Below are 87,301 nucleotides of genomic sequence, written 5' to 3'. Positions count from 1 at the left end.
CCCCCCCCCCCCCCCCCCCCCCCCCCCCCCCCCCCCCCCCCCCCCCCCCCCCCAACACCCCCCCCCCCCCACCCGCCCCCCCGCCCCCCCCCCCCCCCCCCCCCCCCCCCCCCCCCCCCCCCACCACTCGACTCGCACCGCCGCATCAAACAGGCGTGCAATCGCGCAAATACGCATCCACGCTCGCCGCGGGCATCGGCTTCGAGAAGTAATAGCCCTGAATGGCCGCGCCGCCCAGTTCGCGCACGATCTGCAACTGGTCCGTCGTTTCGACGCCTTCGATGATGCATGTCACGCCCAGGTCGTGGCACAACGTGATGAGCGATCGCACGATGTTCCTGCTCCGCGGATTCGCGCCGATATCGCTGATGAAGCTCTTGTCGATCTTCAGCTTGTTGATCGGCAACGCGTGCACGTAGCTGAGGCTCGAATAGCCGGTGCCGAAATCGTCGAGCGAGATGCGCACGCCGACCTTCTGAAGCAGCGCCATGTTCGCGTTGGTCTGCGCGAAGCTGTGCATCAGCGCGGTTTCCGTCAGCTCGATCGCGATGCGCTGCGGCGACACGCGGCTTGCCTGAATGATCTCGATGAGCCGGCGCGTGCGCGCTTCGCTCGCGATATCGTACGGCGAGACGTTGAAGGAGAGATCCACGTCCTCAGGCCAGCGCTCCGCTGCGGCAAGCGACTTCTGCAACAGAATGGGCGTGAGGTCCGCGATGATGCCCGCCTGCTCCGCCACCGGAATGAACGTGCCCGGCGGCACCGCGCCCAGCACCGGACTCTGCCAGCGCGCGAGACTTTCGAGCGCGAGCGTGCGGTTTGTCGATGCATCGACGATAGGCTGAAACACCGGATAGAACTCGTCGGCGAGATTTGCGCCGCGCAACGCCTGCTCGACCGCGCCTTGCTCTTTCAACAGTTGCTCGTGTTCCAGCGAGAACATGACCGAGCGCGAACGGCCCGAACGCTTCGCATGATAGAGCGCGTAGTCCGCGCGTTCGTAGAGGACATCGGCCGTTGCCGCGGCGCGCGGATACATCGCGAAGCCGATCGAGCATCCCACCGATGTCACGAGGCTGCCAACGGCGATGGGCCTGCTCACCGCCTGAATGATCGCATCGGCGGATGCCTGCAGCGAGGCTTCGTCCGCATCGACGACGATGAACGCGAACTCGTCGCCGCCCACGCGCGCCAGCAACGCGGCGTGGCTCGTCATGCGTTCGATGCGCCGCGCGATTTCCGCGAGCACGTGGTCGCCCACGCGGTGCCCGTGCGTGTCGTTGACGGGCTTGAAGCCGTCGAGATCCACGACGCCCACCGCCACCGTGCGCTTCGTCGCGGCCGCCTTCGCAATGGACGACTGCAACTCCTCGAAAAACTGCCGGCGATTCGGCAGGCCGGTCAGCATGTCGAGGTTCGCGAGCCACACGTTCTCCTTGCTCAACGCCGCTGTTTCGGCCTCCGAACGAATCAGGCTCGAAAAATCGCGCTGATAACCGAACATGACATAGCTCATCAGTGCGACGGTGATCGCGATGTCCACCGCCGATGCCGTCGCGCCGATATCGCCCATGCTCAGCATGAAGCCGAGGAACGGCAGCATCATCGCGAAGGCGACGAGCGCCGCCGCCGCGCGCAGATGCATCAGGCAGAAGAAGCCCGCCATCGTCGATGCCACGATCTGCATCAGGATGAAGTACTTCGCGTGAACGTCGGCATACTTGAACAGCATCACGTCGACGCCCATTGCGAAGAGCGCGCTCACGATCAGCACGGTCGTCGCGCGCGCGAGATGGCGGCGCGCTTCAGCGTCGGTCACGTCGTCATGGCGATGGACGATCCACCAGCAGCCGCGCCAGACAAGCAGCATGATGAAGATCGACGGCATGCCGAGCGCGAGCCATGCAGGCGCGCGCTGACCGAACACGATCATGATCGACAACATCGTGACGACGAGCGATGCGTAGAACGGCGGAATCTTCGCTGCAAATGACCGGAACTGCGCAGTGGCGACGCCGGGCAACGTCTTCATCTCGTGGTGCACGGCATCCTCTCAGTGGCTGTCTTCGCGCGCAGCGCGTTGCTCATGCCGCAGCGTGTTCGATGCGGAATTGCGACACCGTCTGCGAAAGATGACGCCCCTGATGATCCAGCGCCTGCGATGCCGCAGCCGCCTGTTCGACGAGCGCGGCGTTCTGCTGCGTGACGCGGTCCATCTGCGAGATCGCCTGATTGACCTGCTCGATGCCGCGGCTTTGTTCGCCCGTCGCCGCCGCGATCTCGTCCATGATGTCCGACACGCGGCGCACCGCGGTCATCACGTCGCTCATCGTCGTGCCTGCGTCCTGCGCCAGCGCGAAGCCCGCTTCCACTTTCGCCACCGACGCGCCGATCAGTTCCTTAATCTCCTTCGCCGCATGCGACGAGCGTTGCGCGAGCGAGCGCACTTCCGACGCCACGACTGCAAAGCCGCGTCCCTGTTCGCCCGCGCGCGCGGCTTCGACTGCCGCGTTCAGCGCAAGAATGTTGGTCTGAAACGCAATGCCTTCGATGATGCCGATGATGTCCGCGATCTTCGTCGAGCTCTCGCTGATAGCCGTCATCGTTTCGACGACGCGCGTCACCACGGCATTGCCTTGTTGCGCCACATGCGACGCATTGCTCGACAGCGTGCTTGCCTGCTGCGCGTTGTCGGCGTTCTGGCGGACCGTCGAGGTCAGCTCTTCCATGCTGGCCGCCGTCTCCTGCAGCGACGACGCCTGCTGTTCCGTGCGCGCCGACAAGTCGGCGTTGCCCGAGGCGATCTCCATGGAGCCGGTCGCGATGCTGTCGGCCGCCGTGCGCACTTCGGCGATCAGGGTGACGAGGCTCTTCTGCATCGCGTCCATCGACGAGAGCACGCTGCCCGCCGGCACCGCGCGAGTGATCGCGACGGGGCTGAGATCACCGGACGCCACGCGCTGCGTGATTTCCTTGAGCGTCGCGGGCTCGGTGCCGAGCGCGCGCGTCAGTCCGCGCGTAATGATGACGCCCGCGGCCACCGCAGCCGCTACCGCCGCGAGGCAAATGGCGATGAGAATGGCCCGCTGCGTCGCGAAGTGTTCGTGGGCTTCGGCCACGAGCGTCTCGGCGCGCTCGTGCGTGTAAGCGGAATAGGCGTCCGTGGCGCTCACGAGCGCGGCCAGCAACGGGCGGCAGTCGTCGTTGATCTTGCGCACGGCTTCCTCTTGACGGTGCTCGGTCGCGAGATTGACGATCGCCTGGGCGACCGGCGCATACAGCGTTTCGATTCGGTTGATCTCGGCGACGAGCGAGCGTGCCTTCTCGGTGGTGTCGGTCGCCGACGCGATCATCGAGTCGAGCTTGGCGAGGCGCGCGGAGACATCGGCTTGCGCCTGCGCTTCGGCTGCCTTCTCGATTTCGAAATCGGCGGGCGTCGTCACGAGCGCCATGTTGCGCGCCGCGATCGCGCGCCGGTCCACCGCCTGGCGGACTTGCTCGCCCAACACGGCGCGGGTGTTGATGCCTTCGACAAAGCTGAAGAAGCGTTGATTGGCGTCGCCGAGCGCGTTGATGGACACCGCCGATACGATCAGGACGACAGCCGTTAGCAGCGAGAATGACAAGGCCAGTTTTGCCTTGACCGACATGATTTTGAGGTTCATAGCGTGTTTTGTGTGTTCGCCGTGGTCTTCGGCGCCGCAGGCGTTGTGCGCCCGCGTCGTTTTTAGAAACTTCCGTTTTTACCAATTGTCGAGGTCTTGTCAAAGCGCCCGCTGAGAGACATAATTACCACATGAGGAAGAAACGCGTGGTAATTGCGACCGAAGGCCGAAATAGACAGCGAAATGGCGTAATCAGAGTAGATTTAACCGACGAATCGCGCAAGCGAAAACTTCCATTTCTATCAATTTCGGCGATTGTGCTTTCATCTGAAGGTAGCTATCGTTTGCGCCTCGTTCGCGCTTTATCGTAAGGACCGCATGACTAAGGAAGACGATCCCATTCTCACCACGCGCGACGTCGCGGCGCGCCTCGGCGTTTCGGTGAAGACCGCACAAACGTGGATCGAGCAGGGACAAATAGAATCGTGGAAGACGCCGGGCGGACATCGGCGCGTGCGCGCGAGCGCGATCGACGGACTGCGGGAGCAACTCGGCAACCGGCGTCCCGCATCGGAGCGTAGCGAGAGCGCCGTGGCGCTCGTTATCGCGTCGGAGGCCGCGTTGCCGTCGTACGTCGAAGCGGCTGCGGCTGCGGGCCTGCGCGCCATCGGCCAGAGCGATTCGCTCAACGCAATGCTCGACGCGGGCATCGCCATGCCCGCCGTGATCGCGGTCGAACTGATGCGCGGAGACTGGGAGCGCCTGTCGATGTGCCGGCGGCTGTTGCATTCGCGCGATCTCGCGCACATGCGCATGCTGCTCGTCACCGACATGTCCGCCGCGCAAATCGAAGCGGACCTCGGCGGCATGTCCCGCGTTGCGTTGCTGCCAGCACCCGCTGACAAGCCCGCTTTCGCTGCTGCGCTCGTTGCGTGCCTGTCGCTTGCGCTCCCGGACGATCAGGACGCGTCGCCTTATCCGGTCGCGGCGAACGAGGCCGCGCGACTGCGGGCGGTCGAGCGCACGGGACTCGTCGATTCGGCGAGCGATCCCGAGTTCGACGAGGTCGTGCAGATCACAGCCGAGACGCTGCGTGTGCCGATCTGTCTCATCACGCTGCTCACGCCGGACCGGCAATGGTTCAAGGCGCGCTGGGGGCTCAACGCTCAGGAGACGCCGCGTTCGTGGGCGTTCTGCAACTACACGGTCATGCAGAACGATGCCTTCGTGGTGGAAGACGCGGCGGCGGATGCGCGCTTCGAGGCCAATCCGCTCGTCACTGGCGAGCCGCGCATCCGCTTCTATGCCGGGGCCGCTTTGCGCGACGCAGAGGGCAACGCGCTCGGCGCGCTGTGCGCAATCGACCGGCAGCCACGCGTGATGGACGCGACGCAGAAGCGGCGGCTCGTCAATCTCGCGGCGCTTGCATCGAACCGCATTGCGCTCGTCACGCGCAAGCGGGTGGATCGCTGGAACAGGTAGCTCAGACGCGCGACATGAGCAAGCGGATGCCCGCTGCGCCGAATACCAGCGCGAGGCACGCATCGAGGTAGCGCTGCATGCGCGCGTACAGGCGACGCGGCGCTGCCACCGAGAACAAGACCGCATAGCCGCCGAATACGCTCATGCCGATGCACACGCACCCAGCGACGACTGTCAGCGTGTGCATCGGCTGCGTTGCGGTCGATGAGCCGAGCGCGGCCACGGACATCCACACGAGAATGGCTTTCGGGTTGGTGAGATGCAAGAGCGCGCCGCGCGCATAGAGCCGTCGCGCGTCCGTCACCGGAGCGTGTCTTGAAGCGGCGCGCACGGGCCAACGCCACGCCGCGCGAGCCGACTTCGACGCGAGCCACAGCAGATACGCCCCGCCGCACATCTTCAGTGCGATCAGGAAGCCCGAATAGGCGGCGAGCGCGGCCGACAGGCCGAGCGCGGCGAGCACCGCCCACGTCAACGAGCCGGACACGACGCCCGCCGCGAACGCCAGCGCTGCGCGCCTGCCGGACGTGCTCGCGATCGACATGATCGCCAGATTGCTCGGCCCGGGGCTGGCCGTTCCCACGAAGTAGGCCGACCAGGCGAGCAACAGGTTGGCGTCGAAGAAGGTGTGTGCGTTCATGGCGATGTTCTCTCATCAGTCCGGTCGAGTTTTCCGCAGGCCGTACCGGTCTGAACAGAGACAATCCGCTGCGGCCGGTACAGGCCAGTTCGGCCAGTTCGGGCCGCGACGCCTGCGCGCTCTGCGCGCCGGCCCACATACATCGCTTGATCCGAGACGGCACAGCGCCTACAGTGGACGCTGTGCTTTCGTCCGCCCTTAGCAGCCATTACGTATTCCTAATCGAATGAAGGATGCGATATGAACAAGGCGCCGTCGCCCGTTTCTACCGATCAGCCTGCTCCCGAGAGGCTTCTACAGATTGGCATGGGCTTCTGGGCCTCCAAGACGCTGCTCTCTGCGGTCGAACTCGGCGTTTTCACACAGTTGGCCTCCGGTCCGCGAGAAGGGGCGGAACTTGCCGATGCCCTTGGACTGCATCCACGCGCAGCGAGCGACTTTCTGGATGCGCTCGTCGCTCTCGGCCTGCTCGGCCGTGAAGGCACCGTCTACAGCAATAAGGCCGACACGGATCTGTTTCTCGACAGGGCCAAGCCATGTTATGTCGGTGGATTGCTGGAAATGGCCAACGCGCGACTCTATCCCTTCTGGGGCGCGCTCACCGAAGCGCTCGTGACCGGTCTGCCGCAGAACGAAGCGAAGCGCGGCGGCAATCCGTTCGACGCGATCTATCGCGATCAGGCGTCGTTGCGCGGCTTCCTTCAGGGCATGACAGGCGTGAGCCTCGGGACGGCTCGCGCCATTGCGCAGAAGTTTTCGTGGGGCGAGTACAGCACCTTCGTCGATATCGGCGCGGCGCAGGGCGCGCTGCCGGTGCAAGTGGCGATGGCGCATCCGCATCTGACGGGTGGCGGCTTCGACTTGCTGGCGGTCGGCCCGGTATTCGATGAGTACGTCGCCGAGCACGGCCTCAGCGAACGATTGCGCTTCTATCCGGGCGACTTCTTCAAGGACGAATGTCCGTCGGCGGATGTTCTCGTGATGGGGCACATTCTGCACGACTGGTCGCTGCCGCAAAAACTCGAACTCCTTGGCAAATGCCATGCGGCCTTGCCTGCGGGCGGCGCGCTCGTGGTCTACGACGCGGTCATCGACGACGAACGCCGCGAAAATGCGTTCGGCTTGCTGATGAGCCTGAACATGCTGATCGAGACGCCGGGCGGTTTCGATTACACCGGCGCGCAATGCCGCGAATGGATGCAGCAGACCGGCTTCAGCAACATACGCGTCGAACCGCTCGTCGGGCCCGATTCCATGGTTATCGGCTACAAATGACGCGATACAGCGGCCGGCACTTGCATGGCGTCTTTCCGTCCGACGCCTTCACGCGATTCGATGCACAGCACGCGCCACATATCCGCCGTTTCGCTCTTGCTCAGAAATAACGTCCCACAGCTGAAATCGCTATATATTGGGATCATCGAGGTGTTCGCGCTCGACGGTTCCCGTGGCAGTGCGTGACCCGAACTCGCGCGCGTCTGTGCAAGGACGGATTGCACAATGGACGAACAAGACGAAGTCTCTCTGGAGTTGCCGCCGCCGCATCGGAATTTTGCGGCGACGCGTGCGATCATCGTCCTTCTCGCCGTCATTTCGGTACTCGGCCCCCTTCTTTCCGTGTGCGGGTACGCCTGGTTCGACTACCATCGCAGGCTGTCCGAAGCATTCGACGAAGTGGATCGCCTGACGCTGGTCGCCGAAGAGCAGGCCGCGACCGTGCAGGGCCTGAACGCAGAAGTGCTCGACCGTATCGCCGAACTCATGGGCGAGCAGAGACCGGACTGGATCGTCCGTCGGCAACAGAACGTTCATGAATCGCTCAACGCGATCGTCGGCCGCTTTCCGCAGATCGCGAGCGCCGCCGTCTACAGCGCAACGGGACAACTGCTCGCGAGTAGCCGCTTCTACCCGGTTCCGGACGTGTCGATCAGTGGAAGCGAGACGCTACAGGCGGCATCGCGCGTGCGGGGAGAACCTCATATTTCGCTGGCGCAACCCGGCTTCATTACGGGTAGCGACGTGTTCACGGTAAGCACTTCATGGGTCGATGACGAGGGCAGGTCGCTCGGCGTACTCGCAATCGCGCTACGGCAACAGTACTTTCTGGACTTCTATCGCGAACTGACTGGCGGCGAGCCTTTCGTTCTCATCGGCCTGTATCGTGCCGATGGCGGAATACTGGCGCGCTTCCCGAATTCGCGGCCTCAAGCGACGTCGGCGGCGGACTCGGGAATCAAGCACGCGATTGAAAACAACGCGCGGTTCGGGCATCTGCTTTCGGTTTCACCGGTCGACGGGCGCGAGCGGGTGCTCGCCTACCGGCGCGTGGGCGGCTATTCGCTGTATGTCATGGCTGGCATCGAGACCGCTTCCATCGCCGCGAAATGGCGCGCGAATCTGATCGCCATCACGACCATATTGCTCGTTCCTTGCGTCGTCGTATGGGTGCTGCTCTGGATGTCATTGCGTAGGCTCGGCGAAGAGGAAATGGCGTGGCAGAACTGGCATAGCGAAGTCAGCCGACGCGTGTCCGCCGAAGAATCGAACCGGCAACTGCGCCGCATGGGCGCACTCGGTAATCTCGTGGCCAATGTCGCCCACGACTTCAACAATCTCTTGATGGTCGTGAACGCGAACGTGGAGCTGGCGCGACGCAAGCGCTACATGAGCCTCGAAAAGGAAGTGTCGGCCATTCAGCACGCGGCAAAAGGCGCGCAAGGGCTCGCGCGTCGCCTGATGACCGTCGCACGCAAGCAGCCGGTCAAGCTCGAGTGCCTGAACGTTTGCGAATGGCTCGAGACCATGCGCGATCTCATCGAGACTTCGCTTGGCGAACACGTCGCGCTGGATCTTCAGCTCAAGGGTGGAACGGCCAGCGTCATGGTCGATCCTGTCGAACTCGAAGCGGCCGTCATCAACGTTTGCGTCAACGCCAAAGACGCGATGCCGCTCGGTGGCAAATTCACTGTTCGCTGCGAGTCCATCACGCTCTCGGAGCCGACGTTCGACTTGCCGCCCGGCGATTATGTGCTGCTGCGCTTCACCGATACCGGCAAAGGCATGACCGATGCGGTACTGCGGCGCGCATTCGAGCCGCTCTTCACCACGAAGGCGGAAGGAGCCGGCACTGGACTGGGACTTGCCCAAGTCATGGCGACATGCGAGCAGGCGGGCGGCACCGCACGCATAGAAAGCGCGCCGGACCGCGGGACGACGATCAGCGTCTACCTGCCGCGTGTCGAGTGCGAGGAGGGTCGCGCCGAGGCTGCTGCCGAAGCGATTTCCGATGAGGCGGCAGACGGGTTGGCTTCCGGCGTCAGCGTGCTTCTCGTCGAAGATAATCAAAGCGTCGCCGATGGCATTGCCGCGGTGCTCGACGTCCTCGGTTGCACTGTGCGCCATGAGTTGACGGCCGACAGTGCGATTGCACTGCTGGAAAGCGGATACCACGCCGACCTCGTGCTTTCAGACGTTCAGATGCCCGGCAAGCTCGACGGACTCGACCTCGCGGAATACGTCCGCAAACGTTGGCCGAGTCAGATGATCGCGCTCATGACCGGCTATGCGCAGGAATTGAGACGCGCATCCGAAGCCGATGTTGTTATCCTTGCGAAGCCATTCGACATTAGCGAGCTGCAATCCGTGGTGAAGAGCTGCGCGCGCGATTGATCCCGAGCACGCGGAATGGATTGACGGGTGTTAAGCGAGTCATAAGCTACAGCATCGGAATATGCGTTGCCGCTGATGTCAAAAAAACTAGAACGTACGGAGACAAAACCGGGTGAACGCTCTCGACTCGTCCATTCAACTCTGGCTGCTTCACATTCTCCCTTCATCAGGCCTCTTTGCTCACGCGGTCGGCGTGGTGGCGGAGTTCTATCTGTTCAAGGGGCTTATTCCGCTCGCCATCCTGTGCGCGATCTGGTTCAAGCAGGGCAGTACGTCGAGCTACCGTCGCGAGATGGTGATCGCCATCCTGCTATCAGCACTGCTTGCCTTCGCCGTGGGACGCCTTCTTGCGCTCGTCTTGCCATTTCGGCTGCGGCCGATGTATGACCCGGCTTTTAATTCGAGCTTTCCCGGCGCGAGCCACGCAAGCGATCACCTGCGACTGTGGAGTTCGTTTCCCAGCGACCATGCGGCACTGTGGATGTCGGTCGCAGTGGGCATCTTCCTGGTCTGGCGATGGATCGGTGTGCTGGCCGTGTTGCATTGCCTGCTGCTCATCTGCTTGCCGCGCGTGTACCTGGGGCTTCACTATTTCACCGATGTCGTTGCAGGCGCGCTGATCGGCACGGCTGTCGTCACGCTGATGACGCGCGCCCCGATCAGGACGCGATTCGCGCCGCGCATCGTGAGCTGGGTGAATCGACGACCGGGCACGGCATCCATGCTCGCATTCGTTTTCTTCTTCGAACTCGCCACGATGTTCGATGAGCCGCGACTGCTTGCGATTGCGCTCTACAAGATGCTCTGACGCATCGCGAAGGCATGCTCCCTCGTGTCTGCACTGCGGGCCGCGATGATTTTCGTCGGTTAGCTCTGCTGCGTCAGCGCCTATTCCTCATATGAATAAGCGACAACCCTAAGAAGCGCGAACTACTCAGCCGCAATCCCCACATGCATACGCTACTCACGCGACAACTGCGTGTCGCACTGGCAGAAATAACCCATTCGGAAGTTTCTTCCTGCTGAATATTTCCAGGCGAATTTTTTTCTGAAATCGCTGTTTACAGTCATCTCATTAGACGATAACCTTGCTTCCGTGCTGACCGATTCGGAAAAGGATGCCTTAAACGAAGCGGCCAGCAAGAAGAGTCGGTAAGTAATACCCTTGAACCAGTTTGCATCGGTGACCATCAGTTGTGCGGTCATCGGCCTTCCTCGGCAGGCAATCGTTTGCTGGCTTCAACGCCAGCGCGACAGGAACCAGCATAGCTCTACGGCCGGTTCAACGCAGTGCGACCGAACCGGTTCCCCAGTAAAGCGAAATACGTTCTTGGTCGTCGGCATGTCATGCCGGCAACCTACTCAAACTCTGCGAGCGAATGCTCGCTCCTTAGTACTGCCAAGTGATCATGAACAACAATCAAGCTACGCAATCCCCGAAATTCCTGTCCAAGGCGAAGGCCGCAACGTTTGCAACTGCAGTCGTCCTTAGCGCGTTGCTCACGGCTTGCGGCGGCGGTGGTGAAGCCGCTATCGATGCCGCAACCAACAAGTCCGCCGATCTGCCGCAGGCAACCGATAAGGCAGCGACCACCGGCTCGATCTTTTATGGCGCGAACGGCCACATCACGAACGGCGGCGCGTATGACAGCACCGCGTACGCAACGCAGCTTGCCCACCTTCAGAACCTCGGCGTGAAGATCTACCGCAACGACGTCTACAGCCAGGCGTCCGCGAAGGTTGTCGCTACGGTTGCGAAGACGTTCGCCGCAGGCGGAGTGCAGGTTTATCCGGTGATGCTGCTTGGCCTGAACTACAACAGCGAGCAAGCGGCCTACAACGCCGGCTACACGCTCGGTCAGCAGACGGCGCAAACGTACAACTACACGTACTACGAAGTGGGCAACGAGATGGAAGCCCGCACGCTCGCCGGCAACTATGACGGCAACATCTGGTACCACTACAGCAATCAGCCGTTCACCATCGCGCGTGGCGCGATCCGCGGCATGATCGCCGGCGTGAAGTCGGTCAACAGCTCGGCGAAGATCATCGTCGACGGTACGTGGAAGCACACCGCGTTCTTCCAGATGCTGGCAGACGGCTCGCAGCCGGACGGCACGCATGGTCACCCGACCGTCAGCTGGGACATCACGGCGTGGCACTGGTATTCCGACCAGGGCGACATGACCCACGCCTGCGGCAACACGGGTTGCCACGACGTCCTCGGCGTGCTTCAGTCGATGGGTAAGCCCATCTGGATCAACGAATTCGGCGTTCGTCCGACCTACGGCACCTACTCGTCGATTGCGTCGTACATGACCGGCAGCCTGATGATGCAGCAGTTCTACAACAATGCGGCCAAGTACAACATCCAGTCGATTCAGGCTTTCGAGATGTATGACGACAGCGAAGGCGCATATGGCCTGATGCAGGGCGACGGCAAGACGCAAAAGCCTGCTTACACGGCGGTCAAGAACTTCATTGCAACTCACCCGAAGTAATCAGTCGAAAGGGCCTCCGGGCCCTTTTTTTTATGCTCGAATGTTTATGGCGGGTTCGTTCGCATTCCGAAGTAAAGACCCAAAGCGCCGCGCTCACAGCGCTGTTGCGAAAGAATCCCGCGAACACCTCGTGCAAGTCCCGGTATCGCAACGTGCTGTCGCTGGTTATGATGCTGGCTTCGAATCCCGCACAGGCTCGCATTGCCACATGAAGGACGAACGCCTCGTCGAAATGAGGATATTCAAGGCCGTCGCGGAGACCGGCGGCTTCACGGCTGCGGCGCTCATGCTGGATTTGCAGCAGCCGTATGTCAGTCGCGCCGTCTCGACGCTGGAAAAGCGGCTCGGCGTCGCGTTGCTCAGGCGCTCGACGCGCCGTCTGCAAGTCACGCAGGAAGGGCAGCAGTATCTTGCGCTCTGCAGGCGCATTCTCGATGAGATCGATGTCGCCGAAGCGCAGCTGTCGCGCGCCGGACAGCACATGACGGGTGGCATCCGCGTCACGGTGGCGACTTCGTTCGGCATGGACCAGATCGTGCCGCTCATTCCCGGCTTTCTCGAACGCTATCCCGGGCTGCGCGTTCGGCTATCGCTGTCGGATACGCTCGCGGATGTGATCGGCGAAGGGTTCGATGTCGCGATCCGCATGGGTAGCCTGCAAGACTCGAATCTGGTGAGCCGCAAGCTGTGTCATCTGCAACGCGTGGTGACGGCATCGCCTTCCTATATCGCGCGTCACGGCGTGCCGTTGACGCCCTCGGATCTCGCTCACCACAACTGCCTGATGTGGGAGCCGCCGATGGACCATCTGAATCATTGGCCGTTCGTGATCGACGGCGAGCGCACCTCGATGCTCATCAACGGAAACTTCCAGACGAGCAGCGGCGTGAGTTCGGTGTATATGTGCCTCGCGGGCGTCGGCATTACGCGCATGGCGGAGCATATGGTGCTTCCGTCCATTCGCAGCAACATGCTCGTGCCGCTTCTCACGGACTTTCAGCCGAGCGATGAAACCGCGATCTATGCACTGTATCCGCGCGATTCGTCGCTTCATCCGCGAGTCCGGGCGTTCATCGACTACATTGGCGAAAAGCTCGAGCGGCCGCCGTGGGCCGCCTGAGCAATCGCGCTATTTGTCGTCGAGCGTCTTTGGCAGTCGCATCGTCATGGCCGCGCCGAGCACGAGGAATGCGGAAATCACGTACATACCGACGTCCGACCTGCCCACGGTCACGTTCAGCATACCGACGAGATACGGCGACACGAATCCGGCGATATTGCCGACCGAGTTGATGAACGCGAGCGCCGCAGCCACCGATGCGCCGACGAAGAGACTCGTCGGCAACGCCCAGAAAAGCGCGACGCACGAATACACGCCGGCCGCAGCGATGGAAAGACAGACAGTGGTCACGACAGGCCCGGCCGACAGCCACATGCTGGTGGCGAGCCCTACCGCGCCGACCAACATGAATAGCGCAAAGTGCGCTCGGCGGCCGCCGGTGCGATCGGCGCTGCGATTGGAGAAGTAGAGCGCGATAGCCGCGACGATATTCGGAATCGCAGAGTAGAGGCCGATGGCGAAGGGATCGATCACGCCGCTGCGCTTGATGAGCGATGGCATCCAGAAGCCGAGTGCATAGAGGCCCATGATGAGGCAGAAGAAGATAGCGCAGAACTGCCACAACTTCCGGTTCGCGAGGAACGCACTGGCGCTCGAATGATCGATCTTGCCTGCGTTCTCCGCGCGGATCTCGGCGAGCACCTCTTTGCGCTCGTCTTCGGTAATCCAGCGCGAGCGGGCGGGGTCGTCGTCGAGAAACGCCAGGACGACGAAGGCGAGCACGACCGCCGGAATCGCTTCGATCAGAAAGAGCCATTGCCATGCGGCGAGATGTGCGTTGCCGGAGAATGCATGCAGGATATAGCCGGAAATAGGGCCCCCGACGACGAAGGCCAGCGGCGCGCCCATCACGTAGATGGACATGGCGCGGCCGCGATAGCGTGCCGGAAACCACAGCGCGAGCAAATACATGATGGCCGGCGCGAAACCGGCTTCGGCGGCACCGAGCAGGAAGCGCGCGATGTAGAACATGGTCGGCGTCTTCACGAAGATCATTGCCGCCGAAATCACGCCCCACGTCAGCATGATCCGCGCGATCCACTTGCGCGCGCCGACTTTTCGCATGACAAGATTGCTGGGCACTTCGAAGAAGAAATAGCCTGCGAAGAAGATGCCCGAGCCGAGGCCGTAGATGGCGTCGTCGAAATGCAATGCATCGAGCATCTGCAATTTGGCGAAGCCCACATTCACGCGGTCGAGATACGCGACCAGATAGCAGATCAACAGGAGCGGCAAGAGCCGCCAGTAAGCCCGGTAATAGGTGCGGCTCGTGTCAGCCGGCGTGACGGCTTCTTCGCCATATAGCGCTTCCATGCTTGTCTCCGGTATAGTTTTTTGCGCTGCTTGCGGCATGCGCATTCGAGCTTTCGCGCATGCCGGCCCTGCGGGGACACCTCGTTGAATCAGTCGAGGTAATCGGGCTCCTGTTCCGCGATCTCGTAGAGCATGGTCTGAAAGTGCAGCCAGCTGATGAAAGAGTTACCGAGATGCTCGTGCGAGTATTCGGCGAACTTCGGATCGATTGGAATGGGGCGCGATTCGGTTGCGTCCATCAGCAACTGCATCTTGCAGCAATGGTCCAGAGCGATGAAGGTCCACGCGGCGTCGTCGATGCTGTGCCGGCTCGCCGTGAGCAGCCCGTGGTTCTGGTGAATGATCGCCTTGTGCTCGTTGAAGGCGCGCGCGATCGGATTGCCCGACTCGTTCGCCACCGGCACCTTGCCGGCGCCATCGCGCACGACCGTATGGCTGCCGTAGAACGTGCACGCGTCCTGCGTCACGTAATCGAGCGGCTTGCCCATGGCGGCCCACGCATCGCCGTGCACGGTATGCGCATGGCATGAGCCGATAATGTCCCGGTTTTCGGCATGAATCGCCGAATGCAGCACGTAGCCCGCGCGATTGACCGCGTATTTACCTTCGATCACCGTGCCCGAATGATCGACCAGCACCAGTTGCGAGGTCTTGGTGCGCGACCACGGCACGCACATCGGATTGGTCCAGAAGAGTTCCGGATGCTCGGGATCGCGCACGGTCAGATGTCCGCCGAAACCGAAGCTGAAACCGTGGCGGGCGAATATGCGGCACGCTGCCGCGAGATGTTCCTTGCGATACCTCCGCTCCTCGGCGGAACTCGAAAACGTGGGCTCTTGCGGGAAGATGAGGCCATCCTGCGTCGGGCTATAAATCGATTCCTTGGCGTCCATTAACATGCAAGCGTCTCCTCGTTGATGTTCGAGGGGCCAGTATAGAAGCGGATTCCTGGACGATTCAGGGGCCGTCAGGAATAGGTTCTATGCATGTGCAAGGGCAAATGGATGACGCCGGCTACTTCGGTGGCTTGCTTGAGCGCGGCGCTTGTTTCGGGGCGGCGTCGGGCTTGCAGCCGGGGTCCTGCAAGCGGGCCCGCGCCGCGTCGATATCGTTGGGGTAGGTGATCTCGTCGGCGACCGGGTTATACCCGGCGCATCGATAACGGTCGAGGTCCGAGCGGACTTGCTCGCGGGTGGAGTCGGTCGAATGCGTGGAATCGGCGTGTGCCTCAAAAGGCAATATCAGTCCGAGCGACAAAGCGCAGACGACAGCGAGGCCAGCCGTCGTGCATTTGCCGTTGCGGCGCGAGTCGGGTAGCAAAAGCGCCCTGCATGGAGGCGTTTCGTTGCGAGCCATTCGAGTTCTCCGTGCTATCACGGCTACTGGGCCGATGACATCGGCAACTTCTGCGGCAAGTTTTGCAGAAGCTGAGAGGCATGTTGGAGATGATTCTCTCCGATCGGCACGCCTCGCGCCGCGAACGCTTTCACCTGAGCGTCTTCGCCGTGCTGCGCTTCGCTTGCATACAGCGCATTGCCCATCTGATGAATATGCACCTGGGCAATCGCATATTCGCGGTCGAACGCGGCCCCCGTCATGGTTCCGAGCTCGTCGTATAGCGTGCGGTTCGCCGGATCCATCGCCTGTAACAAGCGAACGTGTTTGTCATCCGCAATCTGGGACAACTCGCCGTTGATGCGCGTATGTTCGGCGACCATTTTCTGCCCGAACTCGCGGACCGCCGGTGAGCCGCCGCGCTCGGACGCGAGCTTGCCAAGATCGATCTCGGCCTTGCCGACGCTCGCTGCGGTGAGCATGAACTGCTGGTCCGTGGGGCTGACCTGGGCGCCGGACTGCATCAGACGGCAACCCGTGGCTGAAAGGGCGGCCGCGCAGACGAGGGACGCGAGAACCGCTCGACTGTATGGCCGCTCTCTGAGCGCGCCCGCCGCCTTTGTATCCGTATCACCTTGATAAGCCGGGTGGGCCGGCGCTTTCGAATCCTGGCACATTGCGCTCTCCATTCAGGTTAGCGTTGGTGACAGCAAGCGCAGCAAAGCGCGGTCCACGAGCGCGGCCCATTGCGGTGGCCTTGTTGCTAAGACTTGAGCGCCGTATCGAGTATGCGTGAACCGGTAACCGGAAGCACTTCCCGCGCGAGTTCGACGCGATTGCGGCCATTGTCCTTCGCGCGATACAGCGCCTCGTCCGCCTGCTTCAGCAACAACTCGATGCTTGCATCGGCGGCGCCAAGGTAAGCCACTCCGATGCTGCACGTATAGGAAGGCAGGGCCGAATCGCTCCTGCTCGCAATGCTCGTCTGCAATGCGCGTGCGAGCCGCACTGGCTCGTGGACACTGTCGCACGGAAACAGCACGGCGAATTCTTCCCCGCCCCAGCGTGCGAACTGCGCTTCGGGAGGAAGCGAAAGACTCGCACGTCGCGCGAAGTCCACGAGAATGTCGTCACCCATCGAATGACCGTACGTGTCGTTGATCTTCTTGAAGTGGTCCAGATCAATCAGCAACAGCGAGAGATAACGCCTCACCTTGCGAGGCGTTTCTCGCGACATGGTGTGAGCGCCCAGAAGAGCGCGTCGATTGAGCAGACCCGTGAGAGGATCGATGCGCGACAGTTGTTCGAGATGAACTCTCAGCCGGTTAACGGCTGTGAGCATGAAGCCGACCGTGATGCTCAGCGACATGAATGCGCCACTGCTCAAGTAGACCATTTGCATCCGGTCGTGCGCGTACAAGCCTTCGTGCGATGCGTCCGGTTGCAGGGACGTCAGGACTCTCGCCGATGCGATGACCGTTTCGAACGCGAACAAAGTGCCGACGACCTTCGCCCCGCTGTCGTCCCGGCCGAAACGCAGCAACTCATACGCGAGGCGCGCGAAAAGCAGTGTGAGAATCGCGTTCGTACACAACGCACGCCCGAAAGGTGTGAATTGCACCCACGTCATCCAGCTGAGACTGACTGCATCGACGATAGTCAACGCTGCAATGAGCCGTATGAACGTTGGACGGCCGAGGTAGCGTTGGCTACCGATGAGCCAGAGTCCGATGCTGCCGACGATACACGCATTGCCGACGACGACCGATAACCAGTCGGGCAGCGCACCGCGCAGCGCCATCACGAATGCGGCGGCAGAAAAGAGCAGCGAGCCCTGGGCCCATTGCGCGACACCTAGAATCGTTCTAGGGAATGTCCTGCCGATGGAGGACATGACCAGGGCCATCAGCCCAGGCATCACGGATGCCATCAGCAGGACGGTACGCAAGTCGAACGTTGGCATGATGGGCTTGTCGGTGCGCGACGAATTGGGTTTCTCAAGCGTGGTATCGCCGCCATGAAGCCTTGAGGCTTGCAAGCGCAGACAAGCGTGGGCGAGGTAGCCGTCTCCGACGCAACTGGCGGTGGACTATTTGCGCGTGTTGCTGGTGAGGCTCTGTCCACTTAGGTCGGTCAAGGACAGTTATCGGCGTTCGGAGGCCAAACTTTAGATAAGCGCGTGTCGTCATGGCAGAGTCGGCAATTGCGGACTATCCGCGCATGATTATTGTCGCGACGACATTTGTCTCCTGCCGCCAGTGCTTCTTGACATAGTGCATACGCACAGATACTCTCCCGTGCTATCGAAGCACTGCAAGCCGCTTCTCATCGGACGAAAAAGTGCATACGCACTGAAGCGAAATGACGACCCCCTCCACGCAACTCCCATCGACGACCGCGCCTCCAATGAGCCGGCCCGCGCGCCGCATTCCCTGGATGCTGCTCGCGCTCGGACTGGTCGCGGCCGTACTCATCGCGGCGCTCACTTACTGGGCCCTCGTTCTGCGTTTCGTCCAGACGACCGACGACGCCTACGTCGGCGGCGATGTCACCGTGCTCGCGCCGAAGGTGAACGGCTTCGTGACCGACGTTCTCGTGCAGGACAACCAGCGCGTGACCGCAGGGCAAGTGCTCATTCGTCTCGACGCCCGCGATTACGACGCACGTCTCGCCCAGGCGAATGCCGAAGTGTCGAGTGCTCGTGCAGCCGTCGAGGAACTGCGCGCGAAGGACGCATTGCAGGCCGCGCTGATCAACCAGGCACAGGCCGAAGTGCGCGCGTCAACGGCCGAACTCACGCGCAGCGGACAGGACCGCGTGCGTTATCGTGAACTCGTGAAGGACGACGCGGTGTCGAACCAGCTCGTCGAACGCGCGGACGCCGACTACAGCAAGGCGCAGGCGTCGGTGGACAAGAGCGGGGCATCGCTGGTCGCGGCGAAGCGTCAGTTGTCCGTGATCGACGCGCAGATCGCCGATGCACAAGCACGCGTGGCGACCGCCGAAGCCGCGCGGCGCGTGGCGCAACTGAACGTCGAATATACGACCATCCGCTCGCCTGTGGACGGCTATGTCGGCAATCGCACCGCGCGCGTCGGCGTGCTGGCTAACGTCGGCACATCGTTGCTCACCATCGTGCCCGCGACCGGCCTTTGGGTCGATGCGAACTTCAAGGAAGATCAGCTCAAGAAGATGCGTGCCGGTGACGAGGCCGATGTGGAACTTGACGCATCGAACATTCCGTTCACGGGCCACGTCGAAAGTCTCGCACCCGCGACGGGAGCTACCTTCAGCGTGCTGCCCGCGGAGAACGCGACGGGCAACTTCACGAAGATCGTCCAGCGCGTGCCTGTGCGCATTCGGCTCGACGTGCCGAAGGGCGCCGAGTCGGTGCTGCGTCCCGGCCTGTCCGCGACGGTGAAGGTGCACCTTCGCAAGCACAACGGTTGAGGCACTCATGAACCGAAACGTGCTCGATAATCCGGCTGAAGCGCCCGTGAGGGAGCGCGTCTTTGCCTTTGCGCTCATGTGCCTCGGCTTTTTCATGGCGACGCTCGATATCCAGATCGTCGCGTCATCGCTGAAGGATATCGGCGGCGGACTATCCGCTAGCCAGGACGAGCTGTCGTGGGTGCAGACGTCGTATCTCATCGCGGAAATCCTCGTCATCCCGATGTCCGGCTGGCTCTCGAAAGTGTTCTCGACGCGGTGGCTCTTCGCAGCCTCCGCCATCGGCTTCACCGTGACGAGCATGCTGTGCGGTCTCGCCTGGGACATCGACTCGATGATCCTCTTTCGCGGCCTGCAAGGCGCACTCGGGGCAGCGATGATCCCTACGGTGTTCACCACCGCGTTCGTCCTCTTTCCCGGCAAGCAGCGGGTCATTGCCTCGACGACTATCGGCGCGCTTGCATCTTTGGCACCCGCCATCGGCCCGGTCATCGGCGGATGGATTACCGACCAGTGGTCGTGGCACTGGCTCTTTTATCTGAATCTCGTGCCGGGTCTGGTCGTTGCCGTGCTGGTGCCGAAATACGTGCACATCGACAAGCCTGACCTCACGCTGCTGAAGAAAGGCGATTATTTAGGCATCCTGCTCATGTCCGGATTCCTCGGATGTCTGGAATACGTGCTGGAGGAGGGCCCGCGCAAGAACTGGTTCGGCGACGGCGCCATCATCGCGTGCGCGTGGATCTCGGGCATCTGCGGATTTCTGTTCATCGTTCATGCGTTGACGGCGAAGGATGCCATCGTCGACTTGCGGGCGTTATCCGTGCGCAACTTCGGTATCGGCAGTCTGCTTTCCTTCGTGACCGGCATCGGCATCTTTACGTCGGTCTTTCTCACGCCGGTGTTTCTGGGCCGTGTGCGCGGCTTCGATTCATTGCAGATCGGCATTGCCTTGCTGTCGGTCGGATGCTTCCAGTTGGCATCGATCGGCGTGTACGGCTACGCTTCGCGCATCATCGACATGCGTGTACTGCTTGTTTTCGGCCTCATTTGTTTCGGCCTGGGCTGCTACTTCTACACGCCGCTGACCAACGAATGGGGCTGGCAGCAACTCCTCTTGCCTCAGGCGTTGCGGGGCATCGGCCAGCAATTCGCGGTGCCGCCCATCGTGACGATGGCGCTCGGTTCGCTGCCGCCATCGCGTCTCAAGTCGGCTAGCGGGTTGTTCAATCTGATGCGCAATCTCGGCGGCGCGATAGGTATCGCGGTGAGCGCGACCATGCTCAATGACCGCTTGAATCTGCATTACCTGCGGCTGGCCGAAAACGTGACCATCGGACGGCCCGCCATCGAAGACGTGCTCGCGCGCAGTTCCGCGCATCTCGCCGCCGTTGCAGGCGATGCGCTCGATGCGACGCAGGCCGGTCTCGCATCGCTCAACGCGATGGTGCTGCGCGAGGCGCTCGTGCTGACCTTCGCCGACTGCTTCTATGTGCTGGCGCTGTGCTTCTCCGTCGGGATAGTCAGCGTGCTTTTCGCGCGGCCTATCGGCAGCGCGCCGCCGTCCTCGGAAGCGCATTGAGGCCACCATGAAGAACGTCTACTTAGCAACCCTGATGAGCGCTGCGCTTGCTGCCTGCGCGGTGCAGCCTGCCACCCACGCCGACTTGCCCGCCACGGTGCAAACCACCGCGCCGGCCGACTGGAGCGTGAACGTGCCGAAGGCCGACGCAGATGCCGCGACATGGTGGAATCAGTTCAACGACCCCGTCATGCACGCACTCGTCGCATCCGTGCTCGACAGCAATCTGGATCTGCAAGCCGCAGTCGAGCGCGTAAAGCAGGCGCAGGCTTTGACGACGCAGCGTCGCGCGGCGCTCTTGCCGCAACTCGATGCCAACGCAGGCGCTTCCAATACGCGGCAAAATACGCCGCCGCCGTTGGGCTACGTTCGTCAGGCGGGATTCGGTGTCGCACTGAGTTGGACGCCCGATGTGTTCGGCGGCGAGCGGCTCGAACTGCTCGCGTCGCAGGCGCAACTCGTCGGGCGCGAGCATGCGGCCGATGAGATTAGGCTCGCGCTCGCGGCGGATACGGCATCCGCTTATGTGGACCTGCGGTGGGCGCAGGCCGAACTGAAGATCCTTCACGACAATCTGGTCATCCGCGAACGCGCGCTTAAACTCACGCAGCGGCGCTTGCAATACGGTCTTTCCACGCAACTCGATGTCGCTCGCGCGCAGAATCAGTTGAGCGATGTGGAAGCGCGCATTCCGCGCACGAACGCCACCATTCAACATCAGCTGAGCCTGATCGCCGTGTATGCGGGCCGCACGCCGGAATCCGTCGATAGCTTGATGCTTGCCGATGCAGGGGCCACGCCGGTCATACCGATGCCGGCGCAAGGCGCGCCGCAGATGTTGCCGTCGGACGCGCTGTTGCATCGTCCGGATGTGCTTATCGCATATGCGCAGGTCCAGCAGCGCGCCGCCGAAGTGGGCGTCGCGCGCGCGGAGCGTTATCCGAAGTTCTCGCTGCGGCTGACGGACGGCTTGCTCGCGTCGTCGTATCTCGGCTTGCCGACGCTCACCGACAACCTGTTCTCAGCGGCGCTCAACGCGACCAGCCCCATTTTCAACGCGGGCCGCATTACCGCGGAAATCGAGCAAAACGAAAGCCGGATGCGCGAGTCGGAATTGAACCTGCGTCAGACGCTGCTTCAGGCGTTGAAGGACGTCGAAGACACGCGCAGCGATCTCGTCAGCAGCGCCGATCAGACAGCGCGTCTGAACGATGCGCTCGCCGCTTCCGGGAAGTCGCTCACGCTTTCGACGCAGCTTTACAAAGGCGGCGCGGCGAGTTTTCTCGACGTCCTCGACGCCCAGCAAGCGTATTTGCGCGATGCAGACGCGCTCAATCAATCGCGCCGCGAACACGCGCTCGCGGCCGTGGCGATGTATCGGTCGTTGGGGGGCGGGTGGAGCGTGACGAACGATGATGACGCCATCCGCACTGCGATGAGTCGGTGAAAGAGTTGGCGTCACCATCGACGTGAATGAGGGCATCGCTGCCACGATCGCGGGACTGTCTTGCGGCCATGCAGTTTCGACCTATTCGCTACCGTTGCAGCTACTAATTAATTGTGCCAAGCAGAGCCTGAATAGAAGTACTGTCCCAGTCCGACGGTGAACACGAGGCAGCCATACAACGCATGCTCGAAGCAAGCCAGTGCGAGCGATCGGCGGTCTCGATACGTAGCGGCGAATAATGCGCCGCCGATAGCCGTCATCGCGGGCGCGACCCAGTTCAGGAAGATCAGATGCGCATAGCCGAAAGCCAGGGCGGACGCGGCGATATAGCCTCGATTCGCGCCGAATAGCGGCTTATAGCGGTGCAGGAGGAAGCTGCGGAAGATCAGTTCCTGTGGCCACACAGACAACACCGGGTAGAGCAGTATCACGAGGAGCCACATACCGGGATGCTCGCGCGGCAATGACAGCAACGCATGTGGCGAGAAGTGCCACACGGCCAAAACGACGAGACACGAAAGGACGGCGAAGCGCAGAACCACGGCCCTAAGTCCCGCCCGAAAGCCGCGCCAGTTCCAGTCGTTCTCATACACCGACCGTCTTCTACGCCGCTCGAAGTAGTGAATGAAAAGAGGCGCGAGCCAAATTACGGCGAGGAGCACGGCGGTTCGTCGCGTGATTAGGATGAAGACGGGCAAGCCCGCATAGAGCGCGAGGAATTCGGCCCATAAGGCAAGCGGCCCTGAAGCGGGCTTCGTATCGTTGGCGTGACGATGCATGGGTGAGCGAGGCCCCGCTATCGCCGCCGACTACCGCGCTCACCCACATCAAACTCACTCACGGCGTAGGCGGTGCACCGAGATCGGCGGCGGTTTTACGCTCCGCATCGAAAACAATGCGCCGTGCTTCCCGATCGTACACGCATCGCACGCGCGCGCCTTCGACGATATCGCCCTTGAGCATCTCTTTCGCCAGTTCGTTTTCGATGAGTTGACGAATCTGCCGGCGCAATTCCCGCGCGCCGAATTCCGGCCGGTATCCGGCTTCTCCAAGGTATTCGACGACCGATCCGTCGAACTCCAGATCGATGTCCTGACTGTGCGCCATGCGCCTGACGTGCTCCAGTTGCAATTGCACGATCTGCCGGATTTCCTCGCGTCCGAGCGACTTGAACAAGATGATGTCGTCGATGCGGTTCAGGAACTCGGGCCGGAAATGCTGACGCAGCACGTTCATCACGCCGCTTCTCACGGAATCGTCCGCGTCGCTGTCCGAACTCGTGAAGCCGAGGGTCGCGCGCCTTTGTCCCGCGATCACGTCCGACGCGAGGTTGCTGGTCGCGATGATCAACGTGTTGCTGAAATCGACCACCCGTCCTTTGCCATCCGTGAGGCGTCCGTCGTCGAAGACTTGCAGCAGCACGTTATAGACATCGGCGTGCGCCTTCTCTATCTCGTCGAGAAGAATCACGCTATACGGACGCCGGCGCACGCGCTCGGTCAGTTGCCCGCCTTCTTCATAGCCCACGTAGCCGGGCGGCGAACCGATCAGCCGCGACACGGCGTGACGCTCCATGTACTCGCTCATGTCGACACGCAGCATGGCGTCTTCATCGCCGAACACGACTTCCGCCAATGCCTTCGCGAGTTCGGTCTTGCCCACGCCCGTCGAGCCGAGAAAGAGAAAGACCGCGATCGGCCGGTTGCGTCCTTGAAGGCCCGTTCGCGCGCGGCGCACTGCATCGCTTACCGCGCGCACGGCTTCCTCCTGTCCGATCACGCGTTCGTGCAGGCGCGCCTCCATGTTCAGCAGCCGCTCGCGCTCCTGCTCGGTCAACTGAGTGACAGGAATGCCCGTGAGCGTCGCGACGATCTCGGCGATCTGCGTCACCGTCACGTTCGACGTGTTCGTGCCGATGCGCTTCTTCCATTCGTCCGTCGCATCGTTAAAGGCTTTCTGCTTGCCGGCGATCTCGGCATCCAGCGCGTGCGCGCGGTCGTATTGCTTGCGCGACGCCGCGTAGTCCTGTTCGCGGCGCAGTTGCGCGAGTTCGGACTCGAGTTCGAGAATGGCCGCGGGCCGCGACGTGGCCGAAAGATTCACGCGCGCCGCTGCCTGATCGACGAGATCGATCGCCTTGTCCGGCAAAAAGCGCCCGCTGATATAGCGATCCGACAACTCGGCTGCGGCGACAATCGCGTCGTCCTGAATCGTCACCTTGTGATGCGCTTCGAGCCGGTCGCGCAAGCCGCGAAGAATGTTGATGGTCTGCGCGACGCTCGGCTCGGGAATCAGCACGGGTTGAAAGCGTCGTTCAAGCGCTGCGTCTTTCTCGATGTGCTTCTGATACTCGGCAAGCGTCGTCGCGCCGATCAGGTTCAGTTCACCGCGCGCCATCGCGGGCTTGAACACGTTCGCGATATCGAGTCCGCCTTCGCCGCCGCCCTGTCCCGCGCCGACGATCGTATGCACCTCGTCCACGAAAAGCAGCAGCGTCTCTCGGTTGGCCGTGATCTCGTCGATGACCTGCTTCACGCGTTCTTCGAACTCGCCGCGATACTTGGCGCCCGCGACCATCGAGTTCACATTCAGCTCGATGAGTCGCTTGTCGCGCACCGACTCGGGCACATCGCCGCCGATCATGCGTTGCGCGAGACCTTCGACGACTGCGGTCTTGCCGACGCCCGGCTCGCCGATGAGCACCGGATTGTTCTTGCGCCGACGGGCGAGAACTTCCACCATGGTTTCGATCTCGCTTGCCCTGCCGATCACGGGATCGAGATGGCCTTCGCGTGCGAGCGCGGTCAGGTCGCGGCTGAACTTGTCGAGGTTCGGCGTGCGGGAAGGCGGGCCGTCTTTGTTGGGCGGCGCGCCCGCGCCGACCGTTTGCGTCGTCAGCCGCCGCAGCGCCTGCGCGTCGACGCTCATCTTGCCGAGCAGTTGCCCGGCGAAACTGTCCGGAACTTCGGACAGGCCGATCAACAAGTGTTCAGGCCCGATGTAGCTGTGCCGCAACTGACGTGAGGCCACGAATGCGCGGTCCAGCGCGCTCTTCAGGCGAGGCGACACGCCGATGGCGCCGCTTGCGGGCGGCGGTACGCCTTCGCGGCGTTGCACGTTGGCGTCGATGAAGCGGCGCACTTCGTTCGCGTCGATGCCGATGTTCTTCAGCATCGACTGCACCACGGCATTGTCCGCAAGCTCGTACAGCAGGTGCTCGGTATCGACTTCCGGACGTCCGAATTGCACGGCGCGCTCGGCCGCTCGCATGAGCATTTCTTTCGCGCTGTCGCTTAGATAGCGCTCGATGCCGACGCCTTCGGCGCTGGTCTCGCGCTCGGGCGATACGCGCTGCGCCGCTGTTTCGGGTTGGCCGGGGTTATCGCTCATGAAGAGCGCTTCGAAAGGGGATAAGGCGCGTTGATGTCGCGTCAACTGCGCATAGTGAAAGTCGCAAACATTCAGGACGTGCCGGCGGCCATCGCGCAGGACCGCCAATCGAACGGTCGCCGGCCGGGCGCCGCATACATCGCACATATGAGGCATGGTTCGTTTCCCTGTCTCTGAACAAGTGAAGGACGCGCATGCGCGCAGACCGTTGGGGCGCGCAACGTTCGTACCCGGCAACGCCAGTGCGGCGCGGCGATTGCTCGAAGCAAGGATTCGTTCTGGAGCGGTCCGATGAATCGATTCAGTGCTGTTTTTCTGCGGTTTGCTGGTGGCTTGTGTATCGCGGTGCCCGTGGCCGCATTTGCGCAAACGTCCACGCAGCAAGTACCGATGACTCGCGCGCGGGCGCAATGCGAACTTCGGGAACTGGAAAGCGTCGGCTATCAGCCATGGCAAGAAGATTTCTACTACCCGCGAAACTTGCAACTCGCGCAGGCACGGCTTGCAGCGAAGAAGCGCGCGCAAGGGCTGGAAGGCGTAGACACTTGCGCGGGTAGCGACGCTGCAAAGACGCAGTAAGAGACGCGTTTATCGACTCTCTACCGCAGACGCGACGCTGCGACCGACTATGCTGCTCCCTGCTTATTGCTGCTGCCATCGCCAAGCGTGTTGCCGCTTCCGCTTCTATCGGAAGCGCCGTCCACTTCCGTCTGCTGCCGTTCCTCGCGAGCCCGTTCGCGCTCCGTCTCGCTTGGCTGCTTGTTTTGCTCTCCAGAAGTCTGCTCGCTCATGGTCACGCTCCGTTGGTTGAGAGCGATAGCGCCGCATGCGCCATGCCCGTCGAGAGGCGGTGATCGCCATAGCCTGGGCATAGGCATTGCACGCAATCCGATAGCCTGTGCGATACCACTTGAAATAGGAAGGAGGGCGCTTTGCCAGGCGGCGGCCCTGCCATCAACCAAACGGAGTCAGTCATGGCCAGACACGCGAATAGCCCGTCGGGACCCGGCAATCCGAGAGCCGTCGAGACCTCGGATATCACCGAGGAAGAAGGGCTCGTCGAATTGTCCAGCAAGGAAGACACGATAGGCGGGACGGAAGGTGCCGGCGTGCAGCGTCGGGAAGGCGGCAGTAACGAAGACGGCGCGGCGTCCGTGAAAGGCGAATGACGTGGCGTCGTGAGGCGTGTGGCCGCTTTTCAGGTGGCTACACGCATGAGCCGTGCGCGTTCTCTGCTCACGGAAGCGCATAGCGTTCGCATCGCGCGATGCGCTGAAACTCCGACGCAAATTGCAAGCGGTGGCCCTGCGTTGCGTAGCGGCCTAATTCCACGGTCTCGCCCGCGCTGCGAACGAACAGTCGTACGCCTGCGCCGTTCTGCGCGACAAGCAACGTCACCCACCGCGTGTTGAATTGATGGGTGCACTTGCGCCTGCCGTATATCGATTCGACGACGAGAACATCGTCCTGCAAGGTAACGAGTTCGCCGTCAACGGCATGCCGCGCATACACGAAGAAGCAGCACCAGATCGCGCAAGCGTGAACGAGCGCGGCAGCGTAAAAGAGAACGCATCCGTTCAACGCATGCATGGTCGAAGCAAACGCAACCGGAATGACAGAAAGGCCCGCGCACGCGATAGCGAACGACGCCGGGCTGCACGACGAACGGCGGTAAAGAAGCCATTGTCGCGAGGACTGGATGTCGGCCATACGCGCTCCACGAGATGTCGCCATGTCGGCATTGCAAAGCAATCGTTAGTCCCATGCACCGCTTGAAATGGCGATACAACGGCATGACGAATGCTCTCTCTCAGCGCCACTGGAGAGCGCCATGACCGACATCCATCACTCGATCGCAGACCCCGCAATCCCGCATTCCGACTCGCACCACGTCCCTCACGGCCTGCGGCGATGGTTGTTCACGACGAACCACAAGGACATCGGCACGCTCTACCTTGCCTTCTCGTTCATCATGTTTCTGGTGGGCGGAACAATGGCGCTCGCCATTCGCGCCGAACTCTTTCAGCCCGGCTTGCAATTTTTCCGGCCCGAGTTCTTCAATCAACTGGTCAGCTCACACGGTCTCGTGATGATCTTCGGCGCGATCATGCCCGCGTTCGTCGGCTTCGCGAACTGGATGATTCCGCTGCAGATCGGCGCAAGCGACATGGCCTTCGCCCGCATGAACAACTTCTCGTTCTGGCTGCTGCCGGTGGCGGCGGTGTTGCTCATCGGGCAGTACTTTTTGCCGGGCGGCGCGATGCAGGCGGGATGGACCATGTATGCGCCGTTGTCGGTGCAACAGAGCGCGGGCATGGACCTGACCATCTTCGCGATTCACATCATGGGCGCATCGTCGATCATGGGCGCGATCAACATCATCGTGACGATCCTCAACATGCGCGCGCCGGGCATGACGATCATGAAGATGCCGCTTTTCGCATGGATGTGGCTCATCACGGCCTACCTGCTGATCGCGGTGATGCCGGTGCTCGCGGGTGTCATCACGATGGTGCTGTTCGACCGGCACTTCGGGACCACGTTCTTCAATGCAGCAGGCGGCGGCGATCCTGTCATGTACATCCACTTGTTCTGGTTCTTCGGGCATCCGGAGGTGTACATCATGATCCTGCCGGCGTTCGGCATCATCTCGCAAGTCGTGCCGGCGTTCTCGCGCAAGCCGCTCTTCGGCTATAGCTCGATGGTCTACGCGGGGTCGTCCATTGCGGTGCTGTCGTTTCTCGTCTGGGCGCATCACATGTTCACGACAGGCATGCCGGTGTCCGGTCAGTTGTTCTTCATGTACGCGACGATGATCATCGCCGTGCCCACAGGCGTGAAGGTGTTCAACTGGACCGCCACCATGTGGCGCGGCGCGCTTACGTTCGAGACGCCGATGCTTTTCGCCATCGGATTCATTTTCGTTTTTACGATCGGCGGCTTTACCGGTGTGATTCTGTCCATGGCACCGCTCGACATTCCGCTGCACGGCACGTATTACGTGGTCGCGCACTTTCACTATGTATTGGTTGCGGGGTCGTTATTCGCGCTCTTTGCAGGGTGGTATTACTGGTCGAGCAAATGGACCGGCCGTCTTTACAACGAGACACGAGGAAAGATTCATTTCTGGGTCACGATGATCTCTTTCAACGTGACCTTCTTTCCCATGCACTTTCTCGGGCTGGCCGGCATGCCGCGTCGCTATGCGGATTATCCGGCGCAATTCACCGACTTCAATCAGATCGCGACCATCGGTGCGTTCGCGTTCGGACTGGCGCAGGTCTATTTCCTGTTCTTCGTCGCGTTGCCAACCTATATGCGAAGCAGTAGTACCCGGCCCGTCGCCGAGTCGCCCTGGGATGGAGCGCAGGGCCTCGAATGGACGGTGCCGAGCCCCGCTCCGTATCACACGTTCGAGACGCCGCCCAAGGTGGTGTGAGATGCAGGGCGCGTAGGTTTAGTCGAGAAAGCAAGCGGCGAACTCATGAAGCATCGTGAGTTCGCCGCCAATACGTCAATCATGGATCAGACGATCTGCTCCAATGCGCGGGCCACTCGGGCCACCGCAGCATCGACATCATGCAGTTTGTCGAGACCGAATAGCCCGATGCGGAAGGTCTTGAAATCGTCGGGCTCGTCGCACTTGAGCGGAACGCCGGCCGCCACTTGCAAGCCCGCATCGGCGAACTTCTTGCCGGAGCGGATGCCGTCGTCGTCCGTGTAGCTGACGACAACTCCCGGAGCCTCGAAACCCTCCGGCGCCACGCTTTTGAAGCCCTTCTCGGCCAAGAGCGCGCGCACGCGTCGGCCCAGTTCGAGTTGCTCCGTCCGTACCTTGTCGAAGCCGTAGGAATCCGCTTCCTTCATCGCATCGCGCAGCGTTTCGAGACTGTCCGTGGGCATCGTCGCGTGATAGGCGAAGCCACCTTTTTCGTAGGCTTCCATGATCTGCAGCCATTTGAGCAGGTCGCAGGCGAAGCTGGTGCTCGTCGTCGCTTCGATCCGTTCGCGGGCGAGGGGACTGAGCATCACGAGCGCGCAGCAGGGCGAAGCGCTCCATCCTTTCTGCGGAGCGCTCAGAAGGACGTCGATGCCGCTCGCCTGCATATCGACCCACACGGTGCCGGATGCGATGCAATCGAGCACGAACATGCCTCCGACCGCATGCACCGCGTCCGATACGGCGCGCAAGTAGCTGTCCGGAAGCATCACGCCCGATGCCGTTTCGACATGCGGGGCAAAGACCAGATCGGGCTTGTGCTCGGCGATGGCCGCGACGACTTCATCCAACGGAGGCGGCGCATACGGCACCTGCCTGCCTTGCTGTACCGGACGCGCCTTCAGCACGACGGACTCGGACGGAATGCTGCCCATGTCGAAGATCTGCGTCCAGCGGTAACTGAACCAGCCGTTGCGAATGACGAGACACTTGTTGTTCGTCGCGAATTGACGAGCGACGGCTTCCATGCCGAAGGTCCCGCTGCCGGGAACCACGATGGCCGAATGCGCGTGATAGACCTTCTTGAGCAAGGCCGAGATGTCGCGCATGACGCCCTGGAAGCGCTGCGACATATGATTGAGTGACCGGTCGGTGAAAACGACTGAATATTCGAGAAGTCCATCGGGGTCCACATCGGGGAGTAAACCTGACACGCTCGCCTCCTGCAATGGCAAAAATAGGGGATTCAATTCATTCTAGCGAAAGCCGCGTGCAGCATGCACGGCGGCCTCAGCTCGAAGCCGTAAGCTCAACCTGTCGAGGATACATCCATCGACGACTTTGTTCCGGTTCGATGTTCGCAATCGATTGGCAAAATATAAATAGCACTACTAACTATGGAGCGACAATTAACGTTCCCCGCCCGGCACGATCCCTGCGACAAACGGCGACCGCCGCTAGAATGAATTCGACTCTTCTGCTGGCGTCACCAGCGCTTCCATCGAAACTTTCCATCTGAAAGGAGTCTGGACATGATGAACCGGGACAATCCCGTCTGGCTGATTACCGGCTGTTCAACGGGCTTCGGCCGTGAATTGGCGAACGCGGTGCTCGAACGCGGCTGGCGCGCGGTCGTGACGGCCCGCGATCCGTCGAAGGTGCAGGACATCGTCGAGGGACACGAAGACCGCGCGATCGTCCTGCCGCTCGACGTACAGAACCGCGAACAGATCAAGAACGCCGTCGAGCAGACGATGCAACGCTTCGGCCGCATCGATGCTCTCGTGAATAACGCGGGTTACGGCTACCTTGCGGCGATCGAAGAAGGCGAAGACGACGTAGTGCGCGACATGTTCGAAACCAACGTGTTCGGTCTCGTCGATATGACCAAGGCGGTGCTGCCCGTCATGCGCGCGCAGAAGAGCGGCATCGTGATTAACGTATCGTCCATCGGCGGACTTGCCAGCTTCGCCGCGACAGGCTACTACCACGGCACCAAGTACGCGGTGGAAGGCATATCCGAATCGCTCGCGACGGAATTGAAGCCGCTCGGCATCGACGTGATGATTGTCGAGCCGGGCCCGTTCAGAACCAACTGGGCGGGGCCGTCGATCAAGTCCTCGGCGACCGAGATCGCCGACTATGCGGCGACCGCGGGCGAGCGCCGCAAGCAGACGGCGGCTCGCAGCGGCAATCAGGCGGGCGATCCGGTGCGCGCGGCGCACGCCATCATCGAAGCCGCGACTGCGGATACACCGCCGCTGCGTCTGCTGCTCGGCAAGACCGCGCTGGAACTGGCGCGCAAGAAGCTCGACATGCTCAAGCGCGACTTCGACACGTGGGAAAAGACGACGGTGGGCGCGGATTTCCCCGAAAACGAAGCGTAACGGGCCGCGAGTGCGTCACTCGATCACGCGCAGCGCCTCTGCGAGATCCATGAGCGGCACCGGCTTCACGAAGTGACGCTCGAAGCCGGCGTCCGCCGAGCGCTTGCGGTCTTCTGGCTGGCCATAGCCGGTCAACGCGAAGAGCCGGGGCGCGTGAGCCCCGTGTTGCCGTTGCAGCGTCCTGGCGAGCTCATAGCCGTCCATGCCCGGCAAGCCGATATCGAGCACGGCGAACTCCGGGCGAAAGTCCGCCGCGACTCGCAGTGCCGTTTCCGGCAGGCTCGCCGTCGCGACGTCGAATCCGAGTTCGGTAAGGAACGCTTCCATCGCGAGAAGACCGTCCTCGTTGTCGTCGACGAGCAACACGCGCACGCCGTTTCCGTCGGGAAGCGAATGCCAGTACGGCAATGCGTCCACCGGCGCGAGCGCATGCGGTGCGGTCGGCAGCGTCACGACGAAGGTGGACCCCTTGCCCGGCCCTTCGCTCGTCGCGGTCACGGTGCCGCCATGCAGCTCGACGAGATTCTTCACGAGCGCAAGGCCAATCCCCAATCCGCCTTTCGCGCGGTCGATGGTGGTTCGTCCCTGCTCGAAGATGGTGAAGAGGCGGGGCATCAGTTCGTCGCTGATGCCGGCGCCGTTATCGGATACGGACACGACGATCTCCGTCGCACGCGTCACGGCTTCGACGCGGATGGCGCCGCCTGCATCGGTATATTTGGCCGCGTTGTTCAGCAGATTGCCGAAGACCTGCGTGAGCCGCGTGAGGTCCGCGGAGATCAATGCGCCGTCGTCTCTCACGGAGAGCGACAAGGTTTGGCCGCGCTGCTCGATGAGCGGACTCGCGGCCTCGATCGCCCGCGTCAGCACCGACCCGATTCGCACGGGTTCCAGATGCAGCTCGATGGACCCGCGCGTGATGCGGCTCACGTCGAGCAGGTCTTCGACGAGCCGCGACAGATGCGACACCTGCCGCTCGATGATCTCGTGATACTTGTCCGAGGCGCCGCCACGATGTTTGCGAATGAGGCCGAGCGCGGTCGTGATCGGCGCGAGCGGATTGCGCAGTTCGTGACCGAGCATGGCGAGAAATTCGTCTTTTGCGCGGCTTGCCGTCTCCCGCTCGTGAGCGGCCCGCGCGGCCTGCAAACCGGTGGCGGCGAGCGAGGTCGCCGCGCGGAGAAACGCGAGATCCGCGACGGTGGGAAACGAGGGGTCCGCCGAGCCGAACCAGACGCTGCCCTGTGCGGCCGTGTAGCCCATGCTCATGCGCACGAGCCGTTGCGCGCCGGCCGGCGTCGCCTGAAGCACGGCTCGCGGGCTGATGGGCATGCTCCGCCACGCTTCGATAGCCGGCTCCCAGGCGAGGCGCGTATCGGCGGTGGCTTGCGCTTCGGACAGACGCAGGCTATCGAAGGGAGGGGCGTCCGGAAGCAGCGGCACGTGCGCGTAGCAAATATCCAGACGCACGATTCGCTCGACGGCCTCTGTCATCAGTGCGATGACCGTGCGGCCGTCTCGCCCCGCCCATAGCGCGGGCAGCGCCAGCAGACCCATGAGATCGCGCAGGCTGCGCTCGGCGGCTTCCCGCGACAGCGCCTCGATAGCCGCGTCAGCGGTCATGCTCTTCCAGAGAGGCGCCGGAGCTAACGGCCGGCTCCTCGCCCGGCGCGGATTCGGCGGACCGACGCCGTTTGAGTTCGCGAATCATCTCCGAAGGCGGCGTGAAGAAGGGATTCTCCTGCACCACGCCGTTGATGAGCGTCATCGGGTGCGTGCGCAGCAGGTCCATCAGCATCGCGCCCGAGAGCTTCGCCATGTCGTACACGCAGATGGCGGGCTGGCGGTTGCGAGCGAGCACCTCGTTGACCTGGGCTTCGTATTCGATCAGCTTGGGCGCAGTTTCGATGTCCTGGAATATCCAGTCCATGTTCCCCATGATGCGCAGACGCGAGAATCCCGCGTCGCGGCCGGTCCCCGTCAGATGCTCGACGGCGGCCAGCATCCGGTCTTTGTCGAACACGCCTTCGTCATTCAGATACGCATTGCCCCAGGGCACGAGTTCGAGCTGGCCGCACGCTTCGCAGTGCGCCGCATCGATGCCCGATGCCGTGAGCCGCGCGCGATGGTCGGCGATCAAAGCGGGATCGATGATATGCATGACCTTTTCGCCATTTTCCACCGCCTCCTTGAAGAAGGGATTGAGCGTTGCGTACTCTTCGTCGCGGCTGTTGAAGAACGCGCAGACGTGATACGCGTCGAGCGGCGTACCGGCCAATTTAGGCGGATGCATGAAGTTTTTCTGGTGGGGAATAGGAGGGAGGCGCGGCAATGATACGCTAGACGAGCGGCACCGGTCCGGTAATTCGTCGTACGCCTGCGACCGTTGTAACGGCGCAAACGCCCGCAGACGCCCGGTCGTGCGCGGGTTTGCCCCTAGCGTGCGATAAACAAATGGAATCGGTTCCCGAGGAATTGTGATTGGATTTCTGACGGACGCCGACTTATCGTGCCTCAGTCCAATGCCGCCTTGCGCGCGTCGGAATCGACACCCGGCCTCGCCGACAAAACAAATATCCAGGAGACATACCCCATGGAGCAATCCTCCACTGCGCCGCGCGTGCCGGAATCGGACGCGGGCGGCGCGCAGTTCGTCGCGTCCGACGACCGCGCTTCGCCGCGAGTCCGGCGAATTCAGCGTACCGCGCTGGGTTTGCTTCTCTTGAGCGGCATCATCAACTATATCGACCGCGCCACGCTGTCCATCGCGAATCCGCTGATCCGCCACGACCTCGGGCTGTCGGTCGCCGAAATGGGCCTGCTGCTTTCGGCGTTCCTGTGGGCGTATGCGTTCGCGCAACTGCCGGCCGGGGCGCTCGTCGACCGCTTCGGCGCGCGCATCATGCTGGCCGTCAGTCTCGCGACGTGGTCGGTGGCGCAAGCCTTCGGCGGCGTGGTGACGAGCTTCGGCCAGTTCTTCGCCGCGCGCATGGTGCTCGGCATCGGCGAGGCGCCGCAGTTTCCGACGAGCGCGAAGGTCGTGCGCGACTGGTTCGGCAAGAAGGAGCGGGGCGCCGCAACCGGCATCTGGAACAGTTCGTCCACGCTCGGCACCGCGATTTCCGCGCCCTTGCTGACGGTCGTGATGTTGGCCGTCGGATGGCGATGGATGTTCGGCATCATGGGCATTGCCGGCCTCGTCGTGGCGCTGTGCTTTTACGCCGTGCATCGCGACCCGCGTCAGGTCGAGCTGACGCAACGCGAGCGCGCCTACCTCACGGATGTCGATGGCGAAGTGCAGAGCCGTCCGACGTGGCGCGAATGGCGGCGCCTCTTCGAATTCGGCACGACGTGGGGCATGCTGCTCGGCTTCTTCGGCACGATCTACGTCTTGTGGCTCTACAACGCGTGGCTGCCGACGTATCTGCAGATGGAGTTCCATCTGACCATCTCGAAGTCCGGATGGGTGGCGGCGGTGCCTTATCTCTTCGGCGTGATCGGCTCGCTCTCCGGCGGCAAGATCTGCGACGTGCTCGCCCGGCGCGGCGTATCGGCGGTCAATAGCCGCAAATACCCGATGGCGGCTTCGCTCCTCGGTGTCGCCGTGTTCACGGTGCTGACCGGCCTCACGCACAGCGCGACGCTCGCAGTCGTGTTCATCTCCATCTCGATGCTGTTGCTGTACGTGTCGAGCAGCGCGGCCTGGGCGACGGCTTCGGTGGCCGCGCCGGCGAACTGCACGGCGTCGATCGGCGCGATGCAGAACTTCGGCGGCTACTTCGGCGGCGCGCTCGCGCCGGTGGTGACGGGTTTCATCGTGCAGCAGTCGCACTCGTTCCAGCCCGCGCTTTTCGTCGGGGCTGGCGTGGCGGCCGTCGCGGTGATCGGCTATTGGGTGCTCGTGCGCGGCCCGATTCCGCCGGCCGCGCTCGACGAGCGCACATAACACCAACCGACAACAAACCGCCGCGCCGCCGCCCGCTCTCGTCGATACGTTAGCCGGCGAGCGCGGCGGGAAACGCAATTTCATAGCGCACGGCGCAGGCTTCCAGCGCCGGCGCGATGGTCGGATGCAGCACCACGCCGTCGCGCAACTGGTCGCGCTTCAAGCTCAATCCGCGATCGCCCGGCATCCGCACGCTCGACGTTCCCGGGCGCGGCGGATTCTCCCTGCAAGCGTCGCCGATCCAGTCCATTTGCCGCGCGAACGCAGCGGGACCGCCGAAGGCCGCGGGATCGTACAGCGACAGAAACACGGTCGCGCCCCAGCCATCCGGCGGATCGGCACGGCCGTGACCGGCGAGACCGCCCGTCAACGCCTCGATCATAAGCGCCAGCCCGAAGCCCTTATGCCCCCACGTCATGCCGCCGACCGGAAGAATGGACCCCGGCGGCTCGGCTGAGAGTACGGCGGGATCGCGGCTCGGGTGTCCTTCTGCATCGAGAAAGCAGGCTTCGTCGAACAGCTCGCCCGCTTTATGGCGGCGCGCGGTCATGCCGTTCGTGACCGTGGATGCCGAGATGTCGATCAGAAACGGCGTGCCCGATGTGGGAATGCCCGCTGCGATCGGATTCGGTGTGAACACCGAGCGCGTGCCGCCGTGAGGCGCGACGCTTCGCACCGCCGGATCGGAACTCGCGAGCACGATCATGAATCCGTCCGCCGTGGCTTTCTCCAGATAACTCGCAAGACAGGCGATGTGGTGGCTGCGCCGGATCACGAGCGTCGCGCTGCCATATTCCTTCGCTCTCGGCGCGAGCGTTTCGATGCCGCTCAGAACGAGCCACGGGCCGGGAAGACGCCGGCCATCCCACAACACGCTGGCGCCGCGGTCCGACACGACCTCCGGTTCGCCGGCGCACGTCATCGCGCCGTTCTCGATCTCGCGGATATAACCGGGCAGCAACGCGAGGCCATGCGTGTCGTGTCCCATCAGGTCGCCGTCGACGAGCGTGCGCGCCACGGCGTGCGCTTTCACGTCTTCCATGCCGGCTTTCGTGAGCAGATGCCGGGCGAAGGCCTGAAGTTCATCGGCGGAGTATCGGACTGGTGTGTTCATCGTGATGGGTTCGGTCAGGGTAAGGGTTCATGCACTGAGAAGAGCCCCAAATTTTCCGATGCGCTTTCGATAAGCGTCCAATCGCGAATTGAGTAGAATCAATTCCATTCGGTTATGAGTCGGCGCACGTTTACCCTATGTCGCAAGATTCCACGCTCTCCGCTGCCCAGGTGCTGACGAAGCTGCGCTTCAGGCATCTCCAGTTGCTCGAACTGCTGGGGCGCACGCGCAACCTGCGCATCGCGGCCGAACAGATGCACATCACGCAACCGGCCGCGACGAAGATCCTGAGCGACCTGGAAGCGATGTTCGATGCGCCGCTCTTCGAACGCCTGCCGCGCGAAATGCGGCCGACCGATCTCGGCACGCTCTCCGTGCGCTATGCCAGCACGACGCTCTCGAACCTCGGCAAGTTTTCGGGCGAGTTCGCGACGCTGAAGAACGGCGGCTATGGCCATCTCACGGTCGGGTTCATTCCCGCTTCGGCCGCGCAACTCGTTACTGCGGCGATCAAGGAGATACAGCGCCGACGCCCGCGGCTCATCATCAAGCTGGTGGAGCAGAGTAGCGATCAGCTCGCGGCATGGCTCGAAGAAAGACGCATCGATGTCATGGTCGGACGCCCGACCGAAGCGCGGCACGAAGCGCTTTTTCATGTGGTGGATCTATTGGCGGAACCGGTGCGTGCGGTGGTCGGGCAGCATCATCCGTTGTTGAAAGAGCGGCGCGTAGAGATGACGAGCCTCGGGCAATGGCCGTGGATTCTGTATCCGCAAGGCACCGCTATGCGGCAGCTGTTCGAAGAGACATTCGCGGCGGCCGGCATGGTCGCGCCGGTGGGCATCGTCGAAACGCCTTCCATTTTTTCGACGCTGGAGTTGCTGCAAGCCACCGACATGATTTCGCTTCAGCCGCAGGCCGCGATGGACAAGTACGTGAAGCACGGCCTGCTCGGTTATCTCAGTGTGCCGATACGGCGCACCATGTCGAACTACAGCGTCATCACGCGAAAAGACGAGACGACTTCGCAAGCAATGGACGAGTTCGTCGGCATCTTGCTGGCGATCGCGTCGCAGTACGCGCGTTGACATGCACCGCTAGGCGTCGCTTCTCGTCTGCATGGCGAGCCCCGGCTCGCGCTCGCACACATGCGCCTGCCAATGCTCGATGCAGCGTCGCAGTGCATCCTGAAGCGTCGGCAACACGGCCGCCCTTCGGCTCGCAAGCGCGCGATAGAGCGGCTGCGGCGCTCGCGGACGCATCGACTCGACGTTGCGCGGCTCGATGAGGCTCGTATCGAGACCGGCGAGGCTTACCGACTGAACCGCGAATTCGAAGCAGGTCAGGGCGCCGCGACTGCTCAGATGCACGATGCCCGACTCGCGGTCGATCAACAAATCGAGGCACGCGTGCACGAGGTCGGGCGCATAGGTCGGCGATATCGTCACATCCTTTGCGGCGACGAACGCGCGGTCTTGAGCGAGGGCGTGCAAAGTCGGGGCGAGAAAGTCTTCGCAGTCCCATAGACCGAAGACAGGACCCGTGCGAACGACGAGCGCCTCCGGCAAACGCCTCAACACCTCCCGTTCGGTCTCGACCATGCAACGGCCGAGACGATCGAGCGGGCTCACGTCGTCGGTTTCGACATACGGCTGCGTCGCGCGGCCGTCGAACACGCGATCGGACGAGAAGACGAGATACTCGATCTCCGCTGCGGCGCAAGCGTCGGCCAGCGCGGCGGCTGTCGTCGTCATCGTGCGAAGACGATCGCCCGGACTGCGCCCGGCTTCATCGCCATATGGAGAATCGATTGCGTTGACGACGGCCCAAGGCTCGAACGTGCCGATCGCATCGTTGCCGAGCACATCATCTGCCGACACGGCGGCGTATCGCAGGTCGCGCTGGGCGCAGGTGGTTGCGAAAAGTTGCGCCAGCGCGCCGTCGCCGACGATGAGAATCGGAGCAGGCGAGTGCGTCAGATGACTTTGGCGCGCCGGTGCGGCCAGCGTGCCGGATGCGTCCAGCACGACCGGCTCGCAGAGAAAGCGCCCCGGACGGCGCCACCATCCTGTGCCATGCAGAACGGGATGATCGTGTGGACGGCCCGCCGCGAGATCGCGCATCAAAGCGGCAACGGCTGTTTCGCGCGGCTCGTGTCCGCGCACGTCGAATGCGCCCGATTCGTAGTAGCCGCGCTCCTCCGTGACGAGGCAGTTCCAGTCGTAAGAGCCGAGCAGCGCCCACACCGTCACGGCGCGCACGTCAGCGCCTTGTTCGCGTGCTTCGCTCGCGGCGGTCCATATTTCGTGCAGCCAGCGCAACTGGTCCTGACGCGTCGAGTCGATGTGCGCTTCCGTGACTGCGAGCGGCAGGCGATACCGCTGCCACGCTTCATCGATCACGGTCCGTATGCCCTGCGGCGGATGCGCGAGGGCGCGCGCCGCTTCGATGTCGGCGAGGCGCTGGCCGTACCATTCGCACCGGTACGCTTGCGGATACTGATGCGTGCGGTGATCGAGCCAGCGTTCGCTCGTGATGTAGTAGTTGATGCCGACGATATCGGGCGGACACGGATTGTCGACGAACCATAGAACATCTTCTTCCGCGACGCCCGCATCCATGAAGTATCGCCACAGCGCATGTTGCGGCGTCACCTTTCCGCACAGCAGATCCCACGAAAGCCAGCGCCGCTCGTTGTAAAAGTTGACGAGCCCGGCCATGGCCGGCGTGCCTTGCGTCTTGCCTAGATCGTCGGTTTGCACGAGCTTCGCGTGCGGGTTGACCTTGCGCACTTCGCGCATCGCATGCACCGTCGCCTTGCATTGATTGATCAGCGCTTCGAGATAGGTCCGGTCACTCGTGCCGTGCGGATGCCACACGCCGTAAAGCCCGCTGAATCGCGCGGTGGTGTTCGGCTCGTTGACCGGCGTGTAGTACGAAAGCCACGGATAACGCTCAGCGACCGCTCGTGCGAATTCCGCGAGCCTTTGCGCAAAGTGCGGGTCGAGCAGTCCGCCGGGCAGCGGCCCGCTTCCGTGATGCAGGAGGCCCGCTATCGGCTCGACGCCCAATGCGCGAAGCGTGGGCAAGCGCGCATCGAGCCATGACCAGTCGGCTTCGTCGATGCTCGACGGCGCCGTTCTTTCCCACAGCACCGGATAGCGCAGCGCCCGTATGCCGAGCGAGGCGAAGCGCTGAAGATCGTCCTCCCGCGTCGCGTGACCGTTACGGTCCAATTGACTGAAGAAGGTGTCCCGCACCCGGTTGACCGTGCATTCCAGTCCTCCCCACAGCACCAGCCGATCATCCATATCCAGCATCCTGAAAATTAGTACGACGTGAGAGCGTTCCCCGACGCAGTCAAGCACTCGGTATGCCGTCGCCCTGCGCGATCAGTGTTTGCCCCGAGCACGCTCGCGCTGGAACAACGATTGCCGCTTATGTCGCAGATTTGTCAGCAAGCGCGACGACACGCGCATGAGTGCCTTGCCGGACTCTGCGTGCGGGCCGCCGCGTGCGCGATGCGTAGCGTCACCCGGCTTCAACGCGAGGCGAAAGCAGCCGAGCTTCGGACTCACCGACGCAATGGATGAATGTCCGGGCGGATTTCCGTCCGGCAGCGACTTCCGGAGGCACTCCCTTGCGCGAGACTCAAGCCCGATCAGAACCCGCAGCCGCCAGCGCGGCCGGGTCCGCAGACAGCCCGTCGACGCACGCTCGCCCGCGCATCTCCATCGCGCGCTCAGGCCTGCCGCGGACGTTCCTATGCCTCTCGCACCTTCGCTGGAACTTCGTTTATCAGCGACCGCAGCACTTGCTCTCGCGCATTGCGAAGCAGGCAGAAGTGCTCTTCTTCGAAGAGCCTCGACGAACGGACGATGCCGCGCCGTCTCTCGACGTTCGTACTACTAATGAAGGCATTCGAGTGCTGACGCCATGCCTTCCTTCCGGCTTCACGCAGGAAGAGGACGAGCGCGCGCAACGCGCGCTGCTCGACGCGTATCTGGCGGACACAGGCACATGGGATCTCGGTCTCTGGTACTACTCGCCGATGACGCTCGCTTTTACCGATCATCTCGATGCAAGGCTCATCGTGTATGACTGCATGGACGAGCTCTCCGCATTCAAGAATGCGCCGCCGCAGCTCACGGAGCGCGAAACGCGGCTCATGCGCCACGCGGATGTCGTCTTCACGGGCGGCCAGAGCCTCTATGAGTCGAAGCGGCGTTTTCACCATAACGTGCATGCGTTTCCGAGCAGTGTCGATGTCGCGCACTTCGCGAAGGCGCGCGAGCCGCTGTCGGAGCCTGACGATCAAACGCCGATACCGCGCCCGCGTCTCGGCTTCTACGGCGTGCTCGACGAGCGCTTCGACGCCGCGCTGATCGGCGCGGTCGCCGCCGCGAGGCCGGACTGGCAGTTCGTCATGCTCGGCCCCGTGGCGAAGATCGGGCCCGCCGATCTGCCGCACGCACCGAACATTCATTACCTCGGCCAGAAGTCCTACGACGATCTGCCGCGCTATCTCGCCGGCTGGGACGTCGCGCTGATGCCTTTCGCGATCAACGAGGCCACGCGCTTTATCAGCCCGACGAAGACGCCCGAATATCTCGCCGCAGGCCGCCCCGTGGTATCGACGCCGATTGCCGATGTGGTGTCGCGCTATGGCGAGAGCGGCGTGGTCCGCATCGCCGGCGATGCGGTTTCGTTCGAGCGTGCCATCGAAAGCGCGCTCGACGACGGACGGGACCGCGCAGCATTCATCGGCCGCGTCGAAGCGGTGCTGGCCGGAACTTCGTGGGACAACACGTGTGCCGCAATGCTCGCCGAGGTGAAAAAATGCGCATCGTAGAAACGACAGCAAACGGATCTTCCAATTCCGGCTCGAGCGATCATCCGTCACAGCCCGATGCGCGCGCACAGCAACGCAAAGGCTTCGATTATCTGATCGTCGGCGCGGGTTTCGCGGGCAGCGTGATGGCCGAGCGGCTCGCGAGCGAGTACGGCCAGCGCGTGCTGCTCATCGACCGGCGCCCGCATATCGCAGGCAATGCCTATGACGAATACAACGCGGACGGCATTCTGATTCACCGTTACGGGCCGCACATCTTTCACACGAACGCGCGGCGCGTATTGGACTATCTGTCGCGTTTCACGGCATGGCGACCGTACCGGCATCGCGTGCTCGCATCCGTCGACGGCATGCTCGTGCCGGTGCCGATCAATCTGACTACGCTCAATCGCCTCTATTCGCTCGACCTTTCGCCGCAGCAGGCGGAAGCGTTTCTCGCGGCGCGCGCCGAGCCTCTTGCAGAAATAAGGACATCTGAAGATGTCGTCGTGAGCAAGATCGGGCGCGAACTGTACGAGAAGTTCTTTCGCGGATACACCCGCAAGCAATGGGGCATGGACCCGTCGGAACTGGATCGCTCGGTAACTTCGCGCGTGCCGGTGCGCACGACGGCCGACGACGGCTACTTCAACGACGAGTATCAGTGCATGCCGCTTGAAGGATATACACGCATGTTCCAGAAGATGCTGGCGCATCCGAATATCAAGGTCATGCTCAATACCGACTATCGCGAGGTCCGCGAAGAGGTGACTTATCGCAAGCTCGTTTATACCGGCCCCATCGACGAGTACTTCGACCACTGTCTCGGGAAACTGCCTTATCGTTCGCTCGCATTCCGGCACGAAACGCTGGATCAGGAGCACTTTCAATCGCTCGCGGTGGTGAACTATCCGGCCGAGAAAGTGCCGTTCACGCGCATCACGGAGTACAAATATCTGACGGGCCAACAGCACTCGAAAACGAGCATCACGTACGAGTATCCGAGCGACGAAGGCGACCCTTATTACCCGATTCCGCGGCCCGCGAATGCGGAGTTGTTCAAACGCTACGAGGCGCTCGCGGAGGCGCATCCCGAAGTCGTCTTTGCGGGCCGGCTCGGAAGCTACCGCTACTACAACATGGATCAAGTGGTGGCTCAGGCGTTGAGCCTCGTCGAGCGCATCGCCACGGCGGAGGGATTCAGGAGTCAAGCCGAGGTCGCTGCCGTCTGATTCTTGCAACGGTTGGGAAGGTATGTTTTACCGTGGTTTTTAGGCTGGTTTTGTCTTGCAGGTAAGTGTCGATTAACACTACACTTTCGCCGCGATGGAATTTCCGGGTATGGCCATCGCGATGGAAGTGAAATCGGCATTCCTTACCGAGGACGATCGAATCGTCGCCTCGAACAGCGACGATGCACCGAGCATCACTGTCTGGCCCGGTGCCAGTTCGACACTGCAATGCGCGGTGCCGGACATCGATCATCCAACGCAAGATCATGTCGAAGCACGAGCAGGAAATGCTCCTTTTTGTCTCCCTGCAAGGAGCAATCGGGACGCTCGCCGGATTTATCGGTTATTTCGTCGTCGGTGTCGATGACACCGACGCCATGTTTCGTTTTACCGCCTATATGCTGTGCGACGCGAGCGGCGCAGCGCTCTTCGTCTATTTGCTCGGCCCGCGCCTGGGACTCACCGGGCGGCGGCTGATGCGCCTCAGTTTTCTCGTGCCCGGCGCGCTGCTTCTCTGTGGCGGCGACTCCATTCCGGTGATGGCAGCCGTGTACGGCTTCTTTCTCGGACTCACGTGGAGCGCGCGTTACTGGCTCGAAATGAGCGTGCTGACCGACACCGAACGCGATAGCTACGCCTCGCGCTCCGGCGCGCTCGCCGTCGCGGGCGGCATCATCGCGACGCTCATCGCCACGCTCTGCCTCGCGAAGACGGACAACAGCAGTCATGTGCTGTACGTGGCGTATGGCGTCGTGTGCGTCATCGCCGGTCTTGCGCTCGGCCGCCATGTGTCCGAAGCGCCGATGGTCCCCGCGACGAACCCGCTTGGCGTCATTGCGCAACCGGAATTCCGCGCGTGTTTGCCGCTCTTTTTCGTCGAGTCGGGGCTGCTCGGGGTCGGCGGCGCGGTGGGGTCGGTCGGCGCGGCCATGTCGCTCGGTTCGGCCAGTGACCTCGGCTGGGTGTCCACCGTCGCGGGACTGGCGGGCGCAGTCGCGCTCTACATGACGCGCAAGAGCCGCGGCGTGCATAACCGCGCGGGCTGGCTCGGCTGGTCGTGCCTCGCGGTCGCCATTTCGTTCGTGCTGCTCGGGTTCAGCGCGTGGCTTCCTGCGCTGTTCGTCGCGCATTCGATTCTTCGCGCGGCGGCGGGCCCGTTCCTCAACGCGAGCGAACATGTGCTGAACCAGCGCGCGCTCGACATACGCGGCGAACTCGTCGACCGCATCGTCGCGCGAGATCTCGTGATGCTCGTCATGCGCATGGGTTCGCTGCTCGCGTTCTGGTGGCTGTCGAGCGCGATGTCTCCGGCGCATCTGCTCGAACTAGGCTCGGCCGTGCTCGCGCTCGGCGCTATCGCCGAATATCGCGTCGGACAAACATGGTTCGGCGCCGCCACGCGCGGCCGGACCGCCGGGGCGCTGGACGGTTCACTCAACTAACGCGCCTTCACCCGTTATTCCACGATGCGCGCCCCCAGCCGGTAACGGTTTCTGCCTTCGCGCTTCGCCTCGTACATGGCGCTGTCGGCGGCGGCGAGGAGCGCATCCGGCGTCGTTCGCGCCCGCGCATTGCAGACGACGACGCCCACGCTCGTCGCGATCCTCACCTCCATACCTGCCAGCGTGAACGGCCGGTTCATGGCGCTGCAAATGGCATCGGCGATGCGCGCTGCGGTGGCTTCATCCGCCACGCCGTGACTGACGATCACGAACTCGTCGCCCGCCAGACGGCTCGTGAAATCGCTATGCCGTACCGTCTCCGTGAGCCGAGCGCCGACGAGCCGCAACAACTCGTCGCCCGCTTCGTGACCGTATGCGTCGTTCACCGGCTTGAACTCGTCGAGGTCGAGAAAGAACACCGCGAGCGCCTGCCGCGTGGCGCTGTCGGACGCGATGTTCTGCGTGAGGTGCAGCAGCAACGCACGCCGGTTCGGCAGGCCGGTGAGCGCGTCGCGCATGGCTTGCGCGCGTAGCTGGCGCTCGGCCTGCCTGCGGGACGTCACGTCCTGCGCCATCATGTAGAAACCGATCACTTCGCGCCCGCGCATGTCGGGCACGAGCGACACGCTCCACGTGCGCGGACTGGCCTCGTGATCCTCCACATCATCGTGTTGCAGCCGTTCGCCCGCAAGCGCGCGCCGAAAGGAGGGCGTGAGCGTTCGATACATGCCAGCCGGCATCGCCGATTCGACCGGCTTGCCGCGCATGGACGCCGTGTCGCGCCCGAGCAGCCGCCGGTAGCCGTCGTTGTTAAACTGATAGCGCAGCTCCCGGTCGACATAGGCGATCATCACGGGCAAGCTATCCGTGACTTTTTGAATCGCTTCCCGGCTCTCGATGATCTCCGCCTCCACGCGCTTGCGCTCGCTGACGTCGGTGATGAACGCGAAGAGCGTCTCGCCGTCCGGCGTCGCGGCGGTCGAGATACGCAACTCGGCCGGAAAGAACTCGCCCGAGCGACGCTGTGCGGTCACTTCCGTTGCTTTCGAAAGGATCGTGGCCACGCCGGTTCGGACGAAGCGGCGCATGCCTGCGTCGTGAGCGGCGCGCCACGCGGGCGGAACGATGGTCTCGGCCATCGGCAGGCCCATGACCTCGTGCCGGGCCCAGCCGAACATATGCTCGGCCGCGTCGTTCCACTCGGTGATATTGCCTTCGCGGTCGATTGCGACATATGCGTCCTGCGCATTGTTGATGACCGCCTGAAGATGCTCGTTCTGCGTGCGCAGCGTCGCTTCGATCGTCTCGCGCCGCGCCACTTCGCCGCGCAGCCGCATGTTGGTCGCGCGCAGTTCGGCCGTGCGCTCGTTCACTTGCTCTTCCAGTGCCGCGCGATGCTCGCGCTGCAGCCGCTCGTTTGCCTTGCGCGCCTCGATGTCCTCGACGATCGCGATGAAATGAAGCGGCTCGCCATTGGCCTGCCGCACGAGCGCGACGTGGAGCTGAACCCACAGGTGCAGACCGTCGCTGCGCACGTATCGCTTTTCCATCGCGTAGGTCGGGATGTGTCCCGCGAGCAGTTGACGCAGATTCTGCAGATCGCTTTCGAGATCTTCGACGAATGTGATCTGCTGGAACGTCAGCGCCACCAGTTCATCGGCGCTGTAGCCGAGCATTTCGCAGAGCCGCGCATTCACGTCGATGAAGCGCCCGTCCGGCGCCACGACCGCAGCGCCCATCGGCGTCTGTTCGAAGATCGTGCGGAATCGCGTTTCCGAGAGGCGAATGGCCTGCGTGTCCGCGTGATGCAGCACGCGCGCCGAATACGTGCTTTCGCGCGACAGCAGTTCGCGCTCGACGATGGCGGCAAGGTCGCGCATGACCGCGGCATCTTCGGGCGACAGCACGCGCGGCACCGTATCAATCGCGCAGACTGTGCCGATGGCGTGGCCGTCGCTCGAACGCAGCGGCACGCCCGCGTAAAACCGCACGCACGGCGGACCCGCGACGAACGGGTTATCGGCAAAACGCGGATCGTTGCGCGCATCCTCGACCACGAGCATGTCCGCTTCGTGCAGCGCGTGCGAGCAGAACGAGACATTACGCGATGTTTCGCACGCTTCGATGCCGAGCCGCGACTTGAACCATTGCCGATGCGCGTCGACGAGCGACACGAGCGCGATCGGCACGCCGAGTACGCGCGCCAGCACGCGTGTGACGCGATCGAATGCTTCTTCGGCGGGCGTGTCCAGAATGTGCAGGCTTTGCAAAACGCGCAGGCGTTCGCTTTCGTCGTCGGGCGGGGGAGCTACTTGCATGAAGGGCGCTTTTGGAGCATGAACGCGGAGAGTACGGTTCATTCTAACGGGTGCCGCCGGGTGCGCTCGCTGCGCGGAGACTTCCCGGGCCGCCGTAAACCCTCACTCCTGCCGCTGCCGCGACGCGATTTCGCCGAGCAGCGAGAACAGCTTGCCCACGTCGAGCGGTTTGACGAAGTGGTGATCGAACCCGGCCGACAGCGCCTTGTCTCTATCCTGTTGCAAGCCGTATCCGGTCACGGCCACGAGAACGGCATCGGCCGTGCGCGGCTGCTTTCTCAAAAGGGATGCCAACTGATAGCCGTCCATATCCGGCAAGCCGATATCGAGAAGACACACGTGCGGTATCCACTGCTCGGTTTCGTGCAAGGCGGTGATGCCGTTCGCGGCCACGCGCACCTCATTGCCGAGCGTCTCCATCAACATGGCGAGCGTCTCGGAGGCGTCGATATTGTCATCGACGATCAGCACTCGCAGCCGCGTTAGGAAGGGCGCTTCCCGCGTGTCGTCGGGTTCGGGTTTTCTTGGCGTCTTCATCATCTCGGCATGAGGAAGACACACGACGAACGTGCTCCCCTTGCCGGGTCCGGCGCTATACGCCCTGACCGTGCCGCCATGCAGCGCGACGAGGCTTCGAACCAGTGCCAGCCCTATGCCGAGCCCTCCTTGCGTGCGGTCGGAACTGCGCTCGGCTTGCGTGAAGAGATCGAACGCGTGTGCCGCAATGTCGGGCGTCATGCCGATGCCGTTGTCCGTGACCGTCACCTTGATGAACTTGCCTTCGACCGCGACGGAGAACTGAATATCGCCTTTCTCGGGCGTGTATTTCGCGGCGTTGTTGAGCAGGTTGACGAAGATCTGCGTCAGCCGCTTTTCGTCGGCGCGCACCAGCGCAGCGGAAGACGGCGTGAGCAGCGAGAGCCGATGCCTTTTCCGCTCGATGATCGGCCTGACCTGCTCGATGGCGTCAGCCGCTATGCGGTTGGCGTCGAGCACTTCCATGTCGAGCTTGATGAGCCCTTGCGTCACGCGCGACACGTCGAGCAGATCGTCGATCAAACCGGTCATATGCTTCACTTGCCGCGAGATGATCTCGCACGATTTGCTGACGCGCCGCGCGTCGTTGGGCGCGGCGCGCATCAGTTGCGCGGCGCTCGCAATCGGCGAAAGCGGATTGCGCAGTTCATGGGACAGCATCGCGAGGAACTCGTCCTTGCGCTTGTCTGCAAGACGCAGTTCTTCTTCTGCGTTGATGCGGTCCGTGATGTCGAGTTGCGCGACGACCGCGCCGACCACGGCGCCATGCTCGTCGCGGATCGGCGCGCCGGTGCTCAGTAGCGTGCGCCGGTTCGGTGGATCGTCGAAGCTCTCGATCGACACGATGTCCGTCGTCGGTCCGATGCCCTTGAGCACGCGGGCAATCGTCCAGTCATGCGCATTCAGCATCTGCCCGTGCTTGTCGGAATGATCGGCCCAGCGTCCTTTCCATTGTTCGAAATCGTCGATGGTCGCGGGGCGCGGATGCGCTTGTCCCCATAGCTGCACGAAAGAGCGGTTCACGCGCTCGATGCCGCCGTGCTGATCGCAGACGACGATGCCGATAGGCGCCGCTTCGAGCACGGCGTCGAGGCGGCGCGTGGCGTCCAGCGCCTCGCGCGCCGCGGCGCGCGCGCTTTGCTCGCTCGCGAGAAGACGCTCTTCGCTCTTGCGCTGCTCCGTGATGTTGGAGAAGAGCACGCCGACCTGATTGGGCATCGACGCGTCAGGACGGAACGCATAGATGTCGAACCAGCGGTCCAGCTTCGACGCCTTTACCTGAACGTGGATCGGCACGCCGTTCTTCGCGACCGAGCCGTAGATGTCGAAGAAATGGCGGTCGTGGCCGGGCACCAGTTCCGACATGTTCCTGCCCACCGCGTTCGTGACGCTCGTCTGCGCTTCGAATGCGGGATTCGTTGCAAGAAAGCGGTAGTCGACGGGTTCGCCTCGATCATCGAACGCCATCTCCACGACGCAGAAGCCCTGATTGATCGCGTCGAAAAGAGTGCGGAACCGTTGTTCGCTTGCGGCCAGCGCTCTTTGTGTCAGATGCGCGGCCGTGACGTCCGTGGTCGTGTGCGAGACGCAGATCAGCGAGCCTTCCGCGTTGAAGATCGGCGTATTGACCGCGCTCCAGAAGCGCTCTTCATAGCGCATGCTGCCGTCTTCGGCGCTGACCCACAGCGGAAAGCGCTGGAGCGGCATGTGATCGGCGCGGCCGCTTTCTCTCGCTCGCGCAATGGATTGGCGCAACGCCTCGACCCCCGTATCGTTCGGATCGGATTCGTTATGAGGAAAGATCTCAAAGAGACTCTTGCCCACCATGTCTTCGCGACGCAGCGTCGAGACCTTCAGGAAGGCATCGTTGACCGCGAGAACGATAGCCTCGGGCGTAGGAGAGAGCAGGTAGCTGCCGACAGGGGCGGTGTTGAATATTTCTTCGAATAATGATGGCGAAGCCATAGGCACGGTGACGCACGAAATGCTGCGTCGCTTTTTGCTTGGACGAACCTTTACCCTCGCAACGTCCGTGCCGGCCCCGATTAACGCGGCCGCTGTGACGCGGCCGCGCATGCGATCAATGTTGCGGCGCGCCCTCCCATGCCGGCAGGGTCGCCCCGTGATACACCGCGAGAATGGTCGATGCGACGTTCGCCTGCTGATAACTCTCGACGAGCGTTTTCGCCCACGGCGCCTGAGCGTCCTTCGCGTTGGCCGCAATGAAGTTGCGATACGGATTGCCCGGCACTTTCTCCTGCGCAATGCGCTCCTGCGGAATCTGAATGCCCGCTTTGATCGCCCAGTCGGTGTTGACGACGGCGGCATCCAGATCGCCGATGGCGCGCCCGACGATGCCCGCATCGAGTTCCTTGATCTGCACGTGCTTCGGGTTCTCCGCAATGTCGCGAGCGGTCGGCAAGAGACCGACGTTATCGCGCAGCTTGATGACGCCGTTCGCCTGCAACAGCAGAAGCGCGCGGCCTTCGTTGCTCGGATCGTTGGGGACGCCGATCGCCGCGTTCTGCGGCAGATCCGCGACGGACTTCACCTTGCGCGAATATAGCCCGATGGGCTGCACATACGTGAAGCCGACAGGCACGATCGCATAGTGGCGTGCCTGAATCTGCGCGTCGAGATACGGCTTGTGCTGAAACGAGTTCGCGTCGAGATCATGTTGCGCGAGCGCCTCGTTGGGCTGAGTGTAATCGGAGAAGGTCGTGACCTTCACCGTGATGCCGTGCTTCGCTGCGTTGGCCGCGACCGTGCGCCAGACATCCTCGTCCTCGCCCGACATGATGCCGACGCGAACCGTCTGGCCGGCGGCCTGAACCGGCTGCAACCCTGCGACGCCCCATGCGAGCAGAACCGAGAAAAGAGCGGATTTGAATGGCGTGAAAGTCTTCATGGAAGCGACGTCGTCAGTGGAAAGAGACGTGATGCTAGGGGCGCGCATACGTCGCCGCAAACAATATCGAACGCTATGCATATTGCGCGCGCAGGCTGCAATGCTTATCACGATTTCTCGCTTAGGCCGCGCGGCGAGCGTTGTTACGATGACCGGGAATGCGGCATCGACGATGCCATCGCTCATCGCCCGAGGAACCACGAATGTCACATGAAAACGCGCCGCCGTCGTCGACTCGCAGACGCGCGCTCTTCACACTCGCCGCGCTGGGCGCGAGCGCGCTTGCACCGAATGCCGTGCGCGCCGACGATGCCGGCAAGACCCTGCGAATCGGCTATCAGAAATACGGCAACCTGGTTGTTCTGAGAGCGCGCGGCACGCTGGAGAAGCGCCTCGGGCCGCAAGGCGTCACGGTGCAATGGCTCGAGTTTCCGGCGGGGCCGCAACTGCTCGAAGGACTCAATGCCGGGGCCGTCGATATCGGCACCGTCGGCGAGACGCCGCCCATCTTCGCGCAGGCAGCAGGCGTCGATTTCGTCTATGTCGGCAGCGAGCCGCCCGCGCCGCGCGCCGAGGCCATCGTCGTGCCGAAAGATTCGAACATCCGCTCGGTCGCGCAACTGCGCGGCAAGAAAATCGCGTTGAACAAGGGCTCGAATGTGCATTACCTCTTCGTCGAGGCCCTCAAGAAGGCGGGGCTTTCGTACGCGGACGTTCAGCCGGTCTATCTCGCGCCCGCCGATGCGCGCGCGGCCTTCGTACAGGGCAGCGTCGATGCGTGGGTGATCTGGGACCCGTATCTCGCCGCCATCGAACGCCAGGCAAACGCGCGTCAACTCGTAGACGGCACCGGGCTCGTGCGCAACATCCAGTACTACGTCGCGACGCGCAAGTTCGCCGCCGGCCAGCCGCAAATCGTGCGCGCAGTGCTGGAAGAACTGGATCATGTCGATCGCTGGGCGCGCGACAACGTACCAGCGGTGGCGGCGCAACTGTCGCCGCTCGTCGGGCTGGACACCGCGACGATCGAGCACGCGTTGCAGCGCACCGCGTACGGCATCGAAGCCATATCGCCCGCGACGCTCGCGTATCAGCAGCAGATCGCCGATACGTTCACGAATCTCCGGCTGATCCCGAAGAAGCTCGACGTGACCGAGGCGCGCTGGAACGTCGCGTAAGATCGTTCGCCGTACTAACGAATTAATCTCTACGAGAAACGCCCAAGCATGAATGTCTTCTGGTTCATTCCGACTCACGGCGACAGCCGCTATCTGGGCACGTCGCAAGGCGCGCGTGCCGCCGACTACGACTACTTCCGCCAGATCGCCGTCGCCGCCGACACGCTCGGCTACGAAGGCGTGCTGCTGCCGACGGGCCGCTCGTGCGAGGACGCGTGGGTGGTCGCATCGAGCCTCATTCCCGCGACGCGCCGCCTCAAGTTCCTGGTCGCGATCCGGCCGGGCCTCAGTTCGCCGGGACTCTCCGCGCGCATGGCGTCCACGTTCGACAGGCTTTCGAACGGGCGCCTGCTCATCAACGTCGTGACAGGCGGCGATCCGAACGAACTCGCGGGCGACGGCGTCTTCGAAAGCCACGACACGCGCTACGAAATCACCGACGAATTTCTGAGCATCTGGCGCGGGCTGCTGGAAAGCTCGCACGAGAAGGGCAGCTTCGACTTCGCGGGCAAGCATCTGCGCACCGAAGGCGGCAAGGTGCTGTATCCGCCTGTGCAGCGGCCGCATCCACCGCTGTGGTTCGGCGGATCGTCGGCGGCGGCGCACGAGATCGCGGCGAAGCATATCGACACCTATCTGACGTGGGGCGAGCCGCCAGCCGAAGTCGAGAAGAAACTCGCCGACATTCGCCGCCGTGCCGAGGCGGAAGGGCGCAGCATTCGCTTCGGCATTCGGCTGCATGTGATCGTGCGCGAAACGGAAGCCGAAGCCTGGGCCGATGCGGACAAACTCATCAGCAAGCTCGACGACGAGACCATTCAGCGCGCGCAGGCCCAGTTCTCGAAGATGGACTCCGAAGGGCAGCGGCGCATGGCCGCGCTGCATGGCGGCAAGCGCGACAAGCTCGAGGTCTATCCGCATCTGTGGGCGGGCGTCGGGCTGGTGCGCGGCGGCGCGGGAACGGCGCTCGTCGGCAATCCGCAGCAGGTCGCCGGGCTGATGAAGCAATACGCCGAACTCGGGATCGAGACGTTCATTCTGTCCGGTTACCCGCATCTGGAGGAGTCGTACCGCTTCGCGGAGCTCGTGTTTCCGCTGCTGCCGCGCGCGCAAAAGGCGTCCGCGTCAGGGCCGCTGTCGGGGCCGTTCGGCGAAGTGATCGGCACGTCGGAGTTGCCGAAGGCCGCGCAGGGGTGAGAGCCGCGATGAAGCGAAACCAAACGCTGCGACGCGCCGGCGTGCGCGTCTTGCCGTGGATCGTCCCGTTGCTGATCCTGCTTGCGTGGGAAGCCGCCGCGCGCTCGGGCGGCCTGTCCGCGCGCGTGTTGCCCGAACCGCTCGCGGTCGCGAAGGCCGCGTGGTCCGTGTGGCAGTCGGGCGAACTGTGGGCCGACGTGAGAATCAGCGCGTGGCGTGCGTTCGCCGGTTTCGCGGTCGGCGGCGGCATCGGCTTCGTGCTCGGGCTCGCGACGGGACTCTTTCGGCCCGCCGAGATCCTGCTCGATTCGACCGTGCAGATGATCCGCAACATCCCCGCGCTCGCGATGATCCCGCTGCTGATTCTGTGGTTCGGCATCGGTGAAGAGGCGAAGCTCGTGCTCGTCTCGCTCGGCGTGTTCTTCCCGGTGTACGTGAACACGTATCACGGCATTCGTTCCGTGGACCGCGATCTGATCGAGATGTCTCGCAGCTATGGCCTCTCGGGCTTCGCGCTGTATCGACATGTGATCTTGCCCGGCGCGCTGCCGTCCATTCTCGTCGGCGTGCGCTTCGCGCTCGGCCTGATGTGGGTGATGCTGATCGTGGCGGAGACCATCTCGGCGCAATCGGGCATCGGCTACATGACGATGAACGCGCGCGAATTCATGCAAACGGACGTGGTCGTGCTCGGCATTCTGCTCTACGCAGCGCTCGGCAAGCTCGCGGACATGGCAGCGCGCGCCATCGAACGCGCAAGCCTGCGCTGGCATCCCGCTTATCAAAACGAGGCGCAGCCGTGACTCTGATCTCTCTCGATACCCTGGATCTTCGACGGCCCGCATCGCGCGCCGCGGAGCCGCTCGCCAGAACGCCTGCGAGCCGCGATGTCGCCGTGTCGCTGCGTGGCGTCGAGAAGCGCTTCGGCGAGCGTCGCGTGCTGGCTGACCTCGACTTCTCGATCGAGCGCGGCAGTTTCGTGTCGATCGTTGGTCGCAGCGGCTGCGGCAAATCCACCTTGCTGCGGCTCATTGCAGGTCTCGACGAAGCGTCGGGCGGCGTGGTCGAGCGCCATGCCGCGACGCCCGGCGGCGAGTTGCAGGTTCGCATCATGTTTCAGGATGCGCGGCTCTTGCCGTGGAAAAGCGTGCTCGACAACGTGATGATCGGGCTGCCGCATAGCAGGCATGGCGGACGCAATCGGCGCGAAGAAGCCCGCGCGACGCTGGCCGAAGTGGGTCTGTCCGAGCGCGAGAAGGAGTGGCCGACGCGACTCTCGGGCGGTCAGCGGCAGCGCGTGGCGCTGGCGCGCGCGCTGGTGCATCGCCCGGACCTGCTGTTGCTCGATGAACCGCTCGGCGCGCTCGACGCGTTGACGCGCATCGAGATGCAGGGCTTGATCGAGCGGTTGCGGCGCGAGCACGGCTTCACTGCGCTGCTCGTCACGCATGACGTGCAGGAAGCGGTCTCGCTCGGCGATCGCATCGTGCTGATCGAAGAGGGGCGTATCACGCTGGATACGCCGGTGTCGTTGCCGCGGCCGCGTTCGCGAACCGCGAAAGAGTTCGCCGAACTCGAAGAACGCGTGTTGTCGCGCGTGCTGCGTCCGGCTTGAGTCCCCGCGTGGCGCTAGCTCTGCGCCACCGCCACCTTGTTTTCCACGACATGCCATGCGTCCGGCCGATGCGCGCCGAACGCATGCGCGAAACTCGCGGCCTGCTGACCGACCGTGCGCAGCTGCGCGACGACCTTCGGGTCCGAGCACGTATCGGCCGATTCGAAGCGCGTCTCCAGCGTGTTGACCGCCGCGCCGAACGGCGTCGGCCAGCCGCGCAGCGCATGCACGATGGAGCGCAGCGATGTCAGCACGGTGCCCGCCGCCTGCCAGCCATACGCGGTGACGATGCTGCCGACCGCGCGGCCGTCGAGATACGGACGCTCGTCGGAGCGCAGTTCTTCTAGCGTATCGAGCGCGTTCTTGACCAGCCCCGAAATGCCGCCGTGATAGCCCGGCGTGGCGATGACGAGCGCATCGGCGGCGCGCACGGCTTCGATGAGTTCGTGCTGCTCGTCCGTGAGTACGCGCGATTCGGGCGCATAGTGCGGCAAGCTATGCAGGAACGCGCCGCCGAACAACTGCACGCTCGCGCCGGATTCTTGCGCGCCCTTGAGCGCGAAGGCGAGCGCGCGTTCTGTCGATGACGCAGGCCGCGTCGTGCCGCCGATTCCGACCACGAGCGGACGGCGCGATGTTTCGGTTCGGGTCAAGTTCGATGCTCCTTCAATGTGAACGGTGCGAACCGTCGGACCGATCATCATAGCCAGCGGCCGGGCGCTCTGGAACGCATCATTTTCGCTAAGGATATGCACGGTTGTGCGAGGCCTCGGGCGCTGTTTTCTGAGGCGCTGGGCGAGCGCTTGCCGCACGCCGGATGGGGGGCGCGCAGCGTTAGCGCGTAGACTGTGCGTAATGGACATAACGGTCGACGTTTCGTCGCGGCGCGACGGCTGCCGATCCAAGTCACAGGGGACAACCATGGACGCGCGCATTCAGCGGGACATCGTGGTCATCGGGGCGTCCGCGGGCGGCGTGCCCGCGCTCGGCGCGCTGCTCGCCCGTCTGCCGGCGCAGTTGCCGGCGACGCTCCTCATCGTCATGCACATTTCGCCTTACGGACCAAGCGCGCTGCACACCATTCTGGCCCGCACGACGAATCTGCGGGTCGTCGCGGCAACCGACAACGCGCCGCTCGCGAACGGCACCGTCTTCGTGGCGACCGCGGACCGGCATCTCATGCTCACGAACGAGGGCGTGCGGATCACGCGCGGTCCCAAGGAATGCCGCGCGCGCCCGGCCGTGGACGTGCTGTTCCGCTCGGCGGCGGTGGCATACGGCGAGCGCGTGATCGGCGTGATCCTGACCGGCGCGCTCGACGACGGCACCGCCGGACTCTGGGCGGTCAAGGACCACGGCGGACTCGCGTTCGTGCAGGACCCGCTGACAGCCGAGCATCCGTCCATGCCGGAAAGCGCGATCGCGCACGTCGAGGTGGATTTCGTCGGTGGCCTGGACGCACTGGCCGGCAAGATCGTGAGCGCGGTCGTTACGCCCGCCGGCAGCCCGGCGCATGGCGTGTCCGCGCGCACGTACGCTGCCATCGAGAACAGGATTTCGGAGACCGGAGACGGCGGGGAGGCGAGTTTCATGAAGCTCGGCAACGTTTCGCGATACACGTGTCCGGACTGCAACGGCGTGCTCATGCAGATAGAAGAAGGGGCGATCATCCGGTTCAGATGTCACACCGGCCACGCGTTTTCGATCAAGACGCTGATTGCGGAAATCGACGAGGCCATCGACGGCGGCTTATGGACCACGCTGCGCGCCATCGAAGAAAGAATCATGCTGCTGCGCCAGATGGCCGATCTCGCCGAACGCGCCGGCTCCGCGCTCGACGCCGCCGCGTATCGCGCGCAGGCCGACGAAGCCGAGAAGCGCCTCGCGCCCCTGCGTCAACTCGTGCTGGACCCCGATTCTTCCTGGCATACGCCAGCCGGATGACGTGAGCCCCGTCACTCGGCTTGCGGCCCGCTCGTCTTGCAGTCCGCTTTGAACCAGGCATCCACCTGACGCTGCGCCGCTTGCAGATCCTCCGGATAGTACGGGTCGTACCATCTCGACGGATCGTAGCCCGCTTGCCGCAACGCCGTCAGTTCGCTTGCGTTCCGCGCGCGGTTCGGAGGCGCATTGCTCCGAAGCGCAGCGAGGTCGCGGCATTGTGTCGGACTCAAGTGCGCGGCGTTAGTCGGCGGGCCGCTGGCGGCACAGCCCGCCAGCAGGCAGGCGAGCGCCGGGAGCATCGGCAGGAGTTTCATGGCGGTCGTTCCTTCATCGAGTGTGCTGACAGGCCGGAGCAAAGCGGATGCCTCTACGTGCAACGCTAACGCATCTTCTGCCCGATGTCGGACCGCGAACGGTGCTACGAGTCAGCCATTGCGCTCATACGAGTGTTTGCTCGGCCAAAGCATGCCTTTCGGAAAATATAATTAGGACCTTTGACGAAGCGCGCAAGACCTCCGCCGACATATGATGACAATCACCGGCTCCGCGTAACCGATACGCGCGAAATCGCTCGCGTCCTGCGCACGGTGACCGGTGCATCTCAATCGAAAGAGGATAACCACAATGTACACAATCGACCGCGACGCACTCGCTCACGCACAGCTTGCCGGCGGCGCCGCAAAAACCACCGGCGGCGGCAGCGGCGGCACCTACCCGGCTGGCGGCTCGACGCCGCCGTCCGGCGGCACCAGCACGCAGACCGGCACGGCCACGTCTGTCATCACCGTGAACGGCCAGCAAGTCATCAATCAGACCGTCACGTTCTGATTGCGCAAGGCACGGAGGCGAACCATGCGTTCGCCTTCGTGCTTTCACAACGTTGCGGAGTCAGGACGCTTCCATCGCTTTGCCGGCGCTTCTGGCGCGCTTCTGCAATGCTTCGGTCGTTTCCCCTTCGCCGTCAGGACGCCAGCCGGGCGGGCGAAGCAGAAAGCCGATTGCCTGAGTCGCGCTCTTCGCGTGAAACACGTCTTTCGCGAGGCTCACCCAGTGCTCCGTCTGAACAACGACCGGATTGCGCGACGTGGTCGGCGTCGTGAGGCCATAGCGGCACGGCTCATCGGCGCGTTCCTCGACATATGTGCCGAACAGGCGGTCGAAGACGACGAGCACGCCTCCGAAGTTCGCATCGAGATACGCCGCGTTCGATGCGTGGTGCACGCGGTGCGCAGACGGCGTGTTGAACACGTATTCCAGCCAGCCGAGCTTCGGAATCCAGGTGGCGTGCAGCCAGAACTGATAGAGCAGGTTGATCGACAGCGCGGCGAGCACCACTTCCGGCTTGAGGCCGAACCACACGAGCGGCGTGAAGAACAGCGCCGCGCCGGTGATCTTCGAGGTCCAGCCGAGCCGATACGCCGATGAAAGCGTCAACTGGTTCGGCGAATGATGGACCGCATGCGTCGCCCAGAAGAAGCGCACCGTGTGCGACGCGCGGTGGTACCAGTAATAGCAGAACTCCATGCCGATAAAGAGCAGGAAGATGGTCAGCGGCGTGTTGGTCGTGACCGTGTGAATGCGGTGCTCCCACGCGAACGCGAAGAACGGCGTCGCGAGCGAGAGCGGCACGAACGCGAGCAGCTTTCGGCCGATCAGATCGGCGAGCGAGATCCACACCTCATGCCAGGCGAACGCCTTGTCGGTGCCCTTATGTTTGCGGCTCAGCCAGACTGCTTCGATCATCGACGCCGCGAGCACGATGACGAGCACATACACCGATAACTTTCCGACCGCTTCCATGTTTTCCGCCGTGGGTGGGTTAGGCATGTGCGCACTGTAGCGATCGGCCTTGTTAAAAACCACGCGCAACTTGTGTCGCGGAATGTCATGCGCTCGTGTCGTGAAAGGCTTGCTCACGCATCTGGTCGCCGCTACAATTGCGAACAATTCCTATTTACTCAAGCTCCTTATATGGCCGAAGCCGCACGCTCTTCCGTTACCGAGGCACCGTCCGCATGAGGCGCGTGCTCGTGCGGCTGCATCGGTGGTTCGGCGTGGCGACCGCGCTGTTTCTGTTCGTGTCGGGGTTGACTGGCGCCATCATCGCGTGGGATCACGAAATCGACGCCTGGCTCAACCCCTCCTTCTTCCATGCGCAGACTCGGGCCGCGCCGCTTGCGCCGCTCGAACTGGCGCGGCGCGTCGAGGCCGCCGATCCGCGCATTCAGGTGACCTATCTGCCGCTCGGCGTCGAGCCGGGCCGCACGGCGCAGCTGATGGTCGTGCCGCGCACGAATCCGTCGACCGGTGCGCCGTACGCGATCGACTTCAACCAGATCGCCGTCGATCCCGCGACGGGCGCGGTGCAAGGGCGCAGGATGTGGGGCGCGGTGTCGCTCGCGCGCATCGACCTGATGCCGTTCCTCTACAAGCTGCACTACACGCTGCATTTGCCGGTCGTGGGCGGCTTCGATGTCGGAACGTGGCTGCTCGGCATCGTCGGCATCGTGTGGTTCTTCGATAGTGGCATTGCGCTCGCGCTGTCGTTCCCGAGCGTGAAGGCGTGGCGCAAGTCGCTCGCGTTTCGTTTCAGGCGCGGCGGATACGCGCTCACGTTCGATCTGCATCGCTCCGGCGGTGTATGGATCTGGGCGCTGCTCGTGATGGTGGCGCTCACGTCCGTTTCGATGAATCTGAGCGATCCGGTCGTGCGTCCGGTGGTCTCGCTGTTCTCGACGCTCTCGCCGTCGTTCACCGAAAACACTGCGCTCGTGCGTGCAGGCCCGGCGGGGCGCGCCCCCGCGACGCGCGAGCAGATTCTGACCGCCGCCGCGAGCGACGCGAAGCGCGAGCACATTGCCGCACCAATGGGCGCGCTGTACTACGTGCCGACGCTCCAAGCGTACGGCGTCGGCTTCTTCGCGCCGGGACAGGACCACGGCGACGGCGGACTCGGCAACGCATGGCTCTACTACAACGGCCACACGGGCACGCTCGCGGGCTCGTCGATTCCGGGGCGCGGCTCTGCGGGCGACATCTTCATGCAGGCGCAGTTTCCGCTGCATTCGGGGCGCATCATCGGCGTCGCGGGACGCATCGCAATCAGCGCGGTCGGGATCGCGGTGGCGGTGTTGAGCGCCACCGGGCTCATCATCTGGATGCGCAAGCGCGCGGCGCGCCGGCATTCGGCGGCAGCCAATGCGCGGGCAGGGCGCGGGCGATCGGTCGCTTCGTGATGGCCCTTGCGGCGGATAAGGCTCGCCTTGGCGGTTCCACGCCGCCGCCGCGTCACTACGGACGGTATAAAATCAGAAGTACCCGCCTCGCGCTCTATGGCAGCACGTCAATCATGGAACCCACTTCGAGTAAGGAAGCGCCTCGCAGGCGCCTGTCAAAGCGATCGCTCAATGTGCTGTCGGCACTGGTCGGGATCGCCACGCTCGCGCTCGGCTTAGGCTGGCTGATCTACAGCTGGAAGGTGGATCTGGAAGTGCCGTACTTCGCGATTCCGCTCGTGCTCACGGTGCCCGTGATCGCCGCGGTGGCGTTTCGGAACATGTGGGACTAGCGTTGCGACTGACGGCAGAATGGCCGAACGAAGGACAAAAAAAATCGCCGCGATGAACGCGGCGATTTTTCTTTGAAGCGAATGCGTTGGTAGGCTCGATTGGACTCGAACCAACGACCCCCACCATGTCAAGGTGGTGCTCTAACCAGCTGAGCTACGAGCCTGTGAAGCCGCGCATTATAGAGACCCTCGTCGCGATGCACAAGCCCGGCGCTTCGAATTCTTCTCGCCCCGGCGACAAGCGCGGTGCACCGCGCTAAAGCATTTTCGCGCCCAGACGTAAACAAGAGCTAAATGATCTCTATCGCGGCCTCGTCAGCCGCTCGCACTTTCAAGCCCTCGCTTCGTGACGCCAATGTCTCATCACACTGCCCCTGGCTCCACCGGCGCGCCGCGAACGGGCCACGGTTCTGCCCAGAACCAGGGTTTTCTGTCGTTCTTCCTGAACGCCTGCGCGAAGCGCGCGGGCGTCTCGTGGCGTGACGTCTTCGCGCCTCTTCTTGCGGCGGTCGGCGCGTATGCGCTCGTGCATCTGACGCTCGCGTCCGCTTCGGCACTCGGCGCGATGTGCGCCGGCACGGTGGCCGCCGTCGCCGTCGGCACGCTCGCCTTGCGGCGCGCGCTCGGTGCGACCGCGCGCCATGACGCGACCGTCGCGCTCGTCAAGGCGCTGCTCGACGCCAATCGCGACTGCCTCAAGCTGCTCGACACCGATGGCCGCCTGCTCCGGATCTCGGAGTACGGCGCCGAACTCATGCGCGCGGCGGGCCCCGAACAACTCGCCGGCGCGGATTGGCTCGGCTTCTGGACCGGCAGCGATGCATCGGCGGCGCGCGACGCCTTCGATGGCGCGCTGCAAGGATCGCGGACATCGTTCACGGGGACGTGCCCGACGACCGCCGGCGAGCCGAAGGTCTGGCAATCGCGGCTCATACCGGTCGAAAAGGGCGGCGGGGGCATCTACGGCGTACTGTGCGCATCGCTCGACGTGACGAAGGAAGCCGAACTCGCCGCCGACCTGCGAGCGAAAGAAGCGCTCATGTCCGAGATGGAAGCGCATATCGGGCTTTGCTTCTATTCTTATAGCGCGGACTTCAGCTATTTCCATCACATCAGCGCGGGCTGTGCGTCCGTGTTCGGCCTCGCGGCGTCCACGCTTCGCGAGCGCCCGGAAGCCTGGATCGACGTCGTGCTGCCCGAGGACCGGCCGCTTGTTCAGGCGGCGATGCAGCGGCTCGCCGAGACGTCGGTCGGTGGACGCACGCAGTACCGCATCCGCGCGAACGGCGGCGAGATCCGCTGGGTGCAGAGCACCGCGTATCCGATCCTCGACGCAGCAGGAAACGTCGCGCGCGTCATCGGCGTGACGGAGGACGTGACGGCGGAGCAGGAACGGCTCGTCGAACTGGACCGGCTCGCCTACACCGATTCGCTCACCGGCCTCGCCAACCGTGGCGCGCTCGTGCGCGGCATCGAGGAACGCTGCCGGCAGGATGCGACCTTCGCTCTGATGTTCGTGGATCTCGACCGCTTCAAGGTGCTCAACGATACGCTCGGTCATACGGCGGCCGACCGGCTGCTCAAGTCGCTCAGCGAGGACATTCAGGCGTCGCTGCCGGCGGGCGCTTTCCTCGCGCGGCTCGGCGGCGATGAGTTCGCCGTGCTGATCGACGACGCGCAAGACAAGGATCATCTCGCCGGCATCGCGAAAAGCATTCTCGGCGCGCTGCGGCGAACGGGCGAGCCGACGCCCGCGGGCACCTTCGTCACGGCGTCCATCGGCATTTCCGTGTTTCCGGAGAACGGCGCGGACCACGAAACGCTGCTGACGAGCGCCGACATTGCGATGTATGCGGCCAAGAAAGCCGGGCGCAACGGCTTCCGCTTCGCCGATCAGGTCGCGACGGGCCGGATCGTCGATTTCAGGCTGGAGCGCGACGTGCCCGCTGCGCTCGCCGCCAACCAGTTCGTGCTGCACTATCAGCCGATTTATCAGCCGCATTCGCTCGAAATGTGCAGCGTCGAGGCGCTGATTCGCTGGCGACATCCCGCGCATGGGCTCGTGCCGCCGGACGTGTTCATTCCGATCCTCGAAGAAAGCGGCTTTATTAACGAGGTCGGCGCGTGGGTGATGGACGAGGCGTTGCGGCAGCTTGCGCAGTGGCGCCAAAGCGGCGCCCATGGGCTCGGCGTGTCGGTCAACGTCTCCGCGCGTCAGCTGCGCGATGCGGCGATCGTCGATGTCGTCAACACCGCGCTGCGACGGCACGGGCTGCCGGCGTCGAGTCTGCAACTCGAATTGACCGAAAGCGCATTGATGGAGAACCCGGAGCTCGCGCAACGCACGCTGCGGGCGCTGAAGGAACTGGGCGTGCGCATCGCCATCGACGATTTCGGAACCGGCTATTCGAGCTTGCGCTACCTCGCGGACTTCTCGCCCGATACGCTCAAGATCGACCGCTCGTTCATCGCGCGGCTGGAGAGCGATTTCGCCATTCACAAGATCGTGCGCGGCATCATTCAGCTATCGCATGCGCTCGGCGTCACCGCCACGGCGGAGGGCGTGGAATATCCGCCGCAGTTGCGGCTCCTGCGCGACGCGCAATGCGACTTCGTGCAGGGCTATCTATTGAGCAAGCCCGTCGCGCCCGAGCAGGTTTGCGGGCTCTCGGTCTTGGGAAGCGGTGCAGGCAATGTCGGAACGGTCGCCGCGCAACACGCCGGGGCTGTGCCGCATACGGCGTGAGCGAGCGGCTGCCGGGGTATCGCGTCAGCCGTTCAGTTCGTCGTGCAGCGCGACGTATTCCTGCGCGAGCTTGTGGCGCGGTTCGAGGTAGATCATCGGCCGCGCGTGCTGATGGCTCTCGCGAATTTTCACCGACGACGAAATGTGCGAAGCGAGCACGGGCAGATCTTCGGCGCGAAGTTCATCGACGAGCTTTTGCGGCAGACTGGCGCGCGGCTGAAACTGATTGATGACGATGCCCTCGACCTTCAGATCGGGATTGTGGTCGTGCCGGATTTCCTGCACGTTCTCCAGCACCGAATACAGCGCGCGACGCGAGAAGTCGTCGCAATCGAACGGAACGAGACAGCGTTCGACGGCAATCAGCGCCGAGCGCGTGAAGAAGTTGAGCGCGGGCGGCGTGTCGATATACACGGCGTGGTAATTCGACAGGCCCTTGAGCGCGTCGCGCAGCTTATAAATCTTGTAGCGCGATTCCAGCTTGCTTTGGAGCGTGTCGAGACTCGGATGCGACGGCACGATATCCAGATTTTCGAACGGCGTCGCATGAATGAACGAGTCGAACGCGGGCTCGCGAAAGCTGTAACTCAGCGCCGATTCGAAGAAGCTCGCGAGGTTAGGATGCGCGTCGAGCGCCGCGCCGCCGAGCAGATACTGGCTCGCGTTGCCTTGCGGATCGAGATCGACGACGAGCGTGCGCAAACCGCGCGACGCGCTGATCGCCGCCAGATTACAGACGATAGTGGACTTGCCTACGCCACCCTTTTGATTGAAGACGACACGTCGCATCGACTGACTTCCCCTGAATGTGTACGGGCGTTCGTGAAAGGACAGCATCGTGCGCTGCATGCGCGAGCGTGAGGCGCAGCGTTATACGCCTTGCGTGATAGTAGCGCATCGCTCTTTCAGGCTCGAAGTCACGGTCGGCCGATACCGCGCGTTCGCGCATTTCAAAGCCATGCGCAGCCGAGTACACTTTATTCGCGGTGTCTTTGCCGCGAAAGGAGGTCGCGATGAAAATCGTCGAACTGTTCAGGCGCGCCAGGCGGGGCGTCACGGTCGGTCATGCCGGCGACGCGGAGCCTCATCACGAGGATCATTCAGGCTCCGTGCAGAAGCAGGCCAAAAAGCTATGGGACGCGGTCGGCCGCAGGCGTCATAAGAACGCGAAGTGGCATTAGCCGTCATGCGCCGGCGTCGTCGGATTCAATGCGCGATGCCGGCGTTCGCCCGTCGATCACACACTGCGATACTCACTAGCCGCCGGAGATCGCGCGGCTTTCTCGTTGAGCGGAAATGACTAAAAGGCCGCGGCGCTTTCGCGCCGCAGCCTTCATGCCGCTCACACTCACTCAGACTCACTCACACTCACTCACACTTGCGCCTGTCCGCCGTCGACGAAGAGTTCGGCGCCGTTGACGAAGCTCGCATCGTCCGAAGCGAGGAAGAGCGCAGCGGCAGCGATTTCGTTCGGGTCGCCGACGCGGCCCATCGGAATGCGCGACGCGAGGTAGTCCAGCAAGCCTTGCTGCTGCGCGGCATCCGGGCCCGCGAGGTCGACGAGGCCGGGCGTCTTCGTCGCGCCGGGACTGATGGTGTTCACGCGGATGCCGCGATCCTTCAGGTCGAGAATCCAGCTGCGGGCGAAGTTGCGAACCGCCGCCTTCGACGCCGAATACACGCTGAATGCCGCCGTGCCTTCGCTGGCCGCCGTCGACCCGGCCAGAATCACCGATGCGCCTTTCGACAACAAGGGCAGCGCCTTCTGCACGGTGAAGAGCGTGCCCTTCACATTGCGGTCGAACGTGTCGTGATAGTGCTCCTCGGTGATCTCGCCGAGCGGCGACATGGAGCCGCCGCCTGCGTTCGCGAACAGCACGTCGAGCCGGCCTTTCTCGCCGCGAATCTGCTCATACAGCGCGTCGAGCTGGTCGAGCTTCGACGAATCGACGCGAACGCCCGTGGCGTTGTCGATCGCGGCGACTGCCGCGTCGAGTTCGGCCTGACGACGGCCGGTGATATAGACGTGAGCGCCTTCCGCGGCGAAGCGCTTGGCGGTGGCGAGGCCGATGCCGCTGGTTGCGCCGGTAACGAGAGCGATCTTGCCTTCGAGTTTGCGTGCCATGATGTTTTCCCTATCCGTTTTCGTTAAGCGATGTGAGGAGAATATCGACGCACGCGTCGTTTCGAAATAGACTGGGCTGCAAACCATCATTGCAGGAATGAAATGACGAAGCTCCCCGATTTCGAAGGGCTGGCGATGTTCGCGAAGGTCGCCGAAGAGGGCTCGTTCGCGGCGGCGGCGCGGACGATGGGCGTGTCGGTCGCGACCGTCTCGCGCGGCGTGGCGAGGCTGGAGGAGCGGCTCGGCGCACGGCTTTTCAATCGCACGTCGCGCCAGCTTGCGCTGACGGAATTCGGCGGCACGATCGCGGAGAAGGCCGGCGACCTTTATCGGCAGGCAGAGGAGGCGGAGAACGCCGCGCGAGAGATGTCGGTGCAGCCGCGCGGGCTCATTCGTCTGGCCGTGCCCATGTCGTTCGGCGTGCGCTGGCTCGCGCCATTGCTGCCCACCTTCCTGCGCACCTTTCCCGACATATCGCTGGACCTGCATTTGTCGGATGCGACGGTCGATATCGTCGCGCAAGGCTTCGATGCGGCGCTCAGGATCGCCGCGTTGCCCGATTCCTCGCTCGTGGCAAGGCGGCTGTGCGCGGTGTCGCAGTTGCTCGTTGCATCGCCGGAGTATCTCGAACGCTTCGGCCGGCCGACGCATCCGCGCGATCTGATCGGCCGGCCGTGCCTCTCGTACGCCTACCGCGCGGGCACCGAAGTCTGGCGCTTCGTGAACGACGCGGGCGACGAGGAACCGGTCACGCCGGTCGGCCCGTTGCGCGTCACGAATTCGGATGCGCTGCTGCCGACTCTGCTCGATGGACTCGCCATCGCGGAACTGCCCGAATTCATCGCGGGCGAATACCTCGCCGACGGGCGGCTGGAAGCGATTCTGACCGACTGGCACCTGACCCGGGGCGGCCTGTACTTCGTCACGCCATCGGCACGGGCGCGTCCTGCGAGAGTGACGGCGCTTGCCGATTTTCTCGCTGCGCACCTCGCGGAACCGGTGTGGCTTTCGCCGCAAGCAAAGGCGGCTGCGCGAGGCAGCGCCCATGCACCGCGCCGTCGTCGCGTGAACGGTTAGCTGTCTCTCAGCTCGCGCCTGATGAGCTTTCCGGTCGATGTCATCGGAAGCGATTCGCGATATTCGATCGAGCGCGGATATTCGTGCGCGGCGAGACGCGTGCGCACATGGTCCTGCAGTTCGCGAGTCAGTTCGTCGCTCGGTGAGAAGCCGTCGCTCAGGACGACGCACGCTTTGACGATCTCGGTCCGCTCGGCATCCGGTACGCCTACGACGGCCACCAGCCGAACAGCGGGATGGCCGAGCAGGCAATCTTCGATCGGTCCCGGCCCGATGCGATAGCCCGCGCTCGTGATGACGTCGTCGTTGCGGCCCACGTAGTGGATGAAACCGTCGCGGTCCATGCAGCCCAGATCGCCCGTGAGCAGATAGTCGCCCGCAAATTTCTCGGCTGTCGCCGCAGGATTGTTCCAGTAGCCCAGGAACATGACGGGGTCCGGCGCCTTGATGGCGATGTTGCCGATCTCATCGACCGGCTGCACGACGCCTTGGTCGTTCACCACGCGCACGTCATGCCCCGGCGCCGCGCGTCCGATTGCGCCGGGCCGGGCCGGAAACCAGTTGCCGCACGACGAGACGACCATGTTGCATTCGGTCTGACCGTAGAACTCGTTGATGGTGATGCCGAGTGCTTCGCGGCCCCATGTCAGAAGCTCGGTGCCTAGCGATTCGCCTCCGCTTGCGACGGAGCAGAGCCGCAGGTTCCATCGCTCGCGCGGCGCCTTTTCGGTACGCAGCATCTTGAGCGCGGTCGGCGGCAGGAATACGTGCGTCACGCGGTGACAGCTCATCAGATCGAACGCCGCGCTTGCACTGAACTTGTCGAAGCGATGCGAAACAACGGTCGCGCCGTGGTGCAGCGCGGGTAGAAGGACATCGAGCAGGCCGCCGATCCATGCCCAGTCCGCGGGCGTCCAGAACGTGTCGGTCTGACTGATCGACCCGCCATGCGACATCTCGACGCCCGGAAGATGACCGAGCAACACGCGATGCGCATGTAACGCGCCCTTCGGCTTGCCTGTAGTGCCGGACGTATAGATGATGACGGCGGGGTCATCGGCTCTTGTCGCCACCGGCTCGAAGGTGTCGGTTTGCGCGGCGAGCGCCGTGTCGAAGTTCTCGATTGCGCCGCTCGCTTCGGGCTGCGCGCCTGTCACGAAGACCGTGCGCAGCGCGGGCAACCGGTCGCGAATGCCTGCGATTTTTCGCGCGCCTGCGGCATCGGTCACGAGCACGCTGGCTCCGCTGTCACGCAGGCGAAACTCCAGCGCTTCCTCGCCGAAGAGCGCAAACAACGGCACCGAGATCGCGCCGAGCTTGAAAGCAGCGATATGCGCGATGGCCGTCTGCGGCGATTGCGCGATCAGGATCGCGACCCGACTGCCCTGCACGATGCCATGCGCACGAAAGCAGTGGGCGGCCCGATTGCTCTGGCTTCGCAATTCCGCGAAGGTCATTCGTTCGATGCTGCCGTCGCGATGTTCGTGGATCAAAGCCGTGTCGTCGGGACGCGAGGCCGCCCATTTGTCGCATACGTCCACGCCGATGTTGTAGTGCTCGGGAATGGCCCAGTGAAAGCCCTCAACCGCAGCTTCGTAACTGGTTTCTTTCGACAGCATGGGGCGGCTCCTTTGAAACGTTCGTTGTTGCGCGCGAATGGCGCTTGTTTTGAGGCTTATCGCGCGGTTCCAGTCATTGCTGCGGTGCAAGGATTGAGGCCGCGTCTGCTCATACCTTCTTCCCTCGATTCTGCCAGCGTATCGCGTTACTTTCCCGCGATGTCGAAGGAACAGGAGGCATGAAGTGATCGCGTCCGCGTCTGCGTCGAAGATTGCATAGCTTCGATTGCTGCACTCGGCCACTAGCGATATGCTTGAACGGTTCGCGGTCGTCGAATGCAGGTCAACCGGAGACAACGGCTTGGTCAAACGCGCGTGGATCTACCCCTGCTTGTTCGCCTTGAGCGCCGTGCTTGGCGGATGCAACAAGAGCGGCTCGCAGAACGCAACCCAGGAAAACGGTGCAAGCGCCAGCCAGGCGCCTGCACAAGCTGGCGCCGCGAGCGGCGCGCAGGCCGCGTCGGGCCCGCAGGAGCGAGGCGCATTGCCTGCCGTCGCGAAGGCGCAGTTGCCGGGCGAAGCCGCCGACACATTGCGTCTGATCAAAGCGGGCGGCCCGTTCCCGTATCGAGATGACGGCGTGCTCTTCCGCAATAGCGCGGCGTTGCTGCCGCAGCAGCCGCGTGGGTACTACCACGCCTACACCGTCCGCACGCCAGGCTCGACGGATCGAGGGCAACGCCGCATCGTGTGCGGCGGCCCGCGCAAACAGACCAGCGAGTGCTACTACACCGACGATTACTACGCGAGCTTCAAACGCATATCGGAGTGATGCGAGTCAGTTGAAGGGACTCGCGGTTACTAATGTCGGCTGGTGAGTAGGTATCCTAAGGAGTCGGTAGTGCAATGAAGCCGGCATGGTCCCATGCCGGCCTTTCGAAGCGGAACGCGTGAAGCTCAGGCAAGCGCAATGCGCGCGTCATCGAGCGGCCGCAGCTTGCCCGGATGCACGGCACGGCAGAGCGCTTCGACGAAGAAGAAATCGCCGAACATGGTCGCGCCATCCACGCCGATGTTATGCGGCTTCGAATAGCACGAGTTATGCAGCAAGCCGTGTTGGCCATCCTTCGTGAATTCTTCGCGGCACAATGCTTCGAGCATTGCGGTGCCGTGGCGATGCCACTTTGCGCCGACCTGCGCATCCGGATGCAGACGCGCCATCTCGAGCAGCGCCGATGCAACCACCGCAGCGGCTGCGGTGTCCTTGATTTCGGCATCGCGGCCTCGGGCGTCGAAGTCCCACGGCGGCACCTGACGCCCTTCCAGGCGACGCAGATAGTAATCGGCAAGACGTTCGGCGAGGTCGAGGTACTTGCGCTTGCCGGTTTCGCGCGCAGAGTTGACGTAACCGTAAATCGCCCATGCCTGACCTCGGCTCCACGCGGATTCGTCGAAGGCGCCCTGAAACGTATAGCCGCGTTTGCGCGCGCCGCTTTCCACGTCGTATTCGACGGCGTGGTAAGTGGAGTCGTCATCGCGCACGAAGGCGCGGGCGGTCATCTCGGCGTGCGCATCGGCGGCTTGCCGGTAGCTGCCGTCGTCGGCATGATTCGCGGCCCAGTAGAGCAGCGACAGATTCGCCATGGTGTCGATCGCCGATGCGCTTCGGCCACGCGGATCCGACAGCGGTCCCCATGACGCGAGATAGGCGCCGTCGCGAGTCGTCACGAGCCGCGCGCGCAGCTTGTCGGCGGCTTCGAGCGCCAGGTCCGCGAACCATTCGTCGCCGGTGATGTGATGCCCCGGCACGGCGCTGCTATCGAATATGAAGCCGATATCGTGCGTATTCGGATCTTGCGCACGCTGCCCGACGAGCAGCATGCGGGCACGCGCCCATTCGAGGAACCGTGCCTCGCCGGTATGCAGATACGACGTCAGCAGAAGCCCGACCCAGAAGCCGCAGAACCAGTTGCCGTGGCTCCACGCGTCGCCGTCATAGCCCGCGGAAAGCGAGGCGGGCAGACGTACCCATTGCCCGTCGGGACCGGTGACTTGCGGGAATTCGACGCCGAACGTGAGTTCGTCGGCGGCGACTTTCTGTGCAGTCTTGTCTAGCGTTTCGCGAAACAGCCTGATCTGTTCCTCGGATAGAGCCATCGGATTCGTTGCGTTCGACACGGTGTCTCCTTGAGTTCGTCATGCGCAGGACGATTCTAAAAAGAGCCTGCGCGACGGCGTTAGGATGAAACGCGTGAACTGTTGGACATTTCGGCACTCAGGCGGCGCACGACGAATCAGATATGCAGCTTGTCGAGGCTGCGCCGGTAGTCGATCGGTGAGCGGCCTGTGTGCTTGCGAAAACAGCGGCTGAAATAAGCGGGATCGTCGAAAGACAGCATGGCGGCGATCTCCGCCACATTCACTTCCGAGTGAAGCAGCAAACGCTTGGCCTCGAGCATCACGCGTTCCCGAATGAGTTTGGGCGCGGTGCTGCCGAGTGCTTGCCGCGTTGCCTCGTTCAGAGCCCGTTCGGTCACGTTCAGGAGGCGCGCATAGTCGGATGCTTCGTTCACCGAACGAAAGTGCTTCTCCAGCAGGCTCTTGAAGCGGCGCGAGAGCAGCACGCTGCGCGAGGCTGCGGCGTCGCGCATGGCGGCGGCGTCGCACATGCGCGCCACCTTGATCAGGAATACATGCAGCCAGGCCCAGATCGCGTCCGTGTAGCCGATTTGCTCATCGCGATACTCCTCGCGGATTCCGTCCATCACGCGCGAGAGTTCGCGGACCTGCGCATCGTTCAGATGCAGGCACGCACCGAGCTGTTCGAAGTTGTAGACAGGCACCTCGGTTTCGGTGTGGCGGTTCTGCACGCGAAACGCGAAGAACTCGGACGAGAAGCTGATCGAATAACCGAGCGTGTCGGCGGAGAGATCCAGATCGTGAATCTGCCCCGGCGTCATGAAGTAGAGCGTATTGGGGCGGACTTCGTAGCGCACGGAATCGATCACGTGCGAGCCGCTGCCGACGATCACCCACATCACATGATAGAAGTCGTGCCGATGCGGATAGACGAGCGTCGATTTCAGCGCCTCGATGGGCGCGAGGTGAAAGTCCGGCGTCTTGACGTGCGCGCCGTATTCGTAGTCCTCGATCCTGATGACCGGAACGTGGCAACAACAAGCGGTATCCAACTGTCTCCTCCCTGTTGGCGGCGCTGTGTCCCGCGCCTGCCAGCCTGCCCGAAAATCGCGGGCCACTGCACGAAGTGTAGCGGTACAGTGACCGTCGACGTTACTGGCATTTACACCATGCAAGGTGCGCTGCGGAGGTCATGCGGCGAGATTGCGGGCCATCAGCGCCTGGTCGAAGCGCAGTTCCTTCAGCGCGGAAAGGCCGCTCAGCACCACACGTCCCTGCTGGTTTCGAACGGTCGTATCCATAACGAGGATGCGCTTTGCCGGCTTCTTCTCGACGACGCACACGTTGATCGTCACCGTATCGCCGATATAAACCGGTCCGAGAAAGCGCAGTTCCTGCCCGACGTAAGCGAAGCCCGGGCCCGTGAGTTCCGTGTGGGCTGCCGACACGAGCGCGGCCGTCAACAGCCCATGCACCACGCGCCGTCCGAAGGGCGAGCATTCGGCGAACGCATCTTCCATGTGCAGTGGGTTCAGATCCCCGGACAGACGTCCGAACGCGTTCACTTCCGCTTCTGTCACCGTATGCACGATCACCTGCGTGCGGCCGATCTCGACATCCTCGAAGCGCAGGAGCGCCGGCCAGTTGTTCGGTTGTGCGCTCATGCTTCTCTCCTCGATGTCAACGCAATGCCGCCCTCGACATAGGCGTCGATCTCTTGCGGCGTGTAACCCAGTTCCGCGAGCACTTCGCGGGTATGTTGTCCCTGTTTCGGCGGATGACGGCGCAAGGGCGGCGTCTCGCCGTCATAGCGGACCGGATGCGCGAGCACCCGCACGGGCCCCGCCTGCTCATGCTCGAACGACACGATCATCTGATTGTGCAAGACCTGCGGATCGTGCTCGACCTGTTCGTAGTCGTTGACGGGCGCGAACCAGATGTCGTGTTCCTCGAACGTATGCATCCACTCTGCTGTCGTGCGCGTCTTGAGCGTGTCGTAGACAAGGCGATTGATTTCCTCGCGGCGCCGGACGTTATCCTTCGGATGCGTGAACTCCGCGAGGGCGGGACACGACAATGCGCCCGCGAGCTTCTGCACAGGCGTGAGCGACATCGCGATGTAGCCGTCGCGCGTCTGATACACGCCATAGGGCGCCGGATGAAAGCGGCTGCCGGTCGGCGGATGCGTGCGCGCCCACAGCGGCCCCTTGTTCATGTAGTACGTGAAGGGCTCGATCTGCAGATCGAGCGCCGCGTTGAGCAGATTACTCTCCACTCGCGTGCCCACGCCGGTCCGCTCGCGCGCCTGCAACGCGGCCACTACGCCGAATGCGGCGAGCGCGGCGGCATGCTGATCGACGATCGCCGAACCGACCGGCGTGGGCGGCGACTCTGCATCGCCGGAGAGCATGGTCATGCCGCTCATCGCCTGAAGGAGCAAGTCCTGCCCCGGACGCTTCAGATACGGACCCGAGGAACCGTATCCCGTGCACGAGCAGTAGACGAGGCGCGGATTGACCTCATGCACCTGCGCGTAACCGAAGCCCATCTTGTCCAGCACGCCGGGCCGATAGTTTTCGATGAGCACATCCGCTTCGCGGATCAGACGCCACACGATCTCGCGTGCGGATTGCTCGCGCAAATCGAGCGAGATGCTTCGTTGATTGCGGTTGCCGAGCAGAAAGAACACGCTCACGCCTTCGACGAAGGCATCCGCGCCGGTCCAGCCGCGTTCGAATGCGCCGCCCGGCGGCTCGATCTTGATGACATCCGCGCCCACGTCGGCGAGCATTTGCACGGCGGCGGGCCCTTGCAAGAAGTGCGTGAAGCTCAATACCTTGATGCCTTCCAGCATAACGTTCCCCTCGGTTCCGAAGCGCGTTCACGCGAGCAGCGTGCGCGCGATGATCATGCGTTGTATTTCCGATGTGCCTTCGACGATTTCGAGGACCTTCGCATCGCCGAATGCGCGGGCGACCGCGAACTCGGCCATCACGCCGTATCCGCCGTGAATCTGCACCGCCTGATGCGCGGCCTTCATCGCGTGTTCGGTGGCGAAGAGCTTGGCCTGCGAAGCCTGCGCGTCGAACGGCAAGCCGGCATCCTTGAGCGCGGCGGCGTCGTAGAGCATGAGACGCGCGGCATGGGCATCGGTGGCCATGTCGGCAACCTTGAACTGAAGGCCCTGAAACTCGGCGATGGCGCGCCCGAACGCGCGCCGCTCCTTCATATAGGCCATCGAGCGTTCCAGCGACCCTTGCAGGATGCCCAGTGCAAGCGCGCCGATAAGAATGCGCCCGGTGCTGATCTGCGCCAGCGTCTGACGCAGCCCCGCGCCGCGTTCGCCGAGAAGCTGATTCGCCGGAATGGCGCAGCGGTCGAAGAACAGTTCATGCGTAATGGATGCGCGCCAGCCGATCTTGCGCAGCTTGCGTCCCTTGCTGAAGCCCGGCGTCCCCTGCGGCACGATGAAATTGGAGATCTCCTTGCGGCCGTCGGGTCGCGTGCCCGTCGCCGCCGCGATCACCGTCGGCCCGCCTATCTCCGTGCCCGAATTGCTGATGAAGGTCTTCGCGCCGTCGATGATCCACTGCTCGCCGTCGAACACCGCCCGCGTGCCGATGTTTGCCGCATCCGAACCTGCGTCGGGCTCGGAAAGACCGATGGAACCGATCTGCGTGCCGTCGAGAATGGGCCGCAAATAGCGCGCTTTCTGTTCGGTGGTGCCGTAGTTGTTCAGCAGGCTCGCGACCGTGGAATTCGCCATCAGCGCATTGGCGACCGCGCAATCCACGCGGGCCATTTCTTCGAGCACGATCACGAAGGAGAGCCAGTCGCCACCGCCGCCGCCGAACGCGTCCGGATACGGCAAACCGGTGAAGCCGAGTTCGCAGGCATGCCGCCAGAGCGCATACGGAAACCCCTCGTCCTCCCAGAGCGATTCCGACTGCGGTGCGACTTCGTTTTCCGCAAAGCGTCGCACCGCTTCGCGGATCATCGTGTGCTGTTCGCCGAGCCAGTGTGGTTGATTGAGCGTTGTCGTCATGGCGTGACCGGTGCGAGGTGGGTTCGGGCCGTGCGTCGCGCGGACTGGCGTTCGAGGAATTGCCGCAGCCCAGCCCGCGCGCCCTCGCTCGAAAAGTTCACTGCGTATTGCGCGGCTTCGAAATCGAGTCCCGCCGACAAGGGCAACTCGTTCGCGCGGTTCAGGGCCCGCTTCGACATTTCGATTGCGAACGGATCGTAGGAAGCGAGCGTCGCGGCCAAGGACTGCACGGCATCGAAGAGATCGTCAGGAGCCGCGAGCCCGTGAATGAAGCCGTACGCCTCGCATTCCTGCGCGGAGAAGCGCCTGCCGCTCATGACGAAGCGTTTGGCGCACGCGAGCCCCATCTTGGCGACGGCGAGTTGCGTGCCGCCCCAGCCGGGCATCGTGTTGAGCGTGATTTCCGGGAACGCGAAGCTCGCGTTGGTCGAGGCCACGATGAAGTCGCACGCAAGCGCCAGTTCGAAGCCGCCGCCGAGCGCATAGCCGTTGACCATCGCGATGGTCGGCTTCGCGCAATCGTGCAGGCGCAGCAGCGCGCGCTGGCCGGCCACCATGTCGCGATAGGCGGCGACGCCATCGAGAGAGACGAGGCGCTCGATATCGTTGCCCGCGGCGAAGGCCTTGGCCCCGCTGCCGGTGATCGCGATCACGCGCGTCGCATCGTCGGCGAGGGCTTCTTCGATGCTGGCAGAGAGCAAAGCCAGCATCTCTGGCGTGAATGCGTTGAGCTTGTCGGCGCGATTGAGTGTCAAGAGACGCAGGCTGCCGTGCTGCGCGGAGAGAACGGGAGGCGGGCTATTCTGCATGGCGTCACAGCACTTTGAGATAGGTCTTGCCGGATGCCACGACGACGCCGTCCTGGCGCGTCACATCGGCGGCGAATACGCAGACGTTGCGTTCCTCGTCCTTCTCTTCGAGCGTCAGACGAGCGGTCACGGTATCGCCGATGAACACGGGTGCATTGAACGTGATGTCATAGCGATACGACACCGCGCCGGGGCTTGGCGCTTTCTGCGCCATATGGCCCATGACGGTCGAGAGAAACCCGACCGACAAGCAGCCTTGCGCGATGCGCCGCTCGAAGCGCGTGCCTTTCGCGTATTCCTCGTTGAGATGCACGGCGTAAAAGTCGCCGACGATGCCGGCAAAGCCGTAGATGTCGTATTCGGAAACGGTCTTCGCAAAATCGGCTGTGTCGCCGATTGCATAGCAATCCATATGAGGGCGTTTGGCCATGTCGTGAGTTGTCGTGATGGGTCGTGGTCGGTTGCGTGAATACGGTGCGATGCGTTGTGACACCGTGCCTTTAGCGTGGAACTCACTTTAAAGAGAGCCCGCCTGCAACCGGTAGGACGGTTCACGCGATCTTTTGGACTTTTTTGCAGCGCGCGGGATCACGCAGGACAGCACCGTAAAAAAGTCCAAGAAATTCGAAAACCGGTCCTAACGCACCATCGCTGCGATCACAAATACTTGCGTCAACCCGCTGGCCTTCGAGCGCATCGCAAGACGGCAATCTGCCGATGCGAGGCGTGGGCCGGGCGGTGTCCATATCGAGCAAGGAGACAACATGAGTTCGCTTTTCAGAGCGCAGAGCATGCTGCGCGTAGCGATGAGCGCGGTGCTTGCCGCAGTGTGCGTATCGGCATCGACGGGCGCTATCGCGCAGGACAAGGTCGTGATGAAGCTCGGCCACACGCTTGCACCCGACAACCACTATCAGCTCACGGCGCAGGTGTTCGCCAAGGAAGTCGCGGCGCGCACGCATGGCCATGTCGAAATACAACTGTTCCCGCAATCGCAGCTGGGCGGCGAAGTACAGATGACGCAGGCGTTGCGCACCGGTACGCAGGACCTGATGATTTCCGCGCAGGCGCCTATCGACAACACGATCAAGCAGTGGCAGATCTTCGACATGCCGTATCTCTTCTCCAGCATGGACGAAGCGAACGCCGTGCTGCAAGGTCCGGTCGGCCGCAAGTATCTCGACATGATGAAGCCCGTGAACATGATCGGCCTCACGTGGCTCGCGGTGGGCGAACGCAATCTGTTCACCACCAAGCGTCCCGTCAATTCGCTTGCGGACATGAAGGACCTCAAGGTGCGCGTGATGCAGAGCCCCGGCTATATCGCGGGCTACAAGGCGCTCGGCGCCAATCCGACACCGCTCGCCTATAACCAGTTGTTCCTCGCGCTTTCGCAAGGTCTCGTCGATGGCGCCGACACTTCGCCGGAACAGTTCGTACAAGACAAGTTCTCCGATGTCGCCAAGCATTTCTATGTGACGCACGTGAACTATCTGCCCGTTGTGCTGGCGATGAGCAAGGCGTCATGGGACAAGCTCTCGCCCGCGGACCAGAAGGCGTTTCAGGAGTCCGCGAAGATCGCCGCCGACTACGACCTGAAGGAATACAAGCATGAATACGACGCCGCTATCGCCGCAATGAAGTCCAAGGGCATTCAGGTCACGACGGTCGATACGGCACCGTGGGCGCAGGCGACGAAGGCGGCGCGCGAAGAACTGATCGCGAAGATTCCGGACGGCCCGGCGCTGTATCAGGAAATCAACACGGCCAAGCAAGCGTCGGCGGTCGCGTCCAAATGAACGATGCGAACGACGCCCGTGGTTCCAACGCGGCATCGGAGGTGACACGCATGGAAAAGCTCGCTCGCGGCTTGATGTTCGTCGACGACATCGTGCTCAGGATCAATCTGTTTGTCTGTAGCTGCCTGCTGCTCGCGGCGGTGATCGTGGCCGGACTCGGGGTGTTCTTTCGCTTCGTGCTGCACGATTCACTGTCGTGGTCGGACGAAGTGTCGGCTTATCTGTTCGTATGGCTGACGTGTCTGGGCGCCGCAGCCGGCGTGAAGCTGCGCGCGCATCCGGAAGTGCGCGTGCTGGCGGACCGCATGCCAGCTGCCATCGCGCCGCTGCTCAAGGACTTCACGGACTGCGCGATTCTCGCGCTCGGCGCGGTGTTCGTGCTGTACGGCACCGACATGCTCGCGCTGATGGGCACGGAAACCGCCGCGTCGATTCCGATTTCGATGGTGTATCCGTATCTTTCGATCCCCGTGTGCGGCGCGCTGCTCGCGTTTCATTCGCTCGTGCGCATCGTCGTCTCGCACCTCGCGCCGCAGGCGCAGACCGATGCCACGCTGATCGAAGGCGTGTCCGAACATCTCTAGGATAAACATCATGTGGGCAATCGCTTTTGGAGCAGGGCTGCTCGGGCTGGGCGTGCCGGTGGCCATCTGCATCGGCATAGCGGCGACCATCGCGTTGTCGATTAACGGCACGCCGCTGCTCGTAATTCCGCAGCAACTGTTCTCGAACCTTAACAACGTGGGCCTGCTCGCCATTCCGTTCTTCATGTTGACGGGTGCGATCATGGACGCGGGTGGCGTGTCGAAGCGCATCATCGAGTTCTCGCAGGCGCTCGTGGGCTTCATGCGCGGCGGCATCGGTCAGGTGACGATCGTCGCGAGCATGTTCTTCGCGGACTTGTCCGGCTCGGCCACGGCGGACACTGCCGCGATCGGTTCCGTGATGATTCCCGGCATGGTGAAGAAGGGCTATAACCGTGCATTCGCGGTGGCGCTGCAATCGGCGGCGGGCTCGCTCGGGCTGCTGTCGCCCGTGTCGATGAGCATGCTGGTCTATGCGTACACGGCGAACGTTTCGGTGGGCACCATGTTCATCGCGGGCATCTTGCCGATGCTGCTCGTGGTCGCGTCGTTCATGATCGTCAATTACGTGACGGCCGTTAAGAACGACTACAGCGCGGTGGAGCCGTTCGATGCGCGCAAGCTCTGGACGACGTTCCGCGAGGCGTTCTGGGCGCTGCTCACGCCGATCATCATTCTGGGCGGCATTCTCGGCGGTATCTTCACGCCGGTCGAGGCGGGCGTCGTCGCAGCGGTCTACGTGACCTTGGTGAGCGCGTTCATCTTCCGTACGCTCAAGCTCTCGCATTTCAAGGACATACTGGTTCGCACTTCGGTGAACACCACGCGCGTATCGTTCCTGCTCGGACTTGCGTTCGTGCTCGGGCGATATCTGATCGAAGCGCAGATTCCGCTGCACGTGGCGAACAGTTTCCTCGCGGTCACGACGAGCGCCATTGTGCTCTTGATCCTGATCAACCTGTTCCTCATCGCGGCGCATACCGTGCTTGAAACCATTTCGAGCATCGCGGTGGTGATTCCGGTGTTCTTGCCGCTCGTCGTGCAGATGCATATCGATCCGATCGTGTTCGGCGTGATCGTGCTCATCAACTCGGCCATCGGCATCAATCTGCCGCCGATCGGCTTCTGCCTCTTCACGGCGGCGTCCATAGGCGGCGTGTCGGTGGAGAAGGCGACTCGCGCGATTCTGCCGTTCATTTTCGCGCTGGTCGTCGACCTTCTGCTGATCATCTTCTTTCCGCATATCCCGCAGTTCCTTCCGCATCTGCTGGGCGCGAAGTGAACGTCATGTGGACGGCGTTTGCTTCACTGCGCTAAGGCGTGAGCGTGGTTTACTCTGGCCCGGGTAAGCCCGTTCAACTGGCGCGAAGTGCACGCTCTGATCTGAGCCCGTAGTGGATTCTCGTCATTTAAAGATCATTTGAAATGACGAGCCGAACGGCCTATGATCCCCCGTCATGGACCCGAACCTCGCTGTCCGCGCACTCAGCGCGCTTGCACATGAATCGCGGCTTGCGATCTTCCGCACGCTCGTCGTGGCCGGACCCGAAGGCTTGCCTGCGGGCGACATCGCACAGCAGCTCGGACTATCGCCGCCGAGCCTCTCTTTCCATCTGAAGGACCTGTCGAACGCGGAACTCGTCAAGGCGCGACAGTCGGGCCGTTTCATCTTCTACTCCGCGAACTTCGACGCGATGAACGGCCTCATCGGCTTCCTGACCGAGAACTGTTGCGCGGGTGCGGAGTGCCCGGATAGCGCATCGCTCAAATGCTTTCGCGACAACGCATGAATTCGCTCGACAAGACCCAAAACGTCACGCCGTCCAGCCGCCCGGCTTCCATCGGCTTCTTCGAACGCTATCTGACGATATGGGTGGCGCTGTGCATTGTCGGCGGCATCCTGCTAGGCCAGTGGTTCCCGGCGCTATTCGAACGCATCGGCCGGACGGAGGTCGCGCACGTCAATATCCCCGTGGGCGTGCTCATCTGGGTAATGATCGTTCCGATGCTCGCCAAGATCGACTTCAGCGCGATGGCGCAAGTGAAAGGCCATTGGCGCGGCATTGGCGTCACGGTGTTCGTGAACTGGCTCGTCAAACCGTTTTCCATGGCGCTGTTGGGCTGGCTTTTCGTTCGCCACGTCTTCGCACGGTATCTGCCGGCCGCGCAACTCGATAGCTACGTGGCCGGTCTCATCCTGCTGGCCGCCGCGCCATGTACCGCGATGGTCTTCGTCTGGTCGCAACTGTGCAAGGGCGACCCGTATTTCACCTTGTCTCAGGTCGCGTTGAACGACGCCATCATGATCGTGGCATTCGCGCCGATCGTTGCGCTGCTGCTCGGGTTATCGGCGATTGCGGTACCGTGGGCTACGCTGATCACGTCGGTCGGCCTGTACATCGTGATTCCGGTCGTCGTCGCGCAACTACTCAGGCGTGCTTTGCTTGCTCGCGGCGAGGCGCGGTTCCAGCGTGTGGTATCCGCGCTCGGGTCCTGTTCGATAGGAGCGCTGCTTGCCACGTTGGTCTTGCTGTTTGCGTTCCAGGGCCGCGCCATCGTCGAGGAACCGCTCGTGATCGCCATGCTGGCGGTGCCTATTCTCATCCAGGTGTTTCTGAACTCCAGCCTCGCGTATGTGCTGAATCGCCGGCTCGGCGTCGCGCATTGCGTGGCCGGGCCGTCGAGTCTTATCGGCGCGAGCAATTTCTTCGAACTGGCGGTCGCTACAGCCATCAGCCTGTTCGGCTTCGAGTCCGGCGCTGCGCTGGCAACGGTGGTGGGCGTGCTGATCGAAGTGCCCGTCATGCTGCTGGTCGTAGGCGTCGTCAACCGGACGCAGCACTGGTATGAAGCGCGCACACACTGAGGAAGCGAACATGCGTACTACCGACTATAACGGCCGGAGCCCCCGCTGATGCCTCCCGACTTGCCCAACGTCACACTGCCGTTACTCGACACGCCGGACCTCGACAAGCTCGCGCCGCGCGCCGTCTCGACGCACGCGCCGCGCATCCTGCTGCTCTATGGCTCGCTGCGTCGCACGTCGTACAGCCGCTTGTTGACGCTGGAAGCCGAGCGGATTCTCCGGCACTTCGGCGCCGAAACGAAGGTCTTCGATCCGCATGACCTGCCGATTGCGGACAGCGTTCCGGCGGATCATCCGAAGGTCGTCGAGCTTCGCAAGCTGTCGGAGTGGTCGGAGGGACAAGTCTGGTGCAGTCCCGAGCGCCACGGCACGCTGACCGCCGTGTTCAAGAATCAGATCGACTGGCTGCCGCTCGAACTCGGCGGCGTGCGTCCGACGCAGGGCCGCACGCTCGCCGTGATGCAGGTCTGCGGCGGATCGCAGTCGTTCAATGCGGTCAATGCGCTGCGCGTGCTGGGCCGCTGGATGCGCATGGTGACGATCCCGAACCAGTCGTCGGTGGCGAAGGCGTATCAGGAATTCGATGCGAACGGGCGCATGAAGCCGTCGTCATACTATGACCGCGTCGTGGATGTCATGGAGGAGTTGTACAAGTTCACGCTGCTCGTGCGCGACCGCTCGGATTACCTGACGGACCGCTATAGCGAGCGGAAGGAGAAAGCGCCGGCCGTGGCGGCGACGCTCGCGAACGCTGCGATGAGCCATGAGCGCGATGCGAAGACCGCGGACAGCGACGACGGGGAAGTGGAATAGCGGGGCAGCGCATCCGGCTCAACGCGCTGACCCGCACGTCGCTGCACCCCCTCAATTCGCCAGCGACAAATACGGCGAACTGAAAGCCTGCGGCGGAAACACTGCCTGCACGCCGCCCTGACGCGTGAAGCTATAGCGCACATACACGGCGGCAAGCCATTCGCGATACTGATACGCGTTGCCGAACGATGCCGTCGCGCCGAACGCGAGCTGCGGCGCGAGCTGGTATTCGCCGGTCGCGTTGAGCGAGTATGAAACGCCCGTCTTGCTCGACCCCGGGTAGACCGCGCCTGCGTCCGGATTGAGCGGGGAACTCGCGGCTGCTGACTGACGCGTGCTGTCGGTCGGGAAGTAGTTCGACGCATCCTGCCGGTAATGCTGCACGCCGACCGATCCCTTCACGTCGTAGCTGAACATCCCGAGCCGTCCCATGTACTCGACCGGAAAATTCAGGATCACGTACTGCTGCGGGCTGAAGTAACCGCCCTGGCCGTACGTGAAGTACGAGAGGTTCTTGTCGTAGTGCATCAGCGTGGTGTTCGCGCCCACCGTGAGCGTCTGATCCGCATCCTTGATGAGACGCGTATAGATGCCGCCGCCGCCTTTCACCGCGCTGTTGGTCGCGACGTGCTTGCCGTCGAGAAACTGGTACGCCGCGTTCACGTAGACGCCGTTGGTGCTGTCGTCCCAGCCGAGCGCGGCGCGCGCGCCGCTCGATGTGACGCCGCCCCATTCGAGGCCCGCTCCTGCATCGCGCGCGCCGGCGTAGGACAAGAGGCTGTCGGTGACGGCGCGTCGCGCGACGGCGAGCGAGTACGACACTTTGTCCGTGATGGCGTTCTGATATTGCAGTCCGCCGACGACGTTGGTTTCGCGAAAGCCGAGCGGCGTCGTGCCGACATCGGCCTGGATGTTGCGGTTTTCATAGCCGACGGAAAGGCCGACGCCCGTCGCAGTCTGCGAGCCGAAGTCGTTGGTCAGGCTCGGCGGATTGGTGCTCGCGCCCGCGCCGAATCGCGCGAGCGTGTTGTTGCTGCCGCTCGCCGTGCCGGCGTCGAGCGTGACGGGCGTGGCGCGCAGCACGATATGGCCGTTGCCCGCCTTGATGCGGCCTTCGATCGGCGCTTCGATGTCGGTCAGGTTCGACAGGCCGTTCTCGCCATTGCGATTGCGAAACAGCACGCCGCCCGTGATGGTGCTGGCTTGCTCGCGGTTGATCGCCGCCAGTTCTTCCGCGACGCCTATGGTTTGAGGGTTCGCCGCTGGTGCAGGCAAGCCTGAGGCGCCCATCGATGCCGCCGTCGCGGCGCGCTGCGCGGCTTGCGGCTGCGCCGAGTAGTAGGGCTGCGCATAACCGGCGGGAGGCAGCGGGATGTACGGCTGCTGGGCGTAGGGCTGCTGGGCGTATTGTTGTTGGGGATACGGCTGCTGCGAATACGGCTGCGGCGCGTACGCTTGCTGCGGATACGACTGCTGCGGATACGACTGCTGCGGATACATCTGCTGCTGGTAAGGCTGCTGCTGGTAAGGCTGCTGATAAGCCTGCTGCCCGTACGCGTACGAACTAGTCGCACGCGCCTTCTGCGCTGTGCTCTTGCGCGTCGCCGAGCCTTTGCCGGCCGGCACGCTCGCCGCGGGTTGAGGTGCGTAGGCGTTGGCTTGAGCATCGCGGGCGGCGGGGGACATCGGCCAGGGCGAACTGTCGTAGCCGTCCGATGCCGGCGGGTATGCCGGAGCCTGTTGCGCGTACGGCTGATATCCCTGCGCGGGATAACCGTTCGCCTCTTGTCCGGGATACGGCTGAAGCGGCGCGCCCGATTGCGCCGCGCCGTAAGTGTCGGGACCGTAGCCGTTGCCGTAAGCCGTTGCCGGCGGCGCGGCATAAGCGCCGCGTTGCGCCGGACGGTAGCTGTCCGATCCGTAGCCATAGGCACGAGCCGGCGCGGAGTAAGCGGCGGATGGCGCTGCGCCATCGGCTCGTGCGGGCGGCTCGCCATAAGCGCCCGCTTGCGCCGAGCCATAACCATCGCCACCATAGCCGCCGATCACGCGCCGACCACCCGCTTGCCCGGTTGCATCGGAAGCGCCGCCGTAACCGCCCGACATCGCCGATCCAGAAGCATCGCCACCATAGCCGCCAAGTTCGCGTCGACTGCCTGATTGCCCCGTGCCATCCGAAGCGCCGCCGTAGCCGCCCGTCTGCACCGATTCATAAGCATCGGGACCCAAGCCGCCGCGCACAGCGCGACCGCCCGCTTGCGCCGTCCCATCCGCTGCACCGCCATAGCCGCCGCTTGCGGCCGCGCGCGGTGTCATCGAAGGAGCGGAATAAGGCGCAGAATAAGGCGCTGCACCAGGCAGACTAGGTGGCGGATAGGACGGCACGGCTTGCTGATTGTTCGGTAGGGTGACGGGCCGATACGCGCCCGCGTTGTTCGCACTCGACGATGAAAGCGACGCCGCAGCCGTATCGACCGCAGTCTTGCCTTCGAACGGATTGGTGCCCGGCAGCGGCATCGAAGCGATGCGTTGCATCGCGCTCTGCCAGTCGCGCGGCACGCGATTGCTTTGGCCCGACGCGTTCGCCGTCGCAGGCGTATTCGCGGCGACGAGCGAGCGTTGCAGGAACTGCGCGGCGAGGTCCAGCTTGCCTTCCGCGCGATACATCCGGCCGATGCCCGCGAGCACGCCCGGATCGTTCGGCGCGGCGTCATAAGCCTGCTTCGCGAGCGATTCGGCCAGCTTGAAATCGCGCACGCCGCTTGCCGCCGACATCGCCGCCGTCTGCAAGCCCACGTCGTCGGGACGGCGGGAGAGCGCCGCGCGGTAACACGACAACGCGTTGCGGTCATCGCCCGCCGAGGTGTACATGCGGCCGAGCGCCGCTAGCAGGTCGGCATTGTCGGGCATCGCGGCGAGCCACGGCGAGATCACGTCGTAAGCGGCGGCGAGGTCGCCTTGCCTGCGCACCGCATCCGCCTGCGCGATCACGATTCCCACGTTCAGATTGTCGAAGTCGCGACGCTGCTGCGTGGTGAGCTGCGTCGCGGAAAGACGCCGCATGACGGAGCCGAGTTCGGCATCCTGGTGCGTGGCGGACAAAATGCCCGCGTATTGCAGTTGCAAGCCGACATCGTTCGGCGCATTCGCGACCGCGCCGCGAATCAGCGACAGCGCGCGCGTCGGATCGCCCGCGTTCACATACGCCGACGCCACCGCGCCCATGAGTTCCGCGTTGCCCGCCGCGACCGGCTCGGCGCGGCGCAGAATCGCGAACGCCTGCGCGTTCTGGCCGGCAGCGGCGGCGCGCGTCGCGAGTTCCGCCTGCTGATGCACCCACAAGCGATGCTGCAACGCCGTCATCGCGGACGTGCGCTTTGCCTGCGGCACGCGGTCCAGTTGCGCGAGACCCGCCGACCAGTCCTGCGTCTCGGCAGAAAGCAGCGCGCTCGCGTAGAGCGCGTCGGTCATGTCGGGGTGCGTCGCGAGCAGGCCGTCCATCATGCTGCGCGCATTGCCGACCGCGCCCTGACGCACGTAGATGCGCGCGAGGTCGAGCCGCAGCCACGGATCGTCCGGCATATTGAGCAGCGCGTCTTCGAAGAGACTGCGCGCCGCGCCGAGATCGCCCCGCGCTTCGGCGGCGCGCGCCTGCGCGGCCTGCGCCTGGCCGCGCAGCGTGCTGATGCCGCCGGCTTTCGCCTGCTGCTCCGTATTGAGCTTGTTGGCGAAGGCGAGCGCCTCGTCGCCGCGGCCCTGCGCGGCCAGCGCGCCGACGAGCCCGCGGATGGCATCGGGATTGTCGGCCTGACGGCGCAGCGCCATGCGATACGCGGCTTCCGCGCCGCGCGGATCGCCGTTTGCAAGCAGCATTTCGCCGAGCAGCACTTGCGCCGTGACATCGGACGGATCGACCGCGATGGCGCGCTCGAAGAGCGCCTTCGCCTGCGCGATCTGGCCGTTGCTGCGCGCGCCGATGGCATCGCTCGTATAAGTCCAGTACGTTGCGCTCGTGAGCGCGTCCTTCCAGCGCGCCGGGTTGCCGGCCCGCGACGCGCGTTCCAGGTACGTGCGGGCCTCCGCGAAACGCTCCTGCTTCAGCGCCGCGACGCCCATGCCGCCGAGCGCGTCGGCGTCGTTGGGACTGCTCGCGAGCACCGACGAAAAGCGCGCGCGCGCCGCTGGGAGATCGCCGTGATCCAGCGCGGCGAAACCTTCCGCGACGGTGCGGCCGCGCGCATCGACGGCAGCGTCGGCCTGCGAGCGTTCGCGCGCGGACCTGTCCTGCTGCACCATCGAATCGAAGCGGGCCTTGACGGCGGCATCGTCCGGCGAGGCTTGAAGATACGCCTGATAAAGCGGCGCATCCGATGCCCGCGCGCCGAGCCACAAAAGCGCCTGCCGCCAGCTTTTCTTCGCGTCCGCGCCGACCGCGCTGTCGCCCGACAGCTTCGCGAGCCGCGCGATGCCGTCGCGCCGCGTGGCATCGCGATACGTCAGATGCTGCGCATACGCGAGCTGATAGCGCGGATCGTCCGGATTCTGGCGCGCCAGTTGTTCGAGGCCGCGGCGCGCTTCGTCCCAGCCTTGCGGCGTGGCGGCGAGCGCCTGGTAATACTCGAGTTGCAGCGCGGGCGTCGCGGGCTTGCCGTCGATCGCGCGCTTGTATTCCTGCACCGCCGACGCGCTCTGTCCGCTTTGCGCGAGACGCCGCGCGTCGTTCACGGTCTGATCGCGCGAACTGGTTTCGCCGAGACGCCGGCCGAGTTCGTCGATATTCGGATAGTTGGGCGCGACCTGACGCAACTGCGCGAGATACTGCTGCGCGCCGCTGCCGTCCTTGCGATCCGCGAGCACCATGCCCATGCCGAAGAGCGCGTCCGGCTGCTTCGGATTAACGCGCAGCACTTTCTGCCACGCCTGTTCCGCGAGGTCGCCGCGCCGGTGCGACTGCCAGTACTTGCCCTGATCGATGAGCACCGCGAGCGGATCGGTCGTCGCGGCCTGCGCCCAGGTCATCGCCGGCGCGGCGCACAGGAGCGCCGCGATCACGCGTTTGCGAGTCGGGATCAGCATGCGCTTCTCCACGTCGGCACGAGGCGGCCCAAGTCATCGAAGCGAAAGCGCCCCTCGATGAAACCGCCGCCGAAAAGCCCGAGCACGCGGTCGTAGTAGACCGGCTCGCGGCCCGCGACCGGCGGCGCGGCCAGCGCTTCGAGACGCGCGCGCGCAAGGCCGAGGCCGCGTTCGTCGTTCAGCGCCTTGAAGTACGGCGCGAGCGCGGCCCAGTACGACAGCGGACCTTCGCCGCTCGCCGCGCCGCTCATGGTCGAGACCTTCTCGGGCGGAAAGCCCGTTTGCGCGACGCTCGCGCGCATGCCGCCGAGCGCGTCGAGCCACGGACGCGCGAGCGGATCGCCCGGTGACGCCATGCCAGCCCACAAGTAGACGCGGATCGCGTCGTAGCTGCCGACATCGCCATTCTTCGGATCGACGACGAACTGGCCGTTGCCGCTTGCCTGATAGGCGGCCCAGTCCGGCGCGTAGCCGCGCGGCGAGGTGATTCTGATCATCTTCGCGGCGTTCTGCGCGAGCTTCGTCCACGGGCCGTCCGGCATCTCCTGCGCGAGGCCGCGCAAGACCGGCAACGGCAGATAGCCCGGATTCAGCCGCGTGAGCTGGCCGGTGCGAAAGCCTTGCGGACCGGGCAGCAACATGGGACCGAGCCCTGGCAAATCGGCGACTTCCTGCTTCACGATCTGCGTCGCGAGCGCGTAGGCGAGCTTCGTGTACGCCGGCTCTTTCCATAGACGCCCGGCCTGAAACAAGTCGTAGGCGATCCACACATCGGAGTCCGAAGCGGAGTTCGAATCGATGACGCCGAACGAGCCGTCCTGCCGCTTGCCCCATTGCCACGCGGGCAGGCGCAGGCTCGCCGCGTCGAACTGATTGGCCGAGAGATTCGTGCGCGTCCAGTTGAGCACGCGGTCGAAGGTGGCGCGGTCGTTCGCGACGAGCGCGAAGAACATCGCATACGACTGGCCTTCGGACGTGGTTTGCTGCGTGTCGGTCGAGCGGTCGATCACGCGGCCGTCGGCCTGCACGACACGCTCGACGAATAGGCGATACGCGGGCCAGTCGCATTGCTGCGCGGCCTGCGCGCCGGGGGCGGCCGCCGCGAGCATCGCGCCGGCGAAGAGTGTGGCGGTGGTTGGCCGCATGTCAGTCTCTCAGACGCCGCGCGGCGATGGAACGCAGCGCGCGATAGAACAGGGCGGCGATGATGAGCGAGGCGAGCACGCCCGCGATCACCAGCAGAAACGGGTGCGAGGAAAGCGCCCAGCGCATGTAATGCATCGGCGAGAGATGGCCGACGTAATATGCTTCGCCGTTCGACGTGACCGTCACCGTGCGGCCGTGGATCACGGCCATTGCGCCTTGAATCGACGGCAGCAGGTCGTTGTCGAGCAGAGCGGCGGACAGGTCGGCGTCCGACTGCCCCGCCGCGCTGATGAGCGCCACCGCGCTGCGTCCGCTCTTGAGCGGCGACTCGAAGCCGGTCAGGAGCGCATCGCCGCTCGCACTCACGAGCGAAAGGTCCGCGCGCGCGGGCGAGCGTTCCGGACCCTGCTCGCCATGCCACCAGTCGACGAGCTTGAACGCCACATCGGAAAGCTGAAAGGTGCGCGCGTCGCCATCGCCCGAAAAAGGCATCTGCTTCGCCCAGCGTTGCAGCAAGGGCTGGCGTCCCGGCGAGCCGAGAATCAGCAAGTCCTTGTCGGCGAAGCGGTCGACATCGTTCGCGCTCGTCACGGTCACGCCCGTCACCGGATAACCGGTCGATGCGCCCATGCGGCCCATTTCCAGCAGATACAGGCTGTAGTCGGCGGAATTCGGCTCGTTCGGCAGCACGACCGCCGTCTGCGAAAGGTCCGCCATGCGCGTGAACGGAAAGCCGCCGTTCGCGAACGCGGCCAGATCGGGCAGCGCCATGTAGTGAGGAAAGCCGGACAGGTCGATGGTCGAATTCGGATCCACCGCGCCCACGACGTTATCCAGCACGCGGCCCTGGCATTCGCCGGTCTTCGGGATGTCGTAGTAGAAGTGCAGGCGCAATTGCGCGCGCGGCGTGATGAGCAACGGCGGCAGATAGATCTCGCGGCGCGCGGCGACCGTCTTGTCCGGCAGCACGCGGCTGAAGTACGTGCCGAGATCGAAGGTCGAGGTGGACACGGCCGGGATGCGCAGCGACTGCACGAAGCCGTTGTTCACGCTGATATTGAGCGACGAACGGTCGGGCGCGGGGCGCACCGTATAGCGATAGCGCAGGTCCACCGGCACGCCCTTCGTCTGCCACATGAAGAGATCGGGCGGCACGCGCAGGTTCACGCGCACCGCGTCGGCGTCGTAGCCGTGCGCGGTCAGGTCCTGGGGGTGGGGCCGGTGGCCGCAGCGCCCCCGGCGGGGGGGGGGGCGGCCGGTGGGGGGGGGGGTGGGGGGGGGGGGGTGGTGGGGTTGGGGTTCTTGGGGGGGGTGTCTGGGGGGGGC

71 protein-coding genes, 1 tRNA gene and 3 pseudogenes are annotated in these 87,301 nt (G+C 63.5%); 36 read left to right on the top strand and 39 right to left on the bottom strand.

Translation table 11 applies throughout. The annotated features are described in order from the left end of the window. Positions 1-145: 145 nt before the first annotated feature. Both NCR35_RS25045 and NCR35_RS25040 read right to left on the bottom strand, forming a co-directional pair. Positions 146-2,032: a putative bifunctional diguanylate cyclase/phosphodiesterase gene (locus NCR35_RS25045; RefSeq protein ID WP_250536613.1), complete on the bottom strand. Its 1,887-nt coding sequence runs from the start codon at positions 2,030-2,032 to the stop codon at positions 146-148. 55 nt (positions 2,033-2,087) lie between these two features. After that, positions 2,088-3,665: pseudogene (locus NCR35_RS25040) on the bottom strand (methyl-accepting chemotaxis protein); the annotation flags it as partial. Positions 3,666-3,983: 318 nt separating this feature from the next. On the opposite strand from NCR35_RS25040, the gene NCR35_RS25035 reads away from it, so the two are divergent. Continuing rightward, a complete protein-coding gene (locus tag NCR35_RS25035; protein WP_250536612.1) occupies positions 3,984-5,087 on the top strand; it encodes a GAF domain-containing protein in 1,104 nt (367 codons plus the stop codon). 1 nt (position 5,088) lies between these two features. Here NCR35_RS25035 and NCR35_RS25030 read toward each other — a convergent pair whose 3' ends face one another. Next, positions 5,089-5,727, bottom strand: a complete 639-nt coding sequence (locus NCR35_RS25030) for a LysE family translocator (protein WP_250536611.1) — start codon at positions 5,725-5,727, stop codon at positions 5,089-5,091. Between the two features lie 240 nt (positions 5,728-5,967). Between NCR35_RS25030 and NCR35_RS25025 the strand changes: the two genes are divergently transcribed. The 3 genes from NCR35_RS25025 to NCR35_RS25015 all read left to right on the top strand — a co-directional run bounded on the left by NCR35_RS25025 (position 5,968) and on the right by NCR35_RS25015 (position 10,204). Continuing rightward, positions 5,968-7,002 (top strand): methyltransferase, encoded by a 1,035-nt coding sequence (locus tag NCR35_RS25025; RefSeq protein ID WP_250536610.1) that lies wholly within the window; start codon positions 5,968-5,970, stop codon positions 7,000-7,002. 225 nt (positions 7,003-7,227) lie between these two features. After that, positions 7,228-9,396 (top strand): hybrid sensor histidine kinase/response regulator family protein, encoded by a 2,169-nt coding sequence (locus NCR35_RS25020; RefSeq protein ID WP_250536609.1) that lies wholly within the window; start codon positions 7,228-7,230, stop codon positions 9,394-9,396. Between the two features lie 112 nt (positions 9,397-9,508). Beyond that, a complete protein-coding gene (locus tag NCR35_RS25015) occupies positions 9,509-10,204 on the top strand; it encodes a phosphatase PAP2 family protein (protein ID WP_250536608.1) in 696 nt (231 codons plus the stop codon). Between the two features lie 152 nt (positions 10,205-10,356). Here the strand turns inward: NCR35_RS25015 and NCR35_RS25010 are convergent, their stop codons facing one another. Further along, positions 10,357-10,602 (bottom strand): hypothetical protein, encoded by a 246-nt coding sequence (locus tag NCR35_RS25010; protein ID WP_250536607.1) that lies wholly within the window; start codon positions 10,600-10,602, stop codon positions 10,357-10,359. A gap of 203 nt (positions 10,603-10,805) precedes the next feature. Between NCR35_RS25010 and NCR35_RS25005 the strand changes: the two genes are divergently transcribed. Continuing rightward, the gene (locus NCR35_RS25005; RefSeq protein WP_250536605.1) at positions 10,806-11,897 is read left to right on the top strand and encodes a lipopolysaccharide biosynthesis protein; all 1,092 of its coding nucleotides are present in this window, start codon (positions 10,806-10,808) and stop codon (positions 11,895-11,897) included. A 208-nt stretch (positions 11,898-12,105) separates the two neighbouring features. After that, entirely contained in the window at positions 12,106-13,017 is a 912-nt protein-coding gene (locus NCR35_RS25000) for a LysR family transcriptional regulator (RefSeq protein ID WP_250536604.1), read from the top strand. A gap of 9 nt (positions 13,018-13,026) precedes the next feature. Here the strand turns inward: NCR35_RS25000 and NCR35_RS24995 are convergent, their stop codons facing one another. The 5 genes from NCR35_RS24995 to NCR35_RS24975 form a co-directional block, all read right to left on the bottom strand. Further along, positions 13,027-14,331 (bottom strand): MFS transporter, encoded by a 1,305-nt coding sequence (locus tag NCR35_RS24995; protein ID WP_250536603.1) that lies wholly within the window; start codon positions 14,329-14,331, stop codon positions 13,027-13,029. A gap of 89 nt (positions 14,332-14,420) precedes the next feature. Next, positions 14,421-15,230, bottom strand: coding sequence for a class II aldolase/adducin family protein (locus tag NCR35_RS24990; RefSeq protein WP_250536602.1), 810 nt, complete (start codon positions 15,228-15,230; stop codon positions 14,421-14,423). Between the two features lie 115 nt (positions 15,231-15,345). Further along, positions 15,346-15,687 carry a DUF4148 domain-containing protein gene (locus NCR35_RS24985; protein WP_250536601.1) on the bottom strand — a complete coding sequence of 114 codons (342 nt, stop codon included), beginning with the start codon at positions 15,685-15,687 and terminating at the stop codon, positions 15,346-15,348. 23 nt (positions 15,688-15,710) lie between these two features. After that, positions 15,711-16,343, bottom strand: coding sequence for a DUF4142 domain-containing protein (locus NCR35_RS24980; RefSeq protein WP_250536600.1), 633 nt, complete (start codon positions 16,341-16,343; stop codon positions 15,711-15,713). 86 nt (positions 16,344-16,429) lie between these two features. Beyond that, the gene (locus NCR35_RS24975; protein WP_250536599.1) at positions 16,430-17,629 is read right to left on the bottom strand and encodes a GGDEF domain-containing protein; all 1,200 of its coding nucleotides are present in this window, start codon (positions 17,627-17,629) and stop codon (positions 16,430-16,432) included. Between the two features lie 398 nt (positions 17,630-18,027). Here NCR35_RS24975 and NCR35_RS24970 point away from each other — a divergent pair, with 398 nt between their 5' ends. Genes NCR35_RS24970 through NCR35_RS24960 form a run of 3 tightly spaced genes read left to right on the top strand, consistent with a single transcriptional unit; the run spans position 18,028 to position 22,145 of the window. Further along, positions 18,028-19,116 carry an HlyD family secretion protein gene (locus NCR35_RS24970; RefSeq protein ID WP_250536598.1) on the top strand — a complete coding sequence of 363 codons (1,089 nt, stop codon included), beginning with the start codon at positions 18,028-18,030 and terminating at the stop codon, positions 19,114-19,116. Between the two features lie 7 nt (positions 19,117-19,123). Continuing rightward, on the top strand, positions 19,124-20,698 hold the full coding sequence (locus tag NCR35_RS24965) for a DHA2 family efflux MFS transporter permease subunit (RefSeq protein ID WP_250536597.1): 1,575 nt from the start codon (positions 19,124-19,126) through the stop codon (positions 20,696-20,698). 7 nt (positions 20,699-20,705) lie between these two features. Then, positions 20,706-22,145: an efflux transporter outer membrane subunit gene (locus tag NCR35_RS24960; RefSeq protein WP_250536596.1), complete on the top strand. Its 1,440-nt coding sequence runs from the start codon at positions 20,706-20,708 to the stop codon at positions 22,143-22,145. A 107-nt stretch (positions 22,146-22,252) separates the two neighbouring features. Here the strand turns inward: NCR35_RS24960 and NCR35_RS24955 are convergent, their stop codons facing one another. Together NCR35_RS24955 and NCR35_RS24950 are read right to left on the bottom strand one after the other, a co-directional pair. Beyond that, positions 22,253-22,924: a CPBP family intramembrane glutamic endopeptidase gene (locus NCR35_RS24955; RefSeq protein WP_250536595.1), complete on the bottom strand. Its 672-nt coding sequence runs from the start codon at positions 22,922-22,924 to the stop codon at positions 22,253-22,255. Between the two features lie 58 nt (positions 22,925-22,982). Then, complete coding sequence (locus tag NCR35_RS24950; RefSeq protein WP_250536594.1) at positions 22,983-25,691, bottom strand: ATP-dependent Clp protease ATP-binding subunit; 2,709 nt, start codon at positions 25,689-25,691, stop codon at positions 22,983-22,985. A 135-nt stretch (positions 25,692-25,826) separates the two neighbouring features. Between NCR35_RS24950 and NCR35_RS24945 the strand changes: the two genes are divergently transcribed. Next, entirely contained in the window at positions 25,827-26,114 is a 288-nt protein-coding gene (locus NCR35_RS24945; protein ID WP_250536593.1) for a DUF4148 domain-containing protein, read from the top strand. Positions 26,115-26,161: 47 nt separating this feature from the next. Here NCR35_RS24945 and NCR35_RS24940 read toward each other — a convergent pair whose 3' ends face one another. After that, on the bottom strand, positions 26,162-26,326 hold the full coding sequence (locus NCR35_RS24940; RefSeq protein ID WP_250536592.1) for a hypothetical protein: 165 nt from the start codon (positions 26,324-26,326) through the stop codon (positions 26,162-26,164). A 183-nt stretch (positions 26,327-26,509) separates the two neighbouring features. Between NCR35_RS24940 and NCR35_RS24935 the strand changes: the two genes are divergently transcribed. Next, positions 26,510-26,704 carry a hypothetical protein gene (locus NCR35_RS24935; RefSeq protein WP_175942137.1) on the top strand — a complete coding sequence of 65 codons (195 nt, stop codon included), beginning with the start codon at positions 26,510-26,512 and terminating at the stop codon, positions 26,702-26,704. Positions 26,705-26,771: 67 nt separating this feature from the next. On the opposite strand, the gene NCR35_RS30040 is transcribed toward NCR35_RS24935, so the two are convergent. Beyond that, positions 26,772-27,245, bottom strand: a complete 474-nt coding sequence (locus NCR35_RS30040; RefSeq protein WP_350029228.1) for a DUF2244 domain-containing protein — start codon at positions 27,243-27,245, stop codon at positions 26,772-26,774. Between the two features lie 121 nt (positions 27,246-27,366). Between NCR35_RS30040 and ctaD the strand changes: the two genes are divergently transcribed. Further along, positions 27,367-28,974, top strand: coding sequence for a cytochrome c oxidase subunit I (gene ctaD, locus NCR35_RS24930; protein ID WP_250536591.1), 1,608 nt, complete (start codon positions 27,367-27,369; stop codon positions 28,972-28,974). Between the two features lie 86 nt (positions 28,975-29,060). Here ctaD and NCR35_RS24925 read toward each other — a convergent pair whose 3' ends face one another. Continuing rightward, positions 29,061-30,188, bottom strand: coding sequence for an aminotransferase class V-fold PLP-dependent enzyme (locus tag NCR35_RS24925; protein ID WP_250536590.1), 1,128 nt, complete (start codon positions 30,186-30,188; stop codon positions 29,061-29,063). Between the two features lie 318 nt (positions 30,189-30,506). On the opposite strand from NCR35_RS24925, the gene NCR35_RS24920 reads away from it, so the two are divergent. After that, complete coding sequence (locus NCR35_RS24920; protein ID WP_175942129.1) at positions 30,507-31,361, top strand: oxidoreductase; 855 nt, start codon at positions 30,507-30,509, stop codon at positions 31,359-31,361. A gap of 15 nt (positions 31,362-31,376) precedes the next feature. On the opposite strand, the gene NCR35_RS24915 is transcribed toward NCR35_RS24920, so the two are convergent. After that, a complete protein-coding gene (locus NCR35_RS24915; protein WP_250536589.1) occupies positions 31,377-32,984 on the bottom strand; it encodes a hybrid sensor histidine kinase/response regulator in 1,608 nt (535 codons plus the stop codon). Then, positions 32,974-33,654, bottom strand: coding sequence for an MEDS domain-containing protein (locus NCR35_RS24910; protein ID WP_250536588.1), 681 nt, complete (start codon positions 33,652-33,654; stop codon positions 32,974-32,976). The genes NCR35_RS24915 and NCR35_RS24910 overlap by 11 nt, the downstream gene beginning before the upstream one ends. A gap of 300 nt (positions 33,655-33,954) precedes the next feature. Here NCR35_RS24910 and NCR35_RS24905 point away from each other — a divergent pair, with 300 nt between their 5' ends. Next, the gene (locus NCR35_RS24905; protein WP_250536587.1) at positions 33,955-35,307 is read left to right on the top strand and encodes an MFS transporter; all 1,353 of its coding nucleotides are present in this window, start codon (positions 33,955-33,957) and stop codon (positions 35,305-35,307) included. Between the two features lie 49 nt (positions 35,308-35,356). On the opposite strand, the gene NCR35_RS24900 is transcribed toward NCR35_RS24905, so the two are convergent. Continuing rightward, a complete protein-coding gene (locus NCR35_RS24900) occupies positions 35,357-36,421 on the bottom strand; it encodes an Ldh family oxidoreductase (protein WP_250536586.1) in 1,065 nt (354 codons plus the stop codon). 137 nt (positions 36,422-36,558) lie between these two features. On the opposite strand from NCR35_RS24900, the gene NCR35_RS24895 reads away from it, so the two are divergent. Next, positions 36,559-37,509, top strand: coding sequence for a LysR family transcriptional regulator (locus NCR35_RS24895; protein WP_250536585.1), 951 nt, complete (start codon positions 36,559-36,561; stop codon positions 37,507-37,509). Between the two features lie 9 nt (positions 37,510-37,518). On the opposite strand, the gene NCR35_RS24890 is transcribed toward NCR35_RS24895, so the two are convergent. Continuing rightward, the gene (locus NCR35_RS24890; protein WP_250536584.1) at positions 37,519-39,732 is read right to left on the bottom strand and encodes a family 1 glycosylhydrolase; all 2,214 of its coding nucleotides are present in this window, start codon (positions 39,730-39,732) and stop codon (positions 37,519-37,521) included. A gap of 614 nt (positions 39,733-40,346) precedes the next feature. On the opposite strand from NCR35_RS24890, the gene NCR35_RS24885 reads away from it, so the two are divergent. After that, positions 40,347-41,273 carry a glycosyltransferase gene (locus tag NCR35_RS24885; protein WP_250536583.1) on the top strand — a complete coding sequence of 309 codons (927 nt, stop codon included), beginning with the start codon at positions 40,347-40,349 and terminating at the stop codon, positions 41,271-41,273. Continuing rightward, a complete protein-coding gene (gene glf / locus NCR35_RS24880) occupies positions 41,261-42,484 on the top strand; it encodes a UDP-galactopyranose mutase (RefSeq protein WP_284503283.1) in 1,224 nt (407 codons plus the stop codon). The genes NCR35_RS24885 and glf overlap by 13 nt, the downstream gene beginning before the upstream one ends. 78 nt (positions 42,485-42,562) lie before the next feature. Here glf and NCR35_RS24875 read toward each other — a convergent pair whose 3' ends face one another. Continuing rightward, positions 42,563-42,730 carry a hypothetical protein gene (locus NCR35_RS24875; protein WP_244849464.1) on the bottom strand — a complete coding sequence of 56 codons (168 nt, stop codon included), beginning with the start codon at positions 42,728-42,730 and terminating at the stop codon, positions 42,563-42,565. A 20-nt stretch (positions 42,731-42,750) separates the two neighbouring features. Between NCR35_RS24875 and NCR35_RS24870 the strand changes: the two genes are divergently transcribed. Then, positions 42,751-43,926 carry a hypothetical protein gene (locus NCR35_RS24870; protein ID WP_248323069.1) on the top strand — a complete coding sequence of 392 codons (1,176 nt, stop codon included), beginning with the start codon at positions 42,751-42,753 and terminating at the stop codon, positions 43,924-43,926. 14 nt (positions 43,927-43,940) lie between these two features. Here NCR35_RS24870 and NCR35_RS24865 read toward each other — a convergent pair whose 3' ends face one another. The 3 genes from NCR35_RS24865 to NCR35_RS24855 form a co-directional block, all read right to left on the bottom strand. Next, positions 43,941-46,244 carry a PAS domain S-box protein gene (locus NCR35_RS24865; protein ID WP_250536582.1) on the bottom strand — a complete coding sequence of 768 codons (2,304 nt, stop codon included), beginning with the start codon at positions 46,242-46,244 and terminating at the stop codon, positions 43,941-43,943. A gap of 102 nt (positions 46,245-46,346) precedes the next feature. Next, a complete protein-coding gene (locus NCR35_RS24860) occupies positions 46,347-48,746 on the bottom strand; it encodes a hybrid sensor histidine kinase/response regulator (protein ID WP_250536581.1) in 2,400 nt (799 codons plus the stop codon). Between the two features lie 115 nt (positions 48,747-48,861). Beyond that, positions 48,862-49,689: a MetQ/NlpA family lipoprotein gene (locus NCR35_RS24855; RefSeq protein WP_250536580.1), complete on the bottom strand. Its 828-nt coding sequence runs from the start codon at positions 49,687-49,689 to the stop codon at positions 48,862-48,864. Between the two features lie 203 nt (positions 49,690-49,892). Here NCR35_RS24855 and NCR35_RS24850 point away from each other — a divergent pair, with 203 nt between their 5' ends. The 4 genes from NCR35_RS24850 to NCR35_RS24835 are packed head-to-tail and all read left to right on the top strand — an operon-like array spanning position 49,893 to position 53,679. Continuing rightward, positions 49,893-50,867, top strand: a complete 975-nt coding sequence (locus NCR35_RS24850; protein ID WP_250536579.1) for a sulfonate ABC transporter substrate-binding protein — start codon at positions 49,893-49,895, stop codon at positions 50,865-50,867. Between the two features lie 48 nt (positions 50,868-50,915). Next, entirely contained in the window at positions 50,916-52,064 is a 1,149-nt protein-coding gene (ssuD, locus tag NCR35_RS24845) for an FMNH2-dependent alkanesulfonate monooxygenase (RefSeq protein ID WP_250536578.1), read from the top strand. A gap of 8 nt (positions 52,065-52,072) precedes the next feature. Beyond that, positions 52,073-52,867, top strand: coding sequence for an aliphatic sulfonate ABC transporter permease SsuC (gene ssuC / locus NCR35_RS24840; protein WP_250536577.1), 795 nt, complete (start codon positions 52,073-52,075; stop codon positions 52,865-52,867). 5 nt (positions 52,868-52,872) lie between these two features. Next, entirely contained in the window at positions 52,873-53,679 is an 807-nt protein-coding gene (locus NCR35_RS24835) for an ATP-binding cassette domain-containing protein (RefSeq protein ID WP_502801722.1), read from the top strand. Positions 53,680-53,693: 14 nt separating this feature from the next. Here the strand turns inward: NCR35_RS24835 and NCR35_RS24830 are convergent, their stop codons facing one another. Next, positions 53,694-54,380 (bottom strand): NADPH-dependent FMN reductase, encoded by a 687-nt coding sequence (locus NCR35_RS24830; protein WP_370650736.1) that lies wholly within the window; start codon positions 54,378-54,380, stop codon positions 53,694-53,696. A gap of 220 nt (positions 54,381-54,600) precedes the next feature. Between NCR35_RS24830 and NCR35_RS24825 the strand changes: the two genes are divergently transcribed. After that, complete coding sequence (locus tag NCR35_RS24825) at positions 54,601-55,623, top strand: chemotaxis protein CheB (protein ID WP_250536576.1); 1,023 nt, start codon at positions 54,601-54,603, stop codon at positions 55,621-55,623. A gap of 11 nt (positions 55,624-55,634) precedes the next feature. Here the strand turns inward: NCR35_RS24825 and NCR35_RS24820 are convergent, their stop codons facing one another. Continuing rightward, on the bottom strand, positions 55,635-55,937 hold the full coding sequence (locus NCR35_RS24820) for a DUF4148 domain-containing protein (RefSeq protein ID WP_250536575.1): 303 nt from the start codon (positions 55,935-55,937) through the stop codon (positions 55,635-55,637). A gap of 310 nt (positions 55,938-56,247) precedes the next feature. On the opposite strand from NCR35_RS24820, the gene NCR35_RS24815 reads away from it, so the two are divergent. Continuing rightward, complete coding sequence (locus NCR35_RS24815) at positions 56,248-56,451, top strand: hypothetical protein (RefSeq protein ID WP_250536574.1); 204 nt, start codon at positions 56,248-56,250, stop codon at positions 56,449-56,451. A 60-nt stretch (positions 56,452-56,511) separates the two neighbouring features. Here the strand turns inward: NCR35_RS24815 and NCR35_RS24810 are convergent, their stop codons facing one another. Beyond that, positions 56,512-57,423: a sterol desaturase family protein gene (locus tag NCR35_RS24810; protein ID WP_250536573.1), complete on the bottom strand. Its 912-nt coding sequence runs from the start codon at positions 57,421-57,423 to the stop codon at positions 56,512-56,514. A gap of 215 nt (positions 57,424-57,638) precedes the next feature. On the opposite strand from NCR35_RS24810, the gene NCR35_RS24805 reads away from it, so the two are divergent. Together NCR35_RS24805 and NCR35_RS24800 are read left to right on the top strand one after the other, a co-directional pair. Continuing rightward, positions 57,639-58,859 (top strand): PepSY-associated TM helix domain-containing protein, encoded by a 1,221-nt coding sequence (locus tag NCR35_RS24805; RefSeq protein ID WP_250536572.1) that lies wholly within the window; start codon positions 57,639-57,641, stop codon positions 58,857-58,859. 113 nt (positions 58,860-58,972) lie between these two features. Then, the gene (locus NCR35_RS24800; protein ID WP_244849450.1) at positions 58,973-59,191 is read left to right on the top strand and encodes a hypothetical protein; all 219 of its coding nucleotides are present in this window, start codon (positions 58,973-58,975) and stop codon (positions 59,189-59,191) included. A gap of 87 nt (positions 59,192-59,278) precedes the next feature. Here NCR35_RS24800 and NCR35_RS24795 read toward each other — a convergent pair. Then, positions 59,279-59,355: transfer RNA gene (locus NCR35_RS24795), tRNA-Val, on the bottom strand. A gap of 191 nt (positions 59,356-59,546) precedes the next feature. Between NCR35_RS24795 and NCR35_RS24790 the strand changes: the two genes are divergently transcribed. Continuing rightward, complete coding sequence (locus tag NCR35_RS24790; protein WP_250536571.1) at positions 59,547-61,937, top strand: putative bifunctional diguanylate cyclase/phosphodiesterase; 2,391 nt, start codon at positions 59,547-59,549, stop codon at positions 61,935-61,937. Positions 61,938-61,961: 24 nt separating this feature from the next. Here NCR35_RS24790 and NCR35_RS24785 read toward each other — a convergent pair whose 3' ends face one another. Further along, the gene (locus NCR35_RS24785; protein ID WP_250536570.1) at positions 61,962-62,726 is read right to left on the bottom strand and encodes a ParA family protein; all 765 of its coding nucleotides are present in this window, start codon (positions 62,724-62,726) and stop codon (positions 61,962-61,964) included. A 224-nt stretch (positions 62,727-62,950) separates the two neighbouring features. Between NCR35_RS24785 and NCR35_RS24780 the strand changes: the two genes are divergently transcribed. After that, positions 62,951-63,118, top strand: coding sequence for a hypothetical protein (locus tag NCR35_RS24780; protein WP_250536569.1), 168 nt, complete (start codon positions 62,951-62,953; stop codon positions 63,116-63,118). 191 nt (positions 63,119-63,309) lie between these two features. Here the strand turns inward: NCR35_RS24780 and NCR35_RS24775 are convergent, their stop codons facing one another. Next, positions 63,310-64,062, bottom strand: a complete 753-nt coding sequence (locus NCR35_RS24775) for an SDR family NAD(P)-dependent oxidoreductase (RefSeq protein WP_250536568.1) — start codon at positions 64,060-64,062, stop codon at positions 63,310-63,312. Positions 64,063-64,164: 102 nt separating this feature from the next. On the opposite strand from NCR35_RS24775, the pseudogene NCR35_RS24770 reads away from it, so the two are divergent. After that, a pseudogene (locus NCR35_RS24770) lies at positions 64,165-65,079 on the top strand (LysR family transcriptional regulator); the annotation flags it as partial. A 56-nt stretch (positions 65,080-65,135) separates the two neighbouring features. On the opposite strand, the gene NCR35_RS24765 reads toward NCR35_RS24770, so the two are convergent. Further along, positions 65,136-66,758 (bottom strand): acyl-CoA synthetase, encoded by a 1,623-nt coding sequence (locus tag NCR35_RS24765; RefSeq protein ID WP_250536567.1) that lies wholly within the window; start codon positions 66,756-66,758, stop codon positions 65,136-65,138. Positions 66,759-67,008: 250 nt separating this feature from the next. On the opposite strand from NCR35_RS24765, the gene NCR35_RS24760 reads away from it, so the two are divergent. Beyond that, positions 67,009-67,530, top strand: a complete 522-nt coding sequence (locus tag NCR35_RS24760) for a ribonuclease (RefSeq protein ID WP_250536566.1) — start codon at positions 67,009-67,011, stop codon at positions 67,528-67,530. 125 nt (positions 67,531-67,655) lie between these two features. Here the strand turns inward: NCR35_RS24760 and NCR35_RS24755 are convergent, their stop codons facing one another. From NCR35_RS24755 to NCR35_RS24725, 7 genes are all read right to left on the bottom strand, one after another. After that, positions 67,656-68,876 (bottom strand): glycoside hydrolase family 88 protein, encoded by a 1,221-nt coding sequence (locus NCR35_RS24755; protein WP_250536565.1) that lies wholly within the window; start codon positions 68,874-68,876, stop codon positions 67,656-67,658. Between the two features lie 116 nt (positions 68,877-68,992). Then, positions 68,993-69,889, bottom strand: coding sequence for a helix-turn-helix domain-containing protein (locus tag NCR35_RS24750; protein ID WP_250536564.1), 897 nt, complete (start codon positions 69,887-69,889; stop codon positions 68,993-68,995). 138 nt (positions 69,890-70,027) lie between these two features. Then, positions 70,028-70,501 carry a MaoC family dehydratase gene (locus tag NCR35_RS24745; protein ID WP_244849444.1) on the bottom strand — a complete coding sequence of 158 codons (474 nt, stop codon included), beginning with the start codon at positions 70,499-70,501 and terminating at the stop codon, positions 70,028-70,030. Then, positions 70,498-71,691: a CaiB/BaiF CoA transferase family protein gene (locus tag NCR35_RS24740; protein WP_250536563.1), complete on the bottom strand. Its 1,194-nt coding sequence runs from the start codon at positions 71,689-71,691 to the stop codon at positions 70,498-70,500. The genes NCR35_RS24745 and NCR35_RS24740 overlap by 4 nt, the downstream gene beginning before the upstream one ends. 27 nt (positions 71,692-71,718) lie before the next feature. Then, positions 71,719-72,882 (bottom strand): acyl-CoA dehydrogenase family protein, encoded by a 1,164-nt coding sequence (locus NCR35_RS24735; RefSeq protein ID WP_250536562.1) that lies wholly within the window; start codon positions 72,880-72,882, stop codon positions 71,719-71,721. Continuing rightward, positions 72,879-73,691 (bottom strand): enoyl-CoA hydratase/isomerase family protein, encoded by an 813-nt coding sequence (locus NCR35_RS24730; protein WP_250536561.1) that lies wholly within the window; start codon positions 73,689-73,691, stop codon positions 72,879-72,881. Before NCR35_RS24730 ends, NCR35_RS24735 begins: the two co-directional genes overlap by 4 nt. 4 nt (positions 73,692-73,695) lie before the next feature. Beyond that, the gene (locus NCR35_RS24725; protein WP_248323093.1) at positions 73,696-74,121 is read right to left on the bottom strand and encodes a MaoC family dehydratase; all 426 of its coding nucleotides are present in this window, start codon (positions 74,119-74,121) and stop codon (positions 73,696-73,698) included. A gap of 334 nt (positions 74,122-74,455) precedes the next feature. Here NCR35_RS24725 and NCR35_RS24720 point away from each other — a divergent pair, with 334 nt between their 5' ends. From NCR35_RS24720 to arsH, 6 genes are all read left to right on the top strand, one after another. Next, positions 74,456-75,490: a TRAP transporter substrate-binding protein gene (locus NCR35_RS24720; protein WP_250536560.1), complete on the top strand. Its 1,035-nt coding sequence runs from the start codon at positions 74,456-74,458 to the stop codon at positions 75,488-75,490. Between the two features lie 50 nt (positions 75,491-75,540). Beyond that, positions 75,541-76,074, top strand: coding sequence for a TRAP transporter small permease (locus NCR35_RS24715; RefSeq protein ID WP_250536559.1), 534 nt, complete (start codon positions 75,541-75,543; stop codon positions 76,072-76,074). Positions 76,075-76,084: 10 nt separating this feature from the next. After that, on the top strand, positions 76,085-77,356 hold the full coding sequence (locus tag NCR35_RS24710; RefSeq protein WP_244849437.1) for a TRAP transporter large permease: 1,272 nt from the start codon (positions 76,085-76,087) through the stop codon (positions 77,354-77,356). Between the two features lie 175 nt (positions 77,357-77,531). Beyond that, positions 77,532-77,864: an ArsR/SmtB family transcription factor gene (locus NCR35_RS24705; protein ID WP_250536558.1), complete on the top strand. Its 333-nt coding sequence runs from the start codon at positions 77,532-77,534 to the stop codon at positions 77,862-77,864. Next, a complete protein-coding gene (gene arsB / locus NCR35_RS24700) occupies positions 77,861-78,940 on the top strand; it encodes an ACR3 family arsenite efflux transporter (RefSeq protein WP_250536557.1) in 1,080 nt (359 codons plus the stop codon). Before NCR35_RS24705 ends, arsB begins: the two co-directional genes overlap by 4 nt. A gap of 48 nt (positions 78,941-78,988) precedes the next feature. Continuing rightward, positions 78,989-79,753 carry an arsenical resistance protein ArsH gene (arsH, locus tag NCR35_RS24695; protein WP_250536556.1) on the top strand — a complete coding sequence of 255 codons (765 nt, stop codon included), beginning with the start codon at positions 78,989-78,991 and terminating at the stop codon, positions 79,751-79,753. 51 nt (positions 79,754-79,804) lie between these two features. Here the strand turns inward: arsH and NCR35_RS24690 are convergent, their stop codons facing one another. The 3 genes and pseudogenes from NCR35_RS24690 to NCR35_RS24680 all read right to left on the bottom strand — a co-directional run. Then, complete coding sequence (locus NCR35_RS24690) at positions 79,805-84,829, bottom strand: cellulose synthase subunit BcsC-related outer membrane protein (RefSeq protein WP_502801721.1); 5,025 nt, start codon at positions 84,827-84,829, stop codon at positions 79,805-79,807. Beyond that, positions 84,823-85,974, bottom strand: a complete 1,152-nt coding sequence (bcsZ, locus tag NCR35_RS24685; RefSeq protein WP_250536555.1) for a cellulose synthase complex periplasmic endoglucanase BcsZ — start codon at positions 85,972-85,974, stop codon at positions 84,823-84,825. Before bcsZ ends, NCR35_RS24690 begins: the two co-directional genes overlap by 7 nt. A gap of 1 nt (position 85,975) precedes the next feature. Next, positions 85,976-87,184 (bottom strand): annotated as a pseudogene (locus NCR35_RS24680) (cellulose biosynthesis cyclic di-GMP-binding regulatory protein BcsB); the annotation flags it as partial. Between the last annotated feature and the right edge of the window lie 117 nt (positions 87,185-87,301).

This window comes from Caballeronia sp. AZ10_KS36, from assembly GCF_023631105.1.
GTDB lineage: Bacteria > Pseudomonadota > Gammaproteobacteria > Burkholderiales > Burkholderiaceae > Caballeronia.
Note: the sequence above shows the minus strand (reverse complement) of the source record. Positions and strands in the feature narration are given on the sequence as shown.

What these genes read in the sequence shown, in the direction of transcription:
- NCR35_RS24935 (WP_175942137.1), top strand. Translation starts at nt 26,510, where the DNA reads ATGGCCAGACACGCGAATAGCCCGTCGGGACCCGGCAATCCGAGAGCC.
- NCR35_RS24875 (WP_244849464.1), bottom strand. Translation starts at nt 42,730, where the DNA reads ATGTCCGGCACCGCGCATTGCAGTGTCGAACTGGCACCGGGCCAGACA.
- NCR35_RS24780 (WP_250536569.1), top strand. Translation starts at nt 62,951, where the DNA reads ATGAAAATCGTCGAACTGTTCAGGCGCGCCAGGCGGGGCGTCACGGTC.
- NCR35_RS24940 (WP_250536592.1), bottom strand. Translation starts at nt 26,326, where the DNA reads ATGAGCGAGCAGACTTCTGGAGAGCAAAACAAGCAGCCAAGCGAGACG.
- NCR35_RS25010 (WP_250536607.1), bottom strand. Translation starts at nt 10,602, where the DNA reads ATGACCGCACAACTGATGGTCACCGATGCAAACTGGTTCAAGGGTATT.
- NCR35_RS24995 (WP_250536603.1), bottom strand. Translation starts at nt 14,331, where the DNA reads ATGGAAGCGCTATATGGCGAAGAAGCCGTCACGCCGGCTGACACGAGC.
- NCR35_RS24745 (WP_244849444.1), bottom strand. Translation starts at nt 70,501, where the DNA reads ATGAGCGCACAACCGAACAACTGGCCGGCGCTCCTGCGCTTCGAGGAT.
- NCR35_RS30040 (WP_350029228.1), bottom strand. Translation starts at nt 27,245, where the DNA reads ATGGCCGACATCCAGTCCTCGCGACAATGGCTTCTTTACCGCCGTTCG.
- NCR35_RS24730 (WP_250536561.1), bottom strand. Translation starts at nt 73,691, where the DNA reads ATGCAGAATAGCCCGCCTCCCGTTCTCTCCGCGCAGCACGGCAGCCTG.
- NCR35_RS24910 (WP_250536588.1), bottom strand. Translation starts at nt 33,654, where the DNA reads ATGCATCCGCCTAAATTGGCCGGTACGCCGCTCGACGCGTATCACGTC.
- NCR35_RS24805 (WP_250536572.1), top strand. Translation starts at nt 57,639, where the DNA reads ATGAGGCGCGTGCTCGTGCGGCTGCATCGGTGGTTCGGCGTGGCGACC.
- NCR35_RS24970 (WP_250536598.1), top strand. Translation starts at nt 18,028, where the DNA reads ATGACGACCCCCTCCACGCAACTCCCATCGACGACCGCGCCTCCAATG.
- NCR35_RS24990 (WP_250536602.1), bottom strand. Translation starts at nt 15,230, where the DNA reads ATGTTAATGGACGCCAAGGAATCGATTTATAGCCCGACGCAGGATGGC.
- NCR35_RS24890 (WP_250536584.1), bottom strand. Translation starts at nt 39,732, where the DNA reads ATGGATGATCGGCTGGTGCTGTGGGGAGGACTGGAATGCACGGTCAAC.
- NCR35_RS24855 (WP_250536580.1), bottom strand. Translation starts at nt 49,689, where the DNA reads ATGAAGACTTTCACGCCATTCAAATCCGCTCTTTTCTCGGTTCTGCTC.
- NCR35_RS24760 (WP_250536566.1), top strand. Translation starts at nt 67,009, where the DNA reads ATGCTTGAACGGTTCGCGGTCGTCGAATGCAGGTCAACCGGAGACAAC.
- ctaD (WP_250536591.1), top strand. Translation starts at nt 27,367, where the DNA reads ATGACCGACATCCATCACTCGATCGCAGACCCCGCAATCCCGCATTCC.
- NCR35_RS24955 (WP_250536595.1), bottom strand. Translation starts at nt 22,924, where the DNA reads ATGCATCGTCACGCCAACGATACGAAGCCCGCTTCAGGGCCGCTTGCC.
- NCR35_RS24915 (WP_250536589.1), bottom strand. Translation starts at nt 32,984, where the DNA reads ATGACCGCTGACGCGGCTATCGAGGCGCTGTCGCGGGAAGCCGCCGAG.
- NCR35_RS25035 (WP_250536612.1), top strand. Translation starts at nt 3,984, where the DNA reads ATGACTAAGGAAGACGATCCCATTCTCACCACGCGCGACGTCGCGGCG.
- NCR35_RS24690 (WP_502801721.1), bottom strand. Translation starts at nt 84,829, where the DNA reads ATGCTGATCCCGACTCGCAAACGCGTGATCGCGGCGCTCCTGTGCGCC.
- NCR35_RS24800 (WP_244849450.1), top strand. Translation starts at nt 58,973, where the DNA reads ATGGAACCCACTTCGAGTAAGGAAGCGCCTCGCAGGCGCCTGTCAAAG.
- NCR35_RS24865 (WP_250536582.1), bottom strand. Translation starts at nt 46,244, where the DNA reads ATGCAAGTAGCTCCCCCGCCCGACGACGAAAGCGAACGCCTGCGCGTT.
- NCR35_RS24705 (WP_250536558.1), top strand. Translation starts at nt 77,532, where the DNA reads ATGGACCCGAACCTCGCTGTCCGCGCACTCAGCGCGCTTGCACATGAA.
- NCR35_RS25000 (WP_250536604.1), top strand. Translation starts at nt 12,106, where the DNA reads ATGAAGGACGAACGCCTCGTCGAAATGAGGATATTCAAGGCCGTCGCG.
- NCR35_RS24850 (WP_250536579.1), top strand. Translation starts at nt 49,893, where the DNA reads ATGTCACATGAAAACGCGCCGCCGTCGTCGACTCGCAGACGCGCGCTC.
- NCR35_RS24830 (WP_370650736.1), bottom strand. Translation starts at nt 54,380, where the DNA reads ATGATCGGTCCGACGGTTCGCACCGTTCACATTGAAGGAGCATCGAAC.
- NCR35_RS25030 (WP_250536611.1), bottom strand. Translation starts at nt 5,727, where the DNA reads ATGAACGCACACACCTTCTTCGACGCCAACCTGTTGCTCGCCTGGTCG.
- NCR35_RS25005 (WP_250536605.1), top strand. Translation starts at nt 10,806, where the DNA reads ATGAACAACAATCAAGCTACGCAATCCCCGAAATTCCTGTCCAAGGCG.
- NCR35_RS24765 (WP_250536567.1), bottom strand. Translation starts at nt 66,758, where the DNA reads ATGCTGTCGAAAGAAACCAGTTACGAAGCTGCGGTTGAGGGCTTTCAC.
- NCR35_RS24960 (WP_250536596.1), top strand. Translation starts at nt 20,706, where the DNA reads ATGAAGAACGTCTACTTAGCAACCCTGATGAGCGCTGCGCTTGCTGCC.
- NCR35_RS24905 (WP_250536587.1), top strand. Translation starts at nt 33,955, where the DNA reads ATGGAGCAATCCTCCACTGCGCCGCGCGTGCCGGAATCGGACGCGGGC.
- arsH (WP_250536556.1), top strand. Translation starts at nt 78,989, where the DNA reads ATGCCTCCCGACTTGCCCAACGTCACACTGCCGTTACTCGACACGCCG.
- NCR35_RS24920 (WP_175942129.1), top strand. Translation starts at nt 30,507, where the DNA reads ATGATGAACCGGGACAATCCCGTCTGGCTGATTACCGGCTGTTCAACG.
- NCR35_RS24900 (WP_250536586.1), bottom strand. Translation starts at nt 36,421, where the DNA reads ATGAACACACCAGTCCGATACTCCGCCGATGAACTTCAGGCCTTCGCC.
- NCR35_RS24740 (WP_250536563.1), bottom strand. Translation starts at nt 71,691, where the DNA reads ATGCTGGAAGGCATCAAGGTATTGAGCTTCACGCACTTCTTGCAAGGG.
- NCR35_RS24950 (WP_250536594.1), bottom strand. Translation starts at nt 25,691, where the DNA reads ATGCCTCATATGTGCGATGTATGCGGCGCCCGGCCGGCGACCGTTCGA.
- NCR35_RS24815 (WP_250536574.1), top strand. Translation starts at nt 56,248, where the DNA reads ATGTACACAATCGACCGCGACGCACTCGCTCACGCACAGCTTGCCGGC.
- NCR35_RS24825 (WP_250536576.1), top strand. Translation starts at nt 54,601, where the DNA reads ATGGACGCGCGCATTCAGCGGGACATCGTGGTCATCGGGGCGTCCGCG.
- ssuC (WP_250536577.1), top strand. Translation starts at nt 52,073, where the DNA reads ATGAAGCGAAACCAAACGCTGCGACGCGCCGGCGTGCGCGTCTTGCCG.
- NCR35_RS24895 (WP_250536585.1), top strand. Translation starts at nt 36,559, where the DNA reads ATGTCGCAAGATTCCACGCTCTCCGCTGCCCAGGTGCTGACGAAGCTG.
- NCR35_RS24860 (WP_250536581.1), bottom strand. Translation starts at nt 48,746, where the DNA reads ATGGCTTCGCCATCATTATTCGAAGAAATATTCAACACCGCCCCTGTC.
- NCR35_RS24710 (WP_244849437.1), top strand. Translation starts at nt 76,085, where the DNA reads ATGTGGGCAATCGCTTTTGGAGCAGGGCTGCTCGGGCTGGGCGTGCCG.
- NCR35_RS24820 (WP_250536575.1), bottom strand. Translation starts at nt 55,937, where the DNA reads ATGAAACTCCTGCCGATGCTCCCGGCGCTCGCCTGCCTGCTGGCGGGC.
- NCR35_RS24785 (WP_250536570.1), bottom strand. Translation starts at nt 62,726, where the DNA reads ATGCGACGTGTCGTCTTCAATCAAAAGGGTGGCGTAGGCAAGTCCACT.
- NCR35_RS24985 (WP_250536601.1), bottom strand. Translation starts at nt 15,687, where the DNA reads ATGGCTCGCAACGAAACGCCTCCATGCAGGGCGCTTTTGCTACCCGAC.
- NCR35_RS25045 (WP_250536613.1), bottom strand. Translation starts at nt 2,032, where the DNA reads ATGAAGACGTTGCCCGGCGTCGCCACTGCGCAGTTCCGGTCATTTGCA.
- NCR35_RS24810 (WP_250536573.1), bottom strand. Translation starts at nt 57,423, where the DNA reads ATGGAAGCGGTCGGAAAGTTATCGGTGTATGTGCTCGTCATCGTGCTC.
- NCR35_RS24980 (WP_250536600.1), bottom strand. Translation starts at nt 16,343, where the DNA reads ATGTGCCAGGATTCGAAAGCGCCGGCCCACCCGGCTTATCAAGGTGAT.
- NCR35_RS24775 (WP_250536568.1), bottom strand. Translation starts at nt 64,062, where the DNA reads ATGGCACGCAAACTCGAAGGCAAGATCGCTCTCGTTACCGGCGCAACC.
- NCR35_RS24720 (WP_250536560.1), top strand. Translation starts at nt 74,456, where the DNA reads ATGAGTTCGCTTTTCAGAGCGCAGAGCATGCTGCGCGTAGCGATGAGC.
- NCR35_RS24715 (WP_250536559.1), top strand. Translation starts at nt 75,541, where the DNA reads ATGGAAAAGCTCGCTCGCGGCTTGATGTTCGTCGACGACATCGTGCTC.
- NCR35_RS24725 (WP_248323093.1), bottom strand. Translation starts at nt 74,121, where the DNA reads ATGGCCAAACGCCCTCATATGGATTGCTATGCAATCGGCGACACAGCC.
- NCR35_RS24735 (WP_250536562.1), bottom strand. Translation starts at nt 72,882, where the DNA reads ATGACGACAACGCTCAATCAACCACACTGGCTCGGCGAACAGCACACG.
- ssuD (WP_250536578.1), top strand. Translation starts at nt 50,916, where the DNA reads ATGAATGTCTTCTGGTTCATTCCGACTCACGGCGACAGCCGCTATCTG.
- NCR35_RS25020 (WP_250536609.1), top strand. Translation starts at nt 7,228, where the DNA reads ATGGACGAACAAGACGAAGTCTCTCTGGAGTTGCCGCCGCCGCATCGG.
- arsB (WP_250536557.1), top strand. Translation starts at nt 77,861, where the DNA reads ATGAATTCGCTCGACAAGACCCAAAACGTCACGCCGTCCAGCCGCCCG.
- glf (WP_284503283.1), top strand. Translation starts at nt 41,261, where the DNA reads ATGCGCATCGTAGAAACGACAGCAAACGGATCTTCCAATTCCGGCTCG.
- NCR35_RS24965 (WP_250536597.1), top strand. Translation starts at nt 19,124, where the DNA reads ATGAACCGAAACGTGCTCGATAATCCGGCTGAAGCGCCCGTGAGGGAG.
- NCR35_RS24870 (WP_248323069.1), top strand. Translation starts at nt 42,751, where the DNA reads ATGTCGAAGCACGAGCAGGAAATGCTCCTTTTTGTCTCCCTGCAAGGA.
- NCR35_RS24975 (WP_250536599.1), bottom strand. Translation starts at nt 17,629, where the DNA reads ATGCCAACGTTCGACTTGCGTACCGTCCTGCTGATGGCATCCGTGATG.
- NCR35_RS25025 (WP_250536610.1), top strand. Translation starts at nt 5,968, where the DNA reads ATGAACAAGGCGCCGTCGCCCGTTTCTACCGATCAGCCTGCTCCCGAG.
- bcsZ (WP_250536555.1), bottom strand. Translation starts at nt 85,974, where the DNA reads ATGCGGCCAACCACCGCCACACTCTTCGCCGGCGCGATGCTCGCGGCG.
- NCR35_RS24790 (WP_250536571.1), top strand. Translation starts at nt 59,547, where the DNA reads ATGTCTCATCACACTGCCCCTGGCTCCACCGGCGCGCCGCGAACGGGC.
- NCR35_RS24945 (WP_250536593.1), top strand. Translation starts at nt 25,827, where the DNA reads ATGAATCGATTCAGTGCTGTTTTTCTGCGGTTTGCTGGTGGCTTGTGT.